Origin of the sequence: Krasilnikovia sp. MM14-A1259 (assembly GCF_047159535.1) — a bacterium.
Lineage (GTDB): Bacteria > Actinomycetota > Actinomycetes > Mycobacteriales > Micromonosporaceae > Actinoplanes.
This window is the reverse complement of the sequence record NZ_BAAGAJ010000002.1, coordinates 2061871-2177213: the sequence shown is the minus strand read 5'-3', so window position 1 is coordinate 2177213 and position 115343 is coordinate 2061871. Positions and strand designations below refer to the sequence as shown.

88 protein-coding genes, 1 tRNA gene and 7 pseudogenes (2 of these 96 only partly in view) are annotated in these 115343 nt (G+C 66.8%); 46 read left to right on the top strand and 50 right to left on the bottom strand.

Translation table 11 applies throughout. The features are described 5' to 3' along the window. Positions 1-644, bottom strand: partial view of a lipase/acyltransferase domain-containing protein gene (locus ACMCNK_RS09400; RefSeq protein ID WP_412736006.1) — the beginning only. Its footprint begins 739 nt before the window's first position; 644 of the gene's 1383 nt are visible here — the first part of the coding sequence; it begins with the start codon at positions 642-644; its stop codon lies off the left edge, out of view. 140 nt (positions 645-784) lie between these two features. On the opposite strand from ACMCNK_RS09400, the pseudogene ACMCNK_RS09395 reads away from it, so the two are divergent. Continuing rightward, positions 785-1005, top strand: a pseudogene (locus tag ACMCNK_RS09395) (ATP-binding domain-containing protein); the annotation flags it as partial. 202 nt (positions 1006-1207) lie between these two features. Here ACMCNK_RS09395 and ACMCNK_RS09390 read toward each other — a convergent pair. The 3 genes from ACMCNK_RS09390 to ACMCNK_RS09380 form a co-directional block, all read right to left on the bottom strand. Further along, positions 1208-5416, bottom strand: coding sequence for a sacsin N-terminal ATP-binding-like domain-containing protein (locus tag ACMCNK_RS09390; protein WP_412736005.1), 4209 nt, complete (start codon positions 5414-5416; stop codon positions 1208-1210). Positions 5417-5872: 456 nt separating this feature from the next. Further along, positions 5873-6214 (bottom strand): hypothetical protein, encoded by a 342-nt coding sequence (locus ACMCNK_RS09385; RefSeq protein ID WP_412736004.1) that lies wholly within the window; start codon positions 6212-6214, stop codon positions 5873-5875. Between the two features lie 105 nt (positions 6215-6319). Beyond that, a complete protein-coding gene (locus ACMCNK_RS09380) occupies positions 6320-7279 on the bottom strand; it encodes a DUF5655 domain-containing protein (protein ID WP_412736003.1) in 960 nt (319 codons plus the stop codon). A 675-nt stretch (positions 7280-7954) separates the two neighbouring features. Between ACMCNK_RS09380 and ACMCNK_RS09375 the strand changes: the two genes are divergently transcribed. The 8 genes and pseudogenes from ACMCNK_RS09375 (at position 7955) to ACMCNK_RS09340 (ending at position 27578) form a co-directional block, all read left to right on the top strand. Next, complete coding sequence (locus tag ACMCNK_RS09375) at positions 7955-8797, top strand: transposase family protein (protein ID WP_412740793.1); 843 nt, start codon at positions 7955-7957, stop codon at positions 8795-8797. Between the two features lie 279 nt (positions 8798-9076). Next, positions 9077-10165 carry a serine/threonine-protein kinase gene (locus ACMCNK_RS09370; protein WP_412736002.1) on the top strand — a complete coding sequence of 363 codons (1089 nt, stop codon included), beginning with the start codon at positions 9077-9079 and terminating at the stop codon, positions 10163-10165. Continuing rightward, positions 10162-12954 carry a helicase-related protein gene (locus ACMCNK_RS09365; RefSeq protein WP_412736001.1) on the top strand — a complete coding sequence of 931 codons (2793 nt, stop codon included), beginning with the start codon at positions 10162-10164 and terminating at the stop codon, positions 12952-12954. Before ACMCNK_RS09370 ends, ACMCNK_RS09365 begins: the two co-directional genes overlap by 4 nt. Beyond that, positions 12951-18041, top strand: coding sequence for a class I SAM-dependent DNA methyltransferase (locus ACMCNK_RS09360; RefSeq protein WP_412736000.1), 5091 nt, complete (start codon positions 12951-12953; stop codon positions 18039-18041). Before ACMCNK_RS09365 ends, ACMCNK_RS09360 begins: the two co-directional genes overlap by 4 nt. Then, positions 18026-18724: a DEAD/DEAH box helicase gene (locus ACMCNK_RS09355; protein WP_412735999.1), complete on the top strand. Its 699-nt coding sequence runs from the start codon at positions 18026-18028 to the stop codon at positions 18722-18724. The genes ACMCNK_RS09360 and ACMCNK_RS09355 overlap by 16 nt, the downstream gene beginning before the upstream one ends. 36 nt (positions 18725-18760) lie before the next feature. Then, positions 18761-19596 (top strand): annotated as a pseudogene (locus ACMCNK_RS09350) (IS5 family transposase). A 24-nt stretch (positions 19597-19620) separates the two neighbouring features. Further along, the gene (locus tag ACMCNK_RS09345) at positions 19621-25416 is read left to right on the top strand and encodes a helicase-related protein (RefSeq protein WP_412735998.1); all 5796 of its coding nucleotides are present in this window, start codon (positions 19621-19623) and stop codon (positions 25414-25416) included. Beyond that, positions 25416-27578 carry a UvrD-helicase domain-containing protein gene (locus ACMCNK_RS09340; protein WP_412735997.1) on the top strand — a complete coding sequence of 721 codons (2163 nt, stop codon included), beginning with the start codon at positions 25416-25418 and terminating at the stop codon, positions 27576-27578. Before ACMCNK_RS09345 ends, ACMCNK_RS09340 begins: the two co-directional genes overlap by 1 nt. A 116-nt stretch (positions 27579-27694) precedes the next feature. Here ACMCNK_RS09340 and ACMCNK_RS09335 read toward each other — a convergent pair. The 5 genes and pseudogenes from ACMCNK_RS09335 to ACMCNK_RS09315 form a co-directional block, all read right to left on the bottom strand. Further along, positions 27695-28141, bottom strand: a pseudogene (locus ACMCNK_RS09335) (IS110 family transposase); the annotation flags it as partial. A 184-nt stretch (positions 28142-28325) separates the two neighbouring features. After that, positions 28326-28634 carry a hypothetical protein gene (locus ACMCNK_RS09330; RefSeq protein WP_412741088.1) on the bottom strand — a complete coding sequence of 103 codons (309 nt, stop codon included), beginning with the start codon at positions 28632-28634 and terminating at the stop codon, positions 28326-28328. A gap of 497 nt (positions 28635-29131) precedes the next feature. Continuing rightward, positions 29132-29329: pseudogene (locus ACMCNK_RS09325) on the bottom strand (transposase); the annotation flags it as partial. Between the two features lie 199 nt (positions 29330-29528). Next, positions 29529-30736 (bottom strand): IS3 family transposase gene (locus ACMCNK_RS09320; RefSeq protein WP_412735996.1). Its coding sequence is split into 2 segments (ribosomal slippage): positions 29529-30443 and positions 30446-30736, totalling 1206 coding nucleotides; the frame shifts between segments, so codons are not numbered across the junction. A gap of 429 nt (positions 30737-31165) precedes the next feature. Then, positions 31166-32665, bottom strand: coding sequence for a tyrosine-type recombinase/integrase (locus ACMCNK_RS09315; RefSeq protein WP_412735995.1), 1500 nt, complete (start codon positions 32663-32665; stop codon positions 31166-31168). Between the two features lie 59 nt (positions 32666-32724). Here ACMCNK_RS09315 and ACMCNK_RS09310 point away from each other — a divergent pair, with 59 nt between their 5' ends. Then, positions 32725-33108, top strand: coding sequence for a helix-turn-helix domain-containing protein (locus tag ACMCNK_RS09310; protein WP_412735994.1), 384 nt, complete (start codon positions 32725-32727; stop codon positions 33106-33108). A 603-nt stretch (positions 33109-33711) separates the two neighbouring features. Here the strand turns inward: ACMCNK_RS09310 and ACMCNK_RS09305 are convergent. The 3 genes and pseudogenes from ACMCNK_RS09305 to ACMCNK_RS09295 all read right to left on the bottom strand — a co-directional run bounded on the left by ACMCNK_RS09305 (position 33712) and on the right by ACMCNK_RS09295 (position 44575). Then, positions 33712-43242, bottom strand: coding sequence for a putative Ig domain-containing protein (locus ACMCNK_RS09305; RefSeq protein WP_412735993.1), 9531 nt, complete (start codon positions 43240-43242; stop codon positions 33712-33714). A gap of 145 nt (positions 43243-43387) precedes the next feature. Then, positions 43388-43519, bottom strand: a pseudogene (locus tag ACMCNK_RS09300) (hypothetical protein); the annotation flags it as partial. Between the two features lie 507 nt (positions 43520-44026). Next, entirely contained in the window at positions 44027-44575 is a 549-nt protein-coding gene (locus tag ACMCNK_RS09295; RefSeq protein ID WP_412735992.1) for a hypothetical protein, read from the bottom strand. Positions 44576-44810: 235 nt separating this feature from the next. Between ACMCNK_RS09295 and ACMCNK_RS09290 the strand changes: the two genes are divergently transcribed. Then, positions 44811-45341: a hypothetical protein gene (locus ACMCNK_RS09290; RefSeq protein ID WP_412735991.1), complete on the top strand. Its 531-nt coding sequence runs from the start codon at positions 44811-44813 to the stop codon at positions 45339-45341. A gap of 23 nt (positions 45342-45364) precedes the next feature. Here the strand turns inward: ACMCNK_RS09290 and ACMCNK_RS09285 are convergent, their stop codons facing one another. Both ACMCNK_RS09285 and ACMCNK_RS09280 read right to left on the bottom strand, forming a co-directional pair. After that, positions 45365-45703 carry a HEAT repeat domain-containing protein gene (locus ACMCNK_RS09285; protein WP_412735990.1) on the bottom strand — a complete coding sequence of 113 codons (339 nt, stop codon included), beginning with the start codon at positions 45701-45703 and terminating at the stop codon, positions 45365-45367. Between the two features lie 270 nt (positions 45704-45973). Next, entirely contained in the window at positions 45974-46381 is a 408-nt protein-coding gene (locus tag ACMCNK_RS09280; protein ID WP_412735989.1) for an ankyrin repeat domain-containing protein, read from the bottom strand. A gap of 280 nt (positions 46382-46661) precedes the next feature. On the opposite strand from ACMCNK_RS09280, the gene ACMCNK_RS09275 reads away from it, so the two are divergent. Both ACMCNK_RS09275 and ACMCNK_RS09270 read left to right on the top strand, forming a co-directional pair. Continuing rightward, positions 46662-48431: an IS481 family transposase gene (locus ACMCNK_RS09275; protein ID WP_412740792.1), complete on the top strand. Its 1770-nt coding sequence runs from the start codon at positions 46662-46664 to the stop codon at positions 48429-48431. A gap of 4 nt (positions 48432-48435) precedes the next feature. After that, positions 48436-48747, top strand: coding sequence for a hypothetical protein (locus ACMCNK_RS09270; protein WP_412735988.1), 312 nt, complete (start codon positions 48436-48438; stop codon positions 48745-48747). 280 nt (positions 48748-49027) lie between these two features. Here ACMCNK_RS09270 and ACMCNK_RS09265 read toward each other — a convergent pair whose 3' ends face one another. The 3 genes from ACMCNK_RS09265 to ACMCNK_RS09255 all read right to left on the bottom strand — a co-directional run bounded on the left by ACMCNK_RS09265 (position 49028) and on the right by ACMCNK_RS09255 (position 51497). Beyond that, the gene (locus ACMCNK_RS09265; RefSeq protein ID WP_412735987.1) at positions 49028-49408 is read right to left on the bottom strand and encodes a VOC family protein; all 381 of its coding nucleotides are present in this window, start codon (positions 49406-49408) and stop codon (positions 49028-49030) included. A gap of 622 nt (positions 49409-50030) precedes the next feature. Then, on the bottom strand, positions 50031-51092 hold the full coding sequence (locus ACMCNK_RS09260) for an MrcB family domain-containing protein (RefSeq protein ID WP_412735986.1): 1062 nt from the start codon (positions 51090-51092) through the stop codon (positions 50031-50033). 234 nt (positions 51093-51326) lie between these two features. Then, positions 51327-51497: a hypothetical protein gene (locus ACMCNK_RS09255; protein ID WP_412735985.1), complete on the bottom strand. Its 171-nt coding sequence runs from the start codon at positions 51495-51497 to the stop codon at positions 51327-51329. A gap of 214 nt (positions 51498-51711) precedes the next feature. On the opposite strand from ACMCNK_RS09255, the gene ACMCNK_RS09250 reads away from it, so the two are divergent. The 4 genes from ACMCNK_RS09250 (at position 51712) to ACMCNK_RS09235 (ending at position 57638) form a co-directional block, all read left to right on the top strand. Then, positions 51712-52161, top strand: a complete 450-nt coding sequence (locus ACMCNK_RS09250) for a hypothetical protein (protein WP_412735984.1) — start codon at positions 51712-51714, stop codon at positions 52159-52161. A gap of 1543 nt (positions 52162-53704) precedes the next feature. Then, positions 53705-55936 (top strand): fibronectin type III domain-containing protein, encoded by a 2232-nt coding sequence (locus tag ACMCNK_RS09245; protein ID WP_412735983.1) that lies wholly within the window; start codon positions 53705-53707, stop codon positions 55934-55936. Positions 55937-56684: 748 nt separating this feature from the next. After that, positions 56685-57068, top strand: coding sequence for a hypothetical protein (locus ACMCNK_RS09240; RefSeq protein WP_412735982.1), 384 nt, complete (start codon positions 56685-56687; stop codon positions 57066-57068). A 339-nt stretch (positions 57069-57407) separates the two neighbouring features. Continuing rightward, a complete protein-coding gene (locus ACMCNK_RS09235) occupies positions 57408-57638 on the top strand; it encodes a hypothetical protein (RefSeq protein WP_412735981.1) in 231 nt (76 codons plus the stop codon). Positions 57639-57723: 85 nt separating this feature from the next. On the opposite strand, the gene ACMCNK_RS09230 is transcribed toward ACMCNK_RS09235, so the two are convergent. The 6 genes from ACMCNK_RS09230 to ACMCNK_RS09205 all read right to left on the bottom strand — a co-directional run bounded on the left by ACMCNK_RS09230 (position 57724) and on the right by ACMCNK_RS09205 (position 64713). After that, positions 57724-58014 (bottom strand): hypothetical protein, encoded by a 291-nt coding sequence (locus tag ACMCNK_RS09230; RefSeq protein WP_412735980.1) that lies wholly within the window; start codon positions 58012-58014, stop codon positions 57724-57726. Positions 58015-58683: 669 nt separating this feature from the next. After that, on the bottom strand, positions 58684-59691 hold the full coding sequence (locus ACMCNK_RS09225; protein ID WP_412735979.1) for a hypothetical protein: 1008 nt from the start codon (positions 59689-59691) through the stop codon (positions 58684-58686). 388 nt (positions 59692-60079) lie between these two features. After that, entirely contained in the window at positions 60080-60508 is a 429-nt protein-coding gene (locus ACMCNK_RS09220; protein ID WP_412735978.1) for a hypothetical protein, read from the bottom strand. Then, a complete protein-coding gene (locus ACMCNK_RS09215) occupies positions 60492-60911 on the bottom strand; it encodes a hypothetical protein (protein ID WP_412735977.1) in 420 nt (139 codons plus the stop codon). Before ACMCNK_RS09215 ends, ACMCNK_RS09220 begins: the two co-directional genes overlap by 17 nt. Positions 60912-61981: 1070 nt before the next feature. Beyond that, positions 61982-64495 (bottom strand): tetratricopeptide repeat protein, encoded by a 2514-nt coding sequence (locus ACMCNK_RS09210; RefSeq protein WP_412735976.1) that lies wholly within the window; start codon positions 64493-64495, stop codon positions 61982-61984. A gap of 38 nt (positions 64496-64533) precedes the next feature. Further along, positions 64534-64713, bottom strand: a complete 180-nt coding sequence (locus tag ACMCNK_RS09205; RefSeq protein ID WP_412735975.1) for a hypothetical protein — start codon at positions 64711-64713, stop codon at positions 64534-64536. A 703-nt stretch (positions 64714-65416) separates the two neighbouring features. On the opposite strand from ACMCNK_RS09205, the gene ACMCNK_RS09200 reads away from it, so the two are divergent. Then, positions 65417-65881, top strand: a complete 465-nt coding sequence (locus ACMCNK_RS09200) for an Arm DNA-binding domain-containing protein (RefSeq protein WP_412735974.1) — start codon at positions 65417-65419, stop codon at positions 65879-65881. On the opposite strand, the pseudogene ACMCNK_RS09195 reads toward ACMCNK_RS09200, so the two are convergent. Further along, a pseudogene (locus ACMCNK_RS09195) lies at positions 65769-66021 on the bottom strand (transposase family protein); the annotation flags it as partial. The gene ACMCNK_RS09200 and the pseudogene ACMCNK_RS09195 overlap by 113 nt on opposite strands. A gap of 341 nt (positions 66022-66362) precedes the next feature. Here ACMCNK_RS09195 and ACMCNK_RS09190 point away from each other — a divergent pair. The 6 genes and pseudogenes from ACMCNK_RS09190 (at position 66363) to ACMCNK_RS09165 (ending at position 68563) form a co-directional block, all read left to right on the top strand. Further along, positions 66363-67094: an IS5 family transposase gene (locus ACMCNK_RS09190; protein WP_412740791.1), complete on the top strand. Its 732-nt coding sequence runs from the start codon at positions 66363-66365 to the stop codon at positions 67092-67094. A gap of 33 nt (positions 67095-67127) precedes the next feature. After that, positions 67128-67439, top strand: coding sequence for a transposase (locus ACMCNK_RS09185; protein ID WP_412735973.1), 312 nt, complete (start codon positions 67128-67130; stop codon positions 67437-67439). After that, positions 67436-67876, top strand: coding sequence for an IS3 family transposase (locus tag ACMCNK_RS09180; RefSeq protein ID WP_412735972.1), 441 nt, complete (start codon positions 67436-67438; stop codon positions 67874-67876). The genes ACMCNK_RS09185 and ACMCNK_RS09180 overlap by 4 nt, the downstream gene beginning before the upstream one ends. 15 nt (positions 67877-67891) lie before the next feature. Continuing rightward, positions 67892-68095: pseudogene (locus ACMCNK_RS09175) on the top strand (DDE-type integrase/transposase/recombinase); the annotation flags it as partial. 19 nt (positions 68096-68114) lie between these two features. Beyond that, the gene (locus ACMCNK_RS09170) at positions 68115-68351 is read left to right on the top strand and encodes an IS3 family transposase (RefSeq protein ID WP_412740790.1); all 237 of its coding nucleotides are present in this window, start codon (positions 68115-68117) and stop codon (positions 68349-68351) included. After that, positions 68282-68563, top strand: coding sequence for a transposase (locus tag ACMCNK_RS09165; RefSeq protein WP_412740789.1), 282 nt, complete (start codon positions 68282-68284; stop codon positions 68561-68563). The genes ACMCNK_RS09170 and ACMCNK_RS09165 overlap by 70 nt, the downstream gene beginning before the upstream one ends. Positions 68564-68583: 20 nt before the next feature. On the opposite strand, the gene ACMCNK_RS09160 is transcribed toward ACMCNK_RS09165, so the two are convergent. The 7 genes from ACMCNK_RS09160 to ACMCNK_RS09130 form a co-directional block, all read right to left on the bottom strand. After that, the gene (locus ACMCNK_RS09160; RefSeq protein ID WP_412735971.1) at positions 68584-68982 is read right to left on the bottom strand and encodes an ankyrin repeat domain-containing protein; all 399 of its coding nucleotides are present in this window, start codon (positions 68980-68982) and stop codon (positions 68584-68586) included. A 540-nt stretch (positions 68983-69522) separates the two neighbouring features. Next, a complete protein-coding gene (locus tag ACMCNK_RS09155; RefSeq protein WP_412735970.1) occupies positions 69523-70251 on the bottom strand; it encodes a hypothetical protein in 729 nt (242 codons plus the stop codon). 11 nt (positions 70252-70262) lie between these two features. Beyond that, positions 70263-71186: an HNH endonuclease gene (locus ACMCNK_RS09150; protein ID WP_412735969.1), complete on the bottom strand. Its 924-nt coding sequence runs from the start codon at positions 71184-71186 to the stop codon at positions 70263-70265. A gap of 438 nt (positions 71187-71624) precedes the next feature. Continuing rightward, positions 71625-72287 (bottom strand): hypothetical protein, encoded by a 663-nt coding sequence (locus tag ACMCNK_RS09145; RefSeq protein WP_412735968.1) that lies wholly within the window; start codon positions 72285-72287, stop codon positions 71625-71627. Between the two features lie 15 nt (positions 72288-72302). Continuing rightward, complete coding sequence (locus tag ACMCNK_RS09140; protein ID WP_412735967.1) at positions 72303-72440, bottom strand: hypothetical protein; 138 nt, start codon at positions 72438-72440, stop codon at positions 72303-72305. Between the two features lie 323 nt (positions 72441-72763). After that, a complete protein-coding gene (locus ACMCNK_RS09135; RefSeq protein WP_412735966.1) occupies positions 72764-73039 on the bottom strand; it encodes a hypothetical protein in 276 nt (91 codons plus the stop codon). A 370-nt stretch (positions 73040-73409) separates the two neighbouring features. Continuing rightward, complete coding sequence (locus ACMCNK_RS09130; RefSeq protein WP_412735965.1) at positions 73410-73772, bottom strand: YciI family protein; 363 nt, start codon at positions 73770-73772, stop codon at positions 73410-73412. 230 nt (positions 73773-74002) lie between these two features. Between ACMCNK_RS09130 and ACMCNK_RS09125 the strand changes: the two genes are divergently transcribed. Together ACMCNK_RS09125 and ACMCNK_RS09120 are read left to right on the top strand one after the other, a co-directional pair. Continuing rightward, a tRNA-Lys gene (locus ACMCNK_RS09125) sits at positions 74003-74128 on the top strand. Between the two features lie 401 nt (positions 74129-74529). After that, a complete protein-coding gene (locus ACMCNK_RS09120) occupies positions 74530-75060 on the top strand; it encodes a GNAT family N-acetyltransferase (RefSeq protein WP_412735964.1) in 531 nt (176 codons plus the stop codon). A gap of 113 nt (positions 75061-75173) precedes the next feature. Here the strand turns inward: ACMCNK_RS09120 and ACMCNK_RS09115 are convergent, their stop codons facing one another. Continuing rightward, positions 75174-75701 (bottom strand): hypothetical protein, encoded by a 528-nt coding sequence (locus ACMCNK_RS09115; protein ID WP_412735963.1) that lies wholly within the window; start codon positions 75699-75701, stop codon positions 75174-75176. A 1161-nt stretch (positions 75702-76862) separates the two neighbouring features. Between ACMCNK_RS09115 and ACMCNK_RS09110 the strand changes: the two genes are divergently transcribed. Continuing rightward, positions 76863-78068, top strand: a complete 1206-nt coding sequence (locus tag ACMCNK_RS09110; protein ID WP_412735962.1) for a hypothetical protein — start codon at positions 76863-76865, stop codon at positions 78066-78068. Between the two features lie 632 nt (positions 78069-78700). Here the strand turns inward: ACMCNK_RS09110 and ACMCNK_RS09105 are convergent. From ACMCNK_RS09105 to ACMCNK_RS09095, 3 genes are all read right to left on the bottom strand, one after another. Then, complete coding sequence (locus ACMCNK_RS09105; protein WP_412735961.1) at positions 78701-79096, bottom strand: hypothetical protein; 396 nt, start codon at positions 79094-79096, stop codon at positions 78701-78703. 71 nt (positions 79097-79167) lie between these two features. Next, positions 79168-79521, bottom strand: coding sequence for a DUF6086 family protein (locus ACMCNK_RS09100; protein ID WP_412735960.1), 354 nt, complete (start codon positions 79519-79521; stop codon positions 79168-79170). 25 nt (positions 79522-79546) lie between these two features. After that, on the bottom strand, positions 79547-80026 hold the full coding sequence (locus tag ACMCNK_RS09095) for a hypothetical protein (RefSeq protein WP_412735959.1): 480 nt from the start codon (positions 80024-80026) through the stop codon (positions 79547-79549). Positions 80027-80861: 835 nt separating this feature from the next. Here ACMCNK_RS09095 and ACMCNK_RS09090 point away from each other — a divergent pair. Together ACMCNK_RS09090 and ACMCNK_RS09085 are read left to right on the top strand one after the other, a co-directional pair. Then, positions 80862-81551: a hypothetical protein gene (locus tag ACMCNK_RS09090; RefSeq protein ID WP_412735958.1), complete on the top strand. Its 690-nt coding sequence runs from the start codon at positions 80862-80864 to the stop codon at positions 81549-81551. A 154-nt stretch (positions 81552-81705) separates the two neighbouring features. Then, positions 81706-81891 (top strand): DNA-binding protein, encoded by a 186-nt coding sequence (locus ACMCNK_RS09085; RefSeq protein ID WP_412740788.1) that lies wholly within the window; start codon positions 81706-81708, stop codon positions 81889-81891. A 184-nt stretch (positions 81892-82075) separates the two neighbouring features. Here the strand turns inward: ACMCNK_RS09085 and ACMCNK_RS09080 are convergent. Then, positions 82076-83271 (bottom strand): IS3 family transposase gene (locus tag ACMCNK_RS09080; RefSeq protein ID WP_412735957.1). Its coding sequence is split into 2 segments (ribosomal slippage): positions 82076-82990 and positions 82993-83271, totalling 1194 coding nucleotides; the frame shifts between segments, so codons are not numbered across the junction. Positions 83272-83549: 278 nt separating this feature from the next. Further along, positions 83550-83708 (bottom strand): hypothetical protein, encoded by a 159-nt coding sequence (locus tag ACMCNK_RS09075; RefSeq protein WP_412735956.1) that lies wholly within the window; start codon positions 83706-83708, stop codon positions 83550-83552. 377 nt (positions 83709-84085) lie between these two features. Here ACMCNK_RS09075 and ACMCNK_RS09070 point away from each other — a divergent pair, with 377 nt between their 5' ends. Both ACMCNK_RS09070 and ACMCNK_RS09065 read left to right on the top strand, forming a co-directional pair. Continuing rightward, positions 84086-84607, top strand: coding sequence for a SigE family RNA polymerase sigma factor (locus ACMCNK_RS09070; RefSeq protein ID WP_412735955.1), 522 nt, complete (start codon positions 84086-84088; stop codon positions 84605-84607). Then, positions 84600-85877: a rod shape-determining protein MreC gene (locus ACMCNK_RS09065; protein WP_412735954.1), complete on the top strand. Its 1278-nt coding sequence runs from the start codon at positions 84600-84602 to the stop codon at positions 85875-85877. The genes ACMCNK_RS09070 and ACMCNK_RS09065 overlap by 8 nt, the downstream gene beginning before the upstream one ends. 1583 nt (positions 85878-87460) lie before the next feature. Here the strand turns inward: ACMCNK_RS09065 and ACMCNK_RS09060 are convergent. The 6 genes from ACMCNK_RS09060 to ACMCNK_RS09035 all read right to left on the bottom strand — a co-directional run bounded on the left by ACMCNK_RS09060 (position 87461) and on the right by ACMCNK_RS09035 (position 91531). Beyond that, positions 87461-88267 (bottom strand): hypothetical protein, encoded by an 807-nt coding sequence (locus ACMCNK_RS09060; protein WP_412735953.1) that lies wholly within the window; start codon positions 88265-88267, stop codon positions 87461-87463. An 8-nt stretch (positions 88268-88275) separates the two neighbouring features. Beyond that, complete coding sequence (locus tag ACMCNK_RS09055) at positions 88276-88593, bottom strand: PadR family transcriptional regulator (protein ID WP_412735952.1); 318 nt, start codon at positions 88591-88593, stop codon at positions 88276-88278. Between the two features lie 190 nt (positions 88594-88783). Continuing rightward, complete coding sequence (locus ACMCNK_RS09050; RefSeq protein WP_412735951.1) at positions 88784-89401, bottom strand: hypothetical protein; 618 nt, start codon at positions 89399-89401, stop codon at positions 88784-88786. A gap of 99 nt (positions 89402-89500) precedes the next feature. Next, positions 89501-90127, bottom strand: a complete 627-nt coding sequence (locus ACMCNK_RS09045) for a PilZ domain-containing protein (RefSeq protein ID WP_412735950.1) — start codon at positions 90125-90127, stop codon at positions 89501-89503. A 311-nt stretch (positions 90128-90438) separates the two neighbouring features. Further along, positions 90439-90750, bottom strand: a complete 312-nt coding sequence (locus tag ACMCNK_RS09040; RefSeq protein ID WP_412735949.1) for a hypothetical protein — start codon at positions 90748-90750, stop codon at positions 90439-90441. Positions 90751-90814: 64 nt separating this feature from the next. Further along, positions 90815-91531, bottom strand: coding sequence for a hypothetical protein (locus ACMCNK_RS09035; RefSeq protein ID WP_412735948.1), 717 nt, complete (start codon positions 91529-91531; stop codon positions 90815-90817). Positions 91532-91832: 301 nt separating this feature from the next. Between ACMCNK_RS09035 and ACMCNK_RS09030 the strand changes: the two genes are divergently transcribed. Further along, a protein-coding gene (locus tag ACMCNK_RS09030) for an IS3 family transposase (RefSeq protein ID WP_412735947.1) occupies positions 91833-93040 on the top strand; the annotation gives its coding sequence in 2 pieces (ribosomal slippage) (positions 91833-92123 and positions 92126-93040; 1206 coding nt in all). A 362-nt stretch (positions 93041-93402) separates the two neighbouring features. Here ACMCNK_RS09030 and ACMCNK_RS09025 read toward each other — a convergent pair. The 3 genes from ACMCNK_RS09025 to ACMCNK_RS09015 form a co-directional block, all read right to left on the bottom strand. Continuing rightward, positions 93403-93603, bottom strand: coding sequence for a ferredoxin (locus ACMCNK_RS09025; protein WP_412735946.1), 201 nt, complete (start codon positions 93601-93603; stop codon positions 93403-93405). Further along, positions 93600-94790 carry a cytochrome P450 gene (locus tag ACMCNK_RS09020; RefSeq protein ID WP_412735945.1) on the bottom strand — a complete coding sequence of 397 codons (1191 nt, stop codon included), beginning with the start codon at positions 94788-94790 and terminating at the stop codon, positions 93600-93602. Before ACMCNK_RS09020 ends, ACMCNK_RS09025 begins: the two co-directional genes overlap by 4 nt. A 107-nt stretch (positions 94791-94897) precedes the next feature. Next, positions 94898-95536, bottom strand: a complete 639-nt coding sequence (locus ACMCNK_RS09015) for a TetR/AcrR family transcriptional regulator (RefSeq protein ID WP_412735944.1) — start codon at positions 95534-95536, stop codon at positions 94898-94900. Positions 95537-96182: 646 nt separating this feature from the next. On the opposite strand from ACMCNK_RS09015, the gene ACMCNK_RS09010 reads away from it, so the two are divergent. Together ACMCNK_RS09010 and ACMCNK_RS09005 are read left to right on the top strand one after the other, a co-directional pair. Next, the gene (locus ACMCNK_RS09010; protein WP_412735943.1) at positions 96183-97163 is read left to right on the top strand and encodes a glycosyltransferase family 2 protein; all 981 of its coding nucleotides are present in this window, start codon (positions 96183-96185) and stop codon (positions 97161-97163) included. Continuing rightward, on the top strand, positions 97153-98343 hold the full coding sequence (locus ACMCNK_RS09005; RefSeq protein WP_412735942.1) for a glycosyltransferase: 1191 nt from the start codon (positions 97153-97155) through the stop codon (positions 98341-98343). The genes ACMCNK_RS09010 and ACMCNK_RS09005 overlap by 11 nt, the downstream gene beginning before the upstream one ends. A gap of 19 nt (positions 98344-98362) precedes the next feature. On the opposite strand, the gene ACMCNK_RS09000 is transcribed toward ACMCNK_RS09005, so the two are convergent. The 3 genes from ACMCNK_RS09000 to ACMCNK_RS08990 form a co-directional block, all read right to left on the bottom strand. Beyond that, on the bottom strand, positions 98363-99889 hold the full coding sequence (locus tag ACMCNK_RS09000) for a hypothetical protein (protein ID WP_412735941.1): 1527 nt from the start codon (positions 99887-99889) through the stop codon (positions 98363-98365). Next, positions 99886-100713: a hypothetical protein gene (locus ACMCNK_RS08995; protein ID WP_412735940.1), complete on the bottom strand. Its 828-nt coding sequence runs from the start codon at positions 100711-100713 to the stop codon at positions 99886-99888. Before ACMCNK_RS08995 ends, ACMCNK_RS09000 begins: the two co-directional genes overlap by 4 nt. Before the next feature lie 354 nt (positions 100714-101067). Next, the gene (locus ACMCNK_RS08990; protein ID WP_412735939.1) at positions 101068-101658 is read right to left on the bottom strand and encodes a TetR/AcrR family transcriptional regulator; all 591 of its coding nucleotides are present in this window, start codon (positions 101656-101658) and stop codon (positions 101068-101070) included. Positions 101659-101781: 123 nt separating this feature from the next. On the opposite strand from ACMCNK_RS08990, the gene ACMCNK_RS08985 reads away from it, so the two are divergent. From ACMCNK_RS08985 to ACMCNK_RS08930, 12 genes are all read left to right on the top strand, one after another. After that, positions 101782-102243: a tautomerase family protein gene (locus ACMCNK_RS08985; protein ID WP_412735938.1), complete on the top strand. Its 462-nt coding sequence runs from the start codon at positions 101782-101784 to the stop codon at positions 102241-102243. Continuing rightward, positions 102240-102617 (top strand): cupin domain-containing protein, encoded by a 378-nt coding sequence (locus ACMCNK_RS08980; RefSeq protein WP_412735937.1) that lies wholly within the window; start codon positions 102240-102242, stop codon positions 102615-102617. Before ACMCNK_RS08985 ends, ACMCNK_RS08980 begins: the two co-directional genes overlap by 4 nt. A gap of 383 nt (positions 102618-103000) precedes the next feature. Continuing rightward, positions 103001-103939 (top strand): LysR family transcriptional regulator, encoded by a 939-nt coding sequence (locus tag ACMCNK_RS08975; protein WP_412735936.1) that lies wholly within the window; start codon positions 103001-103003, stop codon positions 103937-103939. 159 nt (positions 103940-104098) lie between these two features. Beyond that, positions 104099-105259 (top strand): CaiB/BaiF CoA transferase family protein, encoded by a 1161-nt coding sequence (locus ACMCNK_RS08970; protein WP_412735935.1) that lies wholly within the window; start codon positions 104099-104101, stop codon positions 105257-105259. 33 nt (positions 105260-105292) lie between these two features. Continuing rightward, entirely contained in the window at positions 105293-106060 is a 768-nt protein-coding gene (locus ACMCNK_RS08965) for a crotonase/enoyl-CoA hydratase family protein (RefSeq protein WP_412735934.1), read from the top strand. 1 nt (position 106061) lies between these two features. After that, positions 106062-106805 carry an acetoacetate decarboxylase gene (locus ACMCNK_RS08960; RefSeq protein WP_412735933.1) on the top strand — a complete coding sequence of 248 codons (744 nt, stop codon included), beginning with the start codon at positions 106062-106064 and terminating at the stop codon, positions 106803-106805. Beyond that, the gene (locus ACMCNK_RS08955) at positions 106805-107743 is read left to right on the top strand and encodes a 3-hydroxyacyl-CoA dehydrogenase NAD-binding domain-containing protein (protein WP_412740787.1); all 939 of its coding nucleotides are present in this window, start codon (positions 106805-106807) and stop codon (positions 107741-107743) included. Before ACMCNK_RS08960 ends, ACMCNK_RS08955 begins: the two co-directional genes overlap by 1 nt. Position 107744: 1 nt before the next feature. Next, positions 107745-108947: an acyl-CoA dehydrogenase family protein gene (locus ACMCNK_RS08950; RefSeq protein ID WP_412735932.1), complete on the top strand. Its 1203-nt coding sequence runs from the start codon at positions 107745-107747 to the stop codon at positions 108945-108947. 257 nt (positions 108948-109204) lie between these two features. Then, positions 109205-110029, top strand: a complete 825-nt coding sequence (locus ACMCNK_RS08945; protein WP_412735931.1) for an alpha/beta fold hydrolase — start codon at positions 109205-109207, stop codon at positions 110027-110029. A gap of 907 nt (positions 110030-110936) precedes the next feature. Continuing rightward, complete coding sequence (locus ACMCNK_RS08940; RefSeq protein WP_412735930.1) at positions 110937-112049, top strand: hypothetical protein; 1113 nt, start codon at positions 110937-110939, stop codon at positions 112047-112049. Continuing rightward, entirely contained in the window at positions 112024-113106 is a 1083-nt protein-coding gene (locus ACMCNK_RS08935; RefSeq protein WP_412735929.1) for an alpha/beta hydrolase, read from the top strand. The genes ACMCNK_RS08940 and ACMCNK_RS08935 overlap by 26 nt, the downstream gene beginning before the upstream one ends. Before the next feature lie 217 nt (positions 113107-113323). Beyond that, on the top strand, positions 113324-114634 hold the full coding sequence (locus ACMCNK_RS08930; protein ID WP_412735928.1) for a histidine-type phosphatase: 1311 nt from the start codon (positions 113324-113326) through the stop codon (positions 114632-114634). A 50-nt stretch (positions 114635-114684) separates the two neighbouring features. Here ACMCNK_RS08930 and ACMCNK_RS08925 read toward each other — a convergent pair whose 3' ends face one another. Continuing rightward, positions 114685-115343: the 3' portion of an ABC transporter permease gene (locus ACMCNK_RS08925; protein WP_412735927.1), read on the bottom strand. Its footprint extends 142 nt past the window's final position; the window shows 659 of its 801 coding nt (coding positions 143-801); its start codon lies off the right edge, out of view — the gene reads right to left on this strand; the stop codon is at positions 114685-114687.

Below are 115343 nucleotides of genomic sequence, written 5' to 3'. Positions count from 1 at the left end.
GCCGGGTAAGTCGGCAGCAGTTCGTACACGCTCGGCCACTCGCGCAGCACACCGGTGACCGCGCCGAGGAGGCCGAGCGGCGGGCCGTTCACCAGCATCCCGAGGGCCTTGGGCGCACCACGGTGGGGCGTTCCCAGAGTGATCAGGGCGCGGCACCACCGGTGGCCACCGAGCGGACCGAGCCAATAGCGGGCGACCAGCCCGCCCATCGAATGGGCGACCACGACGACCCGGTGTTCTCTATTGCCGCCGAGATGCGCGAGGCGTTGCGAGACCTCCTGCGCGAGCAGCTCGGCGTTGTGCGCCACAGGTCGCCGGAAGTCGTACGGGAACAGCACCACGTTCGCGTCCGGGCAGGTGCCGGATGGGCCGTCGGCCACCACCGTGCCTGGCAACCGGCGCATCTGTTCGACGAGACGCTCGTACCCGCGGATCACCGACCAGCCCGGCAAAAGCTGCAGCGATCGAACCAGCCCCACCGGGCGCAGGTCGGGGTTCTCCGCGAGACTGAGACGACCCGGATCACGGCCAGCGCCGAGTAACCCGCCCGGCTCCAGCGCCCATACGATTCGGCCGGCCCGATCGGCGAGCACACTGCCGCCGATACCGGGCAGCACCACCACCAGCTGCTTGCGCGTCGCCATACCCGGTCCTCCCGCCGCCACCAAGGGGCAACGATCAATAGCCCACCGCGGTAACTCGCTGGTCGCGATGCTTAGCCAGGTTGTGCAATCGGGTGAGGGGTGCCGTCCGACAAGAACACTGCGAAAGCTGCGCAAAGTGTTCGTACGCGATGAGGATCCACCGCTCGTAGGGCTCGGAGTGGCCGACGTTGGTCATCACGATCCCAACCAGCGCGTGCATGATGCTGCAACGCAACCTGCTCTTCACCGCTATCAGGGCGAAGTCTTGCTCGTCGGCTCCCGCCGGGATCTGGCCGCCGCCGGTCACGCCGCCGCCGAACATGCATGCGCCCCCGTTTACCCCCCGAAAACCCCGGCATAGTGTCGACTGTCAGTGACAAGCGTTGACCAGTCAACGACCAAATTCGACAAGGACACAGCGCCAATTCTTGGCAACCAACGACAAGCTCTGGACTGTGACGTTTCGGCAAGCGTAGGTTGTCGACTCTTGTCAACATTGGGCAGCCTTATGGATGCTGGCGAACTCGTTGGCAGTGCCTTCGCCGGCGCCAGCCGGCTGAAGGTCACTCGGACGCGGTGAAGCCGAGTGCGATTCGCGCCTGGGACAGCAAGAGCCGCCCTCGGCCGGCTTTGATCTCGCTGAGTGGGTCGGCGACCCTCGTGATCATCGGCGCGGATGAGTCGGTCCTGGTCACTCGATAGATGTAGTAGCGGTGGCGGTGCAGGGCAGCTTCTACTAGTTCCGCATGGGAGATGTAGAACGGCTCGCCAGGGTCGTCCGCTTTGGTGGCCTTCACTTCGATGTAGATCGCCTGGTCATCGTCATCGACGCTGCGGATGTCGAACGGGGCTGTCTCATGGTCCTTGGACATCCAGACGACCCGGTTCGGGTCCTTACCCGCCGCTTGCAGGCGCGCGCGCTCTTTGGTGAACACGATCTCTTCACCGCGTCGACCCACCCGGCGCTTGTCCGCTTCGCTCTGCAAGGTCGGGGCGCCGCCGCCACCGAAGCCGCTCGGGTGCGTCGGGGAAAACTTCCCGTCCAGGGGACCCAACCGGCCGTCGACGATGTGTACCTGCTCGTAATCAACCTCGGTAATCTGCTGTGCGGTCGGCTTCTGCGCGTCGGGTGATCCCGGGACGTTGGATGGTGCTGTGCTGCCCGATGATGCAGGGCTTCCCGATGGCATTGGACTGTCAGCTGGAGCCTCGTTCGTTCCCGGCGCGACTTCCGGTCGCGAACCGAAAGTATCCGAGTCGCCAATCGAGGTTTCAAAGCTGTCGGGCAGCATGTCGAGCTCCTCGTCATCGGCCAGTCCGAGCAGATCGCGGGCCTCGTTGACGTCCTCGGGCCGAATCTGACGATCGGCCATCATCCGCCGGCGATCGTCGTATGCCGTGGTGAAGACCATCGTGATGGCGTCGGACAAAGTGGGCACGCCGAGATGCTGGGCAAGCTGCCTGCCGAACGGGAACCAGTGTGGTTCACCGGTGTCTCGCTCCACTTCGAGGTACGCGGTGCCGATCAGGTGGTGGCGCGCGCTACGCCGTTCCGCGATGAAACAGGTAGCGTCCTCACGTTCGATGCTGTGGCCGTCGTGCTCATACCGCAACACGAGACTGTCGCAGATCACGAGTTCCAGCCTGGTGAGGGCGTTACGTGCGGTGTTCTCAGATAGGCTGTTCTCGGCCCGGACCAACGCGAGCAGGTACGGTTTCGCCTCCGCGATCTTCCTCGACACTGCCCGATGAACATCGTCGCCAAAGTGTTCGCCGTACGGCACAGGTGTCGTGGTAACTGCGTCGTCCAGCCTGGTCAGCGACAGGTATCGCACCAGCCGGCCGAGTCGCTGGTCGGCATTGAGCACTGGACACCGTTGCTCCCAAGTCTCGCGCAACAGCGGATCGTCGGTGTACGGCGGTTGTGCGACGAACAGGGTCTGCCCGCCGTGCCGCGCGAGTACCCGGACGGAGCCAGGATCGGGGTGTGGTGGCTCATCGGCCAGAACGTCATGGAGGGCGCGGACCGCCCACCTGGCTGCCAGCTCGATTTCCCTGTTGGTCTCCCCGAGGCGGTCCGACTCATCGGCGATGTCGGCGAGCAGCGTGAGCAGGTCGGCGACTGCTGGCCGGCTGGCGTCGGTCACACCCAGGGCATTAGCCAGTGCCATGCCGCCCTTCATCGAGAGCATCGGCGCGCTGATCCGGGGAACGCGCTCCAAGATCCGCTTGTGCGTTTGGCGGGCGCTGATCCAGGCGTCGCCAGGCCGGGCTAGTTCGGCCGTGGTGCCCCGGTATACGGGCAACCAGCGCTGAGATTGCAGGGTATGGGCGAACAATGACATGCAGTGGCGGTCGCGTTCCCCGCTGTGCTGACGCTGGCTGCAATGAAACACTGCCACCATGGCGGGTTCGTAGACATCACCCCAGTGCAGGGCCAGTTGACGCCAGAGCGCCTCGAGCCGCTGCCGGTCAAGGCTGGCAATGAGATCCTCGTGGCGGTCCAGCCGATAGGAAACCCCTAGCTGCTGCTGGGAGTGTGCGTGGCCGTGCGGGCAGTTTCTGGTGGCCTGGACGGTTGGCTGCGTGCGCCAGGCGTTGAACATGGTCGACCGTTTTAGTGGGTCTGAACCCGCCAGCGGGTAGCCGCCGGAGTCGCTGGTCTTCGCCTCGTGAAGTCGCGGGTGGTCGCGTACGCCGAGCATCTCGTAGAAGGCCCGGTCGATGCGCCGCTGCTCGGAATCAGTCGGAGGGTCTGATGCCAGGAACTCGGTATTTCCGAATGGCCCATAGATGACCTCAAGGTCGCCTGATCCGGTCCAGTCCTCGCCGAAGTAGAGGGATGCGCCGGCGCGCAGCTCCCGTCGCTCACCCGCCGCGGTGCGAGCCGACAACAGGACGCTACCGAGTGCCGGCGCCAAGGCTTCACTTTCTGATAAGCGGACCTGGTGATAGGCACGCATCCCCGCCAAGGCTCGGGCACGCAGTTCCGGCGCTTCATCGGGATTCGTCAGAATTCCGAGCAGGAAGTCGCGGATGAGATCCCGCCATTCGAAGGGCCGGACACCCACCTCGTTCAGGAGCGCCTCCGCGCCGTCGACCTCCGGCACTACTGCGATGGGCACCGGAAGGTCGAGGGGAATCGGCGCGTGACCACGGGCTCTCGGGAAGAACACTGGCTGCTTCGCGGCAACCATCAGTGCACCGTCCACCGTCAGCACACACGGCACTTCGCGGAGCGCGGGCACCAGCTTCCGACCGGCCCGTTCCCGCCACTCGGCGAGAAAACCGTAGTAAGCCGCCACGGTCTCGAGGTGCGGTGGTCGCAGGATTGCGACAAACCCTTCGACACTCATCGGTTTGACGCCCACGTGTCCGGTAAGAAAGGACCGTACTGTGCCCAGTTGCTCGATGTCCGGAAGTAGCGTTCGCTCGCCGTCGATGTCGGCCAGGTCATGCGCGGTACTGCAGTTCGGCAGGGTGTCTGGAAGCAAACTGACATCGACGGGCTGGGCCAGCGAACCGTCGGCGACTGGCAAGAACGGCGCTCTGGATAGGGCATCCTGCCAGCGGCCGCGTAGGGTCTGTCCAGCGCCCGGGCTGGCTGGGACGACAGCCGGTACAAGCGCCGTGACCGCTGCCGTCGAAGCGTTCCAGCGCCGCACCACGTCGGTTGCGACCCGCTCTACCGACGCGGCCAGGTGATCGAGAAGCATCTCGTTGTACGGCTGAGCTTCCGGCGCGGTACTCAGCTGACGCCGGTCCATACCCAGAATCCACTCGGCGTGGATCATGAGGTGCAGGCCCGGGTCTTCCTCGGTGGGGAAGTAGACGTGCAGAGGGAACGTCTCGTCGGCGCGTGGCTGGCCCGCTCCGTCCAGCGGCACGGCCACCGCCCAACGCACTGTTGTGACGTCTGCCCACGCCTCGCCAAGAGGTTCCAGAACATCGGGTGCCGGTCGCGCCTCTTGACGATAGATGAGCCATTCCTCGGCGCTGGTCCCGGTGTGGAGCGACACCCGCTCCACGCCGTCGACGCTCGGTCGTGTCACTCGCGCCGAAAAATCTGCGGCGGTGCCTTGTAGGTCGAGGTGGTCGATCCCGGGCAGGAAGAGCAGCAGACGCGGCCGAAGGTAAGTGACCAGATGTTCGGCAACCGTCTGCCGGTTTACCCCGGCCCGCAGGGGCAACCGGATAACCGTATTAAACCCCTCATCCCGTAGGCGGCGTACTTCGTGGGCGTCGTGCTCCAGATCAGCCACCGTGACCGGGAATGGAAACGCGTAGATCGGCAGCCGCTGGCCGGTAGGCAGGTCTCCCATGATGGCGGCTACTTCTCGGCGCAGCCGGTCGCCGTCGAACTCGAACGACGTTTCGACCGAGAATATCTGTGGTCGGTCGGTGATCTCGCCAACCGACTTGAAACCAAGCCCCTTGTGCCCCACGGCCGTACCCGGCCCTTTCGAAGACCGCCCGAGGGAACAGATAGCAGCGACGTGTTTGTCCTCGAAGCCTGACCCGTCATCGGCGACTATCAGGGCCGTCTCAGTGAGCAGGAAGGACGCCCGGCCCCGGACACCACGGTCGACCGCTGCGTCGTTGGCATTTTGAAGGAGCTCGAACGGATAACGACCGGAATACTGCTGGCGGATCAGCTCCTGGGCGCCGCCCCGCTCATCGAGAATCTTCAGCCCGGTTTCACGAAGATCCTCGCCTTGGTGCAGCCGGATCGACGCGAACTCCTGCTCGCGCAACCTTGTCGCCTGGTCCATCCCCGTACCTCTCCTCCGGGAGTTCCGTAGGAAGGATGCCGCATACCTACGACAATCTGGGTGGTAGCAGTGGGAGCTGCTACTCACGGCGTCCGCATCCCACAGCACTGACAGTCAGCGACCACGGGCGACCCGTGCCGGCAGCACGGGACGCCGCCGCAGACACCGTAATCTCGGCCAACTCGAAGATCCGGCCGAGGGCGTCGGGTTGACGGCACTACGATCCGGCCGGAACCGGCGCCGCCTGAACGGCGTGCGCACGCTACCGCGGGCCCCCTAAACCTCTTGTCGGCGAACGTCAACGCATCTGCGCTGGTCAGCGCGTCGATGATGCCGTAGGTCAGGTCGTGGGTCGAGCCGGGCAGAGCGGCCGAGGCCCGCACGACACCCCGAGTGCGTTGGCGAGGACCTGCACGTTTACACGTGACGTCGGTGCTTGCTGGAGGAGTAGGGCTTCTAGTCGGCGACCCGGTCGATCTGGACCAGCGTGCCGTCAAGGATCGCGTACGCCGGGTGCCGCATGCGCCCCATCGCGCTGTCAACGGCCGCGCCGACCAGGGAGATGGATCCCTGGTGATAGCGCCGTACGATAGCGGTCCCGAGTTCGAAGCCAGCGGCCGGGCGCGGCATAGGCGTCGCCGTTACGAAGGTGGCCAGGGCGAGCAGGGCTGGCGGCCAGGGTTCAGCCGCCGCCATCGGATGTTGCGTTCCTCCTTGGCGGCCCTGCCGGTAAGCGCGGAGCGCCAGCGGGAAGCGCACCTGAAGATCGCGCTCGACTTTGCAAGCTAACTCGCCCATGGACTGGATCTCCCCGTCCGGCGAATCGGCGTAACGCCGAGCCGCGTGACCGGTTCCGTCAACCAGTCTCCCTAGCGGCACGGCCTTCCGTCTGGGGCGCTTGCCTCAGCTTGCTTGGTAGCTGCGAAGGAGCAGGTCACCGGCCCGGTCGAGGTCTGAGTGGTTCTTGATCCGGACCTCCAGATCGCCGGTGCCAAAGTGTCCGATGGTGCGCACGTCGCGAGTGAAGCCGTCTTCCAGGTCGACCGACTCGGGATCGACCTTGGTGTAGACCAGCAGTGTGTGGTCGCGGGGATGGACCTCTACGCAGGCGAAGTTCTTCAGCCGTTTGTAGGCGAAGTACAGCTTCCGGGTGGTGCGTTGCACGTCATCACCGAATGCGGTCAAAGCGGCGTCCAAGTCGGCGAAGAGGTTCTTCAGCGACTCAGGCGCCTGCTCAAGGTACTGGCTGACGGTCTTCTGATGGTTGGCGCCGGCGCGGACCCTGGTGGTCATGCCGGCCGGATCCGCGCCGAGGCCGGGCTCGCAGGCCGGGGTGCCAGTTACCGCGGTCAACAGCTCCAGGGCCAGCAGTTGGCCATCGTAGTCGCGGTAGCGAACCAATTCGACCGTGCGGTTGATCTGTTGTACAGCGTGTTCATCGTAGCGGGTGAAGTCTCGGGCGACGCATACCAGCCGGGGGTTGCTCCAGTCGATCTCATCGGCGGCTGCGCCAAGCTGCTTCATCGCCAGCAGGGTGAACTCAGCTCGATGGTCCAGCAGCCAGTCAAGGTAAAACAGGCCCTGGTTGATGACGTTCTCGTCGCGCGACCGTTTGTACTCGAAGATTACGGGCGAGCCGTTCTCATCGATTCCAAGTGAGTCGATCCGTCCGCCGTGGCGGGCGCCGGTGGAATACTCCGAGGCCAGCAACCGCACTCCGAACAAGGGGTCCATGTTGCGCTCGATGAGCGTCTGGAGGTGTTTCTCGAGGGACATCGCGCTGCTGACCAGCTCAGTGGCCAGACCGCCGTCGATCCGAAACAGCTTCAGGTCGCTCAAAATACTTCCGATCGTCGAATCCAAGGACGCGCGCCCCTATAAGCCGCTACCCTGCGAATCCTCGTCACGTTCAACTGGTCAGGGCCGTCGACGGTTACGCCGGCCAGGAGCTCGCTCCCTTCGGGCTACCTAGTAGGACGGGCAACAGCGAATCGCGTAGTTTCTCGGTGACTGCGACGATCTCCCGATGCACCGCAGCCTTGTCATCCAGTGCACCCAGGATGGTGCCGATCAGCGCTGCCAACGAGGTTGTCGGTCAGGCACCCCGGCGGCGGCGCGGCCGGTGGTGTAGAAGGTCGGCGGATAGGGCGCCTGGTGGGGCCGTGAACGCAATCGGCAACGGGTGAATGTGCCCCCGTTTACCCCCCGAAAACCCCTGCCAAAGGGCGACTATCAGTGACTGACGTTGATAATTCAACGACAGCGTCTGTGCAGTTCAGTAATGGCTTTTACGATCAATCACAAGTTCAGGATCATGACGTTCGGTAAGCGTAGGTCGTCGGTTCGATTGCGGCAGGCGCGTCGGCTGCGGTACACCGAAATGCTGCTTATGGTGCAGTGAGGTGATCTCAGCAGGGAATAGGAGCTGAACCTGATCGACACGGGCATACCCGATCAGGTCGGACAGTGCTGGATGCAGGCGTGGAGCCATCGATAGACAGGTTCTTGCGACGGAATCGGTCTTCGAGAGGGCTCCACGTGATCGCCTATCCTGCCATGCTCGACGTCCCCAGGGAACTGGTGCGCCACCTCGCCCGGCTGCTTGCCGCCGAGCGCCGCATTCTCGGCACTCGGCGGGGTTCTCGAGCGTTGACCTGCTTCTACCAGGCGCTCATGGTCTTGATCTGGTTCCGCAAGGCCGAGGACACGACGGTGCTCGGTGCCGGGTTCGGGATCTCCCGGGCCACCGCGTACCGGTACGTAGCCGAGGGCATCGCGGTCCTCGCCGCACAGCGGCCCGACCTGCACGAGGCGTTGCGCCGAGTGGCTGACGAAGGCTGGGCGTACGTGATCCTCGACGGCAAGCTGTACGACTGCGACCGGGTGACAGAGAACGCGACGAGCGTGAAGGGCAAAACGATCGACGCGTGGTATTCCGGCAAGCACCGCGACTTCGGCGCGAACATCCAAGCGATCATTCGTCCCGACGGACTGCCGATCTGGACGTCGCACGCCTCGCCGGGCCACCTGCACGATCTGACCTGCGCCCAGCAGCACGGTGTCACCGCCTCCTTGAACTGGGCGGCCGCCGAACTCGACCTACCTGCCTTGGCCGACGCCGGCTACGACGGTGCAGGTCACGGCATCAAAACCCCGGTCAAGCAGCCCACCGACGGCAAACTCCTGGCCGTCGCCAACCGGACGGTCAACCGGGTGCTGCGCGGTCTGCGCTGGCAAGGCGAACGTGGCTTCGCCATCCTCAACGGACGCTGGAAAACGCTTCGGCACACCACCGCCGGTCCACGCCGGATCGGTGACATCGTCGCCGCAGCGCTACACCTGACGCACTTCGAATACCGATACCTGATCGAAAGTCGTTGAGATCACTTCAGTTTATTGCTGGCCGCAACCGCGCTCCCGGTCGTTAGCCACTCTCGGCTTCGGATCTTCCCGATTCTAGGTAAGCGCCGGCTGCCTGTTGGTCGCTGCGCGTGATCGCAACCGGAGTGCGGCGCCGAGGTCGAAGCTGGAAAACTTTGATCTGCGCTGCGTAGTCTGTCCTCCTCTGAGTGATGTCGTGCGCGAGTGACCGAAAGTCCGGCGGACCCGGCGCTACTGGGTCGGCATGATGCGGTCTGGGACTGACTACGGTAGGAGACCATGCAATCGCTGAAGGCTACGGATCCGAGCCAGCTCGGACCATACCGGCTGGCTGGGCGGCTCGGAGCTGGCGGTATGGGCGTGGTCTACCTCGGCGTCTCTCTGACAGCCGACAGATTTGCGATCAAGGTGATCACCCCTGGGCTGGTCGGCGATGACGAGTTCCGGGAGCGGTTCGCCGCCGAGGTCGAGATCCTCAAGACCGTCACCGGTAGCCGCGTCGCCCGTCTGGAGCGTGCGAACCTGGACGACGATCCGCCCTGGCTAGCCGTCATGTTCGTGCCTGGCCTCAGCGTGCATCGGCAAATCGAGGAGGCCGGTCCGCTGGAGACGCGCTCCGGCGCAATGCTGGGCGCGCTGATCGTTGACGGCCTGCGCAGCGTGCACGAGGCCGGCCTGGTGCACCGTGACCTCAAGCCGGCGAACATCATGCTTGGCCCGGCCGGGCCAATCGTGATCGACTTTGGGTTGGCTCGCCTGCACGAGCGCGACTCACATGTGACGGCTACCGGCCAGCCGGTCGGGACGCTGGCGTACATGTCGCCTGAGCAGGCCCGCGGCGACCGTGACCTTACCGCGGCCACCGATGTTTACGCGCTCGGTGCGACGTTGGTCTACGCGCTTACCGGGCACACCGTGTACGGGCAGGCCAGCCCTGTAGCGCTGCTCAGGCGCATCGACGACCCGACTGATCTACCGGACACCACCGGCGTACCCGCCGAGCTCAAGTCCCTGGTAGACGGCATGCTCGGGTACGAGCCAAGTACGCGGCCCAGCCTTGACGAGGTGTATCGCCGGCTCGTCGAGGTCGCTACAGCTGACGGTGTCTCGGTCGAGGTCGTGCGCACCATCCTTGCCGAGCAGACGTACGTCGAGGAATCGCTCGAACTGCCGGACTGGACCGCCGACCCACTGGTCGACGACGGTGACGCCTTCACCGACGAGGAAGATCCGACCCGCCTAGTGTCCGCGCCACCGATTCGGGAGGTGCTGGAGGTGAAAACATCTGAGCAGCCGGCTCCGGTGGCGGACGTTGGCTGGCTGGTTGATGAGATGCGTACGACCTATGCCCGAAAGGCCACGCTGTGACGACAACGACGGGCGAACCGGCCGCCGCGTACCCACCCGGTGCACGGATCGAGGTACGCGACGAGGAGTGGTTGGTTCGCAGCGCTTCCCCGACGGCGCAGGACGGGTACCGGATCGAGGCGATCGGCGTCTCGGAGCTGGTGCTCGACGATAAGGCGACGTTCTTCGACGCGATCGATACGGTGATGTTGCTGCGCCCCGAGGAGACGCAACTCGTCGCGGATGAGACGCCTAACTTCCGGCGCAGCCGGCTGTACCTGGAGGCGGTGCTGCGCCGCACCCCGCTGCCACGCGCTGAAACCGGCCTGGCGCTAGCGAAGGGCTTCCTGCGTGACCCGCTCACCTACCAGACCCGTCCGGTCGAGCTGGCGCTGCGAGCGCTGCGGCCCCGAGTGCTCATTGCGGACGTGGTCGGTCTGGGTAAGACGCTGGAGATCGGGCTCTTGCTGGCGGAGCTGATCCGCCGCGGTCGGGGTGAGCGCCTGCTGGTGGTGACTCCCCAGCACGTGCTGGAACAGTTTCAGCACGAGCTGTGGACCCGGTTCTCCATTCCATTGGTACGGCTGGACTCGGTCGGTATCCAGCGGATCCAGCAGGAGATTCCGGCGGGACGCAACCCGTTCACGTATTTCAAGCGGGTCATCGTCTCGGTCGACACGCTCAAGGACACCGGCGCATACGGCCATCACCTTGACGCCATCGACTGGGATGCCGTGGTCATCGACGAGTCGCACAACCTGATTGGTGCGAGCCTTCGCAACAAGCTGGCCCGCCGGTTGGCGCCGCGGACCGACGCGCTGATTCTGGCCAGCGCGACTCCGCACAACGGTGACAAGAAGTCGTTCGCCGAGTTGATCAGCCTGCTCGACCCGGCCGCGATCGCCGACGCGCGTGACTACTCGGCCGCCGACATCGAGCACCTCTACATCCGGCGTACGAAGATCAGCCCCGAGGTGCGTGACCAAATCGGCAAGAACTGGTCCGAAAGAGGCCCGTCCGTGCCGGTGCACTGCCAGGCCACGGATGCTGAGGAGCGGGTTTTCGCCGAGCTGACCACCGTCTGGTTATCCCACGCCAGCGGTGGATCCCGGCGGGACCGGCTGTTCCCTTACACCCTGATGAAAGCGTTCCTGTCCTCACACCACGCGTTACTGGAGTCGGTCGACGCGCGGCTGCGCAACGCTGATGGAACGGAGCGGTCCGACCTTCTGCGGCTGCGCGGTCTCGCGGAGGCCATCCCAGACGACGAGTCAGCGAAGCTCGGCGCGATGGTCGACTACTTGAAGGACATCGGCGTCAAGCCCAGGGGCGATACCCGAGTCGTGGTGTTTTCCGAACGGGTTCGCACGCTGCGGTGGCTCGCCGACACCGTGCCAGCCCGGCTCGGATTCCCGGCCGGCAGCGATGCGATACGAGTGATGCATGGCGGCCTGACCGACACTGAACAGCAGCGCATCGTGGAGGAGTTCACGCTCGCCGGCAGCCCAGTACGACTGCTGTTCACCGGCGACGTCGCGTCCGAGGGCGTGAACCTGCACCGCGAGTGCCACTACATGGTGCACTACGACATCCCGTGGAGCCTGATCCGCATCGAGCAACGCAACGGACGCATCGACCGGTACGGGCAGGAGCAGTCCCCACAGTTCAGGGCGCTGATTCTCACCTCGAAAGTGCCGGACGCGCTCGACGACCGGACGGTGGCGGAGAAGTTGCTGCTGAAGGAGGAAGCTGCCCACCGCAGCCTGGGTACAGCCGAGGCGGTCACCGGCCTGTACGACGCGAAGAAGGAAGAGGACCGGCTCACGCTCGACCTGCTGCGTGGGCGAACCGTCGAGGAGTCCATCGAGCCGGCCGAGGAGCGGGACGTGCTGGCGGACCTGCTGGCCGGCTTCGGCGAGGCGCCGACCACGGCCGAGGTACCCACCGTAGAGGTGCCCACGCTGTTCACCTCTACGGCGCGGTTCGTGGATGAGGCGCTGCGGGAGCTTTACGGCCCGTATGGTGATGTACTCGATCTCGCCCACGAGGACGAGCTACTGTCCTTCGACGCGCCAAAGGACCTGGAGCGACGTCTGCTTGACCTGCCGCGCACCTACCTGGCCGCGCATCGCAATGGGGAGCGTCTGCGGCTGAAGCTGACCTTCGACCGCGAGCTGGCCCAACGGAAGCTGGATGAGGCCCGCAAGAGCAAGCAGACCATCTGGCCGGAGATCGGGTACCTCTCCGACATCCACCCAGTCGTGGACTGGCTAATAGACAAGGTGCTGATCCGGCTCGGCCGCCAGCAGGCGCCAGTGCTGCATGCCACCGTGGAAGACCCGGTGTTCCTGGTGCAGGGCGTTTACTGCAACCGCCTCGGGCAGCCGACGGTGGTCGAGTGGATGGCCATCTCCGGCCTGCCGGAAGCCCCGGTGGTCCGCCCGATGCCGCAGGTGCTTGCCGCGGCTGGGGTGCGACCCAGCATGCCGAACCCCAACCGGCTCGCTGACTTCGCTGACCTGCAAGGGTTGGTGCCAGACGCGATCCAGGTGGCGCGGAAACATCTGGCCGGCCGGTTGGCCGACTGGGAGCAGCGGACCGAAGAGCCGCTAACTGCCCACCGGCGCCGGTTGGAGCGGTGGGAACAGGCGAGTCTGGTGGACGTCGACACGCCGGCACCGTTACGCGCGCACCGCGACCGCAAGGTACGCGACACGGCCGCCGCGCAACGGAACCTGATCAACCTGCTCGAGACCAGCGGAGAGCCGCTGCTGCGCCTGCTCGCAGTGCTGGTGGGAGGAGCCAAGTGAGCCTGGATGCGCTGACCAACCGCGGCGAATACCTCTCCGCCCACTACCTCGCCGATGTGCTGCCCGGCTCTCTCAGGACCGGTGTGCTCAAGCAGTGGGCCGATGAGGAGCGTCACGACAAGGAAACTCCGCGCACCCGAATGCGGGCACTACGGCGCGCCTACAACAAGCTCAAGAGCGAACTGGCCGAGCAGGAGCCTCGTAGCGCCGTCCATATGGAGACTTTGCGGGCGCTGCACCGGGAGATACTCACCGCGCTGGGCTTCGCCGAGGCGACCACGCCCGAGCAGCTCACCGTCGAACGCGCCGGCCAAGAGCACATCATCCCGGTGGTACACGCCGAGCCCGGTATCGTTGTGATCGAGTCGGGCTGGGCCGCCGACGCCGACGCGGCAACCGACCCCGATGACGCGGGCCGGCTGCTCGATCCCGTCACGATCGACCCCACGAAGCCCATGGACACCGCGGCGGCGCTCGCCTCGTACCTGCTGCTCAGTGAGGACCAACCGCCCCGGTACGTGCTGATCCTCAGCGGCGCCGTGGTGATTCTCGCCGATCGACTCACCTGGTTCGAGGGTCGCTACCTCGCAGTGAGCCTGGACGTCGCGTACGGCCGCAACGACACCTCGACCGGCGGCGAGCTCGACGTGATTACCACGCTGTTCTGCGCCGAGTCGCTGCGGCCCCCGCCGGAGGGCGGCGCCGAACTGCTGTCCACCCTCCGCGACGGCTCCCGCCAGCACGCCGTCGGAGTCTCCAGCGAGCTGCGCGAGGGTCTGCGCCTGTCCGTCGAGCTCATCGCGAACGAAGTACTGCACCGCATCCGCGCCGCCGGGGTGGAACCCGAGCAGATCATGGACCCGACCGACCTGGGCAAGGAACTCGCCCGCGAGTCGCTGCGCTACCTCTACCGCATCCTGTTCCTGCTCTACACCGAAGCCCGCCCCGAGCTGGGCGTGCTGCCGGTGACCGATGACGACTACATCCAGGGCTACAGCCTGGCCCGCCTCGGCGAGGTCGCCTCGCGCAAGCTGATCGGCGAGTCGGCCGAGCACGGCTTCCACCTGTACGAGTCGCTCGACCTGCTGTTTCACATGGTCAACGAAGGGCACAACTGGCTTGGAATGTCCGCTGTGGATGAAATCACGTCCGAGGGCGCTGGGCTGCGGTTCGAGCCGCTGAAGTCCGACCTGTTCCTGCCGGAGAAGACCCACCTGATCGGCCGCAAGGCGATCGTGCATCCCGACTTCGACGAGGACGACCCGGACGCCCAACGCATCGACACCCGGCTGCGCAACGCCTGCCTGCACCAGGTGCTGCGATGGCTGATGATCGCTCGGGGCAAGAAGAAAGGCCGGGGCGGATACATCTCATACGCCCAGCTCGGCATCAACCAGCTCGGCGCGGTATACGAGGGCCTGATGTCGTACACCGGTTTCATCGCCACCGAGGAGCTATACGAGGTCGCCAAGAAGGGCGATCCCAAGGACGGCTCGTGGATGATCCCGGCATCCAAAGTGGGTGAATATCCCGATGAAGTGTTCGTAGAGCGCACCGACGAGGAGACCGGCGTGCGCAGCCGGGTCTGCTATGACAAGGGCTCTTTCGTGTATCGGTTGGCCGGTCGGGACCGGCAGACCAGCGCCTCGTACTACACCCCGCAGTCGCTGACCGAGGTAACCGTCCAGCTCGCGCTGAAGTACCGGCTGGAAGAGGAAGGGCGCGAGGTCGCGGCCCGCGAATTGCTGGACTGGACGATCTGCGAGCCGGCGTTGGGCTCCGGTGCGTTCCTCAACGAGGCTATCAACCAGGTCGCCGCCGAATATCTGCGTCGCGCCCAGAAGGAGCGCGGTGAGACCCTCGACCCGGAGCGGTACGCCATCGAGTTGCAAAAGGTCAAGGCGTACATCGCCCTGCACAACTGCTACGGTGTCGACCTCAACCGCACGGCCGTCGAACTGGCCGAGGTGTCGCTGTGGCTCAACACCATGCACTCCGGCCTCCAGGCACCCTGGTTCGGCTTGCACCTACGGCGGGGCAATTCGCTGATCGGTGCGGGACGCAAGACGTACACGCTGGCCCAACTCGCCGACAAGTCGTGGCTGAAGACCGCACCCGCCGAACACAAGCTGCGCGACGGTGACCTGCCCGAGGGCGTGATACACCATTTCCTTCTGCCGGCTGAGGGTTGGGGCGCTGTGGCCGGCAACGCCGAGGCGAAGGCGCTGGCTCAAGACGAGGCCAAGCGGCTGGGTACCTGGCGACGCGCCATGCATAAGACACCCGTCGCCAGGGGTAGACGCAGCCAGGTGCAGCGGTTGCTCGCGCTGTCCGGCCGTGTGGAGTACTTGTGGAAACTGGTGCTGCGCCGGCTGGAGATCTCCGAGCGCGAAATCCGCCGCAACATTGCAGTGTGGGGCGCGGCCGACCTGCCGCCCGTGCCTGCCGATCCAGCTCATCGCGAGAAGATCCTCAAAGATCTTGAATCGACGGGTACGCCGTACTGGCGGCTCAAGACCGTCATGGACACGTGGTGCGCGCTTTGGCATTGGCCGCTGGACAAGGCGACGCTGCTGGACGGCGAAGCCCCCGAGTACGGGGCAGACACCGTGACGATGACCAGGGTCATCGAGGAGCCGGTGTACGAACTCGCATATGCCGAGCAGGGAATGCTGGATTTGGGCATCGACGAGCAGCTCACCCTGCCGACACCCGCCAAGCAGGTAGGTTCCCGCGCCCGCAAGCAAACCGTGGCACTTCGAAAGCTCGTTCCACTCGCTAACCTTGACGACTGGATCGCGTTCGCTGAGGCCATGCTTGGTCGCCACGACGTTCCACGGGACTCGCTGGTCATCGGCTTCGAGACCCTTGCCGAGATCGAGGAGTATGAGGATAGCCTCGCTGGCCTCATGGGCATGGACGACGAAGGCCGCCTCGCCGACCGCTTCCCCTGGCTGACAGTCGCCATGGACATCGCGGAGGACGAGGGGTTTTTCCACTGGGCACTCAGCTTCGCCCACCCTTTCGCCAACGGTGGTTTCGATATTCAGGTCGGCAACCCGCCGTGGGTACGGCCGCGCTGGGATGAGAGCACTGTATACGCGGAACATGAGCCATGGTTCGCACTCGAAGACCGACCGGTTGGCGTTGAGAAGGACAGGCGACGTCGAGAGTTGCTCGATCGGGCCAGGACTTGGGACTACGTGCTAGGAGAGTTGACTGTCATCAGTGCCCAGTCCGCATTCCTAGGCTCCCGGCAGGCGTACCCACTGCTGGTCGGCACACACCCCGATCTATACCGCGCTTTCATGTGCCAGGCATGGATGCACAGTTCCCCATCTGGAACGGTGGGACTCTTGCACCCCAGTACGCACTTTACTGGCGAGAAGGAAGGGCCGCTGCGCGAGGCCGCTTGCCGCCGGCTGCGCATTCATGGCGATTTCGTCAATTCCGGTCAGCGATTCTTTCCGCCACCAGTAGGTCATGCCGCCCACTTCGGCGTACATGTGTACGGGCGTGAGAGGGATATCGGGTTTGACCACCTATCATGGTTGGTTTCGGCGGATGCACTGCGATATTCGGCCGACCACGACGGATCCGGAGAGATCCCTGGAATCCGATATCGAAACGGCGAGTTCGATGGGAGACCGCACCGAACCAGAGTCATCACCGTGAACAATGATGTGCTGACGGTTTGGCGGCGCCTGCTAAACGATGAAGATCGCCCGATAGCCCGGGCGCGGTTGCTGTTCCCGGTGAGCACTGCCGAGCAGATCGCGATCGAGGCCCTGGCCGCCTATCCGCAGCGCCTGGCGACGTTCAATCCTCAGGCTTCACTCGGCCTGAACGAGAGCGGCGCGAAGAAGGCCAAACTAATCGACTACAATCGTAGAGATCGAGTCACGGGCAGGGATTACCAGCCGGCCGGTTGGGACGAGGTCATCCTGAAGGGAATCCAGCTGGGCACAGCTACACCGATATTCAAGCGTCATGACGCGAACACGAACGACCCTTACGGAGTCGATCTTGTTGAGTTGCCCGCCGATTTCGTGCCCGACACCGGATACGTCCAAGTCCCGGGACGCATTGAACCGTACTGTGCTGCATACGACCAATGGATCGACCACGCTGCGGTTGGTCGCCTCCGGGCCGACAAGGAGGTTGTCAAGTGGGCGCGCGCCCGCGTTGCTGAAGTCGACCGCCTGCCGGAGCCTGAGGTGGACGCGGCGAAGGTCGATTCATTACTGGCCGAGCGGTGCCGTAGGCCGTATGTCGACTTCTACCGGTTGGCATGGCGGGAGATGGTTGCACCCGATACCGAACGAAGCCTATACGCCGCAATCATCCCTCCCGGTCCTACGCACGTCGATGCTGTCAATAGCCTAACGATGGCCGATGCGCGGTTTACTACCTTAGTGGCCGGCTTCTGGGCCTCCCTCCCACTTGACTACTTCGTCCGGCTAACGGGTCGCAACCACTTCCGCAGCGCTGCTGCCAACGCGATGCCTGCCCCGGATCCTCAACACCCATTGGCGTCTGCCTTGCTGCTCCGGACGCTGCGGCTGAACTGTTTGACCTCGGCGTACTCCGACTTATGGACAGAACTCTTCGACCCGACCTGGTCAGATAGTGAGTCCTGGGCCTGTGAATGGCCGGGCCTCCAGCCGCTGGACGATGTTTCCGCTCAGTGGGGGCCGGACACCCCGCTACGAACCGAGCGCGCCAGGCGCGCTGCCCTAGTTGAAATCGATGCCCTGGTTGCAGCCTGGCTCGGCATGAACGCCGACGCGCTCATCGCCGCCTATCGGGGACGCTTTCCAGTCCTCCAGAAGTACGAGGCTGTTACATGGTTTGATGCGGACGGCAGGAAATTGGCCGGCAATGCGCGGACCATCGGTCAGCGGCAATCGAAGGAGAGCTGGAAGCAATTCAAAGCATTCCTGGATAATCCGAAATGTAGCCCAGCACCGGAAGGTTACACGATGCCGTTCTTCAAGGCTGACCGAGAGGCAGAGATGCGCCAGGCGTATGCTGTCTTCAGTCAACGGCTCGAGGACGCTATCAATGCCGGGTGGACACCGTCATGAGGCCGACGCTGGCGGCCGAGGCGTTGCGGGCGAACCTGACCCAATACCTCACCACCACCTTCGGCCTGACCGAGGATCCGGTACGTGCTGGATTGGCGTCCTTCCTGATCCACCCGGAACAGGGCATTTTTCGAGGCCCGTACCTGCGGATCCGTACCCCCTTCCGGCCGGCTGCCGACGACTGGCGCGACCACCTGGAGTGGGCGCCGCGCGACTGGACGCCCTGGGGGCACCAGGCGAAGGCGTTCGCCCGCCTGTCCACGCTGAACGGTCCTGCGCGACCGACGCTCGTAACGACCGGCACCGGGTCGGGCAAGACCGAGGCGTTTTTGATTCCCGTCCTGGACCACTGCCGGCGTGCCCGCCGCGCTGGCCGAGCCGGTGTTAAGGCGATCCTGTTGTACCCGATGAACGCGCTGGCCACCGACCAGACCGGCCGGATCGACGCGCTGTTGCAGGATCCGGACCTGGCAGACGTGACGGCCGGGCTCTACATCGGCGATGTGGCGGCGATCGAGTACGAGCGGGTGCTCACCAAGCGGTCAGAGATGCGTCGTACGCCCCCGGACATCCTCATCACCAACTACAAGATGCTCGACCTGCTGTTGCAACGCGCCGACGACCTGCCGCTGTGGGCCGACGCCGACCTAGGGTGCGTCTCTCGGATCAGGATCGTTCGTTGACCGTACGTGCCGGTTCGTCGATGGATCTCTGATGACATGTGGGCTCGGGTGGAGCCGTATCTGCCGGACCGGTCGCCGCAGCGCGGCGGCCGGTGGTCCGATCACCGTGAGGTGATCGAGGCGATCGCGTGGAAGTACCGCACCGGCTCGCCCTGGCGTGATCTGCCCGATGAGCTGGGTTCGTGGAAGGGCGCATACTCCAGGTTTCGCCGCTGGACCCTCGATGGCACCTGGCAGAAGGTGTTGACCGCGGTGCAGGCCGACGCCGACGCGGCCGGTGAGCTCGACTGGCTGGCGGTGGCGGTGGACTCGACCGTGGTGCGGGCGCATCAGCACGCTGCCGGGCTGCGACCGGGAAAAGACCACGACGGTACGAGCCGGCCGACCATTGCCTCGGCCGGTCCCGTGGCGGCCTGAGCACCAAGGTTCACCTCGCGGCGGAGTCGCGTTGCCGGCCGATGAGCCTGCTCGTCACCGCCGGGCAGGTCGGTGACGCACCCCAGTTCACCGCGGTCATGGACGCGATTGCGGTGCCCCGCCGCGGACCTGGCCGGCCTCGGCGACGCCCGGAGCGGGTACTCGCGGATAAGGCGTACTCGTCTCGGGCGATCCGCGCATGGCTGCGCCGGCGCGGGATTCGGGCCACGATCCCGCAGCCGTGCGATCAGAAGGCCCACCGCCTGCGGCGCGGCAGCCGTGGTGGCCGCCCACCCGCGTTCGACAAGCAGGGCTACCGGCAGCGCAACGTCGCGGAACGCTGCATCAACCGGCTCAAACAATGGCGTGGCCTGGCCATGCGCACCGACAAACTCGCCGTGCATTACCAGGCCGCGCTCACCCTTGCCGGGATCCTGCTCTGGACCAAACCATGATCCGAGAGACGCTTCCTAACGTACGTGGTGCTCGACGAGTTCCACACTTACGACGGCGCGCAGGGCACCGACGTGGCGATGCTGCTGCGCCGGCTCGCCTCGGTCGCGGCCGGCGGCAACGTGGAACGGCCGCTGGGGACGATCTGCCCGGTGGCTACCTCGGCCACGCTCGGCTCCGCCCGGCACAGCGCGGATGCGGCCGAGGATATCCGCGGGGTGGCGGCCCAGGTCTTCGGCGCCGCTTTCGACGAGGAGTCGGTCGTTGGCGAGGACCGGTATCTCCCGGAGGAGTTTATCGGTGAGGTTGACTATGGCCTGCCGATTCCGCACCCGAAGGATCTGGCAGCCATCGAGCCGGACGCGCTGTCGGCGATCGCCATGGCCGTGCTGGGAAGCTCGGACACCCATCCCGTGGTACTCGGGCGTGGATTACGCAGACACAAGCTCACTCAGGCGGTCCTCGCGGTGCTGGACGGCCGCCCGCGTACCGCCGAAGAGATCCTGGAGATCCTGCCCCGACGCGGTGCGGGACCGGACTGGGGCGAAACGTTCAAGCGTGAGCCGGAGGTCGCCGCGGCCGCGCTGGCCCGGTTCATCGCGCTGCTGTCGCAGGCGCGCAACCCGGATCATCCGCAGCGGCCGCTGTTGACGATCGAGGGGCACCTGTGGGTGCGGCATGTGTCTCGGCTGCTGCGGGCAGTGGCCGATCGACCGGCGTTCGGTTGGTACGGCGAGCCACCGCGCGATCCGGATCTCCAGCCGGCCGAGGCGGACCTGGTCGTGGCCGACCGGCGGCAGGCACTGCTGCCCGCCATCCACTGCCGCCACTGCGGGCGCTCCGGCTGGTCGGCCTTCTCGCCCGAGCGTGATCCGCAGGAACTCAACACGGATCCCGACCGCATTTACCGGGCCGGCACCACACGGGAGAAGCGGCGCCTGCGCTCGTTCATCGCGGCCACGCCGACCGAGGTCGTGCAGGCGCGGCGCGGGCTGATCGTGCTGGAGGCAGGACAACGGGTCCGGCCGTTTGATCCGGTACGCGACGGGGGAAGGTCGCAGCCGGACAACGGCGTGTTTGTACTCGGCGATTTGTCCGACATCGTTGCGGCAGAGAACGATCGATGCCCGGCGTGCGAAACCGACCAGGGCATCCGATATATCGGTGCAGGCCTTGCATCGCTGGCGTCCGTGGCGGTGACGAACCTGTTCACCGGCGGGGAACTCGACGAGCGGGAACGCAAGACACTGCTGTTCAATGACTCTGTACAGGACGCCGCGTATCGTGCCGGATTTGTCGCTAGCCGCGCGTATACCTTCTCGCTACGCGCCTTGCTCGCCGCCCAGCTCAAGCCGGGAGAGCCGACCGACCTCAACGACGTCATCGCCCGCGTGATCGGTGCGGCGGCCGATCCGAAGACACTGGCCACCGTCGTACCGCAGGATCTGCACGACCGGCCCGGCGTGGACGCGTTGCTGGCCAGCGAGGAGGCCGGCTCGCCCGCCGCGTGGCGGCTGATCGCGCAGCGCTTGGCGTTCGCCACCATCCTAGAGTGCGGCCTGCGCGCCCGGCCCGGCCGAACGCTGGAGCTGACCCGTACCGCCGCGGTTGAAGTCGCGCTTGACGACCCGGCGGCGACGGCAGCACTGTGCCGCGACGTGCTGACCGCAGCGCCCGTCCACGAACTCGACAAGCTGCCCGAGCCCGAGCGGTTTACGGCGCACGTGCGGGGACTGCTGGAGCGGCTACGCACTCAGGGCGCGGTGCGTCACGACTGGTACGCCGGCTACCTGCGCTCCGGCGGGCTGCGCTGGCAGATCTGGGGCGGGCGGCCGGATGGCATGCCGGCCTTCCCGAGAGGGCTCGCCGCACCGCGGTTCCTCATCACCGGGTCGGTGCCGGGCAAGTCGCAATTCCAGGGCATCGGCCGGGATTCCTGGTATGCCGACTGGACCTCCCGATGCCTCGGCCTGACCGCGAGCGACGCGACTGTCTACCTCGAACGGCTGCTGCCGGCGCTTGCCAACGCTGGTGTGCTCGCGCAGGGCACCACCGAGAACGGCAGCGCCAACGTGTACGGCTTGCAACCTGGGCATCTACAGGTGACCCTGTTGGACGCAGAGCAGGCCGTAGCCGCCGGCATCGGCTGCGACAGCTGCACCTGGCAGCAGACCGTGCACCCGGACCGGGTCACCGGCTGGGTCGGCCAACCGTGCCGCCAGTACCGGTGCTCCGGGCATCTGCTGCCCGCGCCGGACTCCGCCGCCCGCGACGACTACTACCGCCGCCTGTACCTGGAGGGTGGCATCTTCCGGGTGGTGGCGTCCGAGCATACCGGTCTACTCACCCGCGCACAGCGGGAAACGGTGGAGGTGGCGTTCCGGCAGAACCGCCGGTACAGCGACCCGAACGTGCTGTCCTGCACGCCGACGCTGGAGATGGGTATCGACATCGGCGACCTGTCGGCGGTGGTGCTGGCATCGCTGCCTGCCGGACCGGCCAACTACGTGCAGCGCGCCGGCCGCGCGGGCCGGCGCACCGGCAACGCGTTGATCGTGACCCTGGTGGGGCGCAGCGAGCGGGACCGCTACTTCCTGACCGAGCCTCGCGACATGCTCGCCGGGGACATCGTGCCGCCCGGCTGCTTCCTGTCCGCGGTCGACCTGTTACGCCGCCAGTACCTGGCGCACCTGGTCGACCTGGCCGCGCGGGGCCATTTCCCGGGCGTGCTGCCCCTGCCCCGGTGGGCCTCGGCCGTCTTCGGTCCGACCGCCTGGCTGCGCGGCCTCGCCACCGCGGCGGTACGCGAGGGAGGCACGCTCGTCGAGGAGTTCCTCGCGCTGTTCGGCAACCAGATCAGTCAGGCCACCACCGACGACCTGCGCGCCTACGCGACTGGCGGGCTGCTCGACGCGGTGGCAGACGCGAACCACATCTGGGACGAGCAGCTCGCCGAATTGCGCGAGCGACTCACCCGCATCGACGAGGCCGCCAGCGCGCTGGTCGCCACGAACCCCGACCACGCCCGGGACCTCAAGATGCTGCGCAGCGAGGCAATCCAGACCCGTCGGCAGATCAGCCGGATCGGTCGGGCAGCCGCGCACGGAACGCTCGTCGAATACGGACTGCTGCCCAACTACGCGCTTACCGACACCCGCACCACACTGGAAGCCACACTCACCTGGGAGGAGAAGACCCCGGCCGGCGATACCGAGTATCACTCCGAAGTCCGCGAGTACGCACGCCCAGCGCGCCAGGCGCTGACCGAGATCGCGCCCGGAAACACCTACTACGTCCGGGGATACGGTCACCAGATCTCCGGCCTCGACCTCGGCGCGAAAGGGCGCGCGGTACGGAGGTGGCGAATCTGTCCATCCTGCGGGTACGTGCGGACCGCGCTCGGGGCAGACGACACGAGCGCCTGCGACCGGTGCGGCGACGGCGGCATCGCCGACAGCGGTCAACTTTACGACGTGCTGGTACCGACGCGGGTCAGCTCACGCGACCGGCGTGACGACGCGCGCATCGGTGACGACGAGGACGATCGGGACAGTGCCTCCTACACGACGGCGACCACGGTGGACATGGGCGCCACCGCGCTCGCCGCATCCTGGCGGCACGAAACCGAGACATTCGGTGTCGACTACGCCCGCCACGCGGTGGTGCGGCGGTTCAACCTGGGTCGCACCCGGTTCGACAGCCGTGCCGACCACCGGTTCGCTGGCGACGACGTGCGGGTCAACCCGTTCCACACATGCGTCACCTGTGGCGGCGCCACCACCGACGGCCCGCCCGTGGCACTGGCGACGCTAGGCATCTCGTCCGGTGTGGGCCGGTCCAGGGGGAACGAGCATCACCGACCGTGGTGTCCCGGCTGGCGTGGCTCCACCATGGACCACCGGGCACTCATCCTCGCCCACGAGCTCAACACCGAGGCACTGCGCATCCTGGTACCGGCCGTCGCCGCGCTGGTCGAGGAACGCATCCGGTCCTTCCAGGCCGCCCTGCGCTTGGGCATCGCGACCAGGTACGGCGGAGACCCGGACCACCTGCGTACTGTCCGTGCCTACATGCCCGACAACCGCGAGGACGGTACCGGCGAGCAGCGGCAGTTCGTCGTGCTGTTCGACGTCCAGCCCGGCGGCACTGGGTACCTGCATCGCCTTTCCGATCCGGACGAGTTTCGACTGGTCCTCCAGGCCGCCCGGGACGCGATCGCCGATTGTGTCTGCGGCGCGGAGGGGCGCACTGCCTGCCACCGGTGCCTTCTGCGGTACGCCCAAGCCAACGAGTTCTCGCTGATGAGCAAGCAGGAGGCGGTGGACCTGCTGGACCGGCTGCTCGCCAAATGGCAGGTCCGCCATGTGACCAGCACCAACGAGATCTCCCTCATCCAGCAAGTGGAAAGCGAACTGGAAGCCAGGTTCCTCCAGGCGCTTCTGGACTGGGGCGCCCGGACGGACACCCCCGCGTCGATCACCCGGTCCACCGACCGCGACGGTGCCCGCTTCGCGGAACTGCGTTTCACCTCCCCGAGCGGCAGCGTGACCCACTGGCGGATGAAGCTGCAGAACACGATCAGAGGCACCCGGCCGGATGTGCACTTTGTTCGCCTGGATGCCGCCAGCCCCCAGGTGGCGGTGTACCTCGACGGCTACAAGTACCACGCATCCGAGCGGCACAACCGGCTCGCCGACGACGCGGCCAAGCGTGCCGTCCTGCGGGCGCAACCCATGTACGTCTTCGCCATGACCTGGGATGACGTGCAACGCTGGACGGGACACGAGGTCAGGACTGATCCGGTCTGGCCGCCGTACCAGGAGAACGGCAAGAGGGCCGCCCGCCAGCTGTACCAGCAACTCGGCGGACACGATCCGGACGACCTCAACACGTTCGCCTGGACCAACCCGATCGACATGCTTCTGGCGTACCTGGCGGATCCGGACGGAGCCGTATGGCACCGCCGCGCGGTGGGGACGCTGGCTGGCCTGCTGACCCAGCCCGGCGCGAAGACACTGGTCAGCTCTCACGGCCTCGGTGCTGCGATCACAGCTGCGTTGCATGGCGCCCCTCTAGCCACTCCGACCGCTGGCGGCATCACAGTGGTCCAGACCGCCGACGGCAACAGCTGTCCTCTCACCCTCATCGTGGACCGGCGTGGCGGCCAACCACCTACCTGGTCGGCGCTCGCCGTGGTCGACGACCGCGCCGGGGCAGTGCGGGACAGCGACCCCGATCACCGGCGCCGGTGGGCGGGGTGGCTCTACTGGGGCAACCTGATCCAGTTCCTCGACTTCGGTGGTGGAGACGGCGCTCAGCTGGCCACCTCGGAACTGGACAACTTCGAGCCGGCCGAACTGGCGGTCAGCGAGGGTACCGGCCTCGTGCTCGCACGCCGGGCAAGCGAGCTGGACGAGGAAACCGCTACTTGGCTTGGTCTGGCCGAGCAGCCCGAGCCGGAAGGCGAGCCGGCGGTGCTCGGCGACAGCGACGCGGATCAGCGCTGGCACGAGGTGCTCGATCTGCTGTTCCCTGGCGAATCCGGTCTGGAGTCGTTGGTGCGCGGTCTCATCGCCCGGGAGGCGCCGTTACCGGAGCAGGGGTACGAGCTCGGCGACGCTGGATGGCAGGCCGAGCTGGCATGGCCGGACCGGAAGATCGCGGTCGTGGTCGCCGCTGGACACGGTCATCTTGAGGCCGCGGATCGCGACAGAGCGTACGCTGCCGACGGCTGGGACGCCCGCATCGCCCGGCAATGGACCGTTGACGAGCTCATCGACAAGATCATCATACCCAACATGGTCTCTGGAGAGGGTCATTGATGGCAGGGCAGGGCGGCGCCACGCTGCGCATCCTGGAGCGCGCTGACAAGGAGATCATGAAGCTTTCGCGCGCCGACCGCGGTGCGGTGTGGGAGTTCATCTCCAAGTTCCGCACCAACCCGAACAACCCTGGACTTCACTTCAAACAGCTCAAAGGCGACTCTCGGCTGTACTCGGCTCGGGTCAGCGCCGACCACCGGGCGCTGCTGCTGCACGCCGGCGACAGAGATTACCTGCTCGTGTCCGTCAAGCACCGCAAGGACGTTAACGAGGACCTGGACCGCTACGCGTACCAGATCAACCGGGTAACCGGCGGCATCGAGGTATTCGACCTCGCGCCGGTGGGTGACAGCATCGTCGGGCGTCTCATGAAGGCGGACCGTGCGTCTACCGCACGGCCCGCACTGTTCGAGAAGGTCAGCGACGATGACCTGATCGAACTCGGGGTTGCTGAGCCACTACTGCCCGCGATCCGGCAGCTGACCAGCGAGGACGAGCTGCAGACGTTCATGGAAGACGTACCGTCGGTGACCGCCGAGGTGTTGCTGCAACTATTCAGCGGCGCCACTGTCGACGAGGTGCGGGATCAGGTAACCAAGCCGGTCACCGCCGAGGACCCCGTCGATCTCGACGACTACCTCACCGCGGTAAACCGGCCCGCCACGCCGGTCACCACCGACGACGAGGCGCTACAGGCGATGCTCGACGAGCCGTTCGCCCGGTGGCAGGTGTACCTGCACCCCATGCAGCGCAAGCTTGTAGAGCGCGACTACACCGGACCCACCCGAGTAAGCGGCGGTCCCGGTACCGGCAAGACGATCGTCGCCCTACATCGGGTCGCCCACCTGGTCGAACAGCTCCCGGACGGCACCGACCGACCGATCCTGCTGACCACCTTCAACCGAAACCTCGCGGCCGACTTACGGGCGCGCCTGCTTACGCTCGGCGGGGAAAAAGTCCTCTCCCGAGTGGATATTTTCACCATCGACAAGCTGGCCAGCCTCGTCGTTCGCGAGGCCGGCGTGGGCGCGGGTCGCCGCCATATCGACGATACCCGCGCCGTGGCCGAATGGCGCGACATGCTGCTCGAACTCGGCGTGCAGCGATGGGACCCCGAATTCCTCAACGCCGAGTGGGGACAAGTCATCCTCGGACAGGTACTCACGTCACGCGCCGACTACTTCCTCGCTCGACGGGCAGGGCGCGGCCGGACGCTGACCCGGGCCGACCGGGACCAGATCTGGCAGCTCGCCGAACGTTTCACCCTGCGCCTGGAAGAAAAGGGCGTGTGGACGTGGCGGCAAATCGCCGCAGCAGCTGCCCGCGCCGAAATAGACAGGGCCGACCGGGCCGCGTCGCGCGCCGCAGGATCCCGATACCGCCACGTGGTCGTCGACGAAGCGCAGGACTTCAGCACGGCCCACTGGAAGATGCTGCGCGCGATGGTCTCCCCGACCCGCAACGACATGTTCATCGCCGGCGATACACACCAGCGCATCTACGACAACTATGCCTCACTGGGTAGCCTCGGCATCAACATCCGTGGCCGCTCGTCACGGCTAACCCGCTGCTATCGCACCACCCGGCAGATCCTCGCGGTCGCGCTCGAGCTGCTCACCGGTGAGACCTACGACGACCTCGACGGCGGCGAGGACACCCTGTCCGGCTACCGATCCCTGCTACGCGGCGAGCAGCCAAGGCTGCACGGTCTGCGCACCTGGGCGGAGGAGCGGGACGCGATCGTGGCGCAACTGCGATCATGGGGGCCAGCCGTCGATGGATCCATCGCGGTGTGCCTGCCCACCAAGGACATGGTTGCCGAGATCGTCGCGCGGCTGGACGCCGACGGCATCCCCGTGGCCGAGATCGGACCCGACGGCCCGAAGCGAGCCGACGGCGTACACGTCGGCACCATGCACCGCTTCAAGGGCCTGGAATATCGGCGGATGATCCTCGGCGGAGTATCGAACGGGCTCGTACCGCGTGCCGCGATCGCGCGGTACACCGACGCCGATCCGGCACGATACCAGCGCGAACGCGCTAGGGACCGATCGCTGCTATTCGTCGCCGCTACGCGAGCCCGGGACGACCTAGCAATATTTTGGCACGGTACCCACAGTCCGTTTGTCACCGACACCCTGGCACGCCGGTCTGTCAGGTGACGCACCGCGTCGCGAGAAAGGTACGAGCCTGAAGACATGCCCATGCCCAGTTTCCGGCCGCCGACACCGAACAGATCGCTGACCGGGACAAGCACACCCTGCTTGGCCAGCACCGCGTGCACCCCGGCCTTGAGCCCGGACCGTAACGCCACCAGCTTCGCCCGATGCCGTACCAGCTCGCGTAGTTCCCGCACCTGCGGCGGCGCCACGTACGCCTCCGGCAGCCGGTTCATCCGCAACAGGTCGGCCAGGTCCGCGGCGTCACGCTGGTCGTTCTTGACCCGCCGGTAGGCGAACCCTTTCACCCCGAGCGGATGCGCCGGATGGACCTGCGCGCCAGCGTCCTGGAGCACGTCGACGGCCCAGTACCAGCCGTAGGTGGCTTCCAGAACCACGTCCGGGTGTCCTCCGGCCTTCGCGATCTCCGCCGCCAACGCGAGCGGTTCGTTATCGATGCGCACACAGCCGAGCTGGTCACCGGCCTCGGTCATCCGCACGATCACCGTCCGGCGCCGGTGCAGATCGATACCTACGATCTGCCGGCCGTCGTACTCTGCCTGCATGAGGGGCCTCCTTCAACCGTGAGAAGTGAGCACCCTGAGCATCCCGCCGGGAGTCACGAGGAGCGAGGCCCCGCTCCTTCATGCCATCAAGCCCACAGGTACTTCACTCGGCATCCGGCGTCGTCGAGGCCCATCACGAGGTTGCGGGCGGTCTGGGCCACCCACGCGGCGCTCGGGTGCGCGGTCAGCCGAGGATCCGGATGCGGCGGCTGGCATGTTTGATGACTGCGAGGACGTACAGCCTTGTTCCGGTCAGGGCGACCGTTTCGATGAAGTCCGCGGCCAGTAGCACCTCGGCCTGCGAGCGCAGGAACTGTGACCAGGTGGTGGTGGCCCGGTCCGGGGCGGGATCGATCCCGGCCGCGCAGGATTCGATCGACCACTGGGTATTAAGTGCCTCAGAATGAACAGGCGGCAATGATGTGAATAGTCGGGCTAACGAAAAAGGCGAGGTAGTGGTCCTGATGCAATCCAGTCCGGGGTTGTCGACCATGGAGCAGGTGACCGTCCGGCTATAACGGACTCGGCCCTCAAGCCATCAATCCTGCGCATCTCCCTCGCCTGCCGGGCTGCCGGACTGCAGTACCCTGCTGCGCCGGCAAGAATCATGACGATCATTCCTACGACGCCAGCCAGTCGGAGGGGGCCGTTAATGAGCGCCAACAAGAGGCTAGTCACGAAAAGCGTGGTTCTAAGTGCGGCTTGGGTGGTGAGCCGGCCGCCCGCTGGGGTCGGGCGAGCGATGCCTGCGCCGCTGCACCAGTATGAGGCCCCCAGGACGGTGAACCAGCCGACTACTACAGGTAGGGCGATAGCCAGCGCAGTCGCAGACACAGTGCGGCGGGCAGCCCCACGGTGTCGTCTTCTCGCCATGTCTGCCAGGGTAGTCCTAGATATCGGCACGAGGACCCTTGACGGGGCTATGTTTGAGCCGGTCGCGGCATTTTCGCCATCAGGGGAGCAATCGTCAAGACTTGTGGATGAGAAATGCTTGAACGCCATGGCCAGACCGGCGGCCTTCGAGCCGGGGCCTTTGGTGACCTTGGTGCGGTGCCGGACGGTGGCGAACGTCGACTCGATCGGGTTCGTGGTGCACAGGTGCACCCAGTGCTCGGGCGGGAAGTCGGAGAACGCCAGTAGTTCGTCCAGATCGTCGACGATCTTCGCGACGGCCTTGCCGAACTTCGCCGGCGACCTCAGCCTCCAACGCCGCCGCGAGCATCTGACGGGCGCCGTCGCGCACGATCTCGTCAATCAACGACCCGCCCGACGACATCAGTCCCGACACAATCGATGGCGTCGGTTCCTCCGGGTTGACTACCCGTAAGCACGGGCGTACTTTCCCACCCGCGTTGGGTGAGCTTCCCCCCGGGGTGTGGACACCGGGTTATGCCGCGACTTGGAGCAGCGTAGCCGGGTCGGGGGTTTGTTCGTAGTCGGCGGGGCTGCGGTAACCGAGGGCGGAGTGCCGGCGGCGATGGTTGTAGAACGCGATCCAGCGGAACACGTCGCGGCGGGCATCGGCCTCGCAGGCCCAGCGGCGCCTGTCGACGTCGAGTTCGCGTTTGAGCGACGCGAAGAACGCCTCGGCCAGGGCGTTGTCGAACGACGACCCGATCCGGCCCCTCGACCGGCGTACCCCGTAGCGGCGGCAGGCGTCCGCGAAGGCGGTGCTGCCGTATTGGCTGCCGCGGTCGGAGTGGAACACCACGCCGTGGACGCGGTGTCCGCGAGCCGCGACCGCCGCGTGCAAAGCGTCGATGACCAGCTCGGCGCGCATGTGAGAGTTGATGGACCAGCCGAGCAGCCGCCGGGAGTAGATGTCGATGACGGTGGCCAGGTAGATGAATCGATCCCCGACCCGCAGATAGGTAATGTCGCCGCACCACCGCTGATCCGGTGCAGGGGCGGTGAAGTCGCGACCGAGCAGGTCTGGCACCGGCGCCGCGGCCAGGTCCGGGATCGTGGTCCGTTTACGCCGGCGCAGGTGCCGGCCGACCACCGCACGCTGACGCATGATGCGCTCGACCCGTTTGCGGTTGACCCGCAGACCTTGCTCACGCAGTTCGACAGTGACCCTCGGTGAGCCGTAGGCGCCGCCCGAGGCGGTGTGCACCGTGGTGATCGCGGCGGCCAGCGCGTCCTCGGCGGCGGTCCGCGCGGCCCGGCCGGGTGCGGCGGCGGCCCACCGGTAGAACCCGGAGCGCGACACCGCCAGGACCCGGCACAACCGCTTCACGCCGTGCTCCCCACGGTGGGTGGAGATGAACCGGAAGCGGCTGGTCACCGATCCATCTCCTTCGCGAAAAACGCGGCGGCCTTGCGCAGGATCTCCTTCTCCTGCCGCAACTCGGCCACCTCACGGCGCAGCCGGGCGATCTCAGCGTCCTTGTCCGCCACCGACAACCCGGCACCCGCCGCCGAACCCGCGCCTGGGCCTGAGGTCTGCTGCTCGTGCTTGCGGACCCAGTTGCGCAGCGTCTCGTGACTCAGGCCCAACTCGCGGGCAACCTCGTTGATCGGCCGGCCGGACGAGCGCACCAGCTCTACCGCATCGGCCCGGAACTCTTGCGTGTACTTCGATGGCCTCCCCAACGGGGACACCCCTTTCCTCTGGACTCAAGATCCAGTTTCAGGGTGTCCACACCGCCGGGGGAAGCCCAGGGCGGGCTCCACTCGATTCCTTGGCTTGGAACTCGTCGGGAGCTTGAGCCACCGACACGACCCCCCCACGATCGACGCCCAGAGCGGCATGCTCCCCCGTTTCGTATCGATGGAAGTTTGGCGGCGATCAGGGGATCTCGGCGAAGGCCACCCAGCGGGTCGTCGCGCGGTGATGGCTGCGGCCCGATAGTCGCCATGGCCCGGCAGCCCCCGTTTACCCCCCGAAAACGCGTGCCAACGGGCGACAACTGGTGACAAAAGTTGATCATGGCCTTGCAGTGTTTCCGCAGCTCAATGCCGAACTTCGGTCAGCAATGACAAGCCCGGAATCGTAATGGTTGGTAACAAGGGGTCGCAGGTTCAAATCCTGTCAGCCCGACGATAAATCAGCAGGTCAGGGCCGGTGTCGCGGAATGCGGACCGGCCCTGAAGTGTCTCTGGGGACCGTTGGGGAGAAATCTGGGAGACGATCTTGGCCCGGAGTAGCCGGTCCAGGATCGCAACCGGTGAGCCGGGGGAGAGGGCTCGCCGGGCGTCCAGCGCGTCAGCCCACGCAGTCGTCAGGCCGTCCATGAGTCGCCGCACCATCTCGGTCGTCTGGTGCGCGTAGCGCGCCTGCACCGACCCGTCCGAGTGACCCATCTGGTCGTCCATCAACGGGGACGGGGTGCCCAACTCGGCCATCAGCGTCTTGTAGCTGTGCCGCAGCCCGTGCGGGGTCAAACCCGGTGCGACCGGCAGCCAGCACGCCTGCGCCCGGGTCGCCGCGTTGCGGCCCCGGACCGGGACGCCCGGCCACGGCTCGCCGGTGACCGGCACCGGCCGGGCCACCTTCGGCGCCTTCGCCGGGTAGCGGCCCGTGGCGGCTGGCTGGAACAGCCACGTCGCGAACCCGTTGCGCCGGTAGTGGGCCGCCGCCGCACCGGTTGGTGCCCCGCGCACATAGCCGAGCCGGTCGATCGCCGCCGTCACCGCGTCCCGGATCGCCTCGGTCACGGCCTCGGGCCGGTTCAGCACGTTCGGCACCGTGCCGGTCGACACTCCAGCCGCCTGGGCCACCTCGGCCAGCGTTGGCCCCGTCCGGCGGGCCGCGCCGTTGGCGGTGCCGTAGCCGCGGAACACGTACCGGTAGCCGTGGCAGCCGCACGGCCGCGGTGCCGTCCGGGCGATGTGATCGGCCAGCAGCTCGCTCAGCCATGCCGGCACGTGGATGTTGCGGTGGGAGTCGTCCTTCGGCGGGCAGCGGTGCAGCACACCGGTGTCCAGTTCGTACAGCTGCCACTCGACGCGGATCTCACCCGGGCGCACGTACGGCGTTTCCAGGCCGACCAGCTCGCCCCAGCGCAGGCCGGTGAAGCCGAGCGTCGTCACGGCGACGAACTCGTCGTCGCGGCCGGACAGCAGCGCGGCGCGTTCGGCCAGCAGCAGGATGCCCAGCGCCGAGGTGACGGTCTTCTCCGGGCCGCGCTTGGCCGAGCGTCCGGCCCGCTTGCCCCGGCCCCGTCGCCGGGACGCCGGGTTGGACTCCCGCAGTCCCTCGTCCACCGCGTCGGCCAGGATCAGGTGCAGCGTGGTCCGCCACAGCCGGATGCTGGCCTCCGCATAGTCGAGCGAGCGTTCCCGCTTCTCCCAGCGCGCCACGTCCGCCACCGAGATCGCGGCCACCGCGACGTCCTGGAACGCCGGCAGCAGGTGATCCTCGATCGTGCGGCGGTAGTTCTGCCCGGTGGAGACGGCCAGGTCCTGCCGCTCGTACCAGTCGTTGACGTACTCGCCGAACGTGATCCGCCCCGCCGCGGACGGCGGCCGGCCGCCGTGGCGGACTCTGAGTCCGCGGCCCGAACCCCGCCCATAGGTCAAGGCGCCAACTTTTCGCGCGCGTATTGGACGGGGCGCGGCATGCGCCCAAGGATTGGGTAATGCGGCCCCAGATCGTCGCGTTGTCCTGGACGGGCCTGGCGGTGCTGCAGGCTGCCGATGACCTCGGGTGTCATGCGCGGACAGTGCGTTCGTGGATCCATAGGTTCAACGCCGAGGACGAGCGGTCCCGGATTGTGGCGTGGGTCAAGACGGTTCCGCCAGGCCGGCTGCGCCACGACCCGGCTGCCGAGGGTCTGGTCCAGGCGGATGAGACGTCGACTGCGGCGGTATGGACGCTGGACGCGTTGGTGCAGGCCGCGAAAGCCCTGGGCATCGCCGTGAGCCGCTCGCACGTGCGGCGGATTCTGTTGGCTGACGGGGCTCGGTGGCGGCATCAATCGGTTGTGAAAGAGCCTCGGCCTGCTGGATTGGTGGCCAGCTAGGCGACAATCGGGCGTGAAAGCGGCGAAGTTCAGCGGACTTCGGTGGATCGTTTGCCCTAGGTGAAGAAAGTCGGAGGCTCTGCCATGTCGCCGATAATGAAAGATCCAGGGGCATAGGTCAATCAAATGTCGCTGCCGAGTTTAGGCTCGTCTTCAAATCACCGATCGCGTGATCCGGCGTCGAATAGGATGGCCAGCCGGACGAATATCCGTCCGGTCCGACGTCCTGTAGGAATGATTCGGTGGCCACGAGGAACTCCTGTCCAAAGTCGCTCGTACTCGACCAGTTTCCCAGCCATTTCAGATGGCCTCCGGAGTTCGAGCCCCACCGTTCGAATGATTCGATCGAAACGGATACCTTCTCAGTGGCCCGACGAAGAGTCCATCGGATCTCCGTCGGCTCATGGTCGAAAGAAACTTGCTCCTCTAGCGATCCTCGGACAATACGGGCCACCGCGAGCAAAAGTTCAGCCATGACGTCGCTCGCGTCGCTGACTGTACATCTGTACTGCCCTGAGCCGCCATCCAGTGCAAACGAAATCCACCCATGGGCAACCTTTGTCCAGCGGAAGCGGGCATCTTCGTTGAACTTTGCTTCACTTGTCACTTCGGATACGCCGTCCAAATCTTGCCGTCACGCACAACGACCTCAACAATGTTAGTCTTATTCCCGGCCCCGTTGACACCCACGGGCGAGCCGTAGTCGAACTGGTGAATGTGCCCGGGACCTCTTTCATTTGGCAATTCCGGCGTGGAGTCCACCCCTCGGCGCAACCGGTCGCCGAGAACCATGTCATCGCCCTCCCACATGAATTCCTCATTAAACTCCCCGGGAATGTCCGTCTCGCCCTCTTGAATCGCCCTTTCCCGCGCGCCAGGTCCATGGCGATATTCGATGTGAGCGAGCCTCTCATCGGTGATCTGAGACTCGCCACCGCAGTTGTGGACGAGCACTGGGGTGTTGCCGGCGAGCACATAGTACGTGTGCAGGCGGTCGACGGTCAGGTCGTACATGGTCGTGTTGCCGGTGAAGTTGTGCACCAATTTGACAGAGGTGGTGCTGCCGCTGGTGCTGCCCAGAGTCATGCCGGCGACGAGGTCGCTCGCATCGGTCCAGGTTTGCTGTTGGGGTGTCCAGAACGGGTGGTGCGCGGTCGTGTGCACCATGGATCCGTCGGCGAGGGTCAGGTCGGTCAGTTCCGTGTCGGCGTTGACGTGTAGCGCGGTCACCGACTGGGCGGCGGTTGTCTGGCTGGCTGGATCGCCGGCCAGTACCTGCTGCCCTAGGCGGATATCCTGGATGGCGGTGGTGCCACCATCGGCCATAAGTACCCGGGTGTCGCCGCGGAAGCTGTGGGGACAGGTTTCGGGGCGCAGGCCTCCTCGGGACGGCAGGAAGTCGTAGATCGTCGCGAGAACGTCGGCGACGGTCTCAACGTTCCTGAGCTTGTCAGTAATCTCCTGGTAGAGGTCGCAGTCTTCGGCCCGATTCGCTTCGACAATGCATTGCGTGCGGAACAATCTCAACTTGCCATCCGGACGGAGCCTGCCATTTTCGTCGTAGATGGCCTGCTTATCCACCTCCGCCTTGATGATGGACTGCTCCCAATCATCGGCTGTGTCGCACAACTTCACGGAGCATGCGACGTCGTGCCAGAAGCCTTTATCGACGGTCTGTGCGGCCTCGTCTGCGGCCGCCTTGATGCCCTGGCACCCGTTGACACACATGTGAGTTGCTGGGTTCCACTCCAGTGCCCTGTCGAACAAGTTGATCATGGCCTGCAAGTCGTCGAGGTGACCCGTGGGAATGTAGGCGGTGCCTTCTTCGACGTAGAAAGACATGTCTTCATGGGTTTCGGAATCAACAAGACCCTGATTGTGAATCCGCCCAAGTGTCGTCATGTCACTTCCGCCTCCGGCGTACAGGACGTAGACGTCGTGCTTCGCCACCGTGATCCCGGTCAGGTCACCCGACCAGATGCTGCGCAGGATCACGTATTCAGTCGCGGAATTCAGGGCTATCCGGACGAGACTTGGATTCGACGCCGCGACCGTGGCTTCCGTTCCTGGAGCGGGGGGGACGTCGGCCGTGACATAAAGGCCGCCGTTGGCGTAGGCCACATCGGAACCCGTGACTCGGTAAGGAAGATTAGCGGTCACGACATGGGACGTGCCGATACTGCCCTCGGCCTTCTGGCCGCCAGTATCAGTGATCGACACTTCCGTCACGGTTCTGTTATTGACGAGGTAAACGGCATCCTCAGTGGCAACCATCAACGAGCCGGGGGCGATATTGCGTTCGACGACATTAGTGACGCCAGTCTTGAGCCCGTACTGAAGGAGCGTGTTCGACGCATCGATGGTGTAGAGGTACCTGCCCCCAATAGAGGATTGCGAGTTCCCCGGCACCAGCAAGGTACGGGTAGATCCAGTATCTGGGTTGACGGCCCGAACGCCGCAGTAGGTGTCGGCGACGTAGAGCAATGATCCGTCATAGCCGATGACCGAGGCGTCGTAGAAGCTGGCCTTGCCCCCCTTGCCCGCGTCGCTGCAGCCACCCGTACCAGTAGACAACGCCGTGGGCTTGGCGGGGGTATAAATGTTGGTTTTCGTAACCGTTGCGCGCGACGCAGTAAAGGCATCATATCCGACTACCGCAATACCTGATCGTTTCCCACCAAGCAAATCGACCTGCGTCTGAGGTGACAAGGCATCAAGGATTGGGATGTCCTTCTGAGCTGATGCGAATTGCCGTGTGGCGGCCGTAATGCTGTAGAGGCCGTGTTCCCCGGCAGCGTAGAGGTGGAAATTGTCGCTGGCGATTCCCATGGTGCCGAAAAGCAGGTCATCGTCTTGGGCGCCGTCGCCGGCGATGATCTGGAGATTGCCGTTGCGCTTGTCGATACGGCGGAGCAGGTTGCTGCCGTCGGTGTAGTAGATGTAGTTCCCGACCGAGAGTGCGGTAGACGCGGTGCTGGTGGGCAGCGGGAACGGTTTGGCGGGATTGTTGCCGCTCGGGTCAAGTTGGTAAAGCTTGCCGTCGTTGTTGTTGAACGCCCACAGTGACGTAGTATCTGCTGCCAATGGGCCCGTCATGGTCATGTCGGCGTACAGGCGGGTGGTCTTGCGGGCAGTCAGGTCGTAGCGCCAGAGCTTTCCGTAGCTGTCGGTGGTGTAGATGTAATGATCCCCCACCACGCTGCGCGCGTTGACCTGAAATTTGATCGTGCGCGTCGCTCCGGTGAGCCAGTTGACTTCCCGCAGCCCACAGCCGTCCGCGACATAGATCTGCCGGCCATCGTTACCGATGACGCTCGGATTGAAAAACGTGGCTCGGCTGCCCTCACCGGCGTCGGCGTGGGCGCAGTCGGCAGCGCCGCCGCCGCCAGCCTGGACATTCTCGTTAGAGCCGTCAAGGAATGCCTCGACGATGTTCGAGCCGACGGCGGTGTAGACCAAGCCGCTGACCAGCGTTACACCCTTGACCCAGCGATCCGGGCCGACCCGTGTGATCTTCCCCGAGTACATGACTGGTCCGGTGGCGGGTGGGGTGTAGGTGCGGGTGGTGACGGTGAGTTTGGCGATGCCGTGGTCGCCGGCGGTGTAGAGGTTGGTGCCGTCGGCGGCGATGGCGGTGGTGTTGTAGAGCAGGTCGTCGTTGTGGGCGCCGTCGCCGGCGACGACTTGCAGGCTGCCGTCGTTCTTGTTGACCCGGGTGAGCAAGTTGCTGTCGTCGGCGTAGTAGACGTAGTCGCCGGCCGAGCGGGCCGCGGTAACTGCGGTGCCGGGTAGGGCATATGTCGTGGTTTCGGTGGTGCCGGTGGGGTCGAGGCGGTAGAGCTTGCCGTCGTTGTTGTTGAATGCCCACACGCGGGTGTTGTCCGCGGCCAGGACGCTGTTGCTCAGGCTCATGGTTCCGAACAGGGTGGTGGCCTGGCCGGCTTGCAGGTCGTAGCGGACGACCCCGTTGCCGTAGGTGGCGCCGGTGTAGAGGTAGCGGCCCGCAATGGTGCTGCCGGTGTTGGCCGACACACCGGTGAGGGTGCGGGTGGCGCCGGTGGTGGGGTTGACCGCCCGTACGCCGCAGTTGTAGTCGTAGACGTAGAGCAGTGAGCCGTCGGTGCCGATGATCCGTGCGCTGCTGGCGTAGAAGCGGGCCTGGCTGCCGGTGCCGGCGTCGGTGCAGCCGTTGGTGTCGCTGCCGGCGACTGTCTGGGCGGTGGCGTTCTTGCCCGCGGCCGGGTCTAGGCGCACGACCTTGTTCCCGGTGATGGTGTAGGCGTAGCCGTCCACCACGGCCATACCACTGCCCCGGACGTCCGGGCCGACAGGACGGACATCACCGAAGTCCGGCGCACGCACAGCCGGCTCCTCATACACACGGACCACTGTTGTGAGTTTGGCGATGCCGTGGTCGCCGGCGGTGTAGAGGTTGGTGCCGTCGGCGGCGATGGCGGTGGTGTTGTAGAGCAGGTCGTCGTTGTGGGCGCCGTCGCCGGCGACGACTTGCAGGCTGCCGTCGTTCTTGTTGACCCGGGTGAGCAGGTTACGGCTGTCGGCGTAGTAGACGTAGTCGCCGGCCGAGCGGGCGGCGGTCACACCGTTGGTGGGCAGGGTGAACGTCTTGGTTTCGGCGACGCCGGCAGGGTCGAGGCGGTAGAGCTTGTAGTCGTTGTTGTTGAATGCCCACACGTAGGTGTTGTCCGCTGCCAGAACGCTGGAGCTCAGGCTGACGGTTCCGAACAGGTTGGTTGCCTGGCCGGTTTGCAGGTCGTAGCGGACGATCCCGTTGCCGTAGGTGGCGGCGGTGTAGAGGTAGCGGCCGTCGACGGTGCTGCTGGTGTTGGCCGACAGGCCGGTCATGGTGCGGGTGGCGCCGGTGGTGGGGTTGACCGCCCGTACGCCGCAGTTGTAGTCGTAGACGTAGAGCAGTGAGCCGTCGGTGCCGATGATCCGTGCGCTGCTGGCGTAGAAGCGGGCCTGGCTGCCGGTGCCGGCGTCGGTGCAGCCGTTGGTGTCGCTGCCGGCGACTGTCTGGGCGGTGGCGTTCTTGCCCGCGGCCGGGTCTAGGCGCACGACCTTGTTCCCGGTGATGGTGTAGGCGTAGCCGTCCACCACGGCCACGCCGCCGCTCTTCGCGTCCGGCCCAACCCCGGCAACCGTGCCCGAGTTCATCACTGGACCGGTCGCGGTCGGGGTGTAGGTGCGGGGGGTGACGGTGAGTTTGGCGATGCCGTGGTCGCCGGCGGTGTAGAGGTTGGTGCCGTCGGCGGCGATGGCGGTGGTGTTGTAGAGCAGGTCGTCGTTGTGGGCGCCGTCGCCGGCGACGACTTGCAGGCTGCCGTCGTTCTTGTTGACCCGGGTGAGCAGGTTACGGCTGTCGGCGTAGTAGACGTAGTCGCCGGCCGAGCGGGCGGCGGTCACACCGTTGGTGGGCAGGGTGAACGTCTTGGTTTCGGCGACGCCGGCAGGGTCGAGGCGGTAGAGCTTGTAGTCGTTGTTGTTGAATGCCCACACGTAGGTGTTGTCCGCTGCCAGAACGCTGGAGCTCAGGCTGACGGTTCCGAACAGGTTGGTTGCCTGGCCGGTTTGCAGGTCGTAGCGGACGATCCCGTTGCCGTAGGTGGCGGCGGTGTAGAGGTAGCGGCCGTCGACGGTGCTGCTGGTGTTGGCCGACAGGCCGGTCATGGTGCGGGTGGCGCCGGTGGTGGGGTTGACCGCCCGTACGCCGCAGTTGTAGTCGTAGACGTAGAGCAGTGAGCCGTCGGTGCCGATGATCCGTGCGCTGCTGGCGTAGAAGCGGGCCTGGCTGCCGGTGCCGGCGTCGGTGCAGCCGTTGGTGTCGCTGCCGGCGACTGTCTGGGCGGTGGCGTTCTTGCCCGCGGCCGGGTCTAGGCGCACGACCTTGTTCCCGGTGATGGTGTAGGCGTAGCCGTCCACCACGGCCACGCCGCCGCTCTTCGCGTCCGGCCCAACCCCGGCAACCGTGCCCGAGTTCATCACCGGACCCTTTGCAGTCGCGGCATACACGCGCAGGGGGATCGACGCGTGGCCGATGCGTCCCTTCGTGCTCGTGGCGGTCACGGTGATCGTGAAAACGCCTGCGGCGCGGACGATGCCGGTGATGACGCCGGTGCTGCGGTCGATCGTCAGGCCGTCGGGCAGGCCATCGGCGCTCCAGCTAAAAGGACCAACCGGTTCCGCGACGGTGACGGGCAGCGGCGTAATTGCATGGTCCTGGTCAACCGGGTTCGCAGTCGGCGCTGACAGCGTCAACGCGGGCAGCGCCTGCGCGACAACGCCCCGCGCCTCGACTTCGTCCACCATGGTCCAGCCGGCGCTGCCATTAACCGTGACGCGGACGTAGCGGGCAGTCGTGTTGAGACCCGCCGCACGGTAGGGGCGGACCTGATCCGCAGCCGAGGCGTACGGCCGCGACACGAGTGCGGTGCCGGTGAAGTTGTGGCCGTCGTTGGACAGCGCGTAGCTGACGGTGAGGGGCAGCTCGACGCTGTCGCTCTTGTTCTGTAGCCAGCCGCTGTTGATCTCGGTGAGGGGACGGCTGACGCCCAGGTCGACGGTGAACGTGTACTCGTCGACGTTGTGGCGGCCCTGCCAGGCTGCCCCGCCGGTGACCTGGCCGTGCACGCCATCGGTGAGCGATGTGCCGTTGCTATCGGGGTGAGCCGCACCTGCCGGGATGCTGGCGGTGTAGGCGCACCCGGGCAGGGTGTCGTCCTGCGGGCACACGGCGTAGTTCGTGGGTGCCTCGGGCGTCGGTGTCGTCGTGACGACTGCCTCGGCGCTGGAGGCGGTTTCCAGGCCGTCAGCGTCGACTGCGGTGATGCGGTAGCGGTAGGTCGTGGAGCCGTCCAGCTGGCGGTCCCACAGGTGGGGGTCGGTGCCTGTGGTGGTTACGGGGGCGCCGTCCCGGTAGATTCGGTATCCGGTCGCGCCGGCAACCGGGGCCCAGGCGAGCTCCACGGTCTGGAGGCCTTGGGCATTCGCGGTGAGACCGGTCGGGGTGGCCAGGCGGACGGTCCATGTGAACGCGGTGTGGTCTGTGCGGCCTACGGCGTCGGTCAAGGTCACGGTCACGGTGGAGCCGGCGCTGGCGGTGATCGGGGATCCGGTCACGACCCCGGTGGCCGGGTCGACGGTCACGCCCGACGGAAGGCCGGCCATAGTCCAGGTGTAGGGGGCGGTGCCGCCACCCGCAGCGAGGGTGAGGTTCACCTGCTGGCCGACGATGGTGCTCTGGTCGCCGGGATTGACCGCGGCCAGGGCCAGCGCCACGGTCCAGGTGTACCAGACGGTTGCGGTGCGGCCGGCAGTGTCGGTGATCGTGATACCGGCGGTCCAGGTTCCCTCGGTGGTCGGCTGTCCGGTGATCAGGCCCGTTGACGCGTTCAGGGTCAGGCCGTCGGGCAGGGCGGTCGCGGTCCACGTGTAGCTGCCTGTACCACCGCTGCCGGCCAGCTGCAGGCTGGCGGGGACACCGACGGTGCCGTTCTGCGTTCCCGGGTTGGCCAGCGACACGGGAACCCCGACGTTCCAGGCGACGCGGAGACTTCCGGTGCGGTGAGCGGCGTCGGTGGCGGTGATCGTCACCGTGGTGGAGATGGCCGCCGCCGGGGTGCCGGAAATGATGCCTGTGGTGGTGTCAATGGACAGACCGTCGGGCAGGCCCGTGGCGGTCCAGGTGTAGGGGGCGGCGCCACCGCTAGCGGACACGGTGACGGAGCCGTTGACGCCGACCGTGTTGTCCTGGGTGGGCAGCTCGTGGATGGTGACGGGGGTGGCTACGGTCCAGGTGAAGGTGGTGATGTTCGTCCGCCCGTCCGCGTCGGTCACGGTGGCCTGGACGGTCGGGGACCCCACGGCTGTCGGGGCGCCGGAGATCACGCCGGTCGACGCAGCCAGGGACAGCCCGGCGGGCAGGCCGGCCGCCGACCACGAGTACGGGCTCTTCCCGCCGGTCGCGGTCAGCGTCACGGGGCTGACCGCAATACCCACCGTCCCGCTCTGCGCATCGATGCTCGCGGCTGTCAGGGCGAGCGCAACGTTCCAGGTGAAGGAGCGGGTGGCGCTGCGTCCGGCAGAGTCGGTGGCGGTGACGGTGACGGCACTCGTGCCCGCCGCCGCGGGGACACCGGAAATCACGCCGGTCGATGCATTGACCGACAGTCCGGTGGGCAGCCCGGTCGTGGTCCAGGTGTAGGTGCCGCTGCCACCTGCGGCGGTGAGCGCCACGGCCGTGACGGTGCTGCCGGCGGCATCGTTGTGGGTGCCGGGGTCGGTCACGGTGACTGGGTTGGTGACGGTGATCGGGAACGACACCGTGCTGGCGATCTTGAGGCTGTCGGTGACGGTCACGGTGACCGGGCTCGTGGTGAGCATGGTCGGGGTGCCAGAGATGACACCCGTGCTGCTGTTGATGGACAGGCCGGACGGCAGCCAGGCCGCCGCCCACGTGTACGGGGCCTTGCCGCCGGTGGCGGTGATCGGCAGTGACATGGCGACACCGAGCGTGGCGGCCTGGGAGCCAGGATCGGTCAACTGTGTGGCGGGGCCGATGTTCCAGGTGAAGCCGGTCGCGCCGGAGACACCCGCGGTGTCAGTTGCGGTAGCGATCACCGAGTAGGCGCCATCGGTGGTCGGGGTACCGGAGATCACGCCGGTCGACGGGTTGATGGACAAGCCGGGCGGCAGGCCGGTGGCGGTCCAGGTGTAGGACTTGGTGCCACCGTTGGCAACGATGGTCAGGTCGGGGATGGCGGTGCCGGTGGCGTTGCCGCGGTTGCCGGGGTGGGTGGCAATCACGCCGGTGGCGAAGCCGAACGACACCGTGCCCGGGACGCCGGTCGTGTCGGTGGCGGTCACCCGCGTGGTGTAGTTGCCCGCCGTGGTCGGGGTTCCGGACAGGACACCGGTGGAGGCGTTGATGGTGATGCCCGGGGGCAGGCCGGTGGCCGACCACGTGTACGGGGCGGTGCCACCGCTCGCGGTGATGGCCTTGGAGTAGGCGACGCCGGTCGGGGCGGCCAGGCCGCCCGGGTTCGCCACCGTGATCGAGCCGATGTTCCAGGTCAGCGACAGCGTGCCGGTACGTCCAGCGCTGTCGGTGGCGGTCACGGTGACGGCATTCGTGCCGGTGGTGGTGGGGGTGCCGGTCACGGTGCCGGTTGAGGCGTTGAGGGACAGGCCGGCGGGCAGACCGGTGGCGGTCCAGGTGTAGGGGTACTTGCCGCCGCCGGCGTTGAAGGTGGTCGAGACCGGGGCGCCTACGCCGTCGTTCTGGGTGCCGGGGTCGACCACCGCGACCGCGGGAGCGACGGCGATCACGAACGACACCGAGTTGACGATCTTGAGGCTGTCGGTGACGGTCACCTTCACCGTGGGGGTGGTCGCCGAGGTCGGGGTGCCGGAGATGACACCGGTCGACGTGTTGATCGACAGGCCGGAGGGCAGCGCGGAGCCCGCCCAGGTGTACGGGGCCTTGCCGCCGGTCACGGTGATGGGCAGGGACAGGGGCACACCGATGGTGCCGACCTTGGTGCCGGGGTCCGTCAGTTGCGGGGCGGGGCCGACGTTCCAGGTGAAGCCGGTCGCGCCGGAGACGCCGGCGGTGTCGGTTGCGGTGGCGATGACCGAGTAGGTGCCATCGACGGTGGGGGTGCCGGTGATGACGCCGGTGGTGGCGTTGATGGACAGTCCGGTGGGCAGGCCGGTGGCGGTCCAAGTGTAGGAGGCGGTGCCGCCGTTCGCGGTCAGGGCGAGGTCGGCGATGGCGGCGCCGTTGGCGTTACCGCGGTTGCCAGGGTGCGGGACGATCACGCCGGTGGTGATGCTGAACGCGGCGGTGCCGGCCACGCCGGCAGTGTCGGTGGCGGTCACCGTCGTCGGATAGGTGCCCTTGGTCGTGGGGGTACCGGAGATGACACCGGAGGACGTGTTGATCGTCAGGCCGGGGGGGCAGGCCGGTCGCCGACCACGTGTACGGGGCGGTGCCGCCGGCAGCGGTGATCGTCTTGGAGAACGCGACGTTCGACGGTGCCACCTGGTTACCCGGGTTCGCCACCACGACACCGGTGGCCCAGGTGAACGAGGCGCTCGCCGTCGCCGTCGTCGCATCCCGCACGGTCACCGTGACCGAGGAGCCGCCCGCCGCGGAAGGCACACCCGAGACGACACCAGTGCCGGTGTTGATGGACAGTCCGGTGGGCAGGCCGGTCGCCGACCAGGTGTACGGGGAAGTGCCACCCGCCGCTGCGATCGGCAGCGACACGGAGGTCCCGGTCGGGCTGGACTGCGCCCCCGGGCTCGTCACGGACAGCGCCGCGGCCCACGCCGGCGGCGAGACGAAACCAGCCAGCAGCGCTGCCACACACGAGAACGCCAGCAGCACCATCGCGCGCGAACGCCCGTGGCTCCCGCGAGGAGAACCCGGCGCCTTACGCAGTCCGTGACCCGTCATGCCCAACCTTCCACGCCCAATGAGACAGAGGAAAGGTAGGGAAACGCGGCATATGCCAGACACCAGCGCAGGTCCAGCCGGAGGCCCACGGACGGCGACGCCCACCTGCAGCCTGGGCGTAGCTCGATGACCGAATGGACGAGATGCGTTCAGGCGCCGCTCAAGATCGCGCATCGTGCGCGTGCGGTGACCCCACTGGTCACGCAAGCAACAGCTCGCTGTGAGGTTGTTGGGAACTTCTCGAAGAAAGCCCTAATCCCTCTCGTCGTGAACGCCGCGTAATGTGCCGACTACGGCAGGTGGTTGACGCTTCGACTCTCATGCCCCGACCGCGGCCACGCGTGAGGCCATGGGGACGGACGTCACGGAGTGCTGCGAAACGACCCTTCAAGATCCGCCGGGTTCATCTCTACGAAGCTCGAATCCCAGAGCCCCGCTCCGTCACGGCAGGCTCGGCCGAATCGACAACCATGCTCGCACGTCCTCGGCCTCCGGCCCCGCGAGCACCTGATCAGCCAGCAACGCAAGCGGGGTGAGGACGATCTTGTGACGACGAAGGAGGTGGATCTGATCCGTTGGCAGCGTTCGCCAGTGTTCAGCCATCTCGCTCGCCTGCCCGGGTGTCAGCGTCACAATCGCGAGGACGCTTCGGACCAGCGCACCCAGCTCCCAGTTCTCGTCATCCGGCACCGACCCGAGTTTCCTGATCAGCAGGCCACGCAGGTTGAAGTCGTCCGCAGCTACTTCCCAGCGGTCGTAACCGGCGAACCGCTCGGCGCACTCGGTCAGCGACAACACCACCGCTCCCCAGTTTCGGCGCACCTCCGGGGTCAGGTTCTCGTCGTAGGCACGGTGCTGCGGCATCACCCGAGCTCTCAGCCACCAGTTGATCGATCGAGGTGCGTTGTCCTGGTCAAGGGTGCTCATCCACTGGTGGAAGCGGACAACCGGCCACTCCTTCATGTCATCGGCGAGATCCTGGTGCGACATTTGCTCAGTGTGCCGCGGCTTCCAGACGGTCCGGGCTCGCGTCGGGAACTCGCAGCTTGGGAACCGCACAAGATCCGCAGTTCGAGCCGTCCGCACGCAGGTCAGGGCGGCACAGAGTGGCCCGGAGTGACCTTCCGTGCCCTGCCTTAGTGCCCGTGAATGGCCCACGGCAGGTGGGCGTTTGCATTGGGCTCAGCCGTGCCAGGGAAGGTCATCTGGATGGCACGATCGGGGGGTGAGCAAGACCAAGACGGTGGCCTGTTACGGGGGGCCCTCACCGAAACGTCCGGATCCTCAACGCGAGATATGGGTGTACGACGCGGCGCTATCGTTGCTGCTGGCCCAGGTGATTCGCTCCGTCGAGTCGGCACCCCCGGACGACCGCCCCAACTGGTGGGCGGACCGAGCTGAGGAACTCCGCCTCCAGGCCACGGTCAGTGACATCTCCTTCGAGCTGGCTGGCGGGTCGGGCGCGGGGGAACGTGAGGAGTTCGCCGAGCTGTTGGAAGACGCCGCCGATCGCCTAAGGGACCGTGGGATCTTCACCGCCGCCGAGGCCGCCGGATGGCAGGTCATCGACGACGAGACCGTGATCTTCCGGGGTGATTCGGCCACGGACACCGAGCCCGTCGCAGAACTTGGCCGCGCGCTGGCGGCTCTGCTGCGTGGGCCGCTGCCGGCTCCGCCAGCGGGGACGATATGGCTCTACGGCTCGCCGGGCGGACGCACCACCCTGGGGGTGGTGAACCCCGCCGATGAGGGGTGATCGTCGCTGGACGGTGAGGCCGTTCAGTCGTTGCGGCCGTTGGCTCGGGCCTTCCACAGCTCGTGCCGCGCAGGCTTGGTGTCGAGTTTCTCTAGACCTCGGGCGGCCCAGAAGCGCAACGATTCATCGTCGCTGTAGAGCAGGTCAGCGAACAAGGGCAGCGCCTGGGGTGAGCGTCCTTCGCCGATGAGTTGGATCAGCCAGAACCGCAGCCGGTCGGAGGGTTCCAGCTCCGCAAACTCGGCGATGAGTTCATCGATGTGCTCGGCTGCGTGGGGCAGCAAAAGGTGAAAGCCGTCCTCCATGGCCTGCGGGTCGTGACGGCGCATGAGATACATGGCCTGCTCGAACCGCTTAGTCACCCGGATGACGTTAGTTGGCTCAGCCAAACAGGCGCCGACATTTGCCAAGCCCAGCCATCACGTCCGCCGTCGACCCACACACACCGTGGAGGGGCAGGTCTGCTCGGCTCCGCCTGGGTCGACGGTGCGCGGGATGGCAACCATCCCAGAGCACCGAGTGCTCCCGCCGGAGGCATCGTCAGGAACCTGCGGTGTCGCAGTGATGATCGGCCGCGCCGCGCCTGCTGCTGGCGCTTGCGCCGCCAGCAGGCGCGAGCGTGGCCGATGCTGCTAATGCCCTGGTGGGAGATGCTGGGCGACGTCTGTATTGGCGATCCTCGCCGCCAAGGCCCGTGGGCTGACGCCATGGGCGTTGACACGATCAGGGTCAGCGCCTGCCGCCGCGAGCCGGTTCAAGGTCGCGGGATCGCCCCGGTAGCAGAACACTGCGCGCCAGAGCGGCGTGTTGCCGTGCTCGTCGGTGCTGTCGGCGGTGGCCCCGGCCGTAAGGAGTTCAGCGGCTACGGCGGCGGCCTGGGCCTGGGCGGCGAAGTGCAGCGCAGTCCACCCCGCTTTGTCTGCCGTGTCCACATCTGCGCCTTGGGCAACGAGAGATCGAACGGTGGCCACGTCACCGGCCGCGGCCGCGTCGTGCAGCTCGGTGCGGCCCATACGGTCCCGGTGCTGGCTCGGCGTCACTCGCTCATCCTGCCCGACCGGCCTCGATCAGGTTTGCTACTGGTGCGGGTGCCGGTGCGGGTGCGGGCGCCGTGGTTCGCCCGGTCGCCGTCGCCACATGCGTAAGGCGGACCGGGCCGCGCAGCGGCCCCGAGCGACCGGCCTGCGCGCCACGGTGCGCCGCCTTGAACTCATATAGAAACTTCGCACTGGCAATTTTTCGTGAGAATGTCTGACTCCGCTTGACGCGTTACGTCGTGGCTTCAGTTGATGCGTGACACTCCGCCGAGTGCTGGTGGAGATGACCATGACGGAGCAGCGGTATCGGGCCGTGCTCGAAGTTGAAGCCGGGGTGCCGGTGACCGAGGTGGCCGAGCGGTTCGGGGTGTCCCGGCAGGCGGTGCACCGCTGGATCGGCTGGTATCGAGATGAGGGCCTGGACGGGTTGGCCGACCGGTCCCACCGGCCGCATGCACATCCCGCACAGACCAGCTCGGAGGTGGAGGCGGCCATCTGTGAGCTGCGGCGGACGCATCCGCGGTGGGGTCAGCGGCGGATCGAGTTCGAGCTGGGCCGGACCGGCTGTCCCGGCCCGATTCCGTCGGTGAGCACGATCTACCGGGTGCTGGTCCGGCACGGCCTGGTCGACGCGGTGCCTCGCCGCCGGCGCCGAGAGGACTACCGGCGGTGGGAACGGGCGGTGCCGATGGAGCTGTGGCAACTCGACATCGTGGACGGCATCCGGCTGGCCGACGGCTCGGAAACGAAGATCGTCACCGGGGTGGACGACCATTCCCGGTTCTGTGTGATCGCCACCGTGGTCCGCCGGGCCACCGGCCGTGCGGTCTGTGCCGCGTTCACGGACGCGTTACGCGCGTACGGGTTTCCGGATGAGGTGCTCACCGATAACGGCAAGCAGTTCACCGGCCGGTTCACCAAGCCCCGCCCGGCGGAGGTGATGTTCGAGCGGATCTGCCGGGAGAACGGCATCGTCGCCCGTAACACCAAACCGCGGTCGCCGACGACGACGGGGAAGGTGGAGCGGTTCCACCAGACCCTGCAGCGGGAACTGCTCGATCACGTGCAGGTGTGGCCTGACCTGCAGGCTGCCCAGGCGGCGATTGACGCGTTCCGGGTCGAGTACAACTCCAACCGGCCGCACCAGTCGTTGAACATGGCGTTCCCGGCCGACCGGTTCATCCCCCGCACCAGCGGCCAGGCACTGCCGCCGCAGCTGCCTGCCACGCTGCCACCAGCCGTGCCCGCCCGGCATCCAGTCTCCGCCGTGACGGTCGCACCGCGGTTGTCGACCAACGGCGCCGAACCGGTCGATCTGGCGGTGGAGTTCACCCGCGTGGTGCCCTCGTCGGGGAATCTGACCGTGGCCGGGCAGCAGTTCTGGCTCGGCCCGGACCGCGCCGGCGGCACGGTTACCTTCTGGGCCGACAGCACCGTCGTGCACCTGCTGGTCAACGGCGTCCGGCTCAAGACCGTGCCGTCCCGGCTCACCACCGCCCATCTGCGTCGGCTCCTGGACGACGGTGGCCGTCTCGCCGGGCCGCCTCCCATCCGCACCGGCGGCACGCAGCCGGGCATGGCGATCGAGGTGGACCGCACGGTCAGCGCCGTCGGCACCATCGGCTTGGCCGGGCGGCAGCACCCGGTCGGCTACCACTACGCTGGCCGCCGGGTCACGGTCCGCATCGACCAGGGCCTGCTCCAGCTCGTCCAGGACGGTGTCCTGCTGCGCAGCCTGCCCAACCCGCTCACCCCTGGCGAGCTGGCCCGCCTCCGCGACGCCCGGCCCGCCGGACCGCCACCCCAACCTCCCGCCGAACCGTTGCGGGTGGAGCGGCGGATCAGCTGCCGGGGTGCCCTGGAGGTGGCCGGGCAACGCATCCACGTCGGCATGGTCCACGCCGGCCGCACCGTCACCATCGAGACCGGCGACACCACCTGGCGGATCTACCACGGCGACGAACTGCTCACCGAAGTCGCCCGCACCACCAGCAAGAACATCGCCAGATTCAAGGTCCGCAAACCCGAGCAGCCGCGACGTGCGGCACGATGACACCGTGGACGACATCGTGTTCACCTATCCCTGGCGCGACCTGCGCAGCGCCGATCCGGCCGACGTCGCACAGCGCGAGGCCCTTGCGGCCGAGCTCGCCGTCGAGGTCAGCCCCGGTCACCCGCTCCATGGCAAACCCGCGATCGTTACGGCGAAATCGGAGGTGACCGACGACATCGTCGTCCGTCTTGCCGACAGGTCCTGGGCCGTCGTCCACCTCACTTGGCGAGGTTCGGCAGAGAACCCGCCGTGGCCATCGACGGACCATTGCGAGACGCCAGAGGCATTGGCCACCGAGCTGGCCGACCGCACCTGACCAACCAGAACGACAAGCAACCAAGATCGTCTAGCCGGAGCTGTCACGGATCATCTGACCTAGATCCGTAGCGCATCAAGTGGAGCCGGACAAATTTTTCGTGAGAATTTTTCTATACGTCTTCAAGGCGCGGTCCGGGGACCGGCGCTGCCGCCTTCGGCTCCGCGCCGGCCCCGGCCGCGCTGATGCGGAACTTACGCCGGACACGACGAAGCCCCCGGGCTCTCCTCACGGGAGCGTCCGGGGGTCGTCGGGCGATGGCCTCCCCATGCAGGGCGGCTTACACCTCGTGAAACGGTTCCGGTTCCGGTGCAATCCGCTTCGACATTAGGCAGAACTCGTTGCCCTCCGGGTCTTCGAGCACGACCCAGGAGCCGCCGGCCGCGATGCTCGACCGCCTGGCGCCCAGTTCCAGCAGGCGTGCCAGCTCCTGCTGCTGATCCCCGTCGGTGGCGCACACGTCGAAATGGATCCGGTTCTTCGCGGCCTTGCGCTCAGGCACCCGGATGAACAGGATGTCCGGACTGACCGTCGCTCCCCGGATCGCCACGCCGGTCTCGTCCCGGTCGAAGATCCGGTACCCGAGGACGCTGCACCAGAACCCGGCCAGGAGCTCGGGGTCCGAGCAGTCGATCACGATGTCACCTATCCGGCTCGTCATGGGTGAGCAGCCTAACGAGGCTGGCGCGCAACGCTGATCTCCGCGGAATGACCGTCGAAGACCCCAGAGCCTCCGGCGGCCAGGGCTTCCAGCCCTGGACCCGGGCGGCTCTGGGATGCCCAGCCGGCGGACACCAATCGCGCACCGGAGGCAACCAGACCGCGCCTGCCCGGTCCAGGTCGTCCAGTGGGGCGCTCCACCTGGACCGGGCAGGCGCGGCCCGGCCGAGCGAAGCTTGCGCGACGGGATGCCGGCTCCAGTAGGGGCCGGTGGATCATGGGGAGAAATCTGGGAGACGATCTTGCCAATCTGACCGACACAGCCCACAGTAGACCGACCGGTACCACCATGCTTGACCAGGACATTCGCACGCCTGTACTGGTCAACCGATCATGTTGACCATGCTGGGGGTCAAGGGGTCGCAGGTTCAAATCCTGTCAGCCCGACAACGATCAACGGCCGCCGACGAGGGTATTTTCCCTGGTTGGCGGCCGTTTCTCGTGTCCGGCTTGATCCTGATATTCCTACTGGGCTGCCCTGATTTGGGGACCATTTGGGGACCAACTTCTCCCCGGGTTCTCCCAGACGGGGCGCTGAGGGCTGTTCCGGCGTCGACTACGCGTTAACAGAGCCCCGCGGACTGGGCGCTGTCCGTGCCGAGCCAGCCGTCGCCGCGCCGCCAGACGACGGCGATGCCCTTCCGCTCGAAGAAGCCAAGGTGGGCCGCGCCGAGCGGTTCGTTGAAGAGGGCGAGCTTGGAGACGGTGGCAGTGTCGTCGTAGAGGAAGTGCTCGTAGAAGCAGAGTTGGGCGAACGCCTCGCGGGCGGCAGTCTCTGCGTCGCCGGCACGGATGGCTTTCGCCTCGATCAGCCAGTGGCGGCCATCGCGTTCCGCGGTGAGGTCGCGAGGATGCGGGGATGCCGTGGTGAACCGTTGGCGCCGAAGGAACGCCTCGTAGTCGTTGACGAGGGTTTCGTGCCGTCGGTAGATGGTGACTTCTCGCGCGGCGATCATCTTCCGGTATTCGCCGTCGTCCTTCGGCTTGAAGACAACGGCGGTCTTCTTGCGTGGCTGCTCCCGTGGCGGCGTGACGATACCGGGCACGCCGCGCTGGCTGCCCTCCTCGCGAGCTTCGAGCGCTAGGTCGTATAGCTGCACGAACCGTTGGAGATCGGCAACCATGGTCGCCTCATCTGGCAGGTCATCGGTGAGGTATGCGCGCGCAAGGATGTTGGCGTACTCGTAGTTGCGCGGGAGGTCAGCCTTGGAGCGCAGGTCGATCGCCTCATCCAGGTCGTGAATGGTGGCCGTTTCGAAGGCTGCACGGATTTGGGCCGCTTCCTGGTTAAGGGCGTTGCGGGCGGCCTGGCGTCCGAGGCGTTCACTGATCTCAGTTACCCCCTGGTTGAGGGTGAGGTAGACACGTTTCATGTCGGCGGCGAACAGGTAGACGACGTACATGCCTTTTTGGGCCGTCGTGGTCTCGGCCGGGTTGAAGACGCCAATCCATGGCGAGATCGCGCCACCGCCGATGCCGCCGCTTCCGGTGACCATGTAGCCGCCGGGAATCCATTGCGGAAGCTCGCGAGGCGCGCTGCGGAGAAGCAGCTGAGCCTCGCTGGACATCGGTAGGTGGCGGTCGTACGTCGCGCCGATGGTTCCGATCAGGTCGCGCAGCTGCACAGGTCGACTCCTCGGTGTCGGTATCGCTGTGAGGGTAAAGCGGCACTGTGACGGTTTGGGTGGATCAGGCTTGAGGCCCACCCGAGCTGCCGTTTCGGGTGGGCCGTTCGCATCGCAGGTCCTGTCGTCGAAGTAGCAGGACGTTCGTTTGTAGGGATTCCTCGGTAGGGCGGTCTCGACTTGGGCGACGAGCGGCCGGGCGTCACTAGCGGGGGCCGAGGCTGCGAAGTGCCATCACCGATCTGAGCGGGGAAGCGGCGGCCACACCACGATCAGGAACGTGGCAATCGGCCCCAGCAGGATCGAAATGACCCACCAGTTCCATCCGCTGCGTCCTTTGGCCTGAGCCAGACCCGCGTTGATCAATGTAAGTGTGCCCCAGCCGACGGCGTACCCCGTGTCCATAGCCGCGGATCGTATCCAGAAGCAGCAAAGGCGTCCTCGCCGGACGGGCATTCCGGTCGTCGGCGGTCATACGCCGAGCGTACTTACCGGCGGCAGACATCGGCCTGCCCGCGACGACCGCATGGATGATGTCCGCGGTCCCTCAGGCCGTCATTGCCGTGACTGCGCTCCGGCCAGGTCTTCCAGGCGGTCACCTCGGTATACCGTGATCACCATGCCTAAGTCGCCGCCGCCATGGTGGGACTACCGCAAGGCCGGCCTACGGCCGGGCACGTCTTATCCCCTTGGCCGAAGCCTGGTCGGGCAGGCCCTTCGCGATGCCAACGCCGAGGTGGGCAGCCTCGTCTTTGCCGTGCCCGCTAACGGTCGCCCTCTGTCTGCTGATGCACAGAACATCATCGAGGTCTTCTGGTACGGCAAACCCGTGAGCCGGTATGCGAGGCACGCTGACAGAACGCGCGCTAGCAGCCTGTTCATGAGGGTTTGGGCCGTGGACTCCGGCCGCCGCCACGAAATCACAGGCCCTCTCGCGGCGGCACTCCCGGACGTTTGCCAATGGGTCGCCGCGGCAGCGAACCGCCCGACAGATGAAGTGTGGTGCGCGGCCGACCATGAACTGATCGTGCGGTACAGCAATCGCGCGATCCGAATAGAGGAACGGTAATCGGCTGAGACCCGCGGCCCGGCATCTTCATCCTCGCCGCCAGGCAGGCCCCCAGACGGGCCGGGTGGCCCGAGCGCCGGGGGAGTGGGAGCGAAGTGGGAGCGGGGAGCACGGGCGTGGTGCGGTTAGGCGCGGTCATCGTCGGCGATCCGATGGCCGTGACCAGGCCAAACGGTCGTGATCGGGCCTACCCAGTGCTGCGAAGCCTCGTTCGCATCGAGGTGGTCAGCGGTTCAATCCCACACCACATTCGGAGTGGGAGGAACGCCGGCTGCCAGGGGCATGACCGACGGCGACTCGCTTGGGTGTATCGCTGACCTGCACACTTTTGAGGCGCGGGCGCTTGCGGCCCTCGGTGACCGTCGAAACTGATGGCATGACGAGGTTTCCAGGGGCAACTGATGTCGAGGCTGGACGATCATTATTAGAGGTCGTCGTGTATTTGTACCCGACAAAGGCGGATGCCGAGGCTGGCGAACATACGGCCGCACCGGTTTCCTGATAGTGCTACCGGCGGGGGGATGATAAAGGGCGTCGCAGCACGGTCGGTAACACCCTAAGCGGTGACAATCGGTAGGCGAACAAACACGGCTGAAACGGTCCCAGAGCCACCAGTACATGGTTGCCGAACACGCAGGTACCCCAGCGTCCGTGACGCGTTCACCACGCAGAGCCGCAGTGCGCACGCAACCTAGAGACCTACAGTGATCGTGAAACTACCATCAGTTATTGATCACGAAAGTGAGGCTGTCGCATTAGGTCGATCGGATGCAATGTTGACCAACCGGGGGCTCGGTGCCACTGCCGGGATGGTTCAGCGCGTCGCAAGTCTAGTCAATCTGGCTCGGCAGCGGATCGGCGTCAGCATAAATATCATTACTCTTCGTTCGCGTTTAGTTGAAGCGGGCATCGCCCGTGGGCGCACCCGTCATCAATGCAGTTAATCATAACGCCGAAAGAGTCAAATATGAGAAGGATTTTACGAGCTGGAGTCCCGAGGCGCGCATTCCTGCTCGCCATCCTCATGGTCGGAGTGCTTGGGGGGCAGATCTCGCCGAGTGAGGCTAGGGCGGCGACCGAAACCCATATCACGAGCAGCGACATTAAGGTGGTCCGAACGCTCCGGCCCGTTGACCCCGCTACATGTTTCAGTGAGGTCATGGGTTTGTCTCCAGTTCCGGGCCGGACGCTGGCGGACCGAGTGGGTGCGGCGACGGGGAGTTGCACTGCGCTCAACCTTTCTTCCAACGAATTCCCACCGAGTTCATTCAACGGGGAAGGCGGGTGGCAAAGTTTCGTCGGCCTCAAGGAATACCGGGGGTATGCGACCCTGCCAAGTTACGACTTGAAGTGCCTAGACGGGACCGTGGCTACCATCGCTACGGCAGGATCCGCCACGAACAGTCCCGGATATACGAAGGATGTCGTTCCAGGCGTAGCGACACTCCATGCTGCGGCGGAGTCACCGACGAGCAACACCGGGCTCAGCGGTGATTTCGCGTCGGCTCGACCTGTCTACATCGAGGCGTCGGATCACAAATCGGTGGTTATCAGTGTTCGAACCGCAGCCCGGATCGCATATGCCGACCGGGTGGCCCAATATGCGGTGCTGGGCTACGACGCCCCCTTCATCTGGTTTGCGTTGCACGAAAAATTAAGTTGTGATGGCACAAAACGTGCGACGGTGACGTATTCCGATTTCCCAGGAATCACGGTCTACGCCAATAACAACCAGGTGGTCAGGGATGAACAGTCCGTCGAACTCAGGCGATTCATCTCCAACGGCGGGCAACTGCCGACTGCTCTGACTCCGGGCGTCGGCCGGTTCGATCCGATCTGCCGGACGTACGCAGTAAACGCACCGGGCTACACGGTTCCGACGATTCCCTCGCGGCCATTGTCGGCGGATTGCAAAGAGGGTAAGGAGACGGGTTGGCTACTCAACCGGACCGACTACGCTGTCTCCTTGTACGTTAATTCAGGCCTCGCCTCGGGCGGCAACATCGCACCGGTAGCCCCGACACCGCCGACCACCCCGACACCCCCAGCCGTGCCGCTACCTGGCGTTCCGCAAGGGGTACGGGTCACCGGTACCTCGATCTCGTCGATCTCACTGGCGTGGAACACGGTCGCTGGGGCCACCTCCTACCGCGTTTATGAAGGCACCACTCAGGTGGCGTCCACGTCCGGCACCGCGGTGACGGTGTCGGGTCTGGCCAGCGGTTCGACGCACACCTACACGGTGCGGGCCGTCAACGCCGCCGGCTTGTCCGGCCCCAGTGCCGCGGTGGCCGCAACGACTCAGCTGTGGGCGTACAACGTCGTGTCACAGAAGGTCGTGGACAGTTCCGGGCAGCCCGTAGACCTGGGCCATGCCCGGCCCGGGCAACGCTTCACCGTCACAATGACCCTCGCCAACGCTGGCAACACCACATGGACCCCGGGCGGCACGAACCCGGTTCGGTTGGGCACCGACGAGCCCCGTGATCACACCGGTACATTGCAGGCACCCGGCTGGGTGTCACCGACTCGGCCCGCGGGCCTGCCGCAGGCCTCTGTACCGCCGGGCGGCCAGGGCACCTTCCAGTTCCCCATCACTGCACCGGAGGCCGTCGATTCCTCCGCGTCGCGGACCGTCCGAGAGGCGTACCGGCCGGTCGTCGAAGGTACGACCTGGATGAGCGGGCCGGGTATCTCGATCACTATGACGGTGGTGCCGGTCACTGGTGGGGCAATCCGGCCCGGGTTCGGCCAGCAGCAGTGGACTGTCGCCTCCGACGGTGGCGTGTTCGCCTACGCCGGTGCGCCGTTCTTCGGCTCGATGGGCGGCAAACCGCTGAATGCCCCCATGGTCGGCATGGCCGCCACGCCTTCTGGGAACGGGTATTGGCTGGTCGGCGCGGACGGTGGCGTGTTCAACTACGGCGACGCCGTGTTCGCGGGCTCGATGGGCGGCAAGCCACTCAACCGTCCGGTGGTCGGGATCACGGGTACCCCGTCCGGTCGGGGCTACTGGCTGGTTGCGGCCGACGGTGGCGTCTTCAACTACGGCGACGCCCTGTTCTACGGCTCGATGGGCGGCAGCCCGCTCAACGCGCCCGTCGTGGGAATCGCCGCCACCCCATCCGGTCGGGGCTACTGGCTTACCGCCGCTGACGGCGGCGTGTTCGCCTACGGCGACGCCGTGTTCGCTGGCTCGATGGTCGGCAAGCCCATGAATGGGCCTGTTGTGGGGATTAGCGCCGCGCCTGGCGGTCGCGGGTACTGGCTGGCCGGACGCGATGGCGGTGTGTTCGCCTTCGGGACTGCACCGTTCGTCGGGTCACTCGGCCAAACCGGCTCGACCCGTCCCATCGTGACGATCACTCCGACCCAGGGTGGCTATGTCCTTATCGACCGCACGGGTCAGACCTCGTTCTTCACGTCTGGGGCGCCGGTGAACCGCAGCAGGCTCTACCCGGGAGAGATGTTGTTCCCGAACGAGCGCCTCGTCAGCGCTAACGGTCGGTATGTACTTGTCATGCAGGGCGATGGCAACCTGGTCGAGTACGACGGTGGGACCCCGGTGTGGGCATCGAACACGGCGGGCGTGGGTGCCAGCACGTTCGAGGCGCAACGGGACGGCAACTTCGTCGTCTACGCAGCTGGCCACCGCGCTGTCTGGGCCACCGGAACAAACCGGCCCGACAGCATGCTCACCATCCAGGACGACCGGAACGTGGTGGTCTACGCCCCAGGAAACCTGGCGGTCTGGGCCAATAACCGAGGGATCTAGCGTTCGGCCGTCCACCGGGCGTCGCGATTGCGTGGTGTTGCGGACCGGCTCGATATCGGGCCGGTCCGCAACACCAATGGGAAGTGGCACGATTCGACGTGCGGCATAGATCGCCATGGTCGCGGACCCATGCATCGGTAGCTTGGCGCAACTGTGGGTCCACGCCTCGTTGACGCTGGTGACGCGTGCAGAGGCCGCCCGGCCGGTGGGCTTTACCCAGGTTGACGCCGGTTGGTCCCACACCTGTGGAGTAGGTAGCGACACCAAGTCCTGCTGCTGGGGCAGCGGCGGCAGCGCTCAACTTGGCACGGAGCGACTGTGGACCAGTCGAGGCCAATAGCAGTATTGCCATTCCCGCAGCCCGGTCGGCGCGTATCCCCGAGGGTCACCACGACACCGGACGGGTGGTCACGCTGTGCCGGCCACCGCCACGATCTGGGGTGACGCCCACCGGGATCGATCGGGACCATCTGGGGACCACGCGTCGTGCACGACCATGCGCGACCTGCGTGGGGCTATGCGCTCCCGAACGGATCGCATCGTGCGTGACGTGCGGAAACGTCTACCCCAACGGCCTGGGGGTCGTGCGGTCTCGAGCGACCTCGTGACGAAATCCTGTACGGACGGTCGAGGTTGTTCGCCGCGCCGGATGGCAAAGTCACCGGGGTCATCGCGGCGGGCGCTACGAATGAGGTGAAGGTTGACATTCAAAGTATCAAGGATCGCGTTCGCAGCGACGGTGTTGTCGGTGCTTGCCATGACCGCATGTACGCAGGCGGAACCTAGCTTGCCTAAAGTCTCGGCAAGTTCGTCGCCAATTGAGGTCGCCAAGATGAAGGCCCTCGAAGATTACATGAACGCGATGCAGAAAGGGGACCGCAAACGCTTGATGGAACTGAGTAACCCGCGACTGGATGCGCGCCCCGTGATTGACGAGAAGGTCAAGTCGATAGGAAATCGGCCGTGGTTAAACGTCAAAACTACATGGCGGGAGACGGTTGCCGCCACGGTACCGAGCGCTGACATTACCGCCACTGATGCCTCTGGTAACAAGATTGCGGATCAAGTAGGGCTCGACTTTGACGGGGAGAAGTGGGAGATTTCCATGGGGGACCCGCAGCCAACTGGCTGACACCCTTCAGGAGCAAGGTTTCTGGCGAGTTGGTTCCTGGTACGCAGGCAATGAGCTGTGAAACGGCGGGGACGGGGAGCGTCGGGTTGTCCCAACACCGCAGGTGTAACCGGAGACCCGTGGGGACCATCTGGGACCACACGTCGTGCACTACCCTGCGCGACCTGCGTGGAGTCACGTGGCTCCGAACGGGCGGCATCGGGCCTGACGTGCGGAAACCGTTACCCCAACGGCCTGGGGTCGTGCGGGTCAGAAGGACTTCGTGCGGTCTCAGACGACGAGCAGGTAGACGTCAACGGCGTTTCGTCCGGGCGCGGGTGGTTCGGGAATACTGAGGCAGTGGACATTGACGGCATCTTCGGTCTTGTGCTGCGGATCGCTAGTGCCCTGTGTCTGGTGCTGGCCGGGTTGAACGGCTATCAAGCGATCACTGGGCGGCGACTCAGTAAGGCGCCGAGCCGACGTGATGATCGCACGATGCGGCGTCAGTCTGCCGTCGCCGCGGTAGTGCTCGGCATCGTGGGAATGCTGGCAGTCGCCTTGAGTTTTGCCATCCCGTTCGTGAGTTAGGCGCCGGCGGCCGAACAAGGTTGGCGACCGGAGCCGAGCGGGATCAACGATCGGCTTCGGCGGAGGTGACCACGACGCGAGGGCGTCAGACGACGAGCAGGGAGGCCTTGAGCCCGTCATAGGTTCCGGGTGAACGAGTCACCACGACCCCGCGCACTGCGGCGGCCTCGTGGACGACATGCCGCGCGGCAAGGCTGCCCGGCCATGTGCCGATCTCGATGGCAGTGTGCTCGGTCAAGGGCAAAGACTGGACGCCCGGAGTCAGCAGGATCGGATCCCAGCCAATGCGACCGGCGTTCAACGCGGCTTCGGCCTCGGCAATCGCGGTGGTGGGCATCAGGAGCTGCAACCATCCGGCCTCGGCTTGGTTCAGCAACTCACCAAGTTCGCGGTGACCGTTGAAGAGGTCGACCAGCGATGAGGCGTCCAGGATTCGCGGAGGTCGGACCCTCACGCAACAGCCCGACCCCGGACGCCCCAGACTCGCTCGGCCTCAGCATCCGCGCGGTCCTGCGCGGCCTCAAGCGCCGCAAGCTCGTCGGCAGTCAGCGACTCAGGCGCCGGACGGCCAAGCGCTAGCGCCAAGCGCTGTGCGGCGGTTTGGCGCGGCTTGATTCGGTCGTCTGTGGTCACTCCCAAAGCGTACTACCGGGCGCAGACGGGGTCTCTCCCAGCGACGATCGCATAGGTGGTGTCCCTGCTGTCCCTGGTGTCCCTCAACAAGCCGTGAGCTGTGGAAACGTCTTGGACATGGAAGGCCGAGGTGTCCCTCAATCGGTGGGAAGAACGTGGGGGACCGCTTGGGGACCATTTGGGGACCACACGTCGTGCGCGACTGCGCGCGACCTGCGTGTCGTCTCGCGCATCTGAACGGGCCGCATCGGGTCTGACGTGCGGAAATGCCTACCCCAACGGCCTGGGGGTCGTGCGGTCTAGCGACGCTCGTCGCCTACTGCGGTCCGACACGGCGGCGGCGAAGGACTTCTCGATGACGAAGCTGGCGTGGAGGCTCGGCGTAGGCGGTCCGGGGCGGGCGCCGTGCGTGCTACTGGAAGCTTGGTCGGATCGGTGTCCCGGGGCAGGTCGGGCATACGAAGATCCGGAGTTGGCTGTGGCGGCCCACAGAGATGCCGGTGGGTTCATGTGCGGCCATCCAGGCGGGATCCGTACGGTCGGGTTGCAGGTGGGAGTCCTCGACCGGTAGCCAGGCGGTGCCCATGGACTCGGTGGAGTCGATGGTCAGCAGGAGGTCCATTGATGTGCCGCATTCGGTGCAGTTCATCGGTTTGAGGTCGCTGATTGCCCAGTTCGTGTATCCCGCGACCTTCCAGCCGGGAGCCTGCGAGACAGAGTAGTAGGAGTCTTCGCCGTAACTGCGGCTGTCGTCGAACTCGTCGACCTGCCGGCCGAGTTCGTTGGGCAGTTCCTGCCACCAGGGGTATTCGACGATCTGCTCGGGATGGAGCACGCACCGCCGCGGCAGGTACTCCTCCTGGTGGGCCTCGGCCGGGGGTGCCGCGGGCAATGCGTCGGCGACGGTGTCCGCCGCGCGCCAGCGGATCTGGATGGCGGGGCCGAAGTCGTCGGAGTCGCTGTGGTTGTTGGGGCACCAGAGCACCTGAAGCATGTCGGTTCCCGTTGGGCAGTGCAGGTCAGGGATGTCGGTGGCGCGTAGCTGGGCGACTGGCACGAGCGGGGTCGGTTGGGTCACGGTCGTGGAGCCGTGGATGAATGCGCCGTCGTCGTTGATTTCCATGCCCGAGAAGCCGGGCGTCGTCGCGGCGAGCTGGGCCATCACGGCGGGACTCATGTTCCTTCTGAGTTGCTGAGCGAGCTCGCGCGGGATTGGGTTCTTGGTTGCTACGACGTGCGGTTGCTGGCAGGTCGGCCACGGTTCGGCCGTGGGCCAGAGCAGCATGCCACCGACGTGGCTGTCCGAGATACCCGGTTCGCCCGGTCGGGGATGCAGCCGCGTCGCGGTCTTTGCGAACGCGCTGATGCCGGGGAACAGCGCGGGAATGTCGAGCGGCGGCACTGGTGAGGTCCGTGTCACGGCGGAGAGCATAGCGGTGTTCCGCGGGCTGGTGGGGTCCTGACCAGGGAATATGCACTGGCCAGCTTTGCCCGATTGACTCGGCGCCTCTGCCGGAGCCGCGTCCGGGTGTCGTGGCATCCCGTCCGCCTGTCAGGGGTTGTCAGGCCATTAGCGGAGGCCCGACCGGGACAGAAGGGCAGGCCGGTGTCCTGCCCGCATCAGGTCGCGCGCCTCGGCGCCGGTCACCGACTCGCGCCTGGCCGATGTCGTGGCAGTCAAGGCAATCTTGATGGCACCGCGACCCGCGCGTCGCGGTGAAAATGACGGACACCGCGGCTAGGCTCACCCTGTTACCAGGGTTTTTGGTGTGAGCCTAGCCGCGGTGTCCGTGTCCGTCGTGTTGTGCTTAGGCACCAATCAGCTCAGGACCTACAGACTCAAAGCTGTAGCGGAAATGGCGACCAATCGCAAAGGTGGCCCCATGAGCAGTGGGTATGGTGTCGTACAGCATGCCGATTGTCGTGTGGTCGCTCAACGACTCGACGTCGCGGGGCACCGTTGAAGGTTCCTTCGACGGGCCTGCATCGGCCTTGACGACCAAGAAGACGAAGCCAAGATCCTCGGTTGGGCGCCTTACGGCCACAAGGGCGGGGGATCGGGTCTTCGTAAAGACTCGATCGAGCACGTCCACGACAGGGGTGTCATCCAGAGTGACAACCACGTCCTGAACCTGACTGCAGCCATGATCTCTCAGGATCGCTCGGAACGACGCGTCGGCTAGACGACTGCTGAACTCGAACGTGGCTTCACGCTCGGGGTTACGCATCGTCACCACGCCACCTCCTCAGGTTGTCGTCATACTCATCATGCATCACGGCGAGGGCTTCCTTGTAGGCCTCATTGACCACTTCCCCTCCTGCGTCCGGAGGAATCTCCCTGATCAGCTTGTGGCCGATCAAGTCGTTGCCGTCCTTGTCGAACTGGTGTCGGTGCACCGTGCCGCCGCAGCAGTCGATCCTTGCGACATCCTTCCACGATCCATCAACCTCGATGACCTGATTAATCGCAAAGTCGACAATCAGGGCGCGGTATACCCAAATACGGACAACGAGCATCTGGCCATCGTTGTCACTGCCTGTGGGGTACGTCTGGAAGACGTCCACGGTGCAGTCGTCGGCAGGCGGCGGTTCGTACGTGGCGGGCTTGGGCTTGGGGGCCTTGCTGGCAGAATGCCGCAAGATCCGCCCACCTCGTCCACGGTAGGGTCCCGGCTTGGGGTCTTCCTGCCGTGATGGCACGATATGTCGTCCTCTGCGTCCTCGATGCCCGGTTGTCCAGCCGTAAACGGTAGAACAAACCGTCTGCTGACGGAAAATGAGCGATGGTCCGCGCGTAGCCGTAAGGCGTGGGCCGTTCGATCAGTGGCGAGGCGTCAGTTGTCCGGTCGTCGTCGGGGGCCCAAGCGCGTCGTGACCCTATCCAGTGATGGGGAGGCCGAGCGGACAGAACGTGCGGCAAGGCCGGCAGGCTTTGGGACGGATGACCGGCTCGTGCCAGATCAGCCAGTGATCACGAGGGTGCATGGGGGAGTCCGGACAGTTGGCCTAGGTTTCCGCTGCTTAGGGATCCGCAGCTCGGCGATAATGGTCGAGTGCCCCTGGCAGTGTGGGGGTCACGGGTTCGAATTTCCTCTGCTCCACCCGGATCCTGGCTTGGGCTTACGGCCAGCCACTACCTTTCCCTATCGGACAGGAAGTAGGCGTGGTCACCGCGCTGAGGGCAACGGCTGAAGGCACGGCAGACGACACCGGACGCGGTGGACTGTCCCTGGTGTCCACCGAGAGACAATGAACTGCCGAAGCGCCGGGGACAGGGAGGGTGACGCTGTCCCTCCATTGCAGAGTGCAGCCCGGGACGGGTTGGGGGACCATTTTGGGACCACACGTCGTGCACGACCATGCGCGACCTGCGTTAGGTTACGCGCACCCGAACGGGCTGCACCGCGTGTGACGTGCGGAAACACCTACCCCAACGACCTGGGGGTCGTGCGGTCTTGCCCGGGAGCTTGGTACGACTAGGTGCCAGTTGTGGCGATCACACGCGTGCGGCTTAGGCGTCCGCTTCGAAGACGGGGCTGACCCAAGCCCTGCTGGCCCAAGGGGCGGGATAAACCCGCCGAAGCCATCGGAGATGGATGAGCGTTGATTGGCGCCCAGCGGATGAGTGCCTCGGATACCGCTGGGTCGCGTTCGTAGTCGCAAGTGAGTCGGTGGTGCACGGTCAGCGGGCGCCGAATTCTTGCCTGCGGTTACGTGTGGCTCCAGCGGGCGAGTTCATTTCCGATGTCCTGGGCATATGCGTGGTCAGTGCCGAGGACCCGCTCGGCCGCGGGCAACAGGTCCGCGAGTTGGTCGCGGGCAGTCTCGGGGTCGCCGGCCTCCCCGGTCCACCGAGCCAGAAAGGCCCGGGTAATGAGGGTTTCGGGATGGGCAGTGCCGAGGACCCGCTCGACCGCGGGCAACAGGTCCGCGAGCTGGTCGCGGGCAGTCTCGGGGTCGCCGGCCTCCCCGGTCCACCGAGCCAGAAAGGCCCGGGTAATGAGGGTTTCAGGATGGGCAGTGCCGAGGACCCGTTCGCGGACGGGCAGCAGCGCGGCGAGTTGATCGCGGGCGGCAACGGGATCACCAGCGTCCCCTGTCTGCAAGGCCAACCCGGTTCGGGTGGCGAGCGTGTCAGGGTGGGCGGCGCCGAGAACGTGTTGCTGGGCGGGCAGCAGCGCAGCGAATTGCTCGCGAGCGGAAACCGGGTTACCGGCCTTCGCGGTCCAAAAGGCCATCCCAGACCGGGTGACGAGACTTTCGGGATGTAGAGCGCCGAGGACCTGCTCGCGGATGGGTAGCAGCGCGGCGAGTTGGTCGCGGGCGGCCACCACATCACCCAACGCACCGGTCAGGTGAGCGAGCCTGTGTCGGGTTGCAAGAGTGTCAGGATGGTTGACGCCGAGAGCTCGCTGGATGACCGGGAACAGCGCGGCAAGCTGGTCGCGGGCCGCGGCTTCGTCGCCGACGTGTGCGGTCCAGTGGGCGAGGCTGACCTGGATTCGTAGGGTTTCTGGATGAACTTCACCGAGCAGGCGCTGACAGATGCGGTGGATGGTGCAGGCGCGATCGCGGGCCTCACCGTAAAGGCCGGTGGCGTCCAGGTATTCGGTGGCTTTCCGGGCTGCGTGGGCGGCTGCCTCGATGCTGTCCTGTTGGGCAGCGGGCGTGCTCTCGAAAACGCTGATCAGGTGCAGGGCGTGTGGAGCCAACGCACGCCAGGTAGGCCAGGTCATCGGGTCGGTGGGGTCATCGGTAGTGGCGTTGTCGATCAAGCGAACGGCGAGCTCGAGTGATGCGGTGTAGTCATCGCTGTCGTGCAAATGCTGCAGGCTGACGTCACGGATAAGTGGATGGATGCTGACCTCTCGGGGTGTTGATTTGGCACCGGTGTGCAGGGCCTCGAGGAGGCCGAGGCCGGTCAGCGCCCGCAATAGCCCGTTGAGCCGGTTCACGGTCAGGTCAGCGAACAACGTCGAGGCGGCTAGGACCTGGGTGTCGATGAGGTGACACGGAATGGGAGCGTCGGCGAGCAGAGCAAGCAGGCGTAGCAGGGGTCGTGCTTGGGGTTGGCTGCGGTCGTCGAGGAGGTCCAGGGACAGTTCCCAGGTGCGGTCTATGAGCTGACGGGCCTGTGCTGGGGTCAGCTCGCCGCCCGGTCTATCGAATACCGCGGCCACGCCGTCGGCCCGCAAGGCGTTTTGGTAGGCGGTGAAAGTGGTGATCGCGCCTGCCAGGGGCAGTTGTTGCGCGTCGTGGAGGTACCTGCCGACCAGCCCGAGGGCCAAGGGGAGCTGGCCGAGCCGCTCCGCGAGTTCGGTGGCCTCTATGAGGGTGCCCGCATGAGGGCCCGTGCGGTCGCACAGGACCTGGGCGGCTTCTGCCGGGGCGAGCATGTCGACCTTGTCCATCTGGGACCACGCGCCCCGGAGCTGATTCTGCGGAGCTGGGGTGCGGCGCGTCGTGCGATGACCAGTGTCGGTGATCCATGTGTCCCGGTCGCCGTCGCGGCTCGTGATGAGCAGCATGCCGCGAGGAGTCTGCACCTGTCGGATCCAGCCCCGCCCAGCCCAGACCGGTTCACTGTCGCCGGTCAACAGCCGGGTGTCGTCGGCGTTGTCCAGGACCAGCAGCCACCGCCCCGGGTATCCGTTCAGTCGGCGCCAGAGAACGTCAGGGGCGTTGGTCGCCCAGTCGGTGGTCAGCTCAGTGACGGTTGCGCCGAGAAGACGGGCGAGTTGCCAGAGACCAGTTTGCAGCTCGGTGGCCTCGGCGGCGGAGATCCACCAGGCCGTAACGCCCCGCTGTTCGAGCTGGCGGGCAGCGTGGGCGGCGACAACGGACTTGCCGGCCCCGCCCATGCCGTGCAGTACCCGGACCCGCCGCGGGACCCGTCGCCGCCACGGGATCAGGCGCCGCCAGTATGGGCGGACCAGATCGGCGATGAGTGCATCCCGGCCGCGTACCCGCTCGCCGGGCATCAGATCAGGCACGGTCAGCGACGACATGCCCGCAGTAACCGGCGCCACCGTATTCGCCGCCGCTTCCTTCCGTCCCTCGCGGACCAGCTGGATGATCCCCGTCGCCAGCGCAGCCACGCCTATCCAGAACCCGGCCACGCTGCTCATCTGGTCACGAGTCGCCAGGTCCACACGGATGTAGGCCGCCGCCGCTCTGGCCAGCCACGGCCAGCTCAGGCCAATGAGCCCGAGTACGGTCAGCACCACCCAAGGCCACAGGCGCCGGCGCTTGTGTGGCGGTCTCATCGGGGACCCCCGACCGCCGCAATGTGGACAGGTGCGATGCCGCGCTCGCACTCGAGGCCGGCGACAAGGTCGAGCTCGAACGTGGCACCCAGCCCATCCTCCGTGCGATGGCCCGCCAGCGCCGTCGTGCGCAATGCTGCCGCGATCTCGCCACCCTCTGTCACGGGGTCAGTCACGCTGCCACCGTACCTTTGTGGACTGACGGTGCGCCGCCCTCACCCTTTCAGGGGGCCTGCTCAGGCAAGACGGCCGACCTTGCCGTAGGAGGAGGTGACCACAGCCCAGCTGCGGGAGAAGTGCCGGTGGGGCTCCATTTGGGGACCGCACGTCGTGCGCGGCTACGCGCGAGCGGTGGCGGCTGTTCCGGAGGTTGACTTACAGGCAGGTGCCGTTGTCAGTGACTCACCCAAGTAGCATGGCCCGCCCAGCGCGGTGACCGCATTGGTTGTGTCCCTCGTGTCCCTCAACAGGCCGTGAACTGCGGAAACGGTTGGGACAGGGAGAGGGTGGGGGTGTCCCTCATTTGGAGGGACGGGCCGGGGAACCGCTCGGGGACCACTTGGGGACCACACGTCGTGCGCGACGTTGCCCGACCTGCGTCGGGTCACGCGTACCTGAACAGGCTGCATCGGGTCTGACGTGCGGAAACGTCTACCCCAACGGCCTGGGGGTCAAGGGGTCGCAGGTTCAAATCCTGTCAGCCCGACCAGCTTTTTCAAGCCGTTGGCAAGGACGAAAGTCCTGGTCAGCGGCTTTTTCAATTCACGCTCATCGTTCTCTCAAGATCGCTTTATTGGATCTTGTGGTCACAGGCGTGGTCACGGGGCGGGCTAGCGTCGATGTCAGCGCTCCACTCGTGTGACCACGGAGGTGTCCTCGATGACCATCGGCTCGTACCAACTCGCAGGCGGAAAGACGCTCTGGTACTTCGTGATCGACCTGCCGGTCGGCGATGACGGGAAGCGCCGTCAGTACAAGCGACGCGGGTTCCGCACCGATACCGAGGCCGAGAAGGCGGAATCCGAGGCGCGTAAGGCGTACGGGGAGGCAGCGATCGGTGCGGACGGCAGTGTCGCGGCGGAACTCGCCGGCTGGCTTTCCGAGCGTGAACTCGACGTCGAGGAGACCACGCTGGACAACTACCGCAACCTGTTCCGGATGTACGTGAACCCGCAGATCGGCGGGCGGCAGCTGTACGCGGTCGACAAACGGGTCATCCACGGAGCCTGTTTCATCCTGCGTAGCGGCCGGACTCGATGCAGTGCAGGACGAGGATGGCCTGCACGATCGCGGAGGCGCGGCGTGGGCAGCAGCGCAGCTTGGCCAGGATCTTCCAGGTCTTGAGCGTCGCGATCGCGCGTTCCCCGCGGGCGCGGATCTTCGCGTGGGCGCGGTTCACGACCTTCTGCCGTCGTGACAGCTTGGGTCGGTAGCGGCGCCGTTTGAACGGGGGTGCGCACGCTGCCGCGAGCGCCTTGGTAGCCCTAATGGGATCAGAGCGGGTCGGGTTTGTCGCGACTCCTTTGGTAGCCCTGGCGCTCGACGCCTCTTGATAAGGCGGGAGCTGTGGCCAGGGCCCGGCCCGCTCGGCAAGATCGGGTCCGCTTGGATTCGTTCGTGGTTCGAGCCCGCCAGCACGGAACATCCCTCGGTGATCCGGGGCCAGGAGCCCTCGACGTAAGACCCTGGTAAATAAGGGGTTCCGGGCGGCCGCGTTGGACTGAATATCGATGCCCATGCCTGGATGCGGCGTGGCGGCGTGACATGAGGAAGGGCCTTCGGATACGAGCGAGGTGACTAAACCAGCACGACCGAAGGCCCAACCCTGTCTGTATACCTTGTCGCCGGCGTCGCCGCACCTGCCACCCCGGCCACCCTCGCCGATCACCTGCCCACCACCCGAGCCCGTCACTACCCGTCGGACACCAGCGACGCCGAATGGGCCGTGCTCGCCCCGTACGTGCCCGCCGGTACCGGCCGCGGCCGGCCGATCATCTACCCGCGCCGCGACATCGTCGACGCGATCCGCTACCTCGACCGCACCGGCTGCCAATGGGACGCCCTGCCCGCAGACTTCCCGCACCCCAAGCTGGTCTACCACTACTTCAAGACCTGGACCCGCGACGGAACCGTCAACCGAATCCACAACAGCCTGCGCGAACAGGTCCGCAAACACCTCGAACACCGCGACCCGCAGCCCACCGCCGCGCTGATCGACTCCCAGTCGCTGCGCGCCGCGGAAACCGTCGCGGCCACCAGCCGCGGCTACGACGCGGGCAAGAAAGTGAACGGCCGCAAACGGCATATCGCGGTCGACACCTGCGGACTGCTCCTCGCGATCCTGGTCACCGGCGCCCACACCCAAGACCGGGACGGCGCGAAGCCCCTGCTCTGGGCACTCCACGGGTGCTTCCCGACGGTCCGGCAGGTATGGGCCGACTCCGGCTACGCCGGCAAACTCGTCGGCTGGGCCGCCGCCCACCTCGCCCTGACGGTGCAGATCGTGGCCAAGCTCGCCGGGCAGATGAGTTCCCCCCGCTTTCATGGAGCTTCTTGATCATGGTCTGATGGCCATGGGGAGGAAGTATCTGTGGCGGCACCGAAGAAGTACCCCGATGAGCTTCGAGCGCGTGCGGTGCGCTTGTACCGCGAGTCGGATCCGAAACCGGTCATCAAGCGCCTGGCCGAGCAGCTGGGCGTGCACCCTGAGGCGTTGCGGAACTGGATCCGGCAGGCCGAGGCGGACGCGGGTGAACGCACCGACCGGCCCACAACGGAGATGGCCGAGGAGAACCGGCGGCTGCGGCAAGAGGTCGCCGAGCTGCGTCGGGTCAACGAGATCCTGCGAGCGGCCTCCAGCTATTTCGCCTCGGAGCTCGACCCGACCCGGCGACGGTCATGAGGTTCATCGACCAACACCGTGACCGGTACGCGGTCGCGCTCCTGCTGCGGGTCCTGAACATCGGCGAGTCGACCTACTACCAGTGGATCCGCCAGGCCGAACGGCCCTGCGACCGGGACCTGGTCGACCTCGGCCTGCTCAGCAACATCCACGAGATCTGGGAAGCGTCCGGCCACACCTACGGCGCGGATCGAGTGCACCAGCAGCTACGCCGCGACGGGATCCGGGTCGGCCGTAAACGTGTCGAGCGGTTGATGGCCGCCCAGGGCTGGCAGGGCGCGTACTTGCGGCGCGGCTGGCGCGGCGGCTCAACCCGGCAGGACCCGGCGGCGACGCCGGCGCCGGATCTGGTGAACCGGGACTTCACCGCGACCGGCCCGAACCGGTTGTGGGTGGCCGACGCGACCCGGATCCCGTGCGGTGAGGGAGTGTTCTGACTAGCCGCGGTCCGCGACGTGTTCTCCCGCCGGATCGTCGGGTGGAAGACCTCCGACCGCTGCGACACCGACCTCATCCTGGCCGCCCTGGAGTACGGGATCTGGTCGCGTGATGTCCGCGATGGTGAGTTGATACATCACAGCGACAGAGGGTCGAACTACACGTCGTTCCGCTTCGCGCAGCGCTTGCAGGACAACGGGATCCTGCCCTCGATGGGCTCGGTAGGCGACAGCTTCGATAACGCGCTTCTGGTCCATCCTGAAGGTCGAACTGGTCTACCGCACGAGCTGGCGGACCCGCGACGAGGCCGAGAACGCGCTGTTCACCTACATCGACACCTGGTACAACACCCGCCGCATCCAACGAGAACTCGGCTACCTCAGCCCTGACGAGTACGAGACGACCTGGCACACCCAGCAGGCCGACCACCGCGAGCCCGATATCGTCACCCCTGCCCCAGCCGGCGGCAGGTAACCACCGCTCCATCAAAGCGGGGGAAGCTCAAGACGACCTTCGTCGTGCTGCACCGCCGGTGGGCGGTCGAGCGAACGTTCTCCTGGATCAACCGCTGCCGGCGCACCGTCCGCGACTACGAACGCCTCCCGCAGCATCACGCCGCAATGGTCCAATGGGCCATGATCATCATCATGACGCGCCGCCTCGCCCGACACCCACAACCCACCTGAACCCATTATTTACCAGGGTCTTATGTCCCATTCGCAGTGCAGTGCCGGATCTCAGCGTCCGACGCGGTGCCTGTACTGCTGACGCCATGGGCGTTGACACGATCAGGGTCAGCGCCTGCCGCCACGAGCCGGTTCAGGGTCGTGGGATCGCCTCGGTAGCAGAACACCGCCCGCCACAGCGGCGTGTTGCCGTGTTCGTCGGTGCTGTCGGCAGCCGCCCCGGCCGTAAGGAGTTCATCGGCTACGGCGGCGGCCTGAGCCTGAGCGGCGAAGTGCAGGGCAGTCCACCCCGCCAAGTCTGCGGCGTCCACGCCCACGGCTTCGGCTACAAGAGAGCGGACGGTGGCCACGTCACCGATCGCGGCCGCGTCGTGCAGCTCGGTGCGGCCCATACGGTTCTGGTGCTGGCTCGGCGTCACTCGCCCATCCTGCCCGACCGGCCTCAATCAAGTTCGGTGCTGGTGCTGGTGCGGATTCCGGCGCTGGGGCTTGCCCGGCCGGGCCGCGTAAACCCCCGCGCGTCGGCTTGCGCGCCACGGTGCGCCGCGTCAGCGGCGCCTTGATCCAAGTACAGAGAAATTCGGGAACACTCGGAGGTGATTCGGCGGTGCATCGGCGTCGCGGGCACAGGGGTGGCACATGCGGCGTCGGCCCCGCTGAGGGTGATCACTGCCGCGGGGCCCTCCGGGCAGGGCGCGGCCGGGCGCCTATTTCGACGGTGTCGCAGCGAGGTTGGTGCCGGACAACCTGCGCACCGGGGTCGCCAAGCCGGACCTGTCCAGCCGCTCTCTGCTCGCTTCGCGCAGCACTGACGACTGTCGGCCGCGATGTCCCCGGTTTACCGCGCGGTAAACCGGGGACATCCTCGTGTTGTGACCAGTTGTTGGGCAGGTCCCTCACTCACCTCGCGCTGCGCCGGGATGTCGTCGGGCTGGCCGGTGAGCCCTAGAACCCGAGGGTTAGGACTGCCTGCGTGACCTCTGCCCAGTCTTGGTCAGGTTCCGGGCTTGGGCGTACAGCTCGTCGCGAGCCGCGGTTGGGGGAAAGAAGCCGGTACACGCGGTGAGGAACTGTTCAGTTGCGGTCTTGCGGGCTGCCGGGGACGCGGCGCGTTGATAGGCCGGATCGTCGAGTAGCCGCGCCGCGAAATCGTCATAATGCCCGTTGAGGTCGTCGTAGTGAACCTGGCTGATTTCCTCGATACGGCGCAACGCCTGGTCTACGGCGTCACGACCGACATACTCGTCGATGCCCGCCGGCAGATGCGCTTGGGCGAACCGTCGCCGGTCACGGGGCTTCGTGGCGCGGAAGCCTGTCATCTCGAGCAGGGAGTCGACGATGGAGACGACGCTCGGGCGTTGGCTGTCGACCAGCGTCTGCCACTCGAGGTACCACGAGGCGGTGTATTGCCAGTGGTGGAATACACCGCCGGCGACAAAGGCAATCGTGACGTGATAGGGCTGGTTATGCCGTTCTCGGGGCGGATCGGCCGACTCCGGCCGGGGCACGAACAGGTACAAGGCCGGTGCCTTGAGCTGGTGCGCCAGGTCGAGGAAGTCCTCTACGTCGAGGTCGTCGAGACACGCGTCGGGACCGATGCTCTGCTGCAGCACTGCGGGCACCACAGGCATGGCGTGTTCGTGGGCGAAGTCCGTGACCACGGCGAGTTTCTGGGTCAAATCATCCACGAGCCCGCTCCTCAGTTCCGCGCCATAGCGTGCGCGAAGTAGGAGCCGGGGCCGTACCCGCCGTCGTAGTCCTCTGGATGGGAAGCCTGCTCCTCCAGGCGTTCGGCCCACTCGTCGTCGGCGTTCTCGCGGGCCATCTGCCACAGCTCAGCCCAACTGAGCTCGGGAAAGTCACTCGGGTCACATTCCATGTCGCATAGCTGTTGCACCAGATCGTTGTGACGCGCCCGATCGAGGCGTCTCGACAAATCCGGCCACCGGTCTTCGTCGTCGCACAGCAGCGTCGGTTCGGCGGGTTGCACCCGTTCCACTTCGAGGTTGTCGATCACGTCCGCCTGATCCGCGGTGGCGGGAATCCTCCGCGAGGCGGTATTGCCCTGGTGGCACCTGGGGCACAGCAGCTGCAGGTTGGCCAGCCGCGGCGAGTCACCGTCGATGTGGTCGATCTCGGTTCCGGCGTCTCCGCAGCTCTGGCAGCATCCCTCGGCACGGCGGATCACCTGGGCTCTGACGCCGGCCGGCAGCCGACGGGCGTTCTTGGCGTAGCCCCCGGCGAGCAGGTGTGCGATCTGGACCTGCAGGGCCCGCTGGACCGTGGGTTGTGCGCTACGCCCGTCGCACACGATGCGCCTCCAGTACCGGACCAGCGCGGCGGTCTGCTGGCACAGTTCGCTGCAGAACAGTCCCTCGGTCTCCGGGAACAGTTCGGCGAAACAGTTGGCGCAATGGTCGCGGATGAACATCCGCACCGGTGCCGGGTCGGTGCCGAGTCGGTCGGCCACGATGTACGGCTCTCCGGTGGCCGCCTTGTACTCCGGCCTACCAGGGTCACGCTGCTCATCGAGGCGCCGGAGGGCTGCGGTGTACTTGATGTTTTCGGCAGCGGCGAGTCTGCGGGCCCGTTCACGGCGGGCCGCGCTGCTGTTCTTGGGCATGTTCGGCGTCCCTTTCGGCGCGGACGCCCACGCAGTCCGCTTGCATGAACGCAGACGAACAGAGGCGGATGAAGCTACGCGGGCCCACGAGGGACCGTGGCCGGCGACGTCACATGGCCGGCGTGGGCGGCTCGTAACAGCGGCGAGGAGCGTGCGCGTCCTGACTCCGGTCGGCATCGTAGCGCACTGGACCGACAAGACGGCGGCTCCAGCCAGCGCACCCTGGGCACGCGGCCGGTACGCGGACCAGATGAACGAGAACATCGGCTAAATGCCCTGCGCGGGCTACTGCTGCTGTCCGCCGTTGGGGGGAGTGCGGGGGCGGATTCGCCTCGCATGGCGGGTGCGGGCCCGTTTGGAGAGCACTCAACAGGTCACGGCCATCGCGGCGAGCACCAGCAGCCCGCACCCGGCCTAGCCGGGGCGGAACTCCACGGGCTACATGTCGTAGGGCAGGGACAACGCGGTCGCGGTGGCGGCGGCGTTGCGGGCGAGGGCTTCGCGGGCGCCGTCCGGGCCGAGGGCGATCACCGCCCGGACGCGTTCGAGGATCTCGTCCTCCAAGGGGGCCGGGTCCGGGCTGGCACGGTTCAGTTCGGCGGCCTCCTCGGCGGCCGCGGCCGCGGCCAGAGCCGCTTCCCAGTCACGGCGGATCACGGCAAGGTAGGCGAGTTCCTCGGCCGCAATGATGTCCGGTCCGGTCAGACCACGCTCCGCCTCGCGGGCTTCCCTCTCCCGTCGGTGGGTGAGGAAGCCGTCGACATCTCCGTAGCGGTCCAGGAACGGAACGGCCTCCCGGAGCATGGCGTCGCGGATGTCGGCCATCACCGGTTCGTAACCGGCCACCGTGTCCGGCTCGGGGAACACCCCTTCAAGCTGGCGTGAGCAGGTGTAGCCGTCGGCTCTTGGCACCGCGAGCAACCAGACGATTACTTCCACCTTGAAGGTGGGTCGTCGGCGCAGGGGTGGCAGCGGCACCACCGTCTGGGCGGTCCACCCGACCGGTCCCCGCACCAGATGGCCGTCCGCGGCCCGCCAGCCCTCACCCAATGCAGGCAGCAGGTACGCGTCGACCGCCTTTTCCCACCTGCCGACGTGCACGTGATCATCCCCTTCTCAGCAACGAAGCGCGATCGCCGGAACAGTCCGGAACTTCGGCGGGAGTGGGTTCTGCAGCTTCTTGTACCAGGTGGGGTCGAGCCCTGCGGCGCCGGTCTTGAGGTCGAGGAAGAGCTCCGGTTCCAATTTGTCCACGCCGAACACGACATTGGGAACCTTGGCGCCCTTCTCCCAGCCCTCCCGTCCGGTAACCGAATTCTTCCACCTTCGGGCGAGAACGCGGTTGCGGTAGCCGACCTCGGCGACGCCATCCCCGGGCGCCGGAAGTCTCCAACGCCTCCCGCCCGCCCTCAAGGGCGCTCCGCGTCGGCAGCCGATGGCCTCCGGCCACCCTTGGCCCCCGGGCGGGACGCGAAGGACGCGGCATCTATCAGGGGATGGCGGCAGAGTGGGCAGTCAACAGCTTGGGTTGCGGGTCGCGTTGACGGTCGACGTCAACATCGGCCGTTTCAATCGCATCAGCGTCGGGAGCGGCGCATGACAGCGCAGACCGTGCGATGGGCGATCGTGAAGCTGACCAACTCCCACCCAGTTCCGCCTAGAATCTCGATGGCGGTCATGACGAGGGGAATCTGGCTGTCAGGCGTGCCAATCTTGCCGACCCGCACTACCGCTAGATGCTGATAGGGGTATGCGTTAGGGTCGAACTTCCCGTCGACCACAACGCTCGCCGCAACGGTGAGAGTTTGAGCAACTGCCGCCGGGTCTTTGCCTCCGCCAATCATGAGGATCATGGTAGAGACCGACGCGTTACCGACTGGGTGACTGTGACGTTCGGCCACTCGCCACATGGAACCGGGCTGCCTGGGCAGAAGGCGCCGCGAGAGGCCGATGCGGACGGTTTGGCCGGTCCTGGCAGTGTGGGGAAGTCAGGGTGGTTCGTCCCATTCCAGCGCGACGTCGCGGACGCCCTCCTCGACTTGGCGCATGAACCTCGGGAGCTCTCAACCGCATTGATAGCGCTGACCCCAGCACGACCCCCAGCCGCGCGCTCTGGGGCGGCACATTTCTGGCCGCCCCGGAGCCGGGCCTCTTCGAATGCTGGGCGGTAGCGCAGCGACGTTACCCCGGCGCTGGCCACGCTTCAGTCGACGAGTGACGATCTCATCCCTGCAAGATGCGCTGGGGCTTGAACCGGCGAACCTCCTGCGGCCAGCCGCATGCCTCCGCGATCTTGCCGGCCCACATCCGGGCGGTGTCCTCATCCGGCACGTTCACGATGGTCAGGCCACCCAGGAATTCTTTGGTCTCGACATAGGGCCCGTCGGTGAAGACGATCGCACCGCTGGTGGCGTCTGCGCTGAAGACCGGACCGTCCTCTTCTTCCAGGCCCCCAGCGAAGACGAACGCCCCGGCGGCCTTGATCTCGTCAACGACCGCCCTGGCGAGTGGACCGCGCCCGCGGAACCACTCCTCGGTGTGGTCACCCACCCACTGCTGATTGAAGTAGATGAGGTACTCGGGCATGTCCGCTCCTTCTGATCTTCCGGACCCGATGTCCGTCTCTGCATACGCTACGAACGGCATCCGGCAGATCCGACACTCTCCAGCTTGATTTCCGCCGGTGGGTCAACGTCGCCCTCACATCGGCCAGATCCGGATGCCGCAATCGGCGCCGTCCAGGGGTGGAACCCGTGATCCATGCGTGATCGACGGTTCTGGCGCAGGACGGCACCTGTCGGCATGAATCGGCAGACCGCCGGGGTCGATTTGGCAATAGACTGGTATGAGACAGCACAAATTGACATCGCAAAGTAGCAGGCGACACTCATGATCGCGGACTCTTAATCCGCGGGTTGTAGGTTCAAGTCCTACGCGGCGCACACTTGATCAAGGCTCTGATCAGGCATTTGATGCCAGATCAGAGCCTTTTTCATGTTCCTTGTGGACGTTTGCGTGATCCGTGCGTGATCTATAGATACTGATATGTCCCGGCAGGGGGCGGCATTCTGCTGGGCGACAGAGCCCAGACGGTCGCAGCGACAGGTGTGGCCGATCATTGTTTGGAGAGTGGGGCCTGCCGTGAATTCGGCGGAGTGAGGCGACGATACCGCCCTGCCGCCGGGCGCGTAGCGTGATCGTCCGGTGGCGCAGACGGCCCCGGTCCGGCGCCCCGGAAATCTGGATGCCCGGCTCCGTGTCATCAACGAACCTCGTGACTCAACCAGGATCCCAGCTCGGGCGAGAGCCCAACCATCTGGGACGGACCCTTAGCCTTGTTGCCGTGCCGTTCGACCCCGCTGTTCAGCTTCGGCCGCTGGAAGTCTCTGACGCCGGGATCCTCGCCTCATGGTCGCTCGACGAGCGGTTCTGCGCCGCCGCAGAATGGTCGCCCGATCTGCCGCTGGCGGAGCATCAGCGGTTCCAGAGCCGCCTCATCGCCGAACCGCCGAACGGGCTGGTCCGGCTGGGCGTCGTCCACGACGGCGAACTCGTCGGCTACGTCGTCCTCCAGGGCCCCGAGCCGCAGCGACGCGAGCTCGGCTTCGTGATCGGCGACTCCCGGCGATGGGGCCATGGGCTCGGCGCGCAGGCCGCCCAGGCAGCTCTGGACCACGGCTTCACCGACTTGGGGCTCCACGAGATCTGGGCCGAGGCGTGGGCCGCCAACCCGGCATCGGTACGGATACTTCAGCGTCTGGGTATGCGGGAGATCGAGCGGGGGGAGTCCGGCACGTACCTTGGTGCACCTACGTATTACCGCCGGTTCACCATCGCGGCTCCGACGCTACGGGCGGGGCCGGACACGGCCTGACCGTGCGATGGGCGTACCCGACATCGCGTGGTTCACGGCGGTCTGAATCGTCACGGCCGCCGATCGGCAGGCCAATGACCTTTCCTTCGATCATGGAGATTTCGTCGAGCCGATTATTTCGCCTTCGGAAGACGCAAGGCCGTGAGCGTGTGATCGGCGTAGGTCCGCAGAACGTCGACGGCTCGGTCTGGGTCTTGTCGGGCAGCGTCGGCCACTTCTGCAACTCTAGCTTTCAAGACGATTTTCCACGGCTCGTCCGTTGTGGTGAGGGCTGACCTCACCTCCGCTGCGGTGAGGAGCGCTCCGGGAACATCGCCGGTGATGAGCCGGACAGCGAACAGTGCCTCCTGATAGTGCATGTTCGATGGTTCCTCTGCTGCGCGCGCCTGCGCGTCAGCCGCAAATGTCGAGAGCGTACCGACTTGGTCGAAGTAAGGGATGGCCTTGTCGCGAGTCAGTCCGGCGACGTCGTTCATCGTCTCCTCCGTTTCCGCCTCGGTGGTTGGCACTTCCCAGATCGCCGCACCGACGCCGTGCCCTAGGCGCTGCAGATGCGGTCCAGAGACATATTCATTCGGCGTCGCCAGGAATTGCACCAGGGCAGATATTCGAAACTTCTTCGACGTAGCGACATTGCTCATCACAACTCCGCAAAGAAGCCATTCAATTGGCTTTCGGTAAAGTATTCCACCCTTTACCCCCCAGGTCCCAGGCAACTGTGGGATGACGTGGCGGTTGACGGCTCGCTGCCAAGCATCCGCTCGCATTCGTCCTCTATTCGCTGGTGTAGTCTCATATGGCCAGGCGTGCCGCGGGGCGGCATTCTGCTGAGCGACAGGGCGCTCAACCGAGCCAACCGACGCTCGCACCCGCTACTCCTGCACAGACGAGCACCACCATCATGTCCCTGATCGACCCCACCACTTGCGCGCCGCGCACATCGCCCTCCGCGCCGGGCGCGCACCGCGCAGGCCTGGCTGACCGTGCTCGCCGCGCACGGCCTCATGACCGGCCGCTGTTGCTGGGGATCGACCGGCTCGGCCGCACCCCCACCGGCCGTGGCAGCCCGACGGCGGCCTTACCGGCCAGGCCGTCGCCCTGGTCGTGGCGCGCACTGCCCGCGCCGCCGGTCTCGACCCGGCCGCCGCCTGGTCGGCCACAGCCTGCGCCGCGGCTTCGCCACCGAGACCTACCGCACCGGTGCCGACCCGCTACGCATCGCCCGCGCCGGCCGGGGTGGTGCTGACCGTCTGGGGCCGGACACCCGCACGGGCCGGGCCCTGGTGGTGGTCCTGTGGCCCGATCGTTGATGTCGGTGCTGATGACAGGTTGATGCCAGTGCTGTTGCGCTGACGGTGCGGCGTCGCGTTCGAGCTGGCGCAGTTCGAGGCCACGTTCGGTCAGCCAGCCCTGTGTTTGTCGACATGCCTACCGCGTACGGCGCACGTCGTCACGCAGTCAGTGACAATGAAATACCTCGATCACTCTTCGTGGGACAGAACCCCGAACTCGCGAACAAAACCACGCTCGCTGCGCGCTGCGCTGTCCTTCGTCGACTGAGGCGCGAAACATGTCCGCCAACTGATGCGCGACGGGTCTAGAAACCTGCGCCGAGTTTCTGAGGGGGGAGCGCGCGGGTCTGGCCTGCGCACGGATCTGACTGAAGTCAGTGCGGCGAACGAAAGGCAGTATGTGCCTAACTGAATTCTAGTGCTGGTCCCAATGGGATGGTTCGGGGGAGAAGCTGCCCGCCGGCGCACCGGCCAGTCCTATGGTCGATGTAGGCATCTGCGGAGGTGGCTATGGCGTCGTATGGGGGCATCGCCTGGATCGACGTCCCGGACAAGGCCGCCGTGGACGCGATTCTGAAGGCGATCGATGACGAGGATTGCGGGGACGCGCCGGACAAGTTGTATGCCCGCTCTTACGACGCCGGTCAGGGACGGCGGATCGAGCTGAACACCGACGGATCGAACTACGACTTCCTCCCAGATATCGTCGTGTTTCTGATGCGGCGTACAGGTGTGGTCATCCGGGCGCTTGTTGCACTTGATCATGATGAGTACGGCGCGGAGCACATTGTTCTGGCGACTCGGGACGGTCGCGTGGAGCGGGTGCACCACAAGTACATCTATCCGAAGCTCTTGGGTCTGTGGCCCTACCGGGCGGGTCGACCATGGCGGACGGACCTGCCGACAATCGGATGGGAGCGGGGCCGCTTCTCGGGCAGGCTGGTGGACGGGCCGTCGGCGAGGTCGGCGCTGGCGCGACTGTATGGGGTTCCGCTCGGACAGATTCGCGCCGCCGGCCGCCATGCCCGCCGTTCACACCAGGATCTAGGCATCATCGGCGAGCCCTTCGCGCCGTGGCTCAACGCCCTTGGCATCGCCTGGTCCGGCCCGGACGGCGAGAAGCCTGTCCTGGTGCGCAACCGTCCGGTGTGGCAGGCGGCCTTCAGGCGATACGTGCTTCCTGAGCTTCCCGGGCGCTGGTTGGTCCTCGAGGATGCCGCGATGGTCGCACCGATCGATCTGATCGCCTGCGGGGTCGTACGCCACGTCCACGGCCTCGCCGTCGTGCTACATCCGCTGTACGTGCCGATAGACGGCTGGGAGTGTCTTCCTGAGGTGCAGCAGACCCAGGCGTGGGGATACTTCTCGCGGATTTCGGACGCGGAAGAATACATGCTTGCTGTGGCAGAGAAGATCCGGACCGATGTCCTGCCGCTGCTCAGCATCTATGGTTCCTTGGAAGGCTTCCGCCGTTTCTGTGGGGAGCGGGCCGCGGATTCCGACGGCGCGCGATGGCTGTACCTGCAAGCCGCGACCTACATCATTTTGGAACAGTACGACGAAGCTGACGCCGCGCTCACAACCGCCGATGGGATGACTGGACAACAGGCCGAGGCGTGGTATCCGAGCGGGGCGTCTCCGGCCATCCGTGCGTCTCTGCTCGCCAAGGTCGCAGAGCAGCGACGCCTGCGCGGGCTCCCGGAGATCAGCGGATGAGCGCTTGCCGATGGTCTGCGGCAACGTGGTCCGGTCGTGCCTCGATCGATTCTTATGCCACGATCCGTGCTCTCATCTGTCGCAGGTCACCTGGCGGACGACTGTCGCACATCACCTGTCGGAGGACACGCTGCGCGCTGCGCGTGTCGCGTGCCGCGATCAACATCGCGATCAACATCGATCAACATCGATCAACATCAAACGGGTCAAACGGGTCAAACGGGTCAACATCATTGTCGGGCTCGAATCCGGTTCAAACTTTCTGTACGTCTTAAATGCGGCCCGAAACGGGCCGCTCACGCCGCCGCCAGGGCGCGTGGCCGTCCCTCCCTTGGTCGGTCGGGCCGTCCACGCTGGCGCCCGTCGGCTGGCGTGGGATAGCGGGTTCGGGCCGCGGCGAACTGCCACGCCAGGCCGTGGGGCGGGTTGCGGACGTCGGCGCCGTGCACGGCGGCGCGCATTGTGTCCGGGCCGCCCCTCCGAGCTTAAGGGCGCTACGCGTCGCAAGCGACGGCCTGCGGCCGCCCTTGACCTCGGAGCCTCTGCGACCCTCGGGTAGGTAGTCAGAGGGCAGGCCGGTGGCCTGCCCTCATCAGGTCGCGCGCCGCCGCACCGGACCCCGACTCTGTGGCTCAAGCCGCGGTAACGACACGACCGAAGCAAAACCTCTCCTCGTGGTCCATCAATAGCAACCCGCCGTCCGGGAAGATGACCGCCACATCATCCATCGATGGATACCACAGGTCGTCATATCTTTCTAATAGTACAGGGAAAGGCATTTCCGCAGCCGTGCGGTCGGCCAACCACACGACGAGCACTGACGGCGGCTCGCCAGCCACCAACGCCGAAAGCCATGACCGCACTTCGTCGCCACGAGCAAAAGAAACATCGATGAATCTTGTGGGATGCGCCTGCAACTGCCGGACGGCCTCGAATGAATGCCCGAGACGACCAACGGACTGCGCGAACAGATCCGAGGACGAACGAAGTCCGAGGCTTTTCAATAACTCTACGAGATTTGGTGGCATTGTGACCTCTTCAACGGTGGCCTGCCCTCATCTGTTCGCGCGTCGCAGCACCGGTCACCGACTCGCTGTGCTCACATGGCGCGGGCGAAGGTTTCCACCTCTCCCATCAGAGACGCGGCCCTCTCGGATTTGGGATCAAGCGCAACGCCCCCGCGCTTCAATACAACCAGTGAAGCGAGCAGGACGCCTCGCATTAGGCCATGTTGGACGGGGTGACGTGTCGATGCATAGCATTCAAGCATAGCCTCGACAAACTGCTGAAAGACTTCTACTTCGATTGTGCACGTATCGTCATTTGACGGCGCCAAACCGGTCGGGCGTTGAACGAGTTCGCCTGCCCTCTCCGCAAAAGAGAGGTACCACTGTGCAATGCGAAGGGCAGGATTCCAGACGGTTTCGCCGGCAACTTTGAAGTAGTAGCTCATTCACCAAACTCCAGCCTGGATCCGTTCAGTGGTTGGGATACGGAGCGATCTCTTGTTCCCAGTCATCTGCGGCTCGTTCAAGCTGCTGATGGGTTAGACGGGTGCGGATGACGAAGGGTGTACCGGCCCGGTCTCGGTGCCGCCACGGCGGGGAGAACTCTAGATCGAGACCGATGTCCAGAGTGACCAAATCGGGCGCGTAGTCGCTTGCGGCCATGGTCAGGTTGGGCTCGGTGAAGGCCAGGCTGGCGGGAACCGTCGGTGCGGCCTCGGTGTTTGGCCAGGAGGATTCACGGAGGGCGGTGGTCCGAAGCCATCTCGCGACGTATTGCGAGTCGTCGCAGGTCAGGGCGGGATACCGGAAAGTCCAGGAGCCTTCTGGGCTGGTTGCCGTTCCCTCCACCATGTGCCAGCTATGTCGCTGGGCGAGGTCCTCGGCGTCTGGGAACTGGTATCCGGTGACACGTAGGTCCACTCCGTGGCCAGCAGCGTCGATCAAGCGCACGTTCAGCAGTCTGCCAGGTGAAGCAGCCTGAGGGGGCCAGTGTGGAAGCCCGCCGTCGGACACCCGGGGTTACGGAGGGCAACGCCGTCCGAGTTACCGCATGGGTGACGAACTGAGTGACAACCGAGCAGAACAAGGCCGGACGTTCGTGGACTCCTGTGGAAGGTTCTAGCAGGTCAGTCACGGTTCCTCTGCTGGCCAGGCTGCCATGATCATACGTTCGGGACGAAGGGTTAGTCCGATACGCCTGTCCCGTTATCCGAGGAGCCGGACACCTGTAGCGACAGCGAACACGGCCGCTAGATCAGCGGCCGCGAAGAGGCCCAGCCCTAGTAACCACACCCTGAATGAAGATAGGCGCACCCACCATGGTTGGCCTTCCCCGAGCCGCTCTTGGACGGACGCACTCGGCGCAACGCCAAGCACCTGATCTATCCCGATTCGGCGCTCAATCTGCTCAGCCATCCTGCTGTCTCTGTTTTCGAGCGTGCGGTATTTGGTCATGAGCTGAGCCGACAAGCCGGCCAGGGTAAGGGCTAGCAGGGCGGCTACCAGACGGGCGCCACGTCCAGTGCTGGCTCCAAGCGCCGTAGCAAGGAGAAATGCTTGTCCCGCCGTGGCGAGCGCTGGAACCTGCCACATCATCGTGTCGAACGATGTGCGGCGCGCAGTAACCATGGCATAGGTCGCTAGAAGCGCTGGTTCGCTGACCGGAACTGGTGTGGTCGGCTGTTGGGCCATGCCTCAAGTTTCTCAGCCCCGAACAACTGTCGGTGACCGGGCGTGTTCCTGATTCGCAGGTCTATGCCGCCGGGCAGTGAGAAGATCGAGACTCATGATCGAAAGGGTGGTGATGGACGAGTCCTGGCGTCGAGAGATTGACATCGCGCTCAACGAGTCCGACGTGGTCGGCGTGCAGGAGTGGTCCGGGAGCATTGTGCTGCTGCTACATGTCCTCGCTGTACCGGAGTACGGGCCGGTGGATGTGGACACCCGCAGGATGCTCGTTCTGTCGGAGCCGGCACGGGTACGGGTGCTGCTGCGTCGCGACCGGATCGGGCAGTATGCCTACGGACCGGTGGTGCCGTTGTCAGACCTGGAGTCGGTGGACGAGTTCTTGGCGTCCGCGTCCTGGCATGGCTCGATGTATGGCTGGCGCTTTCTGGATGATCCTGAGTTGATTAGTGACTGGCCGGCTCACGTCAGCCTGGACATCGTCTGGGCATCGACGCCAGCGAGGCACAGCCTCTACTGGTTTAACGAGTGCGGTCGCGAGGAGGACGGTGAGTCGGTTGCTTACTGTATCGAGGGCGTGGTGGAGTTCGAGCAACTTCAGGTTCGGCGCGCCGACGGGACTCCGGTTGCGCTGGAGGTTTTCGTCGCCGACGGCAAGCTTCACGGGGGCGACCCCCGAGTAGCGCCTGAGGCGCAGACGACCCAGCCCAAGCCGCCGCCATGGCGCCCAGTTCCGGACATCCAGAACGCGGCGCCGCGGCATGCAAGCCCCCATCGACAGCAACCGTGATAGCAACCGCCAAAGATGGTCTCGGCCGAGACGCGACAGAGCCGGACGAGTTCTACGACGGCGTGGGGCATGCCCGACCTGGAGTGGTTGGGCCTTGGCGCAAGGTGGTCGGGTGCCTATTGTCGTATGCGTGGTAGGCATGCGACTTCATTTCATGGGGGCCGAGGAAATCCGGGTCCGGCTCGGCGGCGTCAGCCGACAACGGACGTACCAGATCACCATCCGAGGCGACTTCCCGAAGCCCATCGCTGAGTTGGCCCAGGGCAAGGTCTGGCTTGCCCAAGACGTGGAAGCGTGGATGAGCGCGCACCGGCGTCCGTTGTCGGAACCGGATGAGTGAATCAAGTGAGGGCAGACGACGTGTCAGTTCCGTGCCAGATGGGCCGGTCGCTGAAGGGGAGTGGCGGGGAATCACGGGAAGCTGACCTACGTCCGGGCTGGTCAACGCTTCGCAGTTCAGTGATCTTGGCCGAGTGCCCCCTGGCAGTGTGGGGTGAGCTTCCCCCCGGGGTGTGGACACCGGGTTATGCCGCGACTTGGAGCAGCGTAGCCGGGTCGGGGGTTTGTTCGTAGTCGGCGGGGCTGCGGTAACCGAGGGCGGAGTGCCGGCGGCGATGGTTGTAGAACGCGATCCAGCGGAACACGTCGCGGCGGGCATCGGCCTCGCAGGCCCAGCGGCGCCTGTCGACGTCGAGTTCGCGTTTGAGCGACGCGAAGAACGCCTCGGCCAGGGCGTTGTCGAACGACGACCCGATCCGGCCCCTCGACCGGCGTACCCCGTAGCGGCGGCAGGCGTCCGCGAAGGCGGTGCTGCCGTATTGGCTGCCGCGGTCGGAGTGGAACACCACGCCGTGGACGCGGTGTCCGCGAGCCGCGACCGCCGCGTGCAAAGCGTCGATGACCAGCTCGGCGCGCATGTGAGAGTTGATGGACCAGCCGAGCAGCCGCCGGGAGTGGATGTCGATGACGGTGGCCAGGTAGATGAATCGATCCCCGACCCGCAGATAGGTAATGTCGCCGCACCACCGCTGATCCGGTGCAGGGGCGGTGAAGTCGCGACCGAGCAGGTCTGGCACCGGCGCCGCGGCCAGGTCCGGGATCGTGGTCCGTTTACGCCGGCGCAGGTGCCGGCCGACCACCGCACGCTGACGCATGATGCGCTCGACCCGTTTGCGGTTGACCCGCAGACCTTGCTCGCGCAGTTCGACGGTGACCCTCGGTGAGCCGTAGGCGCCGCCCGAGGCGGTGTGCACCGTGGTGATCGCGGCGGCCAGCGCGTCCTCGGCGGCGGTCCGCGCGGCCCGGCCGGGTGCGGCGGCGGCCCACCGGTAGAACCCGGAGCGCGACACCGCCAGGACCCGGCACAACCGCTTCACGCCGTGCTCCCCACGGTGGGTGGAGATGAACCGGAAGCGGCTGGTCACCGATCCATCTCCTTCGCGAAAAACGCGGCGGCCTTGCGCAGGATCTCCTTCTCCTGCCGCAACTCGGCCACCTCACGGCGCAGCCGGGCGATCTCAGCGTCCTTGTCCGCCACCGACAACCTGGCACCCGCCGAACCCGCGCCCGCTGCCTGCTCGTCCTTGCGGACCCAGTTGCGCAGCGTCTCGTGACTCAGGCCCAACTCGCGGGCAACCTCGTTGATCGGCCGGCCGGACGAGCGCACCAGCTCTACCGCATCGGCCCGGAACTCTTGCGTGTACTTCGATGGCCTCCCCAACGGGGACACCCCTTTCCTCTGGACTCAAGATCCAGTTTCAGGGTGTCCACACCGCCGGGGGAAGCCCAGGGGGACATGTCGGCCAGGCGTGTCCCCTTAACCCGCGAGCGGAAGCGGGGGACCGGTGGGGACCATTTGGGGACCACACGTCGTTCGCGGCCGTGCTCGACCCGCGTGCGGTCGCCCGCATTTGAACGGGTGGCATTGGGCTTTGACGTGCGGAAACGTCTATCCCAACGGCCTGGGGGTCGTGCGGGCCAGGATGGCTTCGTGCGTTGTTAGACGATGAGCAGGGGGACTTTGAGTCCTTCGTAGGTTTCGGGGGAGCGGGTCACTACGACCCCGCGCACGGTGGCGGCCTCGTGGACGACGTGCCGGGCGGCGAGGCTTCCGGGCCATGTGCCGATCTCGATGGCGGTGTGTTCGGTCAGGGGCAAAGACTGGACGCCTGGAGTCAGGAGGATCGGATCCCAACCACTGCGGCCGGCGTTACCGTCCGGACGACACGCACCTTGGCCAGCGCGGGGGATGAACTGTGGACCGCCGCCGCCTTTCCGCGGTTCCCGCCATGGCGCCGGTTTGTGGCCCCGCTCACACCCGTCAAATGCGTCTTGGTGGTCCAGTCGCCGAGATGGGCCAAGCCCATGTTCTACGGCTCGGCCTGCACGCCACTGGGCCTCTCCTTCTGCCCATCGCCGTCACGGCGGGCCGGTCGAGATAATCGATCGTCAAACAGTTCCGGATTCACGGCAACGTTTGCTGGGGTCAAGAGCGTAAGTAGTGGTCGTGAGATTGGGACTGAGGGTGCGGGCTGATGCACGATCGCGAGGATAAGCAGGTGACAGCCTTCGTCCGGGCGCGGTACGGATCGCTGCTGCGGACCGCCTTCCTGCTGTGCGGGGACCGGGGGAAGGCCGAGGATCTGGTCCAGACGACGTTGGCCAAGACGGTTGCGGCGTGGCCTCGGCTGCACCAATCAGACGGTATCGATCACTACGTTCAGCGCGTCCTGGTCAATACCTACGTGACCGCCAGGCGGCGCCGCTCCTGGTGGGAACAGCCCTTGGGTCGGCTGGTGGACAGCCAGGCGCGCGACGAGTACGTGGGGGTGGAGCAGCGGGACGTGCTGCGCCGGGCGTTGGACGGGCTGCCGGCACGGCAGCGTGCCGCTGTCGTGCTGCGCTTCTACGAGGACTTGTCCGAGCAGGACACGGCGCGCGCGCTGGGCTGTTCGGTGGGCACGGTCAAGAGTCTTTCATCCAGGGGCCTGCAGACTCTGCGTAAGCGGTGGGTAGAGCCCGACGCTGCTGCTGATCAAGAGGTGCGCTATGCATGACACGACCGAGTTGCGTGCCGGTCTGGCGGATCTGGCCGAGCCGGTCACCCCGACCGAGGGCTATGAGGGCCAGATCATGCGGCGGGTAGGCCGGCTTCGCAGGCGGCGGCGTATCACCGCCGGGGCCGCGGCCGCAGTGTGCTTGGCGGTGCTGGTGACGATGTTTCGGGTGGCCGGATTCGGGTCCACACCGCAACTTGCTGCATCGCCCCCGGACGGCCCGTTCCTGGGCTGGTCGCCGGTGGGAGACCTGGACGTCGGCCTGGTACGGGAGGCGACCAGTGTCTGGGACCGGGTCAACTCGGCAGGTCCGCACACTGCGGTTCGGGCTCTGGTCGCGACGCACGATCCAGGCTTGGGCTCGGCGGTGGTCGTCTTGGAGGGATACGACAAGCACGGCGATGCGCGGTTGGCGTTCTTCACCGGTGGTCCCGGTGGGGCAGAAGCCTTGCGGATGCGGGTTGATCGGCCGGCGCCCGACCCGGTGAAGACTCAGGTGATCAGTCTGGTCAGTCCTCGGCTGACCGGAACCACCGGCGGGGCGAGTAATGACTCCGGGGGCAGCTACGCCATCGCCGTTGCGATGCCGGGCGTGACAGCGGTCCGGGTGTCGAGTACCGCGGTCGATAGTGAAATGATTCAAAACCCGGACGAACCTACCAGCCGCCTTGTTGTGACGGAGTTCCCCACCGCTGCTGCGACCGCGCAGACGACGACGATCGCGGGGTTCATCAAGCCGAAGCGACCGTTCGCCAGCCTCACGAAGGTGTTCGAGGTACCTGGCGAGGGCGGTGTTGACGGCGACGCGCGGGGCGTATCCGCTGAGGTGATCAGCAGGACCGACCAGCAGATGATGGTGGCGTACCCGAAGGATCAGGGAGTCCGGCCGGGGCAACTAGCAGTAGTGGCCTCAGGTCTGGTCGGACGCGTCACCGCGGTCGATGCCGCCCGTGGCCAAGCCACTGTCGAGCTCATCACCAGCTCGGGATTCACAGGTCAGGTGCACACGGATATCAGTAATGTTCCTGGTTTTGTACGTGGCACGGGCGGAAAGCTGGTCATGGAAAACATCCCCGCAGGGGGCGAGGTGTCCGAGACCAACCGCGTCATGATGCCCGACCCGTCCCAGCACAGCAATCAGGTTGGCGCTGTCACGATCGGGCGAGTGTCCGCGGACAAGGCGGCCGGCGCGACCACCGTGGAGCTGACGCCAACAGCCGACCTTACCCATCTGACCAGGTTGTCGATCATGACGCCGTCCCCCGGCTGACGCCAGTCCGTTGACGCGAGGATGCGCGGAGGCGAGTCACCTCCGCGCCTCCTTAACAGCTCTGCGGATCGGGGATACTGGACCCGGCCTAGATATGCCAGATTTCATGATCTCGAACCATGCCGACGCCTGCTTGCCTCTGGTACGTGCCATATCAATCCAACCCGGATCTGAGCATGCCGTCTCGAAACCATCTCGTCACGGTTCAGGACGCACGATCATCCTCGCCGGGTCCTCCGCCTGCGGCGAATCCAGCGCCCCAACAGGCGCAGCACCGCGAGGCACACTGGCGGTCCCAGCACGCCTTGAACCAGCCCGTCGCTCCAGTTGGGCCCGACGCCGGGCCGCAGCCATTGCCCTGCGGTGTAGAGGGCCACCAACGCGGGGCTGAGCAGAACTGAGTAGAGGAGCCACATCCACAAAAGGTCCCGACGGCTCATGTCGGCGAACCGGTCCCGGAGAGGGTCGGGTCGGGAGTTCTCGCGGCTCATCGGCCGGTTACGTCGCGGGCCCTTGAAGGTCTCGACTTCGGCCTTACATTCACGGTTGCCCCCGCGTTGGTGAGCAGAAGGCTGATCCGTTCGGCGCTTTCGCTCGTCAGGTCATCCCACACTGGTCGAGAAGGATTCTGCGCCCGTTTAAGGGCTTCGCCAAAGTTCAGGTCGCCGTGCTGCCTCAAGAGCCCAGCAACCTGTAGGAGGTCCCGGCCTGGGTCGGTGACGAACAACGCGGTAGTGCCCCTTGCTCTACCCGCCACGAAGCCGGCCTGCCGTCCTTTACGTAGATCATCCGGACAGTCATCCACCACAGGATTTCGCCCCTCCGGATGATCGACGTTCCCGCATGTCAACGAACGGTTCGACGTTCGTCGTGCCGCATGGTACGAACACCGAACTGGGTTAGGCAGTCAGCCGATATGCCGGACTACTGCCCGCCGAAGGGGCAGCGGGCATACCTGCAGCCACAGCGGCCTCGTCTGCGCCATGAACATCGAAACCCAGGACAAGATTCCCTCCTCCGCCGGGCGACTGACCACCATCACGCGACGCAGTCGCGGGTCAGAAGTCTCGAATCGGGTCGGTCGGGGTCGACGATCGGTCGGGGTCGATGTCTAGTCCGTCTGATGCGTGACGTTTCCGTCCCAAGACATGCGCGACACTGAGTCTTGAGCGTCTTGGTCGTTCGGTGACAGAAGGTGACGGGATATGGGCGATGGGCGGCGGCGCAGGACCGTATGTCGGGGGCACGGCTTCGAATGCAGAACTGCGTTCCCCATCGAGTACACCGCAGCCATCGACATCCGCGAGTTTGGCAGCGATCTCGTGGCCGAGCTGACCGGGACAGTCGACTACATTCAGTCACGATAGCCGGACCGACGGTGTCCGGATATGGCCGATGGCAGTGTGTTGTCGGGTCAGCGCTCCGTGACGGAGACGAATTGCGGCCTGAGCGGTCTGGCGCTCCACTGGACCTTTCCCGGGTGAATGTCAGCGCGGATCTGTCGCCGATTGTCAGTGGCGGACCGGTTCGGTTCGGTGGTTCCCGGCTCGGTGGGGCCCATTGAATGAGGGACAGGTCGCGGTTCAGTTGTCCAACTGCCCCAAGATGACGTCGGCTACTGGGGTGTGGTGCAGGGCCACGGTTGCCAGGGCGAGGACGCCGGCCACGGCGAGTACGACACGCAGGCGTCGGCTCAGTGTCCGGGATCGTGCTGCCAGCATGACGCCGGCCATGCCGAGTAGCCCGGTTGTCGCTGCTGTGCCGACTGTGCTGGACAGGCCGCCGATCACTGTGCCGAGCCAGCCGCGGCCGTCGATGTCCTGGAGGGCGATGGCGCCGCTCACGACCACGACGGTGGCGAGGCCGGCGAGCCGCACGATGCGTCGCTGCCGGAGGGGCATGCTGCGCTGCCACGAAACCATGATCGTCGCTAGCAGGGCCAGCCAGACGACGAGACAGGCGCCGCCTTCCCAGAGGACGGCGGCGGGAAGCACCAGGAGCAGCCACAGCGGCCATTTCACGCTGTCGGGCCAGGAGCCCATGAAGCTTGCCCAGTTCAGCAGGCCTGTCACCGCGAGGCCGAGGACGGGTACGCCGATGCCCGCCACCATGATCCGGGCGATCAGCTGCAGCCGGGCGGACGGGACGGCCGCGTGCAGTCCTGCGCTGCCGGCTGCGGTTCCCCGCCGGGCGAACGAGCGCAGCGTGGGCAGCGTCCATGCGGCGGCGAACAGGTAGCGCCACCGCGCGGCCGGCCCGGCGTCGGCCAGATCGAGCAGGTCGGCGGTCCATTCGTCCTGCTGCCGGGCGCGGAAGCCGGCTGGCAGCAACCGGGACGTGGCGGCCACCACGGCGGGTTCGACGCCCCGCATGGCGGGCGCCGTGGACACCTCACGGCTCACCATGCCAGCCGCCGGGAGACTCCGCGGGCGCTGCGCTGCTCACGGGCCGCGATGGCGTCGCGGGCGGCCGTGACACCGGCGGCGGTCAGCCGGTAGTAGCGGCGTCGGGGGCGTCCGGCCTCGTGCGCGTCGATGTCCTCCGCGCGGCTGCAGACCCAGCCGGCCGTCTCGAACGCGACCAGGATCGGATAGACGGTGGCTGGCTCGAGGCCTGCCTGCGTGGCCAGCTCCAGCCCGTAGCGTTCCCGTTCCGGGTCCTCCAGCAGAGTGCGCAGCGCTAGCAGGCGCGGCGTCGTCATGCGCAGGGTGCTCATGGCGGGCAACGGTACCGGCTATTCCTAGTTCTGCATAGGGGGCGATGTCATCCATGCGCGGCGCCGACGCTGACAGGGAGTCGATTCTGAGGACATCCGCTGGTGTGCCGTTATCGCGACCCTGCCCCGGGTGGCGGTGCTTCGGCCCGCCACCCGCGCAGGGTCGCAGGAAAGAGGTACTCGGCGGCGGTCAACGGCGGCTGCGCGTTTCGGCGGGTTTGCCTCCGGACTGCAGGAAGGCAGCCGGTTGCGGGCCGTACGCCAGGAGGTTCTTGGGTTTCTCGGCGGTCGGCTGCGGTGTCTGCGCGCGATGCTGCGCCGCCGTCACTTCGCGGACGATCCGTCGCGTCCGTTCGTCGTCGGAGACGGCGGGGGGAGTGCCTTGGGCGTCGACGGTGGCGACCAGCTCCAGCAGTTTGTCGACGGAGCCCGGGAAGTCCCGGCACAGCAGGGCGGCCGCCTGGAGTTGCGGCGCTGGCACGCGGGCGGTGCGCCGTGCCATGCCGAGGTCCCACACGTCCGGGCTGACCAGGTATCCGGCCGGCAGCGACCCTGCGCCGCCGCGAGAGGCGAACACGTCGACGCCGCGGGCCGGGCCGGCAGGTTTGGACGTGCCGATCACCACGAGCGCGCCTGTCCCGGCGGTGACCAGGGGGATGAGCACCGCGGCGAGAACGGATCCGGTCATCTGCAGCAGCCCGACACCGAGCACCGCTGCCAGCACCGCCAGCGCGGCGAGTTCGCCACTGCCATCAGCCGGCCCGGACCGGCTGGCAGTGCCGCGGTAGTACGCGACGATCGCGTCCACGACGCGACTCCTCGGTTGCCAGCCGTCAGGACGCGTGGGGATCGTGTGCGACACGGAAGCCTCCAGCATTTGTCACGAGTGGATGGGCGGCGGAAGAGGTCACCAGTCGTCACGTTCGCGACGGCGCCGCTCCAGCTCCCACGCCATGAGGTACCGGCGCACCTGCTGGCTTTCGTTCTCGCCGAGGTCGTAGATGACCACTGCCTCGTACTCGCCCCGCGCGGTTTCCTTCGCGGACAGGACAGGACCGCGGATCGCGACCACGGTGTCGCCGAGGGCGATCCCGGCGTCGATGGTTTCCCCCGCGACCAGTTGCAGGTCCTCGTATCGGAAGCGAACCCCGCCTTCGCTGAGGTTCACCACCCGGGCGTCGCACTGCTGCGGCGTGCCCACGGGCAGCAGCTTGATGTCTTCGCCGCCGCCACCGCGGAAGAACGAGCGGCGGGTACTGGGTTTCGGCTCACCGGTCAGTTTCAGCCGCCACTGCGCGGCGGTTGGGCTGACCGGACCGCGGAACACCGCGCTGACCAGGTAACGGCTCGGCGGCTGGTTCCAACAGACCTGCACCTCGGTCCCCGGCAGCGGCGGCGTGAACCGGCCGTTGCCGTTGGCGGCGACGACAATGATGGCGTCGCCGCTGGCCTCCCTGGCGCGAAACGCCCACTCCTGGTTGTCGCCAGTCAGGTGCAGCAGAGCCCCGACTTTGACACCGACGTTCTCCGACACCCGGCACTCCTCCCGACGCGGCCCCCATACCGCTGTAGCTCTGGCGGTGCGTCGCGGGCAATGCCCGGACCACAGCTCGGTCCCCGCATTATCTGTAGCAACATCATCTACAAAGCGTGAAAGGTCTGACCAAGGCCCGTTCGGGACGATGAAGGCCTGCACGGACCAGAGCGGACACGAATTCGGGCATACGCCATCTCCTGTCACATGCGAGATTCACCACTCCGAAGGCGACTACGCCGACACGCGACGCGATCTACTGCTCCGGCGCGTGGCGCACCCGCGCCTGGCGGCAGCGTCACACCGGCCCGTCACACCGGGACGGATGACCGTGAGGGAGCCTCGCCTTCGCCGGCCTCGGTGGGACGGGGCGCGGTGTCCACGCTGCACAGCTCGCAGGAGTCGCCGCGGCGCAGTACGTCGAGATCGGCCTGGGTCGCCAGGCGGGTCGCGCTGTGCCGTTCGGTGTCGACCGAGGGCCCGCTCCTCGACCCGTGATCGAAGTCGTGCCAGAAGAACCGGCACCCGGACTCGGTATAGGCGTACGCGAGGGGATGCCCGCACCGGGTCACGTACAGTACCCAACCGCCGACGTAGCCCTGTGGGTTCGCTGGATCAGTCACCCCGTGATCGTGGCAGTCATCGCAGCTCACGGCGGGTTAACACTCCGGTGTTAACCCGCAGCCGTCAGTGCTCGTCTGCGCCCGGCGAGACGGGGTGTCCAGGCTGGACAAGTGGATCGGTCGGGGCGGAATCGGGCGCCGTGGTAAAGGTGATCCACGTGTCGGGTGGCCGGTTCTCCGGTACGGGACCGTCGTGCATGTCCCACTGGTCCCCGGCCACGTCGGTCGCCACGCGGCACCAGAACCGTTCGACGCCGGGGTTGTACCGCTGGAAGGGGATGCTCCACCGGCCCGGGAACATTGCGATAACTTGTGCCGCGGCCTCGCGGCCGACACCCGTCCGACGCAGTGCGCGAACGACGAAGAACGGACCGAGGAGCGTGCCGCCGTTCTCGGCGGGGAGCGTCATGACGAATCCGGCGGTCCTGCCGGCCACGGTGATGAGCCAGGTGTGGTGCTTCGGATCGACACCGGCGACGAACCGGTCCGTCTGCCGGTCGTTGAACGTGCCGTCGTCGTTGGGCAGATGGCCGTAGGTCTCCGACAGGTCGTGCCGGTACAGCTGTCCAAGGTTGCCGAGTACCGCGCGGTGTGATCGGTTCAGGGCAGCCAGGGCAACAGGTCGTGACGCAGGACGGGGCGGCACTGCGGCTGTCCACGGCATCGACGTAGCATCGCATACCGGTCGTTCATCGGCATGCCTGGCGCTTGCTGCGCGCACACACCTGCCGCAGGTAGCGCGGCCGGGCTCCTCACGGTCAAATATCCGCCAGCAGATCACCGTAGTCGCCCTGGTGGTGCGGTGAGCTGCTCCGGCAGCGACGCCAGGCGGATGGCGAAGGTTAAACGGCAAGGTGTGCCACGAACGCAAGGTGGAGCTGGCGAAGCGACTTGATGCGGTGCTGTGCAGGAGATGAAGGATTTGGCCCTTCGGAGTCGTCCTGCGGGGGAGGCTTCAAACCGCCACACGCTGCGGAAGTGGCAACGCGACCGTGGTGAGCGATGTGGAATAGGTGGGCTTCCCCCGGCGGTGTGGACACCCTGAAACTGGATGTTGAGTCCAGAGGAAAGGGGTGTCCCCGTTGGGGAGGCCATCGAAGTACACGCAAGAGTTCCGGGCCGATGCGGTAGAGCTGGTGCGCTCGTCCGGCCGGCCGATCAACGAGGTTGCCCGCGAGTTGGGCCTGAGTCACGAGACGCTGCGCAACTGGGTCCGCAAGCACGAGCAGCAGACCTCAGGCCCAGGCGCGGGTTCGGCGGCGGGTGCCGGGTTGTCGGTGGCGGACAAGGACGCTGAGATCGCCCGGCTGCGCCGTGAGGTGGCCGAGTTGCGGCAGGAGAAGGAGATCCTGCGCAAGGCCGCCGCGTTTTTCGCGAAGGAGATGGATCGGTGACCAGCCGCTTCCGGTTCATCTCCACCCACCGTGGGGAGCACGGCGTGAAGCGGTTGTGCCGGGTCCTGGCGGTGTCGCGCTCCGGGTTCTACCGGTGGGCCGCCGCCGCACCCGGCCGGGCCGCGCGGACCGCCGCCGAGGACGCGCTGGCCGCCGCGATCACCACGGTGCACACCGCCTCGGGCGGCGCCTACGGCTCACCGAGGGTCACCGTCGAACTGCGCGAGCAAGGTCTGCGGGTCAACCGCAAACGGGTCGAGCGCATCATGCGTCAGCGTGCGGTGGTCGGCCGGCACCTGCGCCGGCGTAAACGGACCACGATCCCGGACCTGGCCGCGGCGCCGGTGCCAGACCTGCTCGGTCGCGACTTCACCGCCCCTGCACCGGATCAGCGGTGGTGCGGCGACATTACCTATCTGCGGGTCGGGGATCGATTCATCTACCTGGCCACCGTCATCGACATCTACTCCCGGCGGCTGCTCGGCTGGTCCATCAACTCTCACATGCGCGCCGAGCTGGTCATCGACGCTTTGCACGCGGCGGTCGCGGCTCGCGGACACCGCGTCCACGGCGTGGTGTTCCACTCCGACCGCGGCAGCCAATACGGCAGCACCGCCTTCGCGGACGCCTGCCGCCGCTACGGGGTACGCCGGTCGAGGGGCCGGATCGGGTCGTCGTTCGACAACGCCCTGGCCGAGGCGTTCTTCGCGTCGCTCAAACGCGAACTCGACGTCGACAGGCGCCGCTGGGCCTGCGAGGCCGATGCCCGCCGCGACGTGTTCCGCTGGATCGCGTTCTACAACCATCGCCGCCGGCACTCCGCCCTCGGTTACCGCAGCCCCGCCGACTACGAACAAACCCTCGACCCGGCTACGCTGCTCCAAGTCGCGGCATAACCCGGTGTCCACACCCCGGGGGGAAGCTCACCGCGCGAATGTTCGTGAGAACGAGCGCCACTTGTTGACCATGGCCGAAGCACGCTCGAGGTCACAACATGTCCGTCCAGTACTCTCTGTAGACGGGCGCCGCGATGCTGGATGACGGCTCGATGCGCACTTCCAGCCGATGACAGTGCGTTGAAGGCTAGTGAGATCATCTCACTGTCATAGCCGCGATCCGCGTGCTCTCCTTGTCGGGGGCGGCCCGGCCGCATCGCATTTCCAGGCCGCGACCATGGCCGTCACTGATGTTCCCTGACTTCAACCGGGTGTGGTCGCGACCGCGGCGCGGACCGAGGTCACCGTGGCCGCGCGGGCGGCTACTCCGTCAGAGAGAGGGCGCGGCTTGGGCAGATTTCGACGGCGATCCGTGCCCGCTTCAAGGCCTCGTCGTCCGCCGGGGTGTCCTGGATGATGACGGCCGTGCCGTCCTCATCGCTTTGGTCGAACGCGTCGGGGTCGGTCAGGACGCATTGGCCCGATCCGACGCAGCGGTCGAGGTCCGCCACGATCTTGCTCATGCCGGGTCCTCCCAGGTTACGGGTACCTCGTGGATGCCGTAGATGAAGGCGTCGTCTTTGTAGGGCAGCGTGTCGGCGGGTGCGGCGAGCCGCAGCGTCGGGATGCGGCGGAAGAGGGTGTCGAAGACGATTTGCAGTTCCATGCGAGCCAGGTTCTGGCCGAGGCACTGGTGGATGCCGAAGCCGAAGGCGACGTGGTTACGGGCGCCCCGGTCGAGCTTGATCTCTTCCGCCTCGTCGAAGGCCGACGGGTCGTGGTTGGCGGCGTTGCTAAGTGCCAGGACGGGGTCGCCGGCCCGGATGGTTACGCCGCCGATCTCCACATCCTCGACGGCGACGCGGGAGTTGGCGAACTCGGCGATGGTGTAGACCCGCAGCAGCTCCTCGATCGCGGGGAGCGTACGCGCCGGGTCCTCGCGCAGCGCCGCCAGTTCGTCCGGGCGTTCCAGCAGTGTCACCACGCCGAGCGAGATCATGTTGGCGGTGGTCTCGTGGCCGGCGATCAGCAGCAGGAAGGCCAGCGACAGGACGTCCTCGGGATCGTTGCCCCGGGCGAGCTGACGGCCCAGCAGGTCGTCGGCCGGGTCGGCGGCCTTCTCGGCGATCAGCTCTTTGAGATAGTCGCGCAGTTCCGTGACCGCCTGCCGTCGTTCCTCGGCGGTGACGGTGCGGTTCAGCAGGGCCGAGCTGTGGCTCTGGAAGAAGTCGTGGTCGCGGTAGGGCACGCCGAGCTGTTCGCAGATGACCAGGGATGGCACCGGTAGAGAGAGGGCCCGTACGAGGTCGGCGGGGCGCGGCCCGGCAAGCATGGCGTCGATGTGCTCGTCGACGATCTGCTGGATGCGCGGGCGCAGGCCGGCCATGCGGCGCACGGTGAACTCGCCGACCACGGCCTTGCGGGCGGGACCGTGCTCGGGCGGGTCCAGCTGGATGATCGATGGGCGCATGAGGTCGAATGCGGGTTGCTCGCGGGTGAACCGGGGGAAGTTCGGGTGCTGGCGGTCGGAGCTGAACCGCGGATCGGTGAGCATGGCGCGGATGTGTTCGAGTCGGCTCAGCGCCCAGGCGACCTGGCCACTGGGCAGGGTGACCTGGGAGATCCCGGATTCGGTGTCGCGGATGCGGGTGTGCTCGTCCGGGGGTGCGTACGGGCAGCGGCGGGTGGTCTGCAAGGTGGGAGCGGTCACCGAGGAACCTCCATCGGTTGCAGTCACATCTAAGCGGAATAAAACCCTCCGTTTCCGCTGAGAATAGCTCTGAATACGGACAATCGTCCAGAGTTGACAGTGAGCTCTCAGGAACCCAGGCGGAGGTCGGTGATGCTGATCGGCTCGCCGGGAAGCACGCTCTGCCCGCCGGAGTGCAGGCCGTCCAGGATGAGGGTCAAGCAGCGGCGCATCAGCAGGTCGGACATCTCCGCGGACCGGCTCGGGGGCGGTTTGAGCAGGAGCGACACCACCGCGAACACGTCACCGGCGCCGACGTCCGACCGCATCGAGCCCTCGGCCTGGGCCCGCTCGACCAGGTGCCCGACCAGGTCGAGCACCGCGGCGCGGGTGTGTCGGAAGTCGGGTGCCTCTTTGAGGGCCTGCCGCGTGTGCTCGTCCATCATGGTCAAGTGCGTGCTGAACCGTAGGTCGACGACCCGGCGGACGATCCGCGTGAGGGCGTCCCAGGCGGCCGGCTCCTCATCGATCGCGGCGTGGGCGTCGGCCAGGACGGCCGATAGGCTCTCTAGGGCCACGGCGCGCAGCAGCGCCCCCCGATCGGGGAAACGGCGGTAGAGCGTGCCGACGCCGACCCCGGCCCTCCGGGCGATCTCGTCCATCGGCACACCCGGGCCGATCTCGGCGAACACGACCCGAGCTACGGACACGATGTGGTCACGGTTGCGCTGGGCGTCAGCCCGCAGCCGGGTTGTTTCAGCCTTCATCGAATCCTCCCGCGTTCCCGGCAGATTAGCCGCGCGCGATCGTGCCGGCCACCGGCTGCCGGTCCGGATCCAACGGCGTCCGGCCAGATCCGTGCCTACCTCGCCACCAGGGACGGCAGCATGCCGATTCGATAGCGTCCGCATCCCAGTCGTTCGCACGAAACCGAGGCGGCACCGTTCGTCCCTGGGCCGACCTGCGTGTACGCGGATCTGCCAATGTGAATGCGTTGCCGTCGTCACGATGCGTGCTGATCAACGCTCCTGGTCAAGGGCGGCGAGTCGGCTGAGGGATTCCGACTAGATCTAGCAGCGCGGCGACCCAACTGAGCAGCCACCACGCCCACCACGGGAACCGCGACGAAGACAGTAAACGGGTCCTGCGCAAACTGAACGTGTCAGGGCGGTGCAGATGGCCGGGCTCGCGCTCGGCGGGGCGGGTCCCGCTTCGGCGGACATCTTTCATGACCCGCCTGACGTGCCTCAGCAGGACCCGTCGATATCGGCGACGGTCGTTTGATGCATGCATCCACGCCTACCGGCGTTAACCGGGTCGCTGCCGAACGTCTCTAGCATCTGTCGATGCGTCGTCGCGGATCATCACGTGCGCAAACACATCCGACAAGCTACGAGCGATAGCAGGTTTGACATGCCCGCCGAGCCGGACGTCAGCGTCGTCATCCCCACCCATGAGCGTCCTTCCCTTGCGGTCCGCGCTGTGGAAAGCGCACTGACCCAAACGTACGACGATCTCGAGGTGATCGTCGTGGTCGATGGCATACACGGCGCCACCCGGGACGCGCTCGCCGCAGTTCGCGACCGCCGGCTGCGCGTCATCGAGCTTCCCGAACGGGGTGGCGCTCCGAACGCCCGCAACGTCGGGGCAAGATCCGCGCGCGGGCGCTGGACGGCGTTCCTGGACGACGACGACGAATGGATGCCGGCGAAAATCGCGGTGCAGCGCCGGGTCGCCGACGCCGTGCCGACGGTCACGCCCGTCGTCGCGTGCCGGCTCATCAGTCGTACACCGCGCGGCGAGGTCGTCATGCCGCGGCGCCTGCCCGGGGACGAACCGGTCAGCGAGTACCTCACGGTGCGCCGAGGCCTGTTCTACGGTGATGGGTTCGTGCAGACGTCCACCATCATGGCGCCCACTGCCCTGGTACGTCAGGTTCCGTTCACCGTCGGCCTCCGCCGGCAGCAGGAACTCGACTGGACGCTGCGCGCGTTACGCCACGACGGCGCCCGGCTGCACTACGCCGCCGAGCCGCTGGTGGTGTGGCATCAGGACGAGGACCGGCATCGGATCAGTCTGGAGATGCCGTGGCGCGAACAGCTGGAATGGTTGCGCCGCAGTCGGGAGTTGTTCACCCCGCGGGCGTACGCGGCGTTCACCCTCAGCGTGCTCAGCTCCATGGCGGCGTCCACGCGCAGTTCGCGGGTCTTCGTCGAACTGCTGCGTGAAGCACGTGCACATGGTCGACCGGCCGCGTTGGACTACCTCACCCACACGCAGATCTGGGCGCTGCCGCCTGCGCTACGACGGGGACTGCGGGACCGTATCGTCGGACGCCGCGACCGGCGCGCCGGGCACACCAAGGCTGCGCCCGAGATGGCCGATGTCGACTGAGCGTACGGTCGTCATCTGGCGCAGTGCCCTGCTGTCAGCTTCGGAGACGTTCGTCCGGGACCAGGCCGATGCGTTGGCCCGGTGGCGCCCGCGTTTCCTGGGTGCCACCCGGGTTGGCTCGGCGCTGGCCCGCGACACCGATGTGGTCGCCTATCCGGGCGGCCGCCGCGATAGCGTGGCGTTCGCGCGGCTGCGCGTCACCGGCCGTTCGCCGCGTCTGCTGGCGCTGCTCCGCGCGGCCCGTCCCGACCTGGTCCACGCGCACTTCGGCGGGGACGGCTGGCTGATCAGCCGGGCAGCGGCCCACCTGCGGGTGCCGCTGGTCGTGACGGTGCACGGTCACGATGTGAGCCGGCAGCCGGCGAGCGCCGGGATTCGGGGCATCCGGTACCGGCACAACCTGCGCGTCGTCTTCGACCGGGCCGCCGTGGTGTTGGCGGTCTCCGGCGCCATCCGCGACCGGGCGGTCACGCTGGGCGCCGACCCGGCGAAGGTACGCGTACACCACACCGGGGTGCCGGTCCCGGCCGCGGTACCTTGTCTGCCCCGACGGTGGGACGTCGCGTTCGTTGGTCGGCTCATCGAGAAGAAGGGCGTGACAGATCTCCTGACGGCCCTTGCAACGCTGCGTCCGCATCGACCACGGGTCCTCATCGTCGGTGGTGGGCCGCTCGAACTGCAGCTCCGAACCGACGCGCGGCGACTCGGCGTCGAGGTCACGTTCGCCGGTGTCCGGACCCCCGCCGAGGTGCGGGATCTCCTGGCCCAGTCGCGGCTGCTGGCAGCTCCCTCGAAGACCGCGCCGGACGGCGACTCCGAAGGGTTGCCCACGACGATTGTGGAGGCCTCGGCACTGGGGCTGCCCGTTGTCTCGACCAGACACAGCGGAATTGGGGAGGCGGTAGTCGACGGCACGACCGGCCTCCTGGGTCCGGAAGGGGATGTGCCCGCGCTCGCGGCGAACCTGCGCCGCCTGCTGGCTGACGAGGACCTGTGCCGCCGACTCGGCCGCGCCGGCCGCGACCACGTTGCGGCCCGGTTCGACGTGAGGGCCCAGACCCGGCTGCTCGAGGACATCTACGACGACCTCGTTGGGCTACCGCGCGGTGGACCGGGACCGCCCGCGGGCGCACTCCGGCACCGCCACCTCCGTCGCCGGGCGCAGACACCTGAGTCATGAGGTGCGCTGACCTGTGTCGTCAGGCGCGTACCCGACGCTCGACGGCACGCACGCCCCGCCGCCCGGCCCGCAGCACATCCTTCGCCAGACCGGCCAGCCGGCCCGGCAACGTGGCCCGCAACAGCATGTTCTGTCGCCGTACCCGGGCGATCTCCGCGTCGCGGGCGGCCAGCAGTTGCGCCAGTCGCCGATGCTGACCGCGCACCTCGGCGAGTTCGCTCGCCAGGCGGGCATGCGCGAGCGTCAGCTCCCGTACCGCCGCCGCAGTCGGCTGCCCGCCGGATTCCGCGCTCGGCTGACCCGGGTGCTCGACCTGCGCCTCGGCGGTCCGTTCGACCCCGGCGAGCGCCGCCAACAGCCGTGGCGAAAGCGGCATCACCTCGCCGTGGCCGCTGACGACCAGGTGCGCGGCCAGAGCACGCAGGGCATCGGCCGGTTCGCCCACCGGCCCCAGCGCGACATGCGTACGGTCGACCACCACCTCGTCGGCAGGCACCCCGGCGCCCGGGCCGGCCTGCCAATCGGTGAGCAGGTCCCGCAGCCCCGGCAGATCGCGCCGGGCTACCGCCGCGCAGGCCAGGTCGAGCACCGTACGCCCGCAGGGCACAGGGTCTCCGTCCGCCCACACCCACCCCGGGCTGCTCCAGTGCGCGACCCGCATCCGGCCGCCGACGGTCAGATACGCCCGCGGCCCGCTCTCACATCCGGACGGCCCGTCGCCGTTTCGCGCGTCGACGATCCAGGCGGGCGCCAACGCCGTGGCATGCCCCGCATGCAGGGCATCGACCACCAGCCGCCGCGGGTCGGTCAACACCGCCCCGCGCGGAGCACACGCCGACCGGAGGGCGGCCGCCAGGACGCCGTCGAAGTCACCATCGTCGAGCATCTCCGGAGGCACCAACACGGTCGGTTCCTGCACGGTGGGATAGGCAGCGTACAGCGGGCCCACCGACAGGCCCGCGTCGCGCAGGCACCGGTACAACGTCGCCGGACCGGTCGGCCGGGACCTGTCGTGCTCCATCCCGGCTGCCCACTGGGCGTCGCTCGGAGGGGTCGGCATCTCGGTGAGCTGGTGCAGGCCGAAGACATTCGTCAGGCCGAGCAGCAGGCGTCCATTTGGGCGCAGCAGTGACACCACGCGAGCGAGCCGGTCGGCCCAGGACAGCTCGGTGGTCTCCGGGGAGCCCACCCGCTCGAGCCCGTCCAGTGCGACCACAGTGTCGTACGCCGACGGGACGAGCGCCCTGTGGCCGGCGGCTGGCACCGCGTCGAGGGTGCCGCACAACACGGTCACACCCGTACGCGACGCGCAGGCACGCGCGTCGCTGGCGCCGCGGACCAGAACGGTGACGTCGATGTCCCGGCCGTCGGGATGCCCGGAGCCGATGGTCGCCAGCAGGTCGCCGTCGTGCGGGCCGACCACCAGGGTCCGACCGCGGACGGTCGACACCAGGTGTGCCAGCACCGCGCCCCGCGCCGGCGGCATGGCGCGACGGCCGTCCAGGTCGGACCATTCGTACATCTCGCCGCCGAGCAGGGGGATCATCGCCGCTCCCGCGGCGGCCAGCCGACCAGCGCGCGCAGTTCATCCGGCGTCAGCAGCCGGTCGGCGCCCAGTTCCTCCACTGCTGCCTGCCGGCTCGCGCGCGGATCGGGATGTTCGCCGTGCAGCACCGCCCACTGCGACCGGATGCGTTCCTGGCCACCGAACGCCGACGTCTCGCCGTCCAAGTGCATCGCGTCGCCGTAAACTGCGGGTTCACAGCCGGCCAGCACCCCGTACAGCACGGCACTGCACAACCGGTTGGCGGCTACTCGGCGATGCTGGCGCAGTTCGGTGAGTTGCCGGTCGAGGAAGCCGGGATCCAGATCACGCCACCTGCCGCCGCGGTACCCGTGGCAGATCACCCGGAATCCGGCTCGTTCGTAGCGGCGCCGCAGCAGGGCAGACCGGAATTCCTGCCAGTAAAGGCAGACCGTCACCGGGCCGGTCTCGACTTCCCGGATCTGGGCGATCAGGCGACCGTGATCGCCCACCACCTGCTGCCCTTCCCAGCCGTGGAACGGGTACCACAGCGTTCCAGCACGAGGTTGTTCTTCGGTCACCGGACGCATCGCCAGCAGGTACGCCCATGGGGCACCCACCGTGTATCCGGGCCGCCGCCCCAGGGACCACGCGCGCCGACGGGTCCGATCCGACCAGAGGAAGGCCGGCGTCCCAGGGTCGTATTCGTGGTCGGGAGCGAGTCCGTCTCCGATGTTCCAGCCGTGTTGCAGGTAGCCATGGATGCGCGGCGATTCCTCGTCGTCCAACCCGCAGTAGCGCGCCAGCACGCTTGAGTGACCGTAGTAGTGGTTGGCGTGGTGCACGGCCCATGGCACCCTGCCCGCGCGTCGCGGACGCGAACATCCGGTGTCGAACTGTCGTGCAAACGGGAAAGGTCCAAGGGTGCCGCTGGTGCGGCAGACGAACTCGTCTTCATGTAGCGGCAGTCATTGACCGGCCTCAAGGCGCTGCAGCTCGGGAAAGATCCTCCGCTCGCTAAGATCGGCCAGATCTCAGATCGCCGGCGCCCTTGGCTGTGATGACCGTGTGCGCATCCGTCGTGTTGAGCGTCAGACTCATTTGATCAAGGGATGACCTGCGGGCTTGCCGTGTGGTGAGGTCGCTGGCGTGGGGTTCAAGTCCCGCTTCCGCAGCAGAAGCCGCACGGCTGTCACCGGTCAGCCGGGCCGCTTCGACCTCGCCTGACGCAGTGCCCCGACGAGAAGCTCGTCGAGCTCGGCACCAACATCGTCCAGCGGGCCGGCGTCGCGGCGTGCGCGGCACATGGCGACCGTGCCCTCGACGGCGGCAACGACGAAGGTGCCGAGCCGGTCGGCCCGCTCCGGGGATACCCCCTCGGCCTTGAGCGCGGCGGCAATCAGCGCGGCCCATTCGGCCAGCGCAGAGTCGGCCGCCTGCAACAGGGTCATGCCCTCGTTCTCGGGATGCTCCTCCAGCGCCACCGCGAGTACGGGACACCCGGCCCGGTAGTCACTGTCGACCACGACTGACCGCCAGATGGCGAGGAAAGCTCGCACCCCCTCGACCGCGCCGGCACGGAACTCCCGTTCGAGCGTCGCGGAGACCTGGCGGGCCGCATAGTGGACGGCCTCCTCCACGAGTTGCTCCTTGCCGCGGGGGAAGTGGTGGTAGATCGAGCCGCGCGGCGTGCTGGTGTGCGCCACGAGATCGCGGAAGCTTGTGGCGCTCAACCCGCGCCGGCGAAGCAGGTCGACGGCGCCGCGCACCATCCGCTCGTGGGTGTCCACGTTTCGCCACCTTCCGCATGGAGCCGAGGTCTCGCCGGTTCGGCGCTCGCCCCTTGATTATGCCGACCGTCATAGCCTACCGTGGCCCGTGTTATGCCAGTCGTCATAGTGAGGATGTGCGCCATGCCGATGATCGAGATCACGGGGCAGTCCGGGGTGCTGTCGGCCGAAGAGCGGGTGGAGCTGCCGAAGCGCCTCGCCGCGATCCTGCTGCGCTGGGAAGGCGCTCCGGACACGGCGAAGTTCCGCGCGTTGTCCTGGGGATACCTGCGTGAGCTGCCCGCCGATGCGGTCAGTGCGGCCAGCGGTGATGGACTGCCGCGATGGCGGATCGACGTCACAGTCCCCGAGGGGGCGCTGTCGCCGCGCCGAACGGAGGGCCTGGTCGACGAGGTCACCCGCGCCGTACTGGAGGCCGCCGGACTAGGTGCCGAGGACGCCCACCGGGTGTGGGTCCTGGTGCACACACAGCCCGACGGCTCGTGGGGTGCCGGCGGCAAGGTCGTCCGTTCCATCGATCTGAGCGACCTGGCGGCCGCCGAACGCGCGGAGCTGGCGGCCAGCGCCTCGGCGGCCCACCGGTGAACGCCCGGGCGATTCCGGCCGATTCGCGTGCGGTGGTCTCCTCGCCGGCCGGCGACGAGACCGGCTGGACCGACTACCCGATCGCAGATGTCGTCGACGGAGAACCGGCTGCGCGAGTTCAGGTCTTGCACACGGTCGACGTCAGTTCCGCGGTCCAGACGCTCGCGCGGATCACCTGCGAGCCATCGACCTTCCGTTACCGCTTCGTCAACGACGAGGCGTTCGTCATCACGCGTGGACGGGTTGCCATCACGGTCGACGGCCGCAGGCACGAAATGCGTACCGGGGATGTGGCCGCGGTACCGGCCGGTCACGACTCGCTGTTCGAGGTGTTCGAGCCGAGCGAGAAGTTCGTGGTCGTCACCAGCCGCTGACGGTCCGGGCTGGACGGGCGTCGGGCGGACGAGCCGCTGACCGTCCTCGCCCTCGCCCACCGCGAACGCAGCTCCATGGCGAAGCCCGTGCCGGTCTGCGCCGGGCGGCTTCCCTGACCGAGGACGTGGGCGAGTCTCGCTGGCCGGCTCATCAATGGGATGACCTGAGCGAATCCTCTGGTGACTGGCGTGCCAGGTTGAACCCGGGGGACTGTGTCGTCGTCTTCGGCGCGGAGGTTCGGTGGTGTCGCCGCGGTTCCACGCGGCGTGCCGAATCGTACCTGCTGTGGGTCGCATGGCACCCGTGTCTGACCGGTCGCCGCCGATCTCGAACTGGAGGAGAGGCCTAACTGCCTGTGGGGTCCCACGCGACCGGACCGAGGGTGGGCGAAACACAGGCTAGGTTTGAGAGCGTGGAGATGCTGCATTTACGGTACTTCGTTGCGGTCGCCGAGGAGCTGAACTTCTCCGCTGCGGCACGCCGCTTGCACATGGCGGCCTCGCCGTTGAGCCAACGGATCCGGGATCTCGAGAACGAGCTGGGCCAGCGGCTGTTCGACCGCGACACGCACCACGTCACACTCACGCCGGCCGGTGCGGCGTTGCTCCCGATTGCGAGCAACATCCTGCAGCAGGTCAACTCCATCCCGTGGCAGCTACGCAAGGCCAACCGTTCGCAGCGCTGCACCGTTTCGATCGGCATGCCCGCCGGGGTTCATCTCGACCTTCGGACGCGGGTCAGCATGCTCGCCGAGCGGATCCATGAGTCGTTCGAACTCCGGCGCTGGCCAGGCACCACACCCAGCCTGGTCACCGCCGTGCTGGAGGGCAAGCTCGCGCTGACCTTGGCCCGCCTGCCGGTGAACGACCCGATGCTGGACTGTCTGCCCGTGATGTCCGAGCAGCTCGGCGCTCTGGTGCCGGCTGATCGGTTCGCCGGACGAGACGCCGTGGCGTTGGCCGACCTGACGGACCTCGCCTGCGTCGCCCTGCCGTCCGAACTCACCCCCGCCTATTTCGACCAGCTCGACCGGGAACTGTCCGACCATGGAATCAAGAAACGCATCAAGCTGACCGACACCGGCTACGCCGGAATAGCCGAGGTCATTTCCAGCGGGACAAGTTTCTCCGTCTCCATGCTGGACGCGAAGAGCCCGATGCACGGGTATCAGCTGGAGAACACGATGCTGCTGCCGTTCGCGGACTTCCGGCCCCGGTTGGATACCGGGCTGTTCTGGCTACGCGACCGTGCCTCCGGTGGCGACCTCGACCAGCTCATTGATGCCGCCCGCGAGGTGTTCGCCGATCCCCTCAGCTGCTGACGGCAGCGAGCGCCGCTGTCCGAACAGGACCGCGATGGCGCGCGAGCATGGTGTGACCGCCGTGGTCACACCCTTGTTCGCAACACGGTGATTCCCCTGCCATTCGTCCGCCCTTAGCGTCGATCCAGAACGAGAAGAGATCGGCGAAAGGACGAAACAATGGGCGAAACGATGGGTGCCACCGGCCCGCTGGACGGAATTCGAGTGATCGACCTTTCCACCGTGGTGATGGGCCCGTACGCGGCCCAGATTCTCGGGGATCTGGGCGCCGACGTGATCAAGATCGAGTCTCCTGTCGACGCCGTGCGGACGGGTGAATACCGCACCACGCCGGGCATGACCCCGCTGAACCTCAACGTCAACCGCAACAAGCGCAGCGTCGCCCTCAACTTGAAGGACGAGACCGGGCGTGCACAGGCACTCGCCCTGATCAGCACCGCAGACGTGCTGATCACGAACATGCGGCCGGGCGCGCTTGATCGGCTGGGCCTGAACTACGACGACGTCGCCGAGCGCAACCGCCGCCTGGTCTACGCACACGCCCAGGGCTACCGCAGCGACTCGGCCCGCGCCGGCAACGCCGCGTACGACGAGACCGTGCAGGCGGCGTCTGGGCTGGTCGACATCGCCGACCGGGCCATGGGTACGCCGGTCTACCTGCCCACCATTCTCGCCGACAAGGTGTCCGCCCTGGTCATCGTCTACAGCGTGCTCGCCGCTCTGGTGCATCGCGACCGGACGGGCCTGGGCCAGCAGATCGAGATCCCGATGACCGACACGCTGCTGGCGTTCAACCTGGTCGAGCACCTCGCCGGACATGTGTACGAGCCCGCGCACGGCACCACCGGCTTCCCGCTGTCGATGTCGAAGGGTCATCGGGCGGTGCGCACCAAGGACGGTCTCGCCTGTGTGATCCCGTACAACCCGCGCAACTTCCGCGACATGTTCGCCGCCGCCGGGCGGCCCGACCTGGTCGAGGACCCCCGCGTCAACGCCGAGACCATCGATGGTGCCGACATCGACGCGCTGTTCGAGCTGACCGCCGAGTGTGCTGCCGCGCTGACCACCGCCGAGTGGGCGGATGTGTGCACCAAGCACAGCATCCCCATGGCGCCTGTCTTGCAGCTGGACCGCGTCCACGAGGACGAATACGTGCGCGAGGGCCACCTGTTGGACACCGTCGAGCATCCGACCGAGGGCCGGATCCGCACGGTCGGCATCCCGATGAGGTTCTCCGCCACGCCCGGCTCGATCCGCCGCTTGGCACCGGTCCCGGGCCAACACACCGAGGAAGTTCTTGCCGACCTGGCAATCATCTGAGCCCACGCAATCGCAATACCGAGAAGGAGCTCCATGGGCACCACCGACGTGAACACCGAACGTATCGGCTCCACTCTATTGATCACGATCGACCGTCCACAGGGACGCAACGCCGTCAACGCGGCGGTCGCCGCGGGCCTGGCAGCCGCCCTCGATGAGCTGGAGGGCGATCCCGCGCTGCGGGCCGGGGTGCTGACCGGTACGGGGGGCACCTTCAGCGCCGGCATGGACCTCAAGGCCGCCCTCCAGGGGGAGTCACCCGAGGTCGCCGGCCGCGGGTTCGGCGGGCTCGTCGAGGCCGACCTGACGAAACCGCTCATCGCCGCGGTCGAGGGCTGGGCCATGGGCGGCGGATTCGAACTTGCACTGGGCTGCGACCTCATCGTCGCGGCCGAGGACGCGAAGTTCGGTCTGCCCGAGGTCAAACGCGGGCTCGTCGCCGCGGGCGGTGGCGTCATCCGGCTGCCCCAGCGCATCCCCTACCACCTGGCAATGGAGTTGCTGCTCACCGGCGAGCCCGTCACCGCTCGCCGCGCCGAAGCGCTGGGCCTGGTCAACCGCATCACGCCGAGCGGCGAGGCCCTGGCGATCGCGCTGCGGCTCGCCGAGCAGATCGCGCTGAACGCCCCACTCGCGCTGGCCGCCGTGAAGCGGATCGCGCGCAATGCTGTCGGGCTGCCCGAGGCCGAGGCGTTCACCCTGCAGCGTACGGAACTGAGCCGGCTGACGGCCTCGGCCGACGTCCGTGAGGGCATGACCGCCTTCGCCGAGCGTCGCGCCCCACAGTGGATCGGGCGGTGACATGAGGATCGACGACGTACGGCGCCACGTGACCGCGCCGTTGACCAGCCCCGCGTTCCCCCCGATGGTCCCTCGGTTCACCGACCGCGAGTACCTCAACATCGTGTACCGCACCGACGTCGATGCACTGCGCGCGGTTGTCCCCGAGCCGCTGCGCATCGACGAGCCGCTGGTCCGGTTCGAGGTGATGAGGATGGGCGACGTCAGCGGATACGGCCCCTACACCGAGGCGGGCCAGGCGATCCCGGTCAGCTTCGACGGCGAGCAGGGCGAATACCTGCACGCGATGTACCTCGACAACTCCCAGGCGATCGCGTCCGGGCGCGAGGTCAGCGCCTATCCCAAGACCGTCGGGGCGCCCAGGCTGTACGCCGAGGGCGGTGCGCTGATCGGCACCCTGGACTACGGCACGTTGCGGGTCGCCACCGCGACCATGGGGTACCAGCACCACGAGTTGGACAGGCGCGCGGCTGAGGCGCAGATCACCGTGCCGACGTACATGGTGAAGATCATTCCGGGGTACGACGGCACTCCACGAGTGCAGGAACTCGTCCGCACGGAGATCACCGAGGTCGTGGTCAAGGAGGCATACACCGGTCCGGCCCGGTTGCAGTTGTTCCACCACGTGCTGGCGCCGGTGGCCGACCTTCCCGTACTGGAGGTCGTGTCCGCCAGTCACATCCGCACCGACCTGACGCTCGCCCCGGTCAAGCCGGTTTTCGACTACCTGAAGGAGGGATCGTGATGAACCGGGAGTTCACCACCGTCGCGGTCGTCGGCGCCGGCACCATCGGGCTGTCCTGGACAGCGCTGTTCGCCGCCCACGGGCTCAACGTCCGGGTGAGTGACCCTCGCCCCGATGTCGCCGAGGCCGTCTCGGCCACGCTGACGGAGCTCGCCCCGCACCTGGCGGCGCAGGGACTGGACGTCGACCGGATCGCCGAGCGGGTGCACGTCGCGGCCGACGTGACGGAAGCGGTACGGGACGCGGATGTCGTACAGGAGAGCGGACCGGAGCGGATCGAGTTCAAGAAGGACCTGTTCGCCACCCTGATCCGGCAGGCCCCGCAGCACGCGCTGCTGCTGAGCTCCTCCTCGGCGATCCCGGCGACCGCGTTCACCGGGGAGATCGACGACGCCGGCCGGATCCTCATCGGCCACCCGTTCAACCCCCCTCACCTCATTCCGCTGGTGGAGGTGGTGCCGGGTGAACGCACCAGCCCGGATGTCGTCGAGGCGACGGTGGCCTTCTACACCCGTGTGGGCCGCGTCCCGGTCGTCGAACGTAAGGAGATCCCCGGCTTCGTCGGCAACCGGTTGCAGACTGCGCTCAGCCGCGAGGCGATCTACCTCGTCGAGCAGGGCGTGGTGACCCCGGCGGAGCTCGACCAGGTGATGACGAACTCACTCGGCATCCGTTGGGCGACGGTCGGGCCGTTCCTCGGCGCGCATCTGGGCGGTGGCCCCGGCGGCTACCGACACCTGGCCGAACACATCGGCCGGTCGATGAACCAGATGTCACTCGGCCAGCCGTCACAGCGCCCCGAGGCGCAACAACGGTTGATCGAAGCGGTCGAAGCCGCGTACGGCGACGCCTCCTACGCCGATCTCGCCGCGACCCGCGATCGCCGACAACTCGCCGTGCTGTCCGCGCTGGACAGCGATCACACGAAGGAGAACTGAGATGACCGATGTCATGGCGCCGCTGGACGGTCAGTTGACCGCGGACCTCTTCAACTACGAGTCGCTGCTGCCCGACGCGGAACGCAAGATACTGCTGCGGGCCCGCGCCCTCATGCGTACCGAGATCAAACCGTTGGTCAACGAATACTGGGCCAGGGGTGAGTTCCCGAAGGAGCTGATCGGGATGTTTCGCGCGAGTGGCCTGGCGGGGCTGCCCTACGAGGGCTACGGCGAGCATCGGCCTGCGGTCAGCAACCTGCTCAGCGGCATGCTGGCGATGGAGCTGACCCGCACCGACGCCTCTGTTTCCACATTCTTCGGCGTCCACAACGGCCTGGCCATGTACTCGATCTACTCGGGCGGAAGCCAGGAGCAGCGCGACCGGTGGCTTCCCGAGATGGCGGCCATGGACAAGATCGGTGCGTTCGCGATGACCGAACCACTCGGCGGCTCGGACGTGGCGGGCGGGATGCGGACCACCGCGAAGCGTGACGGCGCCACCTGGATCCTCAACGGCACCAAGAAGTGGATCGGCAACGCGACCTTCGCCGACTACGTCGTGGTGTGGGCCAGGGACGTCGACGACAACACCATCAAAGGGTTCGTGGTCACCAAAGGCATGCCCGGGTTCACCGCGGTGAAAATCGAGCACAAGCTCGCGTTCCGCATCGTCGAGAACGCCGAGATCACCCTGACCGACGTCCGGGTACCCGAGGCCGACCGCCTGCAGAACGTCGACTCGTTCCGCGACGTCGCGAAGATCCTGCGCGCCACCCGAGGTGGAGTCGCCTGGCAGGCGCTCGGCGTGATGATCGGCGCCTACGAACTTGCGCTCGACTATGCGCGGCAGCGCCAGCAGTTCGGCCGTCCGATCGCCGGCTTCCAACTGGTGCAGGATCTGCTCGTGAAGAGTCTGGGCAACATCACCGCCTCGTGGGGCATGCTGGTTCAGCTCGCCCGGCTGCAGGACGCGAAGATCTTCCGGGACGAGCACTCGTCGCTGGCCAAGGCGTTCGTCACCGCGCGGATGCGCGAGGTCGTCTCCTGGAGCCGGGAGATCTTCGGGGGCAACGGTATCCTCCTGGAATACGACGTGGCGCGGTTCTTCGCCGATGCCGAGGCAATCTACTCATTCGAGGGCACCCGCGAGATGAACACCCTGATCGTTGGCAAGTCCATCACCGGTCAGAGCGCCTTCGTGTGAACGGTCCGGGGATCGGCCGCGGAGCTGGATCCTGATCGGTCGTTTCAGGAGGCTGCCCTGTCCAGTCGCCCGGTGCGGTACCGGGCGGCTGGACAGCGGTGGTTCGAGCGATCGCGGGGGAGGGGGCGATGCGGCGCGTGGTTGCGGGATGCGCCGAAAGTTCACCACTGCGGCAGTTGGTGGATGTACGCCCGAAAGCTGAGATGTGGATACGCTGCGGTGTGTGTGACGTTACGCCCTGATCACGGAGGCGACCCATGAACACGATCACCACACCCGACGGCACGGAGATCTTTTTCAAGGATTGGGGCTCGGGCCAGCCGATCGTCTTCAGCCACGGCTGGCCACTGTCGGCCGACGACTGGGACACCCAGATGTTGTACTTCCTGCGGCACGGCTACCGCGTCATCGCCCACGACCGGCGCGGGCACGGTCGATCCGCACAGACCGGCACCGGCCACGACATGGACCACTACGCCGACGACCTGGCCGCCCTCACCGCGCATCTCGATCTCCGGGACGCCATCCACGTCGGCCACTCAACCGGCGGCGGCGAGGTGGTGCGCTACCTCGCCCGGCACGACGAGGCTCGGGTGGCGAAAGCGGCACTCATCAGTGCGGTGCCGCCGCTGATGGTGCAGACCGAAGCCAACCCCGGCGGCCAGCCGAAGAAGGTGTTCGACGACCTCCAGGCCCAGCTGGCGGCGAACCGGTCGGAGTTCTACCGGGCGCTCGCGTCGGGCCCCTTCTACGGTTTCAACCGTCCCGGCGTGCAGTCCTCGGATGCGATCATCGAGAACTGGTGGCGGCAGGGCATGATGGGCGGGGCAAAGGCGCACTACGACGGCATTGTCGCGTTCTCGCAGACGGACTTCACCGAGGACCTGAAGCAGATCACCGTTCCCGTGCTGGTGATGCACGGCGACGACGACCAGATCGTTCCGTACGCCGACTCCGCGCCACTGTCCGCCCCGCTCCTGCGCAACGGGATGCTGAAGACCTACCCTGGATTCCCGCACGGAATGCCCACCACCCAGGCCGAGACGATCAACGCCGACCTGCTGGCCTTCCTGCGGAGCTGACAACGGCTCGCCGGCCCGGACCGGCTCTTCGATCGTTCGGCCCGGCACCGGGCACGGAGCAGGGTCGTGGCGTTTGAGGTGCCGCATTCGGTGCAGTTCATCGGTGTGAGGTCGCTGACTGCCCAGTTCGTGTGTCCCGCGACTTTCCAGCCAGGGCCTGTGAGACCGAGTAGTAGGAGGCGCGTACGCGCGGCGGGATGCCCGGCGCTCGTTGCCGCCCGTCCGGTCGAAAACCCGGGCACCGGCGACCGCGATAGCGTGCAGAGCGGCGTCCACACGAGACCGAACGCCCGCGGCGGCTGCCGTGACGGCTTCTCGAGGTCCTCGTGCCGGTCCGCAAGCAGTGCAGGGAGGCGCCTTTTCGGAGTGCGTGCGGGCACGGTCGACCACTGCAGGTCCAGCCGCATCGACCGAGGTGGCCGCGGCCAGATACAGCAGTTCGGGCCGTTCAACACCACATACCGGCGGGTCGCCTCGAAGGCCATGTATGCCGCAATTCCCTGTTAAGTGACCTTTCGGACGAAAACCCTGTCAGGGCCTCAGTAGTGCAGCGCCGCGTACGTCACGGAGCACACAGCGGTCATCGGCTCTGCAAGTTCAGGCGGTCGGCCGGCGGCCGAGACGACGGCGTCGCGCACAGATCATCGGCCACACAGGAGGATTTGTGCAGGTTGCGAGAGCCCCGGCAGCCTGCGCGGCATGCATCGGCGGCGATCACCGCCGAGAGAAGGGCACGTTGCGAGCCGTCAGCTACTCTTGTCCCGGCCGCACGCCCCGCGGTCGAAGAGCTGAGGAGCCCAGAACAGCTGGCTCAGGTCCCGTCGGGCGTTCACGAGTCTGCCCCGGGAGTCAGCGGGCACCTGACGCCACCGAGGTAGCTCGGCGCGGACAGAGGAGTAGGTCCACCATGCCGTTGACCAGCCTGCCGCTGATCGTGCTGGCCTTTCTCGCTACAGCGATCGTCGTGGCGGGCACCGTGTGGGTGTGGGGTCGGTCGTGGCGGCTACGGTTCCTGCTCCGCACGGCCGGTGTGCTGCTCATCGAGGCTCTGCTGCTGATATCGGTCGGCCTGGTCGTCAACCGCGAGGAGGACTTCTATCCGACATGGGACGCCCTGGTCGCCTCCGACTCCGGCGGCTCAGCGGCTCCGGTCTATCACGCGGTCGCCGGTAGCCTCGATCAGCAGTTGGCCACGCTGGCAGACGCCCGGAGTGGCCAGCCGCAGGCCTTGCCGTGGAAGCCCGAGGGCTGGACCGGCTGGCGGTTGGCCGCCGCGCCCACCCTGGTCGTCCCGGCCGGATACCTGAGGCACCCGCAGTGGCGGTACTCGGTGGTCCTGGTGGTCGCCAATGCCGCACCCAGCTGGCCGGCGGTCGGGCAGGACACGACCGCGCTGCGTGTCGCGGCCGGCGCGAGCAGCGACGTGGTGGTCTACGTGACCACTACCCCCGGCACGACGGCGCAGACGCTGACGACGTCTCTGCCCGAGCGGCTGGACCACGATCTGCGGGTCACCGGCCACCGGTGGGCGGTCGTCACCGCGTCGGCTGATGCGCCTCTGGTGCGGCAAGCCGTGGTGGCCGCGGCCGCGCAGTACCCGGCGGTGGCGACCGTGTACGGCGACCAGCCCTCACCATCCGCGACCAAGAAGGCATCCTCGCCTGGCGGCAGGAAGCCACCGTCGCGGCCCACGGCCAAGTCGAGGCCGGCGCGGGCGAGGACCACGTCGACGGACGTGACCGTCGGAACCGCAGCCGCCGCCACGGTTGGCGGACGCGTGGGCGACAAAGACGTGCCGGCAGGCATCGCGACCTTCGTGAGCCGCTCGGGCTCCGTCCCGGTCGCCCTGGCCACCGCCGTAACCTGGGCCGGCGGTCAGACTCCGCCACCACTGGCAGCGTCGTCACCACCGGTCAGATTCCTCCCGGTCACGCCCCCACGGTCGCGCGCATCATCCGGGCCCTCGGCCGCCCCGACCGGAAAGGACCAGGGGCATGGCTCCGGACAGCGCCGGCACTGAACTGGTCACGGCCGTCGCCGCCATTCTGGCGGCGGCCGCGCTCGCCCTCTTCTGGAACCGTTCCCAGGGGTGGCGCCGTGTCGTCCTGCGCGGTGCCAGCGTCCTCGCCTGCGTGGTCACCTCGGTGGCGTTCGCGGGCTCCTGGGTCAATCATGAGGTCGACTTTTGGCCGAGCTGGACGTCTGAGCACGATACCGTGCCGGACGCCAAGTCCGCCGCACCGGCCACCGGCCCGATCTCCGCCGGTCCGGTCACCTCGACCGTCCGCGGGAGCGGACGCGTCGTCAGCGTCACCGTCGCCGGGCCGGCCAGCAAACTGGCCATGCCGATGTGGGTCTATCTCCCCGTCGGTTACGACCCGGCCGGATCGCTGCGGTACCCGGTGATCGAAGCTCTGCACGGTTATCCCGGCGTGTCCGCCCAGTGGCTACATGCCCTGAACGCCCCGAAGATCCTCGACCGGGAGATCGCCGCCGGGCGCATGGCGCCCACGGTCGTTCTGTTCCCTCAGCAGTCGCCCCGGCCGCTGCGGCTGGACACCGAGTGCACCAACCTCGTCGGCTCCGCGCAAACCGAGACATTCCTGACCCAGGACGTGCCGGAATACGCCCGCAGCCACTTCAAGGTACGTTCCGATCACAGCGGCTGGAGCCTGATCGGCTTCTCGGCTGGCGCCTACTGCGCCACCCAGCTGCTGCTGCGCCATCCGAACCAGTACGCGGCCGCGGCAAGTCTCTCGGGCTACCTGGATCCCGGCATCCATGTGGGCGACGGGTCGGAGCACACCACGTACAACATCCTGTGGCGGCTGCAACACCTGCCGGTCCCCGCGGTCGCCCTCTACCTGTCGGCCGCCCGCGCCGACACCGGCGCGTTCGCCGCCACGGTCGCGATCGCCAAGGCGGCCCACAACCCGCTTGCGCTGACAACCTCGTACATCAACGGCGGTGGGCACAGCACCCAGAGCTGGCGGGCGATGGAGGCGCCCGCCTTCGACTGGCTGTCGACCTGGCTCGGGCAGCCGACCACCGAAGTAGGCTTCGCCAGCCCCCTCTAACTTGACCCTGACCCGTCTGCGTGGCCCCGCCGCATCCTTCCGGCGGCGACACCGGCCCCGACCGCCAAGCCAACCCCCCGAGTACGCCAGACCGGATTTTGATATTGGCTGGTCCCTGGGACGCTCTCATGGCCTGCGATGCGTGGGCGTGGCCGGCGTCGCCGGTAGTCCGGCGGGCGTTCATCTCGTGGCCAGAATCGGCTGCGAGCGTCGCCTCATGAAATCCACCCTGGCAGTGGCGGCTACCGCCCTGGCCGCCGTGCTGGCCGGCGCCCCCGCGTTCGCGTGTGCCGAAGCCCACAACTACACCACCAAAACGCCGTACGCGCCGCAGCAGAGTCCGCGGCAGTACGAGCCGGCCCCGCGCGGCTTCGCGCCGATCTTCACGGAGAACGTGGCCCGGCACGGGTCGCGGGCGATGAGCGACAGCAAAGACGGCGACGCCGTGCTGGCCGCGCTCGCCACCGGACAGGCGCGCCACGCGCTGACCGAACTCGGCGCCGAGCTTGGCCCGCAGGTACAGGCCCTACTCGCCGGCGCGCAGACCATCGGGTACGGCAATCTGTCCGGCCGAGGCCGGCGGGAACAGGCGCAGACCGCGCAGCGGCTCGAACGGCGCCTCCCGTCGCTGTTCGACACGATCGTCGCCCAGCAGGAGCCGATCGAGGTACTCACCTCGGGCGTCACCCGGGCAACCGACAGCGCGAACGCCTTCACCGGCGGGCTGACCGCGGGCGATCCGGCGCTGGCGTCGCTGATCCAGGCGCCGGTGACCAACAAGGACCTGCTCTACTTCCACAAGCAGCCGCAGAACGCCGCCTACCAGCAGTATGTGGCGAGCGACCCGGACCTGCACGCCGTACTCGCGCGTATCGACGGCCTGCCGCAGACCTCCTCGGCCGCCGCCCGGGTCGTGTCGCGGATCTTTGCGCCGCCCTATGTGGCGGCGATGTCCGACGGCGACCGGATCGCGTTCGCCCGCTCACTGTTCGAATTGTCCAGCGCCGCGCCCGGCCTGGCCGTCGAGGCGGCCGGCGTGGACCTGGATCCGTTCATGTCGGACGCCGATGCGCAGTGGTTCGCCTACCTGGACGATGCCGAGGAGTTCTACGAGAAGGGCCCGGCGTTCGCGGGACGGAGCATCACCTATGACATGGCCTCGGTCCTGCTGAATGATCTTTTCGCGCAGGTCGACAACAAGATCAACAACAGGATTGCGTACGGGGCGGTGCTGCGCTTCACGCATGCGGAGGAGGTCATCCCGCTCGCGGTGCTGCTCGGACTCCCCGGTAGCACGACCCCGGCCGTCACCACGTACCGCTACGCGAACAACCCGTGGCGGGGCGCGTCGGTAGCGCCGATGGGCGCCAACATCCAGTGGGACGTGTACGCCGGGCACGGCCGGCATCTCGTACGCATGCTCTACAACGAGCGGGAGACCGCATTCAAGTCCGGTTGCCGCCCGATCAAGCCGCGCAGCTACTTCTACGACTTCGACGAACTGCGTCGCTGCTACGCCATCGCCTGACCGATCCGAGGCTGGGGGGCGTCGACGTTCGGCGCCTCCTTCGCGCGCCCTTACCTGCCCCGCCGGTGACCCGTCCGGACCCGGCCGATCGCGAGCAGCAGCAGGCCGGTCGTGGCGAGCAGCACGAGAGTGTGAGCGCTGGCACCGAACACGTCGCCCCGGTCGGACAGCCCGAAGATGGTCACCGGCAACGTGCGCCAGCTCGACGGATAGACCATGATCGTCGCACCGAGCTCGCCCATGCACAGCGCCACGGCCAGCGCTGCAGCCGCGGTGATCGACGGCAGCAGCAGCGGGAGTGTCACGCGCGTCAGGACGCGAGCCGGCCGGGCTCCCAGGCTCGCGGCGACGTCGAGCAGCCGTCGGTCCAGCCGCTGTAACGCCGCCGACACGGTGCTGTGGGCGAACGCGAGCACGAGCACCGCCTGTGCGGCGATGACAATCCACTTCGTACCGTTGAGCAGGATCGGCCGCCGGCTGAACGCGACGAGGACGCCGAAGCCGACGACCACACTCGGGACCGCCAGCGGCAGGTGGAAGAACGCATCGCTGACGGCACGCAACCGGCGCGGCAGGCGTACGGTCGCGAGCGCCGCCCAGGCGCCGACGGCCACCGCGACCAGGCCGGCGATCAGCGCCGTCTGGATGCTGGTGGACAGGCTCGCCAGGCTGTCGGCGCTGAGTGCCTCGCGCAGGTGTGCCGTGGTCA

What these genes read in the sequence shown, in the direction of transcription:
- ACMCNK_RS08970 (WP_412735935.1), top strand. Translation starts at nt 104,099, where the DNA reads ATGGGCGAAACGATGGGTGCCACCGGCCCGCTGGACGGAATTCGAGTG.
- ACMCNK_RS08930 (WP_412735928.1), top strand. Translation starts at nt 113,324, where the DNA reads ATGAAATCCACCCTGGCAGTGGCGGCTACCGCCCTGGCCGCCGTGCTG.
- ACMCNK_RS09105 (WP_412735961.1), bottom strand. Translation starts at nt 79,096, where the DNA reads ATGCCACCAAATCTCGTAGAGTTATTGAAAAGCCTCGGACTTCGTTCG.
- ACMCNK_RS08955 (WP_412740787.1), top strand. Translation starts at nt 106,805, where the DNA reads ATGAACCGGGAGTTCACCACCGTCGCGGTCGTCGGCGCCGGCACCATC.
- ACMCNK_RS09180 (WP_412735972.1), top strand. Translation starts at nt 67,436, where the DNA reads ATGAGGTTCATCGACCAACACCGTGACCGGTACGCGGTCGCGCTCCTG.
- ACMCNK_RS09275 (WP_412740792.1), top strand. Translation starts at nt 46,662, where the DNA reads ATGACCATGACGGAGCAGCGGTATCGGGCCGTGCTCGAAGTTGAAGCC.
- ACMCNK_RS09110 (WP_412735962.1), top strand. Translation starts at nt 76,863, where the DNA reads ATGGCGTCGTATGGGGGCATCGCCTGGATCGACGTCCCGGACAAGGCC.
- ACMCNK_RS09090 (WP_412735958.1), top strand. Translation starts at nt 80,862, where the DNA reads ATGATCGAAAGGGTGGTGATGGACGAGTCCTGGCGTCGAGAGATTGAC.
- ACMCNK_RS09015 (WP_412735944.1), bottom strand. Translation starts at nt 95,536, where the DNA reads ATGAAGGCTGAAACAACCCGGCTGCGGGCTGACGCCCAGCGCAACCGT.
- ACMCNK_RS09295 (WP_412735992.1), bottom strand. Translation starts at nt 44,575, where the DNA reads ATGTCGCACCAGGATCTCGCCGATGACATGAAGGAGTGGCCGGTTGTC.
- ACMCNK_RS09310 (WP_412735994.1), top strand. Translation starts at nt 32,725, where the DNA reads ATGCGGCCCCAGATCGTCGCGTTGTCCTGGACGGGCCTGGCGGTGCTG.
- ACMCNK_RS09250 (WP_412735984.1), top strand. Translation starts at nt 51,712, where the DNA reads ATGCCTAAGTCGCCGCCGCCATGGTGGGACTACCGCAAGGCCGGCCTA.
- ACMCNK_RS09000 (WP_412735941.1), bottom strand. Translation starts at nt 99,889, where the DNA reads ATGATCCCCCTGCTCGGCGGCGAGATGTACGAATGGTCCGACCTGGAC.
- ACMCNK_RS09305 (WP_412735993.1), bottom strand. Translation starts at nt 43,242, where the DNA reads ATGCGACGACGGCGACGGCGAGCGCCTCGTTCACCTGGGCCACCGGTG.
- ACMCNK_RS09025 (WP_412735946.1), bottom strand. Translation starts at nt 93,603, where the DNA reads ATGAGCAAGATCGTGGCGGACCTCGACCGCTGCGTCGGATCGGGCCAA.
- ACMCNK_RS09390 (WP_412736005.1), bottom strand. Translation starts at nt 5,416, where the DNA reads ATGGACCAGGCGACAAGGTTGCGCGAGCAGGAGTTCGCGTCGATCCGG.
- ACMCNK_RS09265 (WP_412735987.1), bottom strand. Translation starts at nt 49,408, where the DNA reads ATGACGAGCCGGATAGGTGACATCGTGATCGACTGCTCGGACCCCGAG.
- ACMCNK_RS08935 (WP_412735929.1), top strand. Translation starts at nt 112,024, where the DNA reads ATGGCTCCGGACAGCGCCGGCACTGAACTGGTCACGGCCGTCGCCGCC.
- ACMCNK_RS09055 (WP_412735952.1), bottom strand. Translation starts at nt 88,593, where the DNA reads ATGAGCACCCTGCGCATGACGACGCCGCGCCTGCTAGCGCTGCGCACT.
- ACMCNK_RS09115 (WP_412735963.1), bottom strand. Translation starts at nt 75,701, where the DNA reads ATGAGCAATGTCGCTACGTCGAAGAAGTTTCGAATATCTGCCCTGGTG.
- ACMCNK_RS08960 (WP_412735933.1), top strand. Translation starts at nt 106,062, where the DNA reads ATGAGGATCGACGACGTACGGCGCCACGTGACCGCGCCGTTGACCAGC.
- ACMCNK_RS09070 (WP_412735955.1), top strand. Translation starts at nt 84,086, where the DNA reads ATGCACGATCGCGAGGATAAGCAGGTGACAGCCTTCGTCCGGGCGCGG.
- ACMCNK_RS09150 (WP_412735969.1), bottom strand. Translation starts at nt 71,186, where the DNA reads ATGCCCAAGAACAGCAGCGCGGCCCGCCGTGAACGGGCCCGCAGACTC.
- ACMCNK_RS09330 (WP_412741088.1), bottom strand. Translation starts at nt 28,634, where the DNA reads ATGGTCGACAACCCCGGACTGGATTGCATCAGGACCACTACCTCGCCT.
- ACMCNK_RS08985 (WP_412735938.1), top strand. Translation starts at nt 101,782, where the DNA reads ATGCCGATGATCGAGATCACGGGGCAGTCCGGGGTGCTGTCGGCCGAA.
- ACMCNK_RS09065 (WP_412735954.1), top strand. Translation starts at nt 84,600, where the DNA reads ATGCATGACACGACCGAGTTGCGTGCCGGTCTGGCGGATCTGGCCGAG.
- ACMCNK_RS09200 (WP_412735974.1), top strand. Translation starts at nt 65,417, where the DNA reads ATGACCATCGGCTCGTACCAACTCGCAGGCGGAAAGACGCTCTGGTAC.
- ACMCNK_RS09370 (WP_412736002.1), top strand. Translation starts at nt 9,077, where the DNA reads ATGCAATCGCTGAAGGCTACGGATCCGAGCCAGCTCGGACCATACCGG.
- ACMCNK_RS09340 (WP_412735997.1), top strand. Translation starts at nt 25,416, where the DNA reads ATGGCAGGGCAGGGCGGCGCCACGCTGCGCATCCTGGAGCGCGCTGAC.
- ACMCNK_RS09010 (WP_412735943.1), top strand. Translation starts at nt 96,183, where the DNA reads ATGCCCGCCGAGCCGGACGTCAGCGTCGTCATCCCCACCCATGAGCGT.
- ACMCNK_RS09100 (WP_412735960.1), bottom strand. Translation starts at nt 79,521, where the DNA reads ATGAGCTACTACTTCAAAGTTGCCGGCGAAACCGTCTGGAATCCTGCC.
- ACMCNK_RS08965 (WP_412735934.1), top strand. Translation starts at nt 105,293, where the DNA reads ATGGGCACCACCGACGTGAACACCGAACGTATCGGCTCCACTCTATTG.
- ACMCNK_RS08950 (WP_412735932.1), top strand. Translation starts at nt 107,745, where the DNA reads ATGACCGATGTCATGGCGCCGCTGGACGGTCAGTTGACCGCGGACCTC.
- ACMCNK_RS09385 (WP_412736004.1), bottom strand. Translation starts at nt 6,214, where the DNA reads ATGGGCGAGTTAGCTTGCAAAGTCGAGCGCGATCTTCAGGTGCGCTTC.
- ACMCNK_RS09255 (WP_412735985.1), bottom strand. Translation starts at nt 51,497, where the DNA reads ATGGACACGGGGTACGCCGTCGGCTGGGGCACACTTACATTGATCAAC.
- ACMCNK_RS09135 (WP_412735966.1), bottom strand. Translation starts at nt 73,039, where the DNA reads ATGATCCTCATGATTGGCGGAGGCAAAGACCCGGCGGCAGTTGCTCAA.
- ACMCNK_RS09130 (WP_412735965.1), bottom strand. Translation starts at nt 73,772, where the DNA reads ATGCCCGAGTACCTCATCTACTTCAATCAGCAGTGGGTGGGTGACCAC.
- ACMCNK_RS09005 (WP_412735942.1), top strand. Translation starts at nt 97,153, where the DNA reads ATGTCGACTGAGCGTACGGTCGTCATCTGGCGCAGTGCCCTGCTGTCA.
- ACMCNK_RS08945 (WP_412735931.1), top strand. Translation starts at nt 109,205, where the DNA reads ATGAACACGATCACCACACCCGACGGCACGGAGATCTTTTTCAAGGAT.
- ACMCNK_RS08940 (WP_412735930.1), top strand. Translation starts at nt 110,937, where the DNA reads ATGCCGTTGACCAGCCTGCCGCTGATCGTGCTGGCCTTTCTCGCTACA.
- ACMCNK_RS09085 (WP_412740788.1), top strand. Translation starts at nt 81,706, where the DNA reads ATGGGGGCCGAGGAAATCCGGGTCCGGCTCGGCGGCGTCAGCCGACAA.